Source organism: Leptospira congkakensis (assembly GCF_004770265.1).
Classification (GTDB): domain Bacteria; phylum Spirochaetota; class Leptospiria; order Leptospirales; family Leptospiraceae; genus Leptospira_A; species Leptospira_A congkakensis.
Map to the genome: position 1 here is coordinate 288,356 of NZ_RQGQ01000016.1, position 115,343 is coordinate 403,698.

The 115,343-nt window shown below is 38.5% G+C and carries 116 protein-coding genes (2 of these 116 running past the window's edge); 71 read left to right on the plus strand and 45 right to left on the minus strand.

From position 1 onward, the window contains the following. The 3 genes from EHQ70_RS11715 to EHQ70_RS11725 form a co-directional block, all read right to left on the minus strand. Window positions 1-279: the 5' portion of a cytochrome c maturation protein CcmE domain-containing protein gene (locus EHQ70_RS11715; protein ID WP_135586601.1), read on the minus strand. Its footprint begins 114 nt before the window's first position; only the first 279 of its 393 coding nucleotides appear in the window; the start codon lies at window positions 277-279; the stop codon falls past the left edge of the window. Window positions 280-379: 100 nt separating this feature from the next. After that, on the minus strand, window positions 380-1,156 hold the full coding sequence (locus EHQ70_RS11720; protein ID WP_135586603.1) for a YdcF family protein: 777 nt from the start codon (window positions 1,154-1,156) through the stop codon (window positions 380-382). Window positions 1,157-1,186: 30 nt separating this feature from the next. Continuing rightward, window positions 1,187-1,588: a hypothetical protein gene (locus EHQ70_RS11725; protein WP_135586605.1), complete on the minus strand. Its 402-nt coding sequence runs from the start codon at window positions 1,586-1,588 to the stop codon at window positions 1,187-1,189. 81 nt (window positions 1,589-1,669) lie between these two features. Between EHQ70_RS11725 and EHQ70_RS11730 the strand changes: the two genes are divergently transcribed. Then, complete coding sequence (locus EHQ70_RS11730) at window positions 1,670-2,701, plus strand: MBL fold metallo-hydrolase (protein WP_135586607.1); 1,032 nt, start codon at window positions 1,670-1,672, stop codon at window positions 2,699-2,701. A 55-nt stretch (window positions 2,702-2,756) separates the two neighbouring features. Continuing rightward, on the plus strand, window positions 2,757-4,223 hold the full coding sequence (locus EHQ70_RS11735) for a sodium:proton antiporter (protein WP_135586609.1): 1,467 nt from the start codon (window positions 2,757-2,759) through the stop codon (window positions 4,221-4,223). A 261-nt stretch (window positions 4,224-4,484) separates the two neighbouring features. Here EHQ70_RS11735 and EHQ70_RS11740 read toward each other — a convergent pair whose 3' ends face one another. Then, entirely contained in the window at window positions 4,485-5,468 is a 984-nt protein-coding gene (locus EHQ70_RS11740) for a DUF368 domain-containing protein (protein WP_135586611.1), read from the minus strand. A gap of 27 nt (window positions 5,469-5,495) precedes the next feature. Beyond that, the gene (locus EHQ70_RS11745; protein WP_135586613.1) at window positions 5,496-6,557 is read right to left on the minus strand and encodes an MraY family glycosyltransferase; all 1,062 of its coding nucleotides are present in this window, start codon (window positions 6,555-6,557) and stop codon (window positions 5,496-5,498) included. Between the two features lie 77 nt (window positions 6,558-6,634). Here EHQ70_RS11745 and dapA point away from each other — a divergent pair, with 77 nt between their 5' ends. Genes dapA through EHQ70_RS11765 form a run of 4 tightly spaced genes read left to right on the plus strand, consistent with a single transcriptional unit; the run spans window position 6,635 to window position 10,190 of the window. Then, a complete protein-coding gene (gene dapA / locus EHQ70_RS11750; protein ID WP_135586615.1) occupies window positions 6,635-7,519 on the plus strand; it encodes a 4-hydroxy-tetrahydrodipicolinate synthase in 885 nt (294 codons plus the stop codon). Further along, the gene (gene dapB / locus EHQ70_RS11755) at window positions 7,470-8,315 is read left to right on the plus strand and encodes a 4-hydroxy-tetrahydrodipicolinate reductase (RefSeq protein WP_208729541.1); all 846 of its coding nucleotides are present in this window, start codon (window positions 7,470-7,472) and stop codon (window positions 8,313-8,315) included. The genes dapA and dapB overlap by 50 nt, the downstream gene beginning before the upstream one ends. Before the next feature lies 1 nt (window position 8,316). After that, window positions 8,317-9,147 (plus strand): diadenylate cyclase CdaA, encoded by an 831-nt coding sequence (cdaA, locus tag EHQ70_RS11760; protein WP_135586619.1) that lies wholly within the window; start codon window positions 8,317-8,319, stop codon window positions 9,145-9,147. After that, entirely contained in the window at window positions 9,144-10,190 is a 1,047-nt protein-coding gene (locus tag EHQ70_RS11765) for a CdaR family protein (RefSeq protein WP_135586621.1), read from the plus strand. Before cdaA ends, EHQ70_RS11765 begins: the two co-directional genes overlap by 4 nt. A gap of 97 nt (window positions 10,191-10,287) precedes the next feature. On the opposite strand, the gene EHQ70_RS11770 is transcribed toward EHQ70_RS11765, so the two are convergent. After that, window positions 10,288-11,211: an alpha/beta fold hydrolase gene (locus tag EHQ70_RS11770; protein ID WP_244288320.1), complete on the minus strand. Its 924-nt coding sequence runs from the start codon at window positions 11,209-11,211 to the stop codon at window positions 10,288-10,290. Window positions 11,212-11,261: 50 nt separating this feature from the next. Between EHQ70_RS11770 and EHQ70_RS11775 the strand changes: the two genes are divergently transcribed. Continuing rightward, a complete protein-coding gene (locus tag EHQ70_RS11775) occupies window positions 11,262-13,823 on the plus strand; it encodes an adenylate/guanylate cyclase domain-containing protein (protein WP_135586623.1) in 2,562 nt (853 codons plus the stop codon). A gap of 6 nt (window positions 13,824-13,829) precedes the next feature. On the opposite strand, the gene fliF is transcribed toward EHQ70_RS11775, so the two are convergent. Together fliF and EHQ70_RS11785 are read right to left on the minus strand one after the other, a co-directional pair. After that, window positions 13,830-15,530 (minus strand): flagellar basal-body MS-ring/collar protein FliF, encoded by a 1,701-nt coding sequence (gene fliF, locus EHQ70_RS11780; RefSeq protein ID WP_135586625.1) that lies wholly within the window; start codon window positions 15,528-15,530, stop codon window positions 13,830-13,832. A 248-nt stretch (window positions 15,531-15,778) separates the two neighbouring features. Then, window positions 15,779-17,248: an aspartate aminotransferase family protein gene (locus EHQ70_RS11785; protein WP_135586627.1), complete on the minus strand. Its 1,470-nt coding sequence runs from the start codon at window positions 17,246-17,248 to the stop codon at window positions 15,779-15,781. Window positions 17,249-17,412: 164 nt separating this feature from the next. On the opposite strand from EHQ70_RS11785, the gene EHQ70_RS11790 reads away from it, so the two are divergent. The 3 genes from EHQ70_RS11790 (at window position 17,413) to EHQ70_RS11800 (ending at window position 19,362) form a co-directional block, all read left to right on the plus strand. Then, complete coding sequence (locus tag EHQ70_RS11790) at window positions 17,413-18,063, plus strand: TetR/AcrR family transcriptional regulator (RefSeq protein WP_135586629.1); 651 nt, start codon at window positions 17,413-17,415, stop codon at window positions 18,061-18,063. Window positions 18,064-18,130: 67 nt separating this feature from the next. Continuing rightward, window positions 18,131-18,787 carry an HAD family hydrolase gene (locus EHQ70_RS11795; protein ID WP_135586631.1) on the plus strand — a complete coding sequence of 219 codons (657 nt, stop codon included), beginning with the start codon at window positions 18,131-18,133 and terminating at the stop codon, window positions 18,785-18,787. Window positions 18,788-18,798: 11 nt separating this feature from the next. Next, the gene (locus EHQ70_RS11800) at window positions 18,799-19,362 is read left to right on the plus strand and encodes a DUF7000 family protein (RefSeq protein ID WP_244288321.1); all 564 of its coding nucleotides are present in this window, start codon (window positions 18,799-18,801) and stop codon (window positions 19,360-19,362) included. A gap of 131 nt (window positions 19,363-19,493) precedes the next feature. On the opposite strand, the gene EHQ70_RS11805 is transcribed toward EHQ70_RS11800, so the two are convergent. Continuing rightward, window positions 19,494-20,699, minus strand: a complete 1,206-nt coding sequence (locus EHQ70_RS11805) for an MFS transporter (RefSeq protein WP_135586633.1) — start codon at window positions 20,697-20,699, stop codon at window positions 19,494-19,496. 213 nt (window positions 20,700-20,912) lie between these two features. On the opposite strand from EHQ70_RS11805, the gene EHQ70_RS11810 reads away from it, so the two are divergent. Genes EHQ70_RS11810 through EHQ70_RS11830 form a run of 5 tightly spaced genes read left to right on the plus strand, consistent with a single transcriptional unit; the run spans window position 20,913 to window position 26,470 of the window. Continuing rightward, a complete protein-coding gene (locus EHQ70_RS11810; protein ID WP_135586635.1) occupies window positions 20,913-22,511 on the plus strand; it encodes a xylulokinase in 1,599 nt (532 codons plus the stop codon). A 15-nt stretch (window positions 22,512-22,526) separates the two neighbouring features. Further along, window positions 22,527-23,378, plus strand: a complete 852-nt coding sequence (locus EHQ70_RS11815) for an aminoglycoside phosphotransferase family protein (RefSeq protein WP_135586637.1) — start codon at window positions 22,527-22,529, stop codon at window positions 23,376-23,378. Continuing rightward, on the plus strand, window positions 23,375-24,979 hold the full coding sequence (locus EHQ70_RS11820) for a glycerol-3-phosphate dehydrogenase/oxidase (RefSeq protein ID WP_135586639.1): 1,605 nt from the start codon (window positions 23,375-23,377) through the stop codon (window positions 24,977-24,979). Before EHQ70_RS11815 ends, EHQ70_RS11820 begins: the two co-directional genes overlap by 4 nt. Before the next feature lie 59 nt (window positions 24,980-25,038). Next, complete coding sequence (locus EHQ70_RS11825; protein ID WP_135586641.1) at window positions 25,039-25,971, plus strand: MBL fold metallo-hydrolase; 933 nt, start codon at window positions 25,039-25,041, stop codon at window positions 25,969-25,971. Window positions 25,972-25,999: 28 nt separating this feature from the next. Continuing rightward, the gene (locus EHQ70_RS11830) at window positions 26,000-26,470 is read left to right on the plus strand and encodes a hypothetical protein (protein ID WP_135586643.1); all 471 of its coding nucleotides are present in this window, start codon (window positions 26,000-26,002) and stop codon (window positions 26,468-26,470) included. 71 nt (window positions 26,471-26,541) lie between these two features. On the opposite strand, the gene fliE is transcribed toward EHQ70_RS11830, so the two are convergent. The 7 genes from fliE to EHQ70_RS11865 form a co-directional block, all read right to left on the minus strand. Further along, entirely contained in the window at window positions 26,542-26,907 is a 366-nt protein-coding gene (fliE, locus tag EHQ70_RS11835) for a flagellar hook-basal body complex protein FliE (RefSeq protein ID WP_135586645.1), read from the minus strand. A 102-nt stretch (window positions 26,908-27,009) separates the two neighbouring features. Continuing rightward, window positions 27,010-27,471 carry a flagellar basal body rod protein FlgC gene (gene flgC, locus EHQ70_RS11840; protein WP_002975027.1) on the minus strand — a complete coding sequence of 154 codons (462 nt, stop codon included), beginning with the start codon at window positions 27,469-27,471 and terminating at the stop codon, window positions 27,010-27,012. Window positions 27,472-27,481: 10 nt separating this feature from the next. Next, window positions 27,482-27,913, minus strand: coding sequence for a flagellar basal body rod protein FlgB (gene flgB / locus EHQ70_RS11845; protein WP_135586647.1), 432 nt, complete (start codon window positions 27,911-27,913; stop codon window positions 27,482-27,484). Between the two features lie 234 nt (window positions 27,914-28,147). Next, window positions 28,148-29,131 (minus strand): DPP IV N-terminal domain-containing protein, encoded by a 984-nt coding sequence (locus EHQ70_RS11850; RefSeq protein WP_135586649.1) that lies wholly within the window; start codon window positions 29,129-29,131, stop codon window positions 28,148-28,150. Between the two features lie 144 nt (window positions 29,132-29,275). Then, a complete protein-coding gene (locus EHQ70_RS11855; protein ID WP_135586651.1) occupies window positions 29,276-30,127 on the minus strand; it encodes an SDR family NAD(P)-dependent oxidoreductase in 852 nt (283 codons plus the stop codon). 203 nt (window positions 30,128-30,330) lie between these two features. Next, entirely contained in the window at window positions 30,331-31,185 is an 855-nt protein-coding gene (locus EHQ70_RS11860; RefSeq protein ID WP_135586653.1) for a sterol desaturase family protein, read from the minus strand. Window positions 31,186-31,297: 112 nt separating this feature from the next. Continuing rightward, window positions 31,298-32,386, minus strand: a complete 1,089-nt coding sequence (locus EHQ70_RS11865; RefSeq protein ID WP_135586655.1) for a helix-turn-helix domain-containing protein — start codon at window positions 32,384-32,386, stop codon at window positions 31,298-31,300. 87 nt (window positions 32,387-32,473) lie between these two features. Here EHQ70_RS11865 and EHQ70_RS11870 point away from each other — a divergent pair, with 87 nt between their 5' ends. From EHQ70_RS11870 to EHQ70_RS11900, 7 genes are all read left to right on the plus strand, one after another. Then, complete coding sequence (locus EHQ70_RS11870) at window positions 32,474-33,598, plus strand: MlaE family ABC transporter permease (RefSeq protein ID WP_135586657.1); 1,125 nt, start codon at window positions 32,474-32,476, stop codon at window positions 33,596-33,598. Continuing rightward, complete coding sequence (locus tag EHQ70_RS11875; RefSeq protein ID WP_135586659.1) at window positions 33,595-34,362, plus strand: ABC transporter ATP-binding protein; 768 nt, start codon at window positions 33,595-33,597, stop codon at window positions 34,360-34,362. The genes EHQ70_RS11870 and EHQ70_RS11875 overlap by 4 nt, the downstream gene beginning before the upstream one ends. Then, a complete protein-coding gene (locus EHQ70_RS11880; RefSeq protein ID WP_135586661.1) occupies window positions 34,359-35,306 on the plus strand; it encodes an MlaD family protein in 948 nt (315 codons plus the stop codon). Before EHQ70_RS11875 ends, EHQ70_RS11880 begins: the two co-directional genes overlap by 4 nt. A 5-nt stretch (window positions 35,307-35,311) precedes the next feature. Continuing rightward, a complete protein-coding gene (locus EHQ70_RS11885) occupies window positions 35,312-35,923 on the plus strand; it encodes an ABC-type transport auxiliary lipoprotein, LBF_0736 family (protein ID WP_135586663.1) in 612 nt (203 codons plus the stop codon). Between the two features lie 66 nt (window positions 35,924-35,989). Then, window positions 35,990-37,174, plus strand: a complete 1,185-nt coding sequence (locus tag EHQ70_RS11890) for a sterol desaturase family protein (RefSeq protein WP_135586665.1) — start codon at window positions 35,990-35,992, stop codon at window positions 37,172-37,174. An 8-nt stretch (window positions 37,175-37,182) separates the two neighbouring features. Next, window positions 37,183-37,605 carry a VOC family protein gene (locus EHQ70_RS11895; protein ID WP_135586667.1) on the plus strand — a complete coding sequence of 141 codons (423 nt, stop codon included), beginning with the start codon at window positions 37,183-37,185 and terminating at the stop codon, window positions 37,603-37,605. 3 nt (window positions 37,606-37,608) lie between these two features. Continuing rightward, on the plus strand, window positions 37,609-38,859 hold the full coding sequence (locus EHQ70_RS11900; RefSeq protein ID WP_135586669.1) for a BaiN/RdsA family NAD(P)/FAD-dependent oxidoreductase: 1,251 nt from the start codon (window positions 37,609-37,611) through the stop codon (window positions 38,857-38,859). On the opposite strand, the gene pyk is transcribed toward EHQ70_RS11900, so the two are convergent. After that, on the minus strand, window positions 38,852-40,288 hold the full coding sequence (gene pyk, locus EHQ70_RS11905) for a pyruvate kinase (protein WP_135586671.1): 1,437 nt from the start codon (window positions 40,286-40,288) through the stop codon (window positions 38,852-38,854). The two genes, EHQ70_RS11900 and pyk, sit on opposite strands and share 8 nt — an antisense overlap. A gap of 91 nt (window positions 40,289-40,379) precedes the next feature. Between pyk and EHQ70_RS11910 the strand changes: the two genes are divergently transcribed. The 3 genes from EHQ70_RS11910 to EHQ70_RS11920 are packed head-to-tail and all read left to right on the plus strand — an operon-like array spanning window position 40,380 to window position 43,237. Continuing rightward, window positions 40,380-41,279: a histone deacetylase family protein gene (locus tag EHQ70_RS11910; RefSeq protein WP_135586673.1), complete on the plus strand. Its 900-nt coding sequence runs from the start codon at window positions 40,380-40,382 to the stop codon at window positions 41,277-41,279. Then, window positions 41,279-42,094, plus strand: a complete 816-nt coding sequence (locus EHQ70_RS11915) for a hypothetical protein (protein WP_135586675.1) — start codon at window positions 41,279-41,281, stop codon at window positions 42,092-42,094. The genes EHQ70_RS11910 and EHQ70_RS11915 overlap by 1 nt, the downstream gene beginning before the upstream one ends. A 27-nt stretch (window positions 42,095-42,121) precedes the next feature. After that, window positions 42,122-43,237, plus strand: a complete 1,116-nt coding sequence (locus EHQ70_RS11920; RefSeq protein ID WP_135586677.1) for a SpoIIE family protein phosphatase — start codon at window positions 42,122-42,124, stop codon at window positions 43,235-43,237. Here the strand turns inward: EHQ70_RS11920 and EHQ70_RS11925 are convergent. The 4 genes from EHQ70_RS11925 to EHQ70_RS11940 form a co-directional block, all read right to left on the minus strand. Then, window positions 43,194-44,816 (minus strand): dolichyl-phosphate-mannose--protein mannosyltransferase, encoded by a 1,623-nt coding sequence (locus EHQ70_RS11925; RefSeq protein WP_135586679.1) that lies wholly within the window; start codon window positions 44,814-44,816, stop codon window positions 43,194-43,196. The two genes, EHQ70_RS11920 and EHQ70_RS11925, sit on opposite strands and share 44 nt — an antisense overlap. Next, entirely contained in the window at window positions 44,813-46,474 is a 1,662-nt protein-coding gene (locus EHQ70_RS11930) for a hypothetical protein (protein WP_244288322.1), read from the minus strand. Before EHQ70_RS11930 ends, EHQ70_RS11925 begins: the two co-directional genes overlap by 4 nt. 179 nt (window positions 46,475-46,653) lie before the next feature. Next, window positions 46,654-47,112 carry a putative lipoprotein gene (locus EHQ70_RS11935; protein ID WP_135587205.1) on the minus strand — a complete coding sequence of 153 codons (459 nt, stop codon included), beginning with the start codon at window positions 47,110-47,112 and terminating at the stop codon, window positions 46,654-46,656. Between the two features lie 75 nt (window positions 47,113-47,187). Further along, window positions 47,188-49,074 (minus strand): glycoside hydrolase family 36 protein, encoded by a 1,887-nt coding sequence (locus EHQ70_RS11940; protein ID WP_135586683.1) that lies wholly within the window; start codon window positions 49,072-49,074, stop codon window positions 47,188-47,190. 54 nt (window positions 49,075-49,128) lie between these two features. Between EHQ70_RS11940 and EHQ70_RS11945 the strand changes: the two genes are divergently transcribed. The 4 genes from EHQ70_RS11945 to EHQ70_RS11960 all read left to right on the plus strand — a co-directional run bounded on the left by EHQ70_RS11945 (window position 49,129) and on the right by EHQ70_RS11960 (window position 53,507). Beyond that, window positions 49,129-49,767, plus strand: coding sequence for a ribonuclease D (locus EHQ70_RS11945; protein WP_135586685.1), 639 nt, complete (start codon window positions 49,129-49,131; stop codon window positions 49,765-49,767). Next, window positions 49,767-51,134, plus strand: a complete 1,368-nt coding sequence (gene radA / locus EHQ70_RS11950; protein WP_135586687.1) for a DNA repair protein RadA — start codon at window positions 49,767-49,769, stop codon at window positions 51,132-51,134. The genes EHQ70_RS11945 and radA overlap by 1 nt, the downstream gene beginning before the upstream one ends. A 346-nt stretch (window positions 51,135-51,480) precedes the next feature. Further along, the gene (locus tag EHQ70_RS11955; RefSeq protein ID WP_135586689.1) at window positions 51,481-52,392 is read left to right on the plus strand and encodes an esterase/lipase family protein; all 912 of its coding nucleotides are present in this window, start codon (window positions 51,481-51,483) and stop codon (window positions 52,390-52,392) included. A gap of 95 nt (window positions 52,393-52,487) precedes the next feature. Then, complete coding sequence (locus EHQ70_RS11960; protein WP_135586691.1) at window positions 52,488-53,507, plus strand: lipase secretion chaperone; 1,020 nt, start codon at window positions 52,488-52,490, stop codon at window positions 53,505-53,507. Between the two features lie 38 nt (window positions 53,508-53,545). On the opposite strand, the gene EHQ70_RS11965 is transcribed toward EHQ70_RS11960, so the two are convergent. Continuing rightward, on the minus strand, window positions 53,546-54,505 hold the full coding sequence (locus tag EHQ70_RS11965) for a putative glycoside hydrolase (RefSeq protein WP_135586693.1): 960 nt from the start codon (window positions 54,503-54,505) through the stop codon (window positions 53,546-53,548). Window positions 54,506-54,591: 86 nt separating this feature from the next. Here EHQ70_RS11965 and EHQ70_RS11970 point away from each other — a divergent pair, with 86 nt between their 5' ends. Both EHQ70_RS11970 and EHQ70_RS11975 read left to right on the plus strand, forming a co-directional pair. Continuing rightward, on the plus strand, window positions 54,592-55,155 hold the full coding sequence (locus EHQ70_RS11970; protein WP_135586695.1) for a hypothetical protein: 564 nt from the start codon (window positions 54,592-54,594) through the stop codon (window positions 55,153-55,155). 67 nt (window positions 55,156-55,222) lie between these two features. Beyond that, the gene (locus EHQ70_RS11975; RefSeq protein WP_135586697.1) at window positions 55,223-56,164 is read left to right on the plus strand and encodes a histone deacetylase family protein; all 942 of its coding nucleotides are present in this window, start codon (window positions 55,223-55,225) and stop codon (window positions 56,162-56,164) included. Here EHQ70_RS11975 and EHQ70_RS11980 read toward each other — a convergent pair. The 3 genes from EHQ70_RS11980 to EHQ70_RS11990 form a co-directional block, all read right to left on the minus strand. Next, window positions 56,161-57,438, minus strand: coding sequence for an esterase/lipase family protein (locus EHQ70_RS11980; protein WP_135586699.1), 1,278 nt, complete (start codon window positions 57,436-57,438; stop codon window positions 56,161-56,163). The two genes, EHQ70_RS11975 and EHQ70_RS11980, sit on opposite strands and share 4 nt — an antisense overlap. 502 nt (window positions 57,439-57,940) lie before the next feature. Then, window positions 57,941-59,251, minus strand: coding sequence for a DUF1554 domain-containing protein (locus EHQ70_RS11985; protein WP_135586701.1), 1,311 nt, complete (start codon window positions 59,249-59,251; stop codon window positions 57,941-57,943). Window positions 59,252-59,324: 73 nt separating this feature from the next. Further along, window positions 59,325-60,929 (minus strand): NADP-dependent glyceraldehyde-3-phosphate dehydrogenase, encoded by a 1,605-nt coding sequence (locus EHQ70_RS11990; RefSeq protein WP_135586703.1) that lies wholly within the window; start codon window positions 60,927-60,929, stop codon window positions 59,325-59,327. A gap of 84 nt (window positions 60,930-61,013) precedes the next feature. Between EHQ70_RS11990 and EHQ70_RS11995 the strand changes: the two genes are divergently transcribed. The 4 genes from EHQ70_RS11995 (at window position 61,014) to EHQ70_RS12010 (ending at window position 64,415) form a co-directional block, all read left to right on the plus strand. Next, window positions 61,014-61,196 carry a hypothetical protein gene (locus tag EHQ70_RS11995; protein WP_135587207.1) on the plus strand — a complete coding sequence of 61 codons (183 nt, stop codon included), beginning with the start codon at window positions 61,014-61,016 and terminating at the stop codon, window positions 61,194-61,196. A gap of 71 nt (window positions 61,197-61,267) precedes the next feature. Next, on the plus strand, window positions 61,268-62,446 hold the full coding sequence (locus EHQ70_RS12000) for a MaoC family dehydratase (RefSeq protein ID WP_135577155.1): 1,179 nt from the start codon (window positions 61,268-61,270) through the stop codon (window positions 62,444-62,446). A 9-nt stretch (window positions 62,447-62,455) separates the two neighbouring features. Further along, window positions 62,456-63,478, plus strand: coding sequence for an MBL fold metallo-hydrolase (locus EHQ70_RS12005; protein WP_135586705.1), 1,023 nt, complete (start codon window positions 62,456-62,458; stop codon window positions 63,476-63,478). A gap of 487 nt (window positions 63,479-63,965) precedes the next feature. Next, on the plus strand, window positions 63,966-64,415 hold the full coding sequence (locus tag EHQ70_RS12010) for a TFIIB-type zinc ribbon-containing protein (RefSeq protein ID WP_167481711.1): 450 nt from the start codon (window positions 63,966-63,968) through the stop codon (window positions 64,413-64,415). A gap of 94 nt (window positions 64,416-64,509) precedes the next feature. On the opposite strand, the gene EHQ70_RS12015 is transcribed toward EHQ70_RS12010, so the two are convergent. Continuing rightward, window positions 64,510-65,040, minus strand: a complete 531-nt coding sequence (locus EHQ70_RS12015; protein WP_135586709.1) for a hypothetical protein — start codon at window positions 65,038-65,040, stop codon at window positions 64,510-64,512. Window positions 65,041-65,398: 358 nt separating this feature from the next. Between EHQ70_RS12015 and EHQ70_RS12020 the strand changes: the two genes are divergently transcribed. Then, complete coding sequence (locus tag EHQ70_RS12020; RefSeq protein ID WP_135586711.1) at window positions 65,399-65,965, plus strand: hypothetical protein; 567 nt, start codon at window positions 65,399-65,401, stop codon at window positions 65,963-65,965. Between the two features lie 542 nt (window positions 65,966-66,507). Here the strand turns inward: EHQ70_RS12020 and EHQ70_RS18765 are convergent. Next, window positions 66,508-67,224: a helix-turn-helix domain-containing protein gene (locus EHQ70_RS18765; RefSeq protein WP_425270032.1), complete on the minus strand. Its 717-nt coding sequence runs from the start codon at window positions 67,222-67,224 to the stop codon at window positions 66,508-66,510. Between the two features lie 95 nt (window positions 67,225-67,319). On the opposite strand from EHQ70_RS18765, the gene EHQ70_RS12035 reads away from it, so the two are divergent. Continuing rightward, entirely contained in the window at window positions 67,320-68,513 is a 1,194-nt protein-coding gene (locus EHQ70_RS12035; RefSeq protein ID WP_135586713.1) for an acyltransferase family protein, read from the plus strand. A 30-nt stretch (window positions 68,514-68,543) separates the two neighbouring features. Continuing rightward, entirely contained in the window at window positions 68,544-68,891 is a 348-nt protein-coding gene (locus EHQ70_RS12040; RefSeq protein WP_135736267.1) for a hypothetical protein, read from the plus strand. A gap of 157 nt (window positions 68,892-69,048) precedes the next feature. Here the strand turns inward: EHQ70_RS12040 and EHQ70_RS18590 are convergent, their stop codons facing one another. Then, the gene (locus tag EHQ70_RS18590; RefSeq protein ID WP_167481712.1) at window positions 69,049-69,198 is read right to left on the minus strand and encodes a hypothetical protein; all 150 of its coding nucleotides are present in this window, start codon (window positions 69,196-69,198) and stop codon (window positions 69,049-69,051) included. Window positions 69,199-69,232: 34 nt separating this feature from the next. Here EHQ70_RS18590 and EHQ70_RS12045 point away from each other — a divergent pair, with 34 nt between their 5' ends. Both EHQ70_RS12045 and EHQ70_RS12050 read left to right on the plus strand, forming a co-directional pair. After that, window positions 69,233-70,159 carry an IS1595 family transposase gene (locus EHQ70_RS12045; protein ID WP_135586717.1) on the plus strand — a complete coding sequence of 309 codons (927 nt, stop codon included), beginning with the start codon at window positions 69,233-69,235 and terminating at the stop codon, window positions 70,157-70,159. A 52-nt stretch (window positions 70,160-70,211) separates the two neighbouring features. Continuing rightward, window positions 70,212-70,487 (plus strand): hypothetical protein, encoded by a 276-nt coding sequence (locus EHQ70_RS12050; RefSeq protein ID WP_135586719.1) that lies wholly within the window; start codon window positions 70,212-70,214, stop codon window positions 70,485-70,487. Here the strand turns inward: EHQ70_RS12050 and EHQ70_RS12055 are convergent. Then, the gene (locus tag EHQ70_RS12055; protein ID WP_135586721.1) at window positions 70,474-70,710 is read right to left on the minus strand and encodes a hypothetical protein; all 237 of its coding nucleotides are present in this window, start codon (window positions 70,708-70,710) and stop codon (window positions 70,474-70,476) included. The genes EHQ70_RS12050 and EHQ70_RS12055 overlap by 14 nt on opposite strands. 68 nt (window positions 70,711-70,778) lie before the next feature. Between EHQ70_RS12055 and EHQ70_RS12060 the strand changes: the two genes are divergently transcribed. Together EHQ70_RS12060 and EHQ70_RS12065 are read left to right on the plus strand one after the other, a co-directional pair. Continuing rightward, complete coding sequence (locus EHQ70_RS12060; RefSeq protein WP_135586723.1) at window positions 70,779-71,108, plus strand: hypothetical protein; 330 nt, start codon at window positions 70,779-70,781, stop codon at window positions 71,106-71,108. Between the two features lie 325 nt (window positions 71,109-71,433). Further along, window positions 71,434-72,012, plus strand: a complete 579-nt coding sequence (locus EHQ70_RS12065; RefSeq protein WP_244288324.1) for an SH3 domain-containing protein — start codon at window positions 71,434-71,436, stop codon at window positions 72,010-72,012. A 52-nt stretch (window positions 72,013-72,064) separates the two neighbouring features. Here EHQ70_RS12065 and EHQ70_RS12070 read toward each other — a convergent pair whose 3' ends face one another. Together EHQ70_RS12070 and EHQ70_RS12075 are read right to left on the minus strand one after the other, a co-directional pair. Beyond that, window positions 72,065-73,888, minus strand: a complete 1,824-nt coding sequence (locus tag EHQ70_RS12070; protein ID WP_135586727.1) for a DUF2079 domain-containing protein — start codon at window positions 73,886-73,888, stop codon at window positions 72,065-72,067. After that, the gene (locus tag EHQ70_RS12075) at window positions 73,889-74,680 is read right to left on the minus strand and encodes an aldolase (RefSeq protein ID WP_135586729.1); all 792 of its coding nucleotides are present in this window, start codon (window positions 74,678-74,680) and stop codon (window positions 73,889-73,891) included. Window positions 74,681-74,792: 112 nt separating this feature from the next. On the opposite strand from EHQ70_RS12075, the gene lepB reads away from it, so the two are divergent. The 3 genes from lepB (at window position 74,793) to ilvB (ending at window position 78,096) form a co-directional block, all read left to right on the plus strand. Further along, window positions 74,793-75,830: a signal peptidase I gene (gene lepB / locus EHQ70_RS12080; RefSeq protein ID WP_425270033.1), complete on the plus strand. Its 1,038-nt coding sequence runs from the start codon at window positions 74,793-74,795 to the stop codon at window positions 75,828-75,830. Continuing rightward, window positions 75,827-76,054, plus strand: a complete 228-nt coding sequence (locus tag EHQ70_RS12085) for an AtpZ/AtpI family protein (protein ID WP_135586732.1) — start codon at window positions 75,827-75,829, stop codon at window positions 76,052-76,054. Before lepB ends, EHQ70_RS12085 begins: the two co-directional genes overlap by 4 nt. 347 nt (window positions 76,055-76,401) lie before the next feature. Continuing rightward, window positions 76,402-78,096 (plus strand): biosynthetic-type acetolactate synthase large subunit, encoded by a 1,695-nt coding sequence (gene ilvB, locus EHQ70_RS12090; protein ID WP_135586734.1) that lies wholly within the window; start codon window positions 76,402-76,404, stop codon window positions 78,094-78,096. Between the two features lie 46 nt (window positions 78,097-78,142). Here ilvB and EHQ70_RS12095 read toward each other — a convergent pair whose 3' ends face one another. Together EHQ70_RS12095 and EHQ70_RS12100 are read right to left on the minus strand one after the other, a co-directional pair. Next, on the minus strand, window positions 78,143-78,490 hold the full coding sequence (locus tag EHQ70_RS12095; protein WP_100734139.1) for a P-II family nitrogen regulator: 348 nt from the start codon (window positions 78,488-78,490) through the stop codon (window positions 78,143-78,145). 5 nt (window positions 78,491-78,495) lie between these two features. Continuing rightward, the gene (locus tag EHQ70_RS12100; RefSeq protein WP_135586736.1) at window positions 78,496-79,785 is read right to left on the minus strand and encodes an ammonium transporter; all 1,290 of its coding nucleotides are present in this window, start codon (window positions 79,783-79,785) and stop codon (window positions 78,496-78,498) included. A 329-nt stretch (window positions 79,786-80,114) separates the two neighbouring features. Between EHQ70_RS12100 and EHQ70_RS12105 the strand changes: the two genes are divergently transcribed. From EHQ70_RS12105 to EHQ70_RS12185, 17 genes are all read left to right on the plus strand, one after another. Continuing rightward, window positions 80,115-80,600 carry a glutathione peroxidase gene (locus tag EHQ70_RS12105; protein ID WP_135586738.1) on the plus strand — a complete coding sequence of 162 codons (486 nt, stop codon included), beginning with the start codon at window positions 80,115-80,117 and terminating at the stop codon, window positions 80,598-80,600. Next, complete coding sequence (locus EHQ70_RS12110) at window positions 80,587-81,027, plus strand: MarR family winged helix-turn-helix transcriptional regulator (protein WP_135586740.1); 441 nt, start codon at window positions 80,587-80,589, stop codon at window positions 81,025-81,027. The genes EHQ70_RS12105 and EHQ70_RS12110 overlap by 14 nt, the downstream gene beginning before the upstream one ends. Before the next feature lie 243 nt (window positions 81,028-81,270). Then, window positions 81,271-82,281: a DUF5018 domain-containing protein gene (locus tag EHQ70_RS12115; protein ID WP_244288325.1), complete on the plus strand. Its 1,011-nt coding sequence runs from the start codon at window positions 81,271-81,273 to the stop codon at window positions 82,279-82,281. 227 nt (window positions 82,282-82,508) lie between these two features. Continuing rightward, complete coding sequence (locus tag EHQ70_RS12120) at window positions 82,509-82,889, plus strand: hypothetical protein (protein WP_135586744.1); 381 nt, start codon at window positions 82,509-82,511, stop codon at window positions 82,887-82,889. Beyond that, a complete protein-coding gene (gene atpB / locus EHQ70_RS12125; protein ID WP_135586746.1) occupies window positions 82,879-83,937 on the plus strand; it encodes a F0F1 ATP synthase subunit A in 1,059 nt (352 codons plus the stop codon). The genes EHQ70_RS12120 and atpB overlap by 11 nt, the downstream gene beginning before the upstream one ends. Window positions 83,938-83,985: 48 nt before the next feature. Continuing rightward, window positions 83,986-84,270: an ATP synthase F0 subunit C gene (gene atpE, locus EHQ70_RS12130; RefSeq protein ID WP_002975055.1), complete on the plus strand. Its 285-nt coding sequence runs from the start codon at window positions 83,986-83,988 to the stop codon at window positions 84,268-84,270. Window positions 84,271-84,272: 2 nt separating this feature from the next. Beyond that, complete coding sequence (locus tag EHQ70_RS12135; protein ID WP_135586748.1) at window positions 84,273-84,797, plus strand: F0F1 ATP synthase subunit B; 525 nt, start codon at window positions 84,273-84,275, stop codon at window positions 84,795-84,797. Then, window positions 84,794-85,357, plus strand: coding sequence for an ATP synthase F1 subunit delta (gene atpH / locus EHQ70_RS12140; protein WP_135586750.1), 564 nt, complete (start codon window positions 84,794-84,796; stop codon window positions 85,355-85,357). The genes EHQ70_RS12135 and atpH overlap by 4 nt, the downstream gene beginning before the upstream one ends. After that, window positions 85,354-86,868: a F0F1 ATP synthase subunit alpha gene (gene atpA, locus EHQ70_RS12145; RefSeq protein ID WP_135586752.1), complete on the plus strand. Its 1,515-nt coding sequence runs from the start codon at window positions 85,354-85,356 to the stop codon at window positions 86,866-86,868. The genes atpH and atpA overlap by 4 nt, the downstream gene beginning before the upstream one ends. A gap of 11 nt (window positions 86,869-86,879) precedes the next feature. Next, window positions 86,880-87,749, plus strand: coding sequence for an ATP synthase F1 subunit gamma (gene atpG, locus EHQ70_RS12150; protein WP_135586754.1), 870 nt, complete (start codon window positions 86,880-86,882; stop codon window positions 87,747-87,749). 21 nt (window positions 87,750-87,770) lie between these two features. Then, window positions 87,771-89,177, plus strand: a complete 1,407-nt coding sequence (gene atpD, locus EHQ70_RS12155) for a F0F1 ATP synthase subunit beta (protein WP_135586756.1) — start codon at window positions 87,771-87,773, stop codon at window positions 89,175-89,177. Between the two features lie 5 nt (window positions 89,178-89,182). Next, on the plus strand, window positions 89,183-89,563 hold the full coding sequence (gene atpC, locus EHQ70_RS12160; RefSeq protein WP_135586758.1) for an ATP synthase F1 subunit epsilon: 381 nt from the start codon (window positions 89,183-89,185) through the stop codon (window positions 89,561-89,563). Between the two features lie 128 nt (window positions 89,564-89,691). Continuing rightward, the gene (locus tag EHQ70_RS12165; protein ID WP_244241880.1) at window positions 89,692-89,907 is read left to right on the plus strand and encodes a hypothetical protein; all 216 of its coding nucleotides are present in this window, start codon (window positions 89,692-89,694) and stop codon (window positions 89,905-89,907) included. 9 nt (window positions 89,908-89,916) lie between these two features. Continuing rightward, window positions 89,917-92,160, plus strand: a complete 2,244-nt coding sequence (locus EHQ70_RS12170) for a hypothetical protein (RefSeq protein WP_135586761.1) — start codon at window positions 89,917-89,919, stop codon at window positions 92,158-92,160. A 1-nt stretch (window position 92,161) separates the two neighbouring features. Next, window positions 92,162-94,309: a GAF domain-containing protein gene (locus EHQ70_RS12175; RefSeq protein ID WP_135586763.1), complete on the plus strand. Its 2,148-nt coding sequence runs from the start codon at window positions 92,162-92,164 to the stop codon at window positions 94,307-94,309. Further along, on the plus strand, window positions 94,296-95,720 hold the full coding sequence (locus EHQ70_RS12180) for an MBOAT family O-acyltransferase (protein ID WP_244288326.1): 1,425 nt from the start codon (window positions 94,296-94,298) through the stop codon (window positions 95,718-95,720). Before EHQ70_RS12175 ends, EHQ70_RS12180 begins: the two co-directional genes overlap by 14 nt. Window positions 95,721-95,729: 9 nt before the next feature. Then, window positions 95,730-96,773, plus strand: coding sequence for a hypothetical protein (locus EHQ70_RS12185; protein WP_135586765.1), 1,044 nt, complete (start codon window positions 95,730-95,732; stop codon window positions 96,771-96,773). Here the strand turns inward: EHQ70_RS12185 and EHQ70_RS12190 are convergent. From EHQ70_RS12190 to EHQ70_RS12200, 3 genes are read right to left on the minus strand one after another with little or no spacing between them, the layout of a single operon-like run. After that, window positions 96,735-96,920 carry a DUF5808 domain-containing protein gene (locus tag EHQ70_RS12190; protein WP_135586767.1) on the minus strand — a complete coding sequence of 62 codons (186 nt, stop codon included), beginning with the start codon at window positions 96,918-96,920 and terminating at the stop codon, window positions 96,735-96,737. The two genes, EHQ70_RS12185 and EHQ70_RS12190, sit on opposite strands and share 39 nt — an antisense overlap. Window positions 96,921-96,947: 27 nt before the next feature. Next, window positions 96,948-98,033, minus strand: coding sequence for a glutamine-hydrolyzing carbamoyl-phosphate synthase small subunit (gene carA / locus EHQ70_RS12195; RefSeq protein WP_135587212.1), 1,086 nt, complete (start codon window positions 98,031-98,033; stop codon window positions 96,948-96,950). 46 nt (window positions 98,034-98,079) lie between these two features. Beyond that, window positions 98,080-98,565, minus strand: coding sequence for a hypothetical protein (locus tag EHQ70_RS12200; protein WP_244288327.1), 486 nt, complete (start codon window positions 98,563-98,565; stop codon window positions 98,080-98,082). Between the two features lie 259 nt (window positions 98,566-98,824). On the opposite strand from EHQ70_RS12200, the gene EHQ70_RS12205 reads away from it, so the two are divergent. Beyond that, the gene (locus EHQ70_RS12205) at window positions 98,825-99,727 is read left to right on the plus strand and encodes a porin OmpL1 (RefSeq protein ID WP_135586771.1); all 903 of its coding nucleotides are present in this window, start codon (window positions 98,825-98,827) and stop codon (window positions 99,725-99,727) included. A 55-nt stretch (window positions 99,728-99,782) separates the two neighbouring features. Here EHQ70_RS12205 and EHQ70_RS12210 read toward each other — a convergent pair whose 3' ends face one another. From EHQ70_RS12210 to EHQ70_RS12225, 4 genes are read right to left on the minus strand one after another with little or no spacing between them, the layout of a single operon-like run. Then, window positions 99,783-100,079, minus strand: coding sequence for a 4a-hydroxytetrahydrobiopterin dehydratase (locus tag EHQ70_RS12210; protein ID WP_135586773.1), 297 nt, complete (start codon window positions 100,077-100,079; stop codon window positions 99,783-99,785). Next, the gene (locus EHQ70_RS12215; RefSeq protein WP_135586775.1) at window positions 100,076-100,963 is read right to left on the minus strand and encodes a DMT family transporter; all 888 of its coding nucleotides are present in this window, start codon (window positions 100,961-100,963) and stop codon (window positions 100,076-100,078) included. Before EHQ70_RS12215 ends, EHQ70_RS12210 begins: the two co-directional genes overlap by 4 nt. Beyond that, entirely contained in the window at window positions 100,953-101,618 is a 666-nt protein-coding gene (ung, locus tag EHQ70_RS12220) for a uracil-DNA glycosylase (RefSeq protein WP_135586778.1), read from the minus strand. The genes EHQ70_RS12215 and ung overlap by 11 nt, the downstream gene beginning before the upstream one ends. Then, the gene (locus tag EHQ70_RS12225; protein WP_135586779.1) at window positions 101,599-102,813 is read right to left on the minus strand and encodes a hypothetical protein; all 1,215 of its coding nucleotides are present in this window, start codon (window positions 102,811-102,813) and stop codon (window positions 101,599-101,601) included. Before EHQ70_RS12225 ends, ung begins: the two co-directional genes overlap by 20 nt. A gap of 42 nt (window positions 102,814-102,855) precedes the next feature. On the opposite strand from EHQ70_RS12225, the gene EHQ70_RS12230 reads away from it, so the two are divergent. Beyond that, window positions 102,856-103,770 carry a DMT family transporter gene (locus EHQ70_RS12230; RefSeq protein ID WP_135586781.1) on the plus strand — a complete coding sequence of 305 codons (915 nt, stop codon included), beginning with the start codon at window positions 102,856-102,858 and terminating at the stop codon, window positions 103,768-103,770. A 50-nt stretch (window positions 103,771-103,820) separates the two neighbouring features. Here EHQ70_RS12230 and EHQ70_RS12235 read toward each other — a convergent pair whose 3' ends face one another. Both EHQ70_RS12235 and EHQ70_RS12240 read right to left on the minus strand, forming a co-directional pair. Continuing rightward, window positions 103,821-104,879 carry an AI-2E family transporter gene (locus EHQ70_RS12235; protein WP_135586783.1) on the minus strand — a complete coding sequence of 353 codons (1,059 nt, stop codon included), beginning with the start codon at window positions 104,877-104,879 and terminating at the stop codon, window positions 103,821-103,823. After that, window positions 104,876-105,397, minus strand: a complete 522-nt coding sequence (locus tag EHQ70_RS12240) for a cyclic nucleotide-binding domain-containing protein (protein WP_135586785.1) — start codon at window positions 105,395-105,397, stop codon at window positions 104,876-104,878. The genes EHQ70_RS12235 and EHQ70_RS12240 overlap by 4 nt, the downstream gene beginning before the upstream one ends. A gap of 59 nt (window positions 105,398-105,456) precedes the next feature. Between EHQ70_RS12240 and bioD the strand changes: the two genes are divergently transcribed. From bioD to serB, 7 genes are all read left to right on the plus strand, one after another. Then, window positions 105,457-106,149 carry a dethiobiotin synthase gene (gene bioD, locus EHQ70_RS12245; RefSeq protein ID WP_135586787.1) on the plus strand — a complete coding sequence of 231 codons (693 nt, stop codon included), beginning with the start codon at window positions 105,457-105,459 and terminating at the stop codon, window positions 106,147-106,149. Next, window positions 106,139-107,461, plus strand: coding sequence for an adenosylmethionine--8-amino-7-oxononanoate transaminase (gene bioA / locus EHQ70_RS12250; protein ID WP_135586789.1), 1,323 nt, complete (start codon window positions 106,139-106,141; stop codon window positions 107,459-107,461). The genes bioD and bioA overlap by 11 nt, the downstream gene beginning before the upstream one ends. A 63-nt stretch (window positions 107,462-107,524) precedes the next feature. After that, window positions 107,525-108,580: a biotin synthase BioB gene (gene bioB, locus EHQ70_RS12255; RefSeq protein ID WP_135586791.1), complete on the plus strand. Its 1,056-nt coding sequence runs from the start codon at window positions 107,525-107,527 to the stop codon at window positions 108,578-108,580. A gap of 59 nt (window positions 108,581-108,639) precedes the next feature. After that, entirely contained in the window at window positions 108,640-110,190 is a 1,551-nt protein-coding gene (locus EHQ70_RS12260) for an MFS transporter (RefSeq protein ID WP_244288328.1), read from the plus strand. Between the two features lie 24 nt (window positions 110,191-110,214). Further along, window positions 110,215-110,394 carry a hypothetical protein gene (locus EHQ70_RS12265; protein WP_002975048.1) on the plus strand — a complete coding sequence of 60 codons (180 nt, stop codon included), beginning with the start codon at window positions 110,215-110,217 and terminating at the stop codon, window positions 110,392-110,394. 19 nt (window positions 110,395-110,413) lie between these two features. Continuing rightward, entirely contained in the window at window positions 110,414-111,139 is a 726-nt protein-coding gene (locus EHQ70_RS12270) for a GDSL-type esterase/lipase family protein (RefSeq protein WP_135586792.1), read from the plus strand. Between the two features lies 1 nt (window position 111,140). Continuing rightward, entirely contained in the window at window positions 111,141-112,052 is a 912-nt protein-coding gene (serB, locus tag EHQ70_RS12275) for a phosphoserine phosphatase SerB (protein ID WP_135586794.1), read from the plus strand. Here the strand turns inward: serB and mutS are convergent. The 3 genes in view from mutS to EHQ70_RS12290 are tightly spaced (at most 16 nt apart) and all read right to left on the minus strand, a layout consistent with a single transcriptional unit that may run on beyond the window. Continuing rightward, window positions 112,023-114,545 (minus strand): DNA mismatch repair protein MutS, encoded by a 2,523-nt coding sequence (mutS, locus tag EHQ70_RS12280; RefSeq protein WP_135586796.1) that lies wholly within the window; start codon window positions 114,543-114,545, stop codon window positions 112,023-112,025. The two genes, serB and mutS, sit on opposite strands and share 30 nt — an antisense overlap. After that, complete coding sequence (locus tag EHQ70_RS12285; protein ID WP_135586798.1) at window positions 114,529-115,161, minus strand: phosphoribosylanthranilate isomerase; 633 nt, start codon at window positions 115,159-115,161, stop codon at window positions 114,529-114,531. The genes mutS and EHQ70_RS12285 overlap by 17 nt, the downstream gene beginning before the upstream one ends. A 16-nt stretch (window positions 115,162-115,177) precedes the next feature. Then, on the minus strand, window positions 115,178-115,343 hold the 3' portion of the coding sequence (locus tag EHQ70_RS12290; RefSeq protein ID WP_135586799.1) for a TetR/AcrR family transcriptional regulator. Its footprint extends 455 nt past the window's final position; the window shows 166 of its 621 coding nt (coding positions 456-621); its start codon lies off the right edge, out of view — the gene reads right to left on this strand; the stop codon is at window positions 115,178-115,180.

Below are 115,343 nucleotides of genomic sequence, written 5' to 3' on the forward strand. Positions count from 1 at the left end.
TTTAAAAGCATCTGGCAAAAGAGTGGCTCCTGTGAAAAACACGGGGATGATTTGATCATTCAGTTCCAAATCAAATTTTGCTTTTTTTCCTTCGCGAACAAGGCTCCCGATCCGAACAAATCCCCGCACGCGAAGGTTTTGGTCTGAATATTTTGTGGGGTTTGCTGCCAGTTCCGACGCATCCAAAAGAAGGTAAGAGGTTTCTTGGGAGGAGAAAAAAGCGATTCCTCCCAGAGAGAGTCCGATGAGAAACAAAAGAGTTAAAAACTTACGATTCATAGTTCATTCTTTAGACGGATTCCCGCCTTTCCTCTAGCCTCTCTGATTGCAGGTTTCGGTCAAACAAAAAGGTCTTAAAAAAGAGGCAGATTTGGAAGCGTTATAAGTAGGATTTGGCACGATATACGAAGTATCCCACCCATTCTTTGATGGCCATCGTTGTTTGTTCTAAAAATACGGCAGAGGGAATGTAAAGCTCAAATGCCCCTGATTGTAGGTCAGTGGCACGGTAGTCTGTGGGATAAGCCACAAAATGAATTTCTTGTTTTTGAAAACAACCAGCAGCACGTTTCATATGGAATGCGGAAGTCACAAGGATTGCGGATTCTATCTTTTTATCCTGGAGAATCTTTTTTGTTTCTAAAGCATTCTCGTAAGTATTTCGCGAATTGTTTTCCCAGATTAAATCTTTTTCAGGAACTCCTAAATCCAAAAACAATTCTTTGGCAAGGTCTGCTTCGCGGTAGGTATTTGCAAATAGAAGGCCAGATCCACCAGTAAATAGGACTTTTTTTACTTTTCCCGCTTTATACATTCGCACAGCGTCTGTTAGTCTGTCTGCCGAGTCGGATAGTTCGGGTCTACCTGGATGAGTTGAAATGGTTTGGATCATTCCACCTAACACAATCGCAACGTCTGATTTAGGAAGTTCTGAAATGGATACGGGTGGGTAATCTTTTTCTAGAGTTTGGACAAGGAAGTTGGAAACAAAGGCATTCGAAGCCAAATACAAAAACAAAATGATTTGAAAGAGTCTGTATTTTCCGTGGCCTGATTTGGTTTTAAAGATAAGGAAAATTGCTAAAAGAAAAAATACAGGAAGGGGATAGAGTAGGATGGTACCAAGCTTGGAGAGAGTGAAAAAAATTGAATCCATTGGTAATAGGATTTGTAGGTCTTAAAAATCTTACCAGTCTAAATCGGGACCTAAAACTCCAATACCACTCCCCCAATATTGAGAAGGGTGAGGGTAACGTACTGAGATTCCTAAAGGGGAACGAGAATACTTCCAATCCCGCGCAATTTGTTTTCGTCTTTGGATTTGTTCTTCGGGAACAGAGGTTTCCATTGTGTTTAAATACTGTTTGGTGAGTTCCACCCATTCTTTGATGGCGGCAGGATTTTGTTTTTTTAAATCTTGGATGAGAATTCTGAGTTCGAACTCTGCATCTTCGCGGAGGTCGCGTGCAATTTCAGAAACTTCGGCATTGGATCCGAAAACTGTTTCACTCCCTTCCGTACGGTCCACCGTATCTCGCCATTTTGCATAGGCAATCATTAGATCTTTTGTCTCATCATACCTAAACATAGTATAAGAAGGATCGTTCCTAATTCTAAAAAACGCAATCGAAAATTCCAAACACCGGAAGTTTGTTTCTGTCTAATCCTCGTGAAGTCCCTATCATTCTTTTCGTTCCTCCTATTTTTTTCTCTTTCCTGTTTTAGTGAGGCGAATGTTCGCAAACCCCACCATACAGAGAACGGATTTAAAAATCCAAATCCAACCTTCGAAACCAAAGGTCTTTGGAATGTAATCGTTTGGCAATTCCAAAGGTTTCGACTGCCCAATAGTTTGGATCCGGCCGACTATCCGCCGTTTCCCGTTGTAGCAAACGATGGAGTGGAATTGAAGAACAATTCGTCCAAACTTTCAGTCACTTGGGTGGGACATGCGACAACCCTCATTCAGATTGATGGAGTGAACATTCTGTCCGATCCCATTTGGAGTGAAAGATGTTCTCCTGTTAGTTTTGTGGGCCCGAAACGTTACACCCCTCCCGGAATCAAAATCGAAGACCTTCCCAAGATAGACATTGTGATTTTATCGCATAACCACTATGACCATACAGATTTACCTACCTTAAAACAACTTGAGGAAAAGTTTCATCCCCTTGTCCTAACGGGGCTTGGTAACAAGAAGTTGTTGTTAGGTGAAGGAATGAAAAATGTTCAAGAAATGGACTGGTGGGACGAAACAAAAACCTTCGGGCTGAATATTACCTTTACTCCTACCCAACATTTTAGTGGGCGAGGTTTGTTTGACCGGAACGAAACTCTATGGGGAAGTTATCTCATTTCAGGAAAAAAGGAAAAAGTCTATTTCGGGGGAGATACCGGATACTACACCCATTTTCGTGAAATTGGCGAAAGGTTTGGTTCGATCGATGTGGCAATTTTACCGGTGGGAGCAACAGAACCTCGCTGGATGATGCAACCCGTACATGTGGATCCCAAGGAAACAGTCCAAGCTTTTGCGGATCTAAAGGCTAAATATTTAGTTCCTATGCATTATATGACCTTTGTTCTCTCGGATGAACCCCTTGATTCTCCTGTGCCCCGCACTAAAGAGGAGCTAAAACGATCGGGAATCTCCGAAGAAAAATTCGTTCCTTTAAAAATTGGGGAGTCTCGGTTTTTTTAGTTCCAAGAGGTTTCTATTTTAGATAAGCTGTCCTAAAAAAAATAGGATGGTGAGCATGTTGAAGAAGCTTCTCACAATGATAGTATTCCTGGTTTGTTTGTCTGTGACAACGGCAGGTTTATTTGCGGAAGATCCAACTCAGGTTCAGGCGCAGACAACCACTCAGGAAGAAACAGGACATTCGTCTCACGGCGAATCAGTACATCAGGAACTACCGTATTGGTCGGTTTTACCTTTTGTTGCCATTTTACTTTCCATCGCAATCTTACCGGTTGCTTCTCACAAAACTTCTCATTGGTGGGAAGACAATAATAACAAATTGATCCTTGCTGTGGGACTTGGAGCCATTTCTTTTGTGGTTCTACTCGTTTATGGTTACAGCCATAATATCGTTCACACAGTTTTCTTCGATTATATTCCTTTCATCATTTTACTCGGATCTTTGTTTTATATTTCCGGTGGAATTGTAATCAAAGGAGACATCCATGCAACTCCACTCAACAACACATTATTCTTGTTAATTGGTGCGGGTCTTGCTTCCTTTATTGGAACTACTGGGGCATCCATGTTACTCATTCGTCCTTTGTTAAAAACAAATAGCGAAAGAAAACATGTGGTTCATACAGTTGTATTTTTTATCTTCCTTGTTTCGAACATTGGTGGGTCTTTAACACCTCTCGGTGATCCTCCACTTTTCCTCGGATATTTGAAAGGAGTTCCTTTCACTTGGACATTCAAACTATTACCTGAGATGTTGTTTGCTACTGTGATCTTACTTGTTGTTTATTTTGTTTGGGATACACTCGCTTACAAAAAAGAAACCAAAAAAGATCTTAAAAAAGACGATAAACTCGCGGCTCCTTTTTCCATTGGTGGTCAAGTGAACTTCATTTGGTTACTAGGTGTGATTTTGGCAGTTGCTTTTTTAAACAGTAACTACATCCCACAAATCAATGAAACTCCTACTCTTGGATTTATCCGTGAAGCCGTTTTACTGGTTCTCATTGGTCTTTCTAAGTTTACTTCCAAAGAAGAAAATCGTAAGTTCAATAACTTTACCCTTCACCCGATCCAAGAAGTGGCTTACCTTTTCATCGGTATTTTCATAACGATGATTCCGGCTCTTGTACTTCTCGAAGCACATGGTAAGGAACTTGGAATCACTCAAAACTGGCAATTTTTCTGGGCAACAGGAGCTTTCTCTTCAGTCTTAGACAATGCTCCGACTTACCTCACCTTTGGTTCGTTAGCTTCTGGTCTCCTCACTCCAGCGGGTTCAGCTCCTCTCACTCTCGGCCAGTTCATTGGAAATGTCCAAGCGGAAGAAATTCTAAAAGCCATTTCTGTGGGTGCGGTGTTTATGGGTGCGAATACCTATATCGGTAACGCTCCTAACTTTATGGTGAAATCCGTGGCTGAAGAAAACAAAGTAAAGATGCCATCCTTTGGTGGATACCTAGCATACTCTATGGGAATCTTAATTCCTGTGTTTATCCTAATTACTTTTGTGTTTTTCGTTTAAGATTTTAAATGGGCCGGGGAATTTTCCCCGGTTTTTCCTACCACAACAATCACATCAGAATTACCACGAATTCTAGTTTTCCTCTGATCATTATCTGAATTATTTTATCATGTAGCGGTCGTTTGGATTTATTCGCTATCTAATCATCTGTCTGCAATTTTTCGAATAGGCTTTAGGATTTTGTCCCGAGGTGATTTGGAAAGACAAAGTCTGGACTGTAAAATCCAGACATCAAAAGGTGGGAAATTGTTTGCGGTGAATCTATTTCTTTTCTTGTAACGATTCCAATTTGTTCAAACCAAACCCAAGCACAAGACCGAGAATTAATGCTGCGAGTGGGATCTGTGTTTCGGCAAAATCTTTTGGTAAAACATTCTTTGCTGTTGCAATTTGAATGTCTCGCTTCACTTCTCCCGATCTACCTACAATTGCCTGACCATTTGCATAATCTTTGAAAGGCCAAAGGATAAAAAATGATCCGAGGATGAGACCAAGTAAAAATGTCATTGTATGCGACTTATATTTTACAAATAACCATTTTACAAAATGAGTAAAAATAAGAAGTCCGAGTAAACATCCAATGGCAAATGCTCCGAGGAAAACAATCGAACTTGGTTCGAGGATGGTAGAAAGCTTTCCAATCACAATTTGATATTCACCTAACACAAGCATGATATAAGAACCAGAAATTCCTGGTAAAATCATCGCAGAGATTGCAATGGCACCTGTGAGAAAAGCGATGAGTGGATTTTCGGAACCAGTAGTGTCACCCATAAAAAAACTAGGGATAATGGTAAGAAGGATTCCAGGAATTAAAAATGACCAAACAAAGAGGCTATGTTTTTCAATGAGTTTGTAAGGAACTGCTAAAGATGGAAAAATAAGTCCGATAAAAAGTGCAAGAGTTGCTTGTGGATGGTTTTGGAGTAAAAACTGAATGAGTTTAGCACCAGAAATCACAGAAAGTAAAAGACCAATTCCTAGGAACACAAGGAACCAAAAATCGATTCGTTTCATTTCTTCCGCAAAACGTTTTCTTACATCTTCTTTCCAGAATCCAAACACTAATGCGAGTGAAACTTTGATTGTATCTAGGTTTAGAGAAGTGATGGCAGTAATGAGCCTGTCATATAACCCGAGGATGAGTGCAAAAGTCCCTCCGGAAACACCGGGGATAAGGTTGGCAATCCCGATGAGAAAGCCATTGAGAAGGCAGAATAGAATTTCTTTTTTCGATAGAGGCATAAAGGAAAGGATGGGAGCCCGAAGACTTTATGCAAGGTTTTTTCTAGGTACAAAAATCCAAAGGATACCATAACTAATGGCTGAAAAAAGAAATAGAAGGATCAAAATGAAATTGTTGGGAACACCATAGGTTTTGAATACAAAATGCAAACAAACTAAGATGAGGTTTAATGTAAAAAAAATAGCTAAAGACCCAATTTTTCCTAACTTGGTTTCTGTGATTCTTTGGTAGAGATGTTCTCTATGGGCAGAGAACAAATGTTTCTTTTGAAAAAATCGTTTGATCAGGATAAAAATTCCATCCAACCAAAAGTAAGGAAATAGATAAAAATAATATGTGACATCCCAAACTTCTTGTTTTGGTTCCATCCATTTCCCAACAAACAAAGGTAATGCCAAAACAAAAAAACCTAATGCCAATGATCCACTGTCTCCCATAAAAAGTTTTGCTTTTGGAAAATTATAAAATATAAACCCAAACATGGAAACAAACAAGATCAGATAAAAACTATAACCATAGTTTCCTACTGAATAGAAATTGGGGAAAATAAAGGCCAAAGAAAAATAAGACAAAAAGATGGTTGTGACCAAATACCAATCCATTCCATCCATAAAGTTCACGAGATTTACTGCAAATACTAGAAAAACAGTAAGACCGAAAACTAACGCGAGTTTAGGAAGAGTGAACATTCCAAAAAAGGTAATCTCTGGATTCACCCAATATAGAAAAACCGCAACTAAGGAGAGTTCCAAGAACAATCGAAGTTTGGGACTGAGATGATACAAATCATCGATAAATCCTAAAATACAGAAAAGTAAAACGCCAGCTAACAAAAGATAAATGTCAATTCTGGAAGAAGGACTTTCTGGTAGAGGAAGTAAATGATTGGGGTAAAAAAGGAGGCCTAGACTTGCTAAGAGAAAGATAGGGATAAAAAACATCCCCCCTGACTTTTTTGTGACCACGTCGTGCAAACTTCGTTCGTTTGGCACATCTTTGACCCCGAAACGGGAATAGACATAGAATGAATGCAAAATTAGGCTGAGAATCGCGAGAATGGCAATTATAATCGTTAAAAAAGAGACCATTTTCGTAAAGTTTATGAGTTAGGGGTGTTTTGGCAGTTTTTTATTGCAAAATTCCGTCCCTCTTCGATGTTTAATTTATGTTTCAGGGCGTTTATACCGCGGTCATCACCCCCTTCCGCCAGGGGAAAATCGATTATGATAGTTATTTTAAAATCCTAGAAAACCAGATCCGCTCCGGCGTGGCGGGTGTGGTTCCTTGTGGGACAACCGGGGAGTCTCCCACCCTTTCTTACGAGGAACATAAAGAACTCATCCAAAAGACGGTTCAGGTGGTCGCAGGGAAGATTCAGGTCATTGCAGGCACTGGTGCCAATTCTACTAAAGAAGCCATTGAACTCACGGAATCGGCTTGTGCGGACGGGGTGGATGGAATTCTCACTGTGAATCCTTATTACAACAAACCCACACAAGAAGGGATGTTTCGTCATTTCACAGAGATTGCCAATGTATCTTCCAAACCGGTAATGTTGTACAACATTCCAGGAAGAACCAATGTGAATTTACTTCCTGAGACAGTAGCAAGGCTTTCGGCCCATCCAAAAATTGCGGCCATCAAAGAAGCAACGGGTGATTTGGGACAAATGGCAAAGGTCATTGCCGCGACACCGTCTGACTTTGATTTGTTGTCTGGTGATGATAACCTAACTTTGCCAGTTTTATCCATTGGTGGAAGGGGAGTTGTTTCTGTAGTCTCCAATCTTTTCCCACGCGCTTGTGTGGATATGGTTTCCTTGTATTTACGCGGCGACCTAGAAGCATCCAAAAAGATTTATTACAAACTCCTTCCTGTGTTTATCAATGCCTTTATTGAAACCAATCCCATTCCTATTAAAGCAGCTATGAGTTGGTTTGGGTATTGTGAAAATGAACTTCGTCTTCCGATGACTTCTTTGTCAGAAGGTTCTCCTGCGGATGCTTTCAAAAAAACTGTATTCCAACTCAAAGAGGAAGGCATTGTCTAAAATCAAAGTTGGTGTTATCGGTGCAGGGGGAAGGATGGGAAAGGCCATCATCCAAGTCCTTTCCCTTTCCAAAAAATCAGAGTTAAGCGCTGCTGTCGTGAGAGAAGGTGCGGTTTATGCAGGATTTGATTCGGGAAACCATGCTGGTATCAAAGAAACTGGGATTTTACTTTCCACCGACTTACAAAAAGCATGTGAGTCTTCTGACGTCCTGATTGATTTTAGCACCCATACTGGATTTGAATCCATTTTAAATTCTGCATTATCAAACAAAAAACCATTGGTGATTGGGACAACAGGTCTTACTGATTCCGATAAGGCACTCATCCAATCGGCAGCAACATCGATCCCCATTGTTTTTTCACCAAACATGTCGGTTGGTGTAAATCTCTTATTTAAATTAACAGAAATCGCTGCTAAAGTGTTAGATGAAGATTTTGATGTAGAAGTTTTAGACATCCACCATCGTCATAAAAAAGATGCTCCTTCTGGAACGGCCATGTATCTAAAAGAAGTTCTTTTAAATGCAACCAAACGTTCGGAAGAAAATGTCATTTATGGTCGTCACGGAATGTATTCAGAAAGAGACCAAAAAGAAATCGCCATGCATACGATGCGTGCCGGTGAAGTGGTTGGCGAACACACCGTATATTTTTTAAGTCCAGAAGAACGAATTGAAATCACACACAAGGCTCAAGATCGCAAAACCTTTGCCACTGGTGCTGTAAAAGCCGCTGAGTTTTTACACGGAAAATCCAAAGGCCTTTATAATATGTTTGATGTGTTAGGAATATAAATTGGATTTTTTTCGAGGATTATACATCATCCCATGGAGTAAAAACTATATCTCCATATCTTTAGATGTTTTAATCGTCGCATTTTTAATTTATAAAACTTACACAACACTTCGTCGAACACGGGGAATCCAACTTTTACTCGGTGTGGGTATCATTTGGATTTCAGGAAGTCTTGCGGAATTTTTAGGGTTTGAACTTCTCGAATGGATTCTCACAAACATCAGGCCAGCTTTAGTTTTTGCGATCATAGTCCTTTTACAACCGGAACTTCGTAGGTTGACGGGAGATTTGGCAAGGATTCGACTTCTTCGGTTGTTTTTTCTCAAACCAACTTTTGACTTAGATCCTATAGTCGAAGCAGTTCGGATGATGTCTCAAGAAAAAACTGGATCCATCATCGTACTTGTAAAAGACATTAGTTTAAAAGATATCTCCGAAAACGCTGTGCCAATGGATGCGCAGGTTACGTCCGAAGTTTTACAAACTATCTTTTTTAAAAACTCACCTCTCCATGACGGAGCTGTCATCATCGAACAAAATCGAATTGTTTGTGCTGCTTCTTATTTGCCTATGAGTAGTTCGGTGGAAATTGCAACACTTGGTGCAAGGCATAGATCTGCTTTGGGACTTTCCGAAGAAACAGATGCCATCATCATAGTTACCTCTGAAGAAACAGGAGACATTACCATTTGTTATGAAGGGGAAATGTTACATCCTGTAAAACCTCTGGAACTCAAAGCCCTTGTGAGTAGTCTAATGACTGGAACTCGTAGATCCAAGGATGATTCTCTTCGCAAACCGAAAGAGAAGGATACGGGAGTCAGTATATGATTTCAAAACTTTTAGGTAAAGTTGGTAGAAACTGGAAAGCAAAGTTAGTTTCTTTAATCATTGCTAGTATTTTTTATGTAAATCTCCAAAACTCTAAAGTTTTAATCAAAACCATCAACGTTCCTGTCGATTATCCAAAGTTATCTGGTAATCTAAACTATTCCAAAAATCCGGAAAAAACAATTCCAGTTCGTGTAGAAGGTTTGAAGGATGTTGTGAATTATTATTCGCAGTTTATGAAAGCGGTGATTGATCCAGAGGATGTACAACTCGGAGTCACAGAAGTTCCGATTAAAAAAATCGTTGGTGTTCCGAGTGGGGTTAAGGTTACCAAACTGAAAAAAACCGTTCCTGTGGAAATTGAATCTCGTGGATTAAAAGTTGTTCCTTTGGAAGTTGTTTTTGAAGGAGCCCCTCCAGCTAACTTTGAAAAGTTGACTCAAATTGTGAGTCCTCAAAAAATTACTCTCAGTGGAAAACCGCAAGATATAGAAAAAATCACCAAGGTCATTTTGCCGGAAATCTCACTTGTAGATAAAAAGGAACCGTTTGCAAAAACGGTTCGTATTCCAGATCTTCCCAAAGGTGTGAATGTTCTAGGCTCTCGGGATGTCACTGTGAATGTAAATATCATTCCACTTTCGTATAAAACTGGGGAACAAACGGCTGCAGGAATTCCTATTGTTTGTTCGGGCTCAGATGCTAGGTTAGATGCGGAACTTTCGGAAGAACAAGTTGCCATTCGTTATTTTTCTCTCAAACCAATTCGGTCTGCGCAGATTCTTACCGGAATCACTGCGCAAGTTCCATGTAACTATATCTTTGATCCTATTAAAAATAAAATCATTCCCGAATTACAGCCGCAAGTTGCTAAGGTTCGAATCATTAAAAACAAAGATCTAAAAGGAATTGAAATTTTACAAATCAGTCCTGAAAAAATCGAAATCCGTTACAAAGTAAAGGAACAAAATCCTGAAGCAGATCCTACGGATGATGGAACAGGGATGGAAGGCCCAGGTACTGTCCCTTCCGATCGAACTTAAACTTTAAAGATCGAATGCATCATGATTCGATTATATTTTTCTGAATTACGTTTCAGAATTGAGTATCAAATTTAAGTCCAACCAAAAACCCTTTGTTTTATTTTAGAAACTCATAGATTTCTTTAAAACTTTCTTCTGGATTTTCCCATTGCGGATAATGTCCAATTGTTTCCCAACGAATTACTTTTTTGTTTTTTATCGGAAGTTTTTCGATTTCTTCTGCTAGGTGACGACCACTTACTGGATCCTCTCCGCCGTTAATAAAAAGAAGGGGAACTTCTGTTTGGAGGAGTGCATTTTTCCAACGTTCGCCATGTAATCTTCTTTCTTTGATGTATTTTAATAACTTGTGAGGAATTAAAACTTTATTGGGATATGTGATGAGTTTCCAAAGAACAGATATTTCTTTGTCACTCGGTTTTGTATTTTTTCCAAATACTTGAGCAAAAGCCACTCCAAACTTTTTTTCATCATAAAACCTTGAAAGAATAGCACCTAAGATTGGTGTGGCGAGAAGTTTTTGTTTGAATGTTGGCCTATGGAGATGCGGAAAAAGTCCTCCATTCAGAAAAACGGCACCATCAATTTCATACTTACGATCTGCGCGTTCCAAATGTCGGGCTAAAATTTCTTGGCCCACACTCACTGCATAATCGTGAAAAACAAATTTAACCCTACGTAGTGCATTTTTTTCGATATAGTTTTCTATGATATCTGTTTGTTCGATCAGTGTGTATGTATGTTTTTTTGGTTTGGAAGAATATCCAAATCCTAAAAAATCAATGGCGATTGTATTGAAGTAACGTGAAAGACCATTAAAAATTTTAGAATAGTCCCAAGAGGAAGTAGGGAATCCGTGAAGCAAAATTAAATTTTGTCCTCTTCCTTCTTGGATGAAGAAAATTTGAAATTTTTTATATTCGAAGAATTTGCCAGCTGCCAACCATTCGGTTGCGTTCTTTTTTGGAAAGTTTAGATCCACCATATCCGACATAGCACAAAAAAAGAGGAAGTGAGTCAAATAGAAGAATTTGCTACTTTCTGATTTCCCGAAAGCCGATCTTTAAAGAGATGGAATCATACCCTCTCATTTATTTTGTAAAACCTGAAGGAACCATATCGGATTGGGAATATTTTTGGCATCAGATTCCTTATGGAGCACCAGGAATCCTTACTTTTTTTGTGGGAGTATTTTTAAGTTATTTTGCATTTCAAAAGTTTCGTAAATCGGATGTTGATAACAAAATATTCCACCTCAATTTGACAGTTGCTTTTATCAGTTTTGGTTCTGTAGGTCTTGTGTTAACAACGAGAGCTTGGATTCAAGATGTACATACATTGGTTTTTTGGAATGATTTATTATACTTTCTTGTCGCACCATTAGCCCCAACTGCTTTTTATTTGGCCTACCATATGACAGGCAAACAAAGTAAGTTGTTATTGTATTATTCTTATCTTTGTTGGTTTGCAAGTTTAGTATTGTACTTTGGTGTGTTGATTGGGAAGGGCTTTGAAACTACTGTTTTTGAATTCACTTTCGGAAAGTATCCTAGGGGAAGTTCTTTTGTTCGTCCATGGGGGATTTTGGCCCCGCTTGGGTATTTCTTTTTAATTTTACCGTCCTTTATCAAACATTACCAATACATTCGTAAACATTATCATCTAACACTATTCCATGGAGTGAATTTGCTTTTTTTACTCACAACCATGAATGCGCCCAGTATCCTTGGGTTCAAAGTGTATCCAGGTGGATTCTTTTTATTCATTCCTATGTTGCTTGTCGCCTATGGGGTGTTTCGTTCTGACTTTTTTGATGTGAACGAACTTCTATTCCAAAAGAATGGAATGTTTTACTTTCTATTTGCACTTTTATCCTTTGTATTGATTTTTATTTCTTTTGGTGTTTCCTTTGGGCTTTCCCCCGATGCTTATGAATCAGCAAAATGGTACCCTTGGGGAATCCCGCCCGTAATATCAGTGTTTGGTGCGGTTTTCCTTTCTATTATTGTTGCCGGTGCCAATCCATCCGCAAGAATCAACCAACTTTGTGCCTTCGCACTCATCCTCACTGGGTTTTATGTCATCCAATCTGTTCCTTTAAAATTAAATATATCTTACGTCGTACAACTTCGTATTTCACAAATGACTTTTGTGGCTTTTGCATTTGCTCCGAGTATCATGGTGCGTTTGGTATTCGAAGCCATTGGTAAAAAATCTCCTTCTTGGATTCAAGGAATTGATTTTCTTTGTGTGAGTGCTGCTGTGCTTGCACCTTCACCATATTTGTTTGTCGGTTATTTTGATTATCCATGGTCAAGAGTCCACCACGGGGGTCCGGCTGAATTACTTGTCGGAATGAACGGTGCCATTGCTCTCGTTTTAGTACTCATTACTTTTTTAAGAAACAAAGGTTATATCAATTTTGCATCTAAATGGATCATTGGGTCTTTTTTGTTATCCGCTGTTTTGTTGTTAGCGGGCCTATTGCCAAGTCATGGATTCCCCATTTATCCTTTGGCAGACTTCCAATTCATTCCCGCATTTTTACTCGGTTATGCGGTACTCCGGCATGGTGCTTTGTCATTGGAAGGAAGAACCATCCAACTCAGCCAAAGGTTAGCCAACTTAGGCCTGATCACTATGGGTATTGCTGCCATACTATATTTCCCTCTCATTCGTGAACAATACGGAGTGGGGGAATCGGCATTTCATTTAACAATGATTGTTTTGCCGCTCGTTTTGTTTAATTACCTTGTGGTTTATATCATGTCTCGTCCTTTGGCAGAAGAATTGGATATCAGTTATTTTCTATTGGATTTGGAAAAACAAAAGGCTGATGAAGAAAGAGAAAAGGCTCTCATTGCACAAGACAAAGCAGAAGAGGCAAGAGAAGAATCAGAAAAGTTATTACTCAATATTTTGCCTTATAAAGTAGCCCAAGAATTGAAACAAAAAGGAAGTGTCACACCTTCACGGATCGAAAACGTCACTGTTCTTTTTACTGACTTCAAAGGGTTTACTAAAGTTGCTGAGGGTATGGATGAACAAAGTTTAATCGAAGAGTTGGATGCTTGTTTCACTCAGTTCGATGAAATTATCCTCAGAAACAATTTAGAAAAACTAAAAACCATCGGGGATAGTTATATGTGCGCTGGTGGTCTTCCTGTAGAAAATAGAACCAGTGCCATTGACGCTTGTTTGGCGGCATTAGAAGTCCAAAGTTTTATGAACCAATTGAAGGAAATCAAAACGGCCCTTAACTTACCATTTTGGGAACTTAGGCTTGGTCTTCATACTGGTCCCGTGGTTGCGGGAGTGGTGGGACGATTTAAGTTTGCTTATGACATTTGGGGTGATACAGTCAATACAGCTTCTCGAATGGAATCCGGTGGTGAAACAGGAAAAATCAATGTTTCCAAAGAAACTTATGAGTTAGTAAAATATTTTTTTGTTACGGAATACCGAGGAAAAATTTACGGAAAAAATAAAGGTGAGTTGGATATGTATTTTGTCCATCGCCTAAGGCCTCGTTATTCGCAAGATCCAGATGGCAAGGCACCTAACCAGTATTTCCGGGAAGTGTATTCCCGGATCACACAGGGTGCCAATATCCGTTGGAAGAACGGAACTTAAATTCTCTTAGGTTTGTTCTTCCTCAGCAAGCCAAGTTCGTAATAACTGAGCCACGTCTTCTGGTTTTTCTTTTGCCAGATTGATTGCGTTTTCGAGTAATTCTCGTCTGAGTTTTTCGTCGAGGGAGAGTTCGACTTCTGCTCCCCCTTCGTCCATCACTCGAAGAGCAGCTTCTCTCATCATTTGTTGTTGAGCAGCAAGTTCTTCTTCTCTGAGTCTTCTTCTTCTTGCGATTTCTTTTTTGATCGCACGATATACAAGGATAGCAAGGATGAGTAGAATCAAAATTACGAGTGAAGCAATGACCATATTTCGGATGGCTCTTTGTTTTTGAAATTCTTCATCCTCTAAACGGAATTGTTCGGTTCTATCTTTTGGAATGGTGATGACACTGATTTGGTCACCACGTGATCTTGTATAACCAATCGCTGCTTCTAAGTTTTTACGAACTAGTTTTAAGTCACCTTCGGCAACGGGAATGTACTTTCTATCATATCCCAGTCCATCTTCTCTTTCTTTTCGTTCCCAAACACCATCGACCACAACAGAGAGTCCAATCTTTTCGATTTTCCAAGGTTGGCGTTTGATGTCTTTAACTCGTTTATTGAACTCGTAGTTATTGATATTTTCGTCTTTGGAGTATTCTGCTTTTTGGTAATCCGTATCTTTATAACCAGGAGGAAGATTTGGTTCTGTTCCAGCAGGGCCATCGGGAGTGAACCCACGCCCCTTAAAAGATTCTTTTGTTTCTTTGGAAGATACTTTTAAGGAATATCCATCTACCAACTTTCTTTCGTTATATGGTGTGTCAGGGTTATCTTCTTCAGCAACCACAGGTAATACTTCGTTTTCAGTTAAGGATTCTTGATCCCAATTGAAAGAATATTCGAAACGAGTGATGTCCACTCGATCTTCGCCGCCTAGATACCAACGAAGGGTATTTCGAATGTCGATGAGTCGTTTCACTCGTTCTTCTTCTTCGATTCTAAGTTTTTCTTGGACGATACGAAGTTCTAATCTTTCTTTTTCTAAGTCTTCTTCAAAGTCGGAAATGATTTTTCCATCAGGATCGGCAACACTAACGTTCTCTGGTTTGAGTTTGGGAACGGCTCTTGCAACTAAGTTCACAATCCCTTTGATTTCTTTTTTGCTCATCCCATCCACACCAGGTTTGAAGTGTAAAATGACACTGGCTTTGACTGGATAGGAATTGGATTCAAAAAGATCTCCTTCGGGGATGGCAATGTTGACATCAGATCTTTCGATGGGTCTTAATGTATTGAGTGATTTTTCAATCGCACCTTTGAGAGCTCTATATTTTTTAATGTCTTTATCGAATTGGGTCTCTGTAAATTTTTCAATGTCAAAGAGTTCCCAGCCTGTTACACCGGCAGGAATCAAATTCTCTTGTGCAAGTTTTGTAACGATTTCTTGTCTTTGGTCAGGATCTACAGTGATGAGACTTGTTTCGCTGGAACCATAAGAATAACCGAGGGCATCGAGTTTTTTGGTTACCTCAGAAAAGTCTTTGGAATCCAAATCCTTAAAAAGAACCACTCGGTTTCGTTGTGACGAGACATTGGATAAGATGATGACTGCCACCACCACAACGGCGAGCACACCACCCAAAATCATTTTTTTGGTTTTATCGAGTTTGTTTAACAACTCTTTGAGATTATCGATGATCTTTTGCAGTGGTTCAGGCATAGTACGGGCCTCGTCGAGATTTGAGACATAATGTGTCGGCAATTCCGAAATGTACAAGTACTTTTCGGGGAGGTGCGGAAATTAAGGGGGATTTCGGTTGGGATTTATGGATTCAGACGATCCGAAAAGGAAAACCCACCCAATCCACAGCCTTGGTTGGCTGGAAAAGGAGGGATTTTGAATTTAGGCAGAAAGAGATATGGGGAACAGTAACCTGGTGAAAGAATACCGTTTTGAATGGTTTTCTTTTACGCCACACCTTCCACTTTTTGGAACACACGATCAAATCGTTTGAGGGCGTCATCAATCACGGCATCTGTATCCGATGCGCTTGTATAAAGCCTACTGCCCGCGAGTGTTACTAGACCTTCTGACATATAAGCCGCTCCCATTTCTTCCATGGCATGTTTTCGTTTATGAGCTTCGGCAATTGTTTTTTTGATGGTCCAGAACTTCTTAATATTGATGTCGAGTAACATTGTACCAACGGTTTCTAAATGGCAGATGGATCCTTGGTTGAAAGCAACAAAAGGAAGATCATACTTTTGGATTAGTTTTTGTAACCCTTTAGTAAGCCTATCACCCGCTCTTCCTGATTTTTCAAGGGCTCCTGTTTTTTCCATTTCGCAAAGTGTAAAGTAACCAGCTGCAGAACTCAGTGGGTTTGCCGCCATCGTTCCACCGATTAACGCCTTTTTGGTGCCTGTTTGAAGTCCTGCAGATACATACTTCATGTATTCTTTTTTACCACCGAGTCCACCAGCCGATGGATATCCACCTGCAACAACTTTACCAAAGATGGTAAGATCAGGATCCACACCAAAATACCCTTGGGCTCCACTGAGTCCAATTCGGAAAGCAGTCACCACTTCATCAAAGATAAGAAGGGCACCATATTTGTTACAAAGTTCACGAACACCTTTGTTAAAATCAAAGTCAAGAGGCCTTGTTCCACTTTCAGGACCCACTGGTTCAATGAGAACGGCAGCTGTTCCACCAAAAAAACGATTTCGTTTGAGAACCGATTCTAAAGCGTTCAAATCGTTCGGATAAAATTCTTGAGTGTATTTGAAAATGGACTTAGGAACTCCATTGGCTTCGAAATGTCTTGTTCCTGGGATACGAAGTCCATACGCAAGTTGATCACTCCAACCATGATATGCTCCGCCCATCTTCACAATGTTTTTTTTCTTAGTGGCAAGTCTTGCCACGCGAATGGATGCCATACAAGCTTCTGTTCCAGAACCGAGCATTCGAAACATTTCGACAGAAGGAACTAACTCTACAATTTTTTCTGCTAACTTATATTCGTATTCGTGGAAGAGACCAGTTACGGGTCCTGTTGTATTGAGAAGTTCGATGACTTTTTTACGTACAATGTTTGGATTGCTTCCGAGAACGGTGGGCCCGCCTGCTTGTAAAAAATCGATGTATTTGTTTCCGTCTAAATCATAGAGATAAGCACCTGATGCTTCTGTGAATACAAGAGGAAAGGGGTGGTTAAAAGAAAGGTTGTGTTGAACGCCACCCGGAATGTACTCCGAAGCTTTTGTGATCATGGCTTTGGATTTACTACATTTTTTATCAAAGTAGTTATGGATGATCCCCTCCATTTCGTTTTTACGGATGGATCGGATGGGAAGGGAAATTAATTTCCTTAGGTCTTTGTAGATTTGGTCTACGTTTGGGTATTCGTTCATGGAAAAGCCTTGGGCCATATAATCTTTCCTCTTCCGGGTCTTTTTTCTTGACAATGAGTGAGTCATCACTCATTGTCAAGAAGGAATTCATAAAATAGTTCGAGAAACTCGGATTCTTTGGAAAATAGCGATCAATTTCCTTGAGAAATCCAGTCTTTTTAGTTTATTGGACGGGGACAGATATGGTTACGAAGCATTTTAATGATAGTTTTGAGCGGATTTCCGAAGAAAAGAGAAACCGGATTTTATCAACAGCCATCGCTGAATTTGCCAACCGCGGGTTTACGAGCGCCAATACCAATACCATTGCCCAAAAAGCGGGAATTAGCGTTGGTTCACTTTATAAATACTTTGAAACCAAAGAAGATTTTTTCCTCACTGTTGTAGACCACGGAATCACCCAATTAGAAAAAACTTTGGAATCCATTCTTGCTATGGATTTGGATTTGTTTGGCAAAATAGAAAAGATCATTCGCATCATCCAAACCCATTCCCGGATCAACCAAGATATCATCCGTCTCTATAACGAAATGACAACAGAAAGTAATTATGAGCTCATCACTCGTTTGTCAGGTGAACTCGAATCTTTATCTGCCAAATGTTATATTGAAATGATCAACCTAGCCAAAAAAGAAGGAACCATCAGTTCGGAAGTGGATAGTAATCTTTCTGCATTTTTATTAGATAATATCTTTATGACACTCCAGTTTTCTTATTCCACAGTATATTATAAAGAACGTATGAAAATATATTTGGGAGAAGATGTGTTTGATAAGGATGAAGAGGTTGTGGCGGGAGTCATGAAGGTCATTCGCAGGGCACTTGGCGGATAGGTAGAGTTTTTTGTTTTTATTCATAAACAGTTGCGAGAAGTTTCATAATTACAAAAACTGAAGCGATATGATAAAAGCGATTCTATTCGATTACGATGATACTTTAGTCCAAACAAGAAAAACTCGTTATAACACGATATACAAATTATCTGAAGAAATCTTTAAATCGAAAATCACCGAAAAAGAAATTGATGCCGCTTGGGGACTTCCTGCTGAAGAATTTTTACTGAGACTCTTTGGGCGATTTTCTTCGGATATTCATTATCTTTGGTCTATCTATATAGAATTTTCAAAAAAAGATTTAAATATTCCTCATTTAAATGCTTTTGATTTTATTGATAAATATAAAAACTTCGTAAAATTTGGAATTGTCACTTCATCCAGTGAAAAAGTTGTCATTCGCGAACTGAATGAACTTCAAGTGAATCTGAATTTTTTTTTACAGATCCAAACCTCTGATCATACTACTGTTCACAAACCGAATCAAAATGTTTTTGAACCAATCTTTGGATTATTAAAAAAAGAAAATATTAATAAGGAGGAAATCATCTATATCGGCGATTCTCCTGCCGATTACGAATCTGCTAGCAGGTTTGGATTTCATTTCGTTGGTATCGCCCACGATGATAGGCATCTTCCTTATTTCCAAACGGGGAAAATTCCATTTGTTCGAAATTTTTTGGAACTAGAAGAGTATTTAATCAATCAATATAGTTTTGCGTAATCAAGGATAGTTTGTTTACGTTTTTGGAACGATTGTATGCGATAACAAACAAAACAGTAAGAGAAGCAGAAGGTTGCCCAATGAAAGATTTGAATGATTATGTAAATGCATACAAAAAACAACTCCAAATCGGAGACATCCAAGAAGCATATGCTAGGCTCGTAAAATACGTAACCAAACTCGGCACAAACTTATCCAAAAATCTTTCTAAAAGTTATTCCTTTGGAAGCCTTTTTCAAGGCTATATGGACTATACCTATTTCTATTACGGAAACAAGTTCTTGAAAGATAGAAAATTAAAGATGGGGCTTGTGTTAAACCATCCTAAAATGCAATTTGAAGTTTGGCTTTTGGGTCAGACCATTCCCATCCAAGAAAGGTATTGGGAGTATTTTAAAAACACGAAGTGGAATAAAAATAGAACTACCAAACCACAGTATTCTATTCTTGAGACTGTCCTAATTGAAAATCCAGATTTTAATGATTTGGATCGGCTTACGAAAGAAATAGAAAATCATTTGGTTCAGGTGACTGCGGAAATTATTGAGGACATTAAGCGCAGTAAATTGAAATAAAAGTAGTTGGCTTACAAAGTAATGGATAAGGCATAACAGAAGCTTATCATTCCCTAATCGAACCTGGTATCATCTCTCCTAGATACAAGGATAGCTTTCATTGGCTACCCTTGTGCCGATTGGTTTATCCCTTAACTTTCCATAAACGGTGATTCTTTTAACCAAAACACCATCACAAAATTGATCAGTGATAAGATGAGTAGAATATAGAGAAAAGAAATCATTCCGAGGAAGTTCAGTCCTAAGATAAATAGAATCCCCGATACTTGTCCTACTAGAAGTAACAATCCTTGGGAAGTGGATTCTGGTGCGGGAGAAGTGATCTCGGCGCAGTATTGAAATCCAATTGGCGCTCCAATTCCGAGTAGAAAAAATCCAATCACAATTGAACCGATGAGTAGGAAAATAAATCCTTGGAACAAGGTGAACAAACTAAGTCCAAGTAAAAATCCTGCCATCGCAATGATGAGAAATAATTTTCTCTTTTGTAATTTGTCGGATAACGGAGGAATGATGATCCCACCTACGATACCAGAGATGAGCATCACTCCACCCACGAGTCCTGATTCATCGATATTGAGTCCTTTGATTTCACAAATTTGATCAATACAAGTGCTGACTGCATTGAAGACTCCAAGCCCTATGAGAAACAAAAACAGAATTTTTCTCATATCCTTCTGTCTCCATAAAAAACGAAGGCCTTCTAAAAAGGGAAGTTCATGGTCCTCGCCGTGAGTGCTGGGAGAAGTTGGTGGTTTTTCTTTGATGAGGATAAGAAAAAGTATGGCAGATGCTACGGAAACAAAACCATAAATCATCATAACACCTGGAATGGAATTTCCTGATTGGAGTAAGATAGGAGTGAGGATCATCACAAGAATGATTCCGAGAAATTGCGCGAGAGTTCCCAGGGCAACAGCAGTGGCTCGTTCTTGGATAGGAAACCACAAAACACTAATCTTTGTGACGGCGTTGAGTAAAAAAGGTTGTGCTATGGCCAAACCAATTTGGCAGATAAGGACAATGGTGTAGTCAGCAGCATAAATTCCTTTGAGTAATCCGCAAACACCAGTTAGTATGGCTCCAAACCCAACTCCTTTTTTGATTCCATAAGTATCAATCACGTAGGATGCAGGAATGGCAATGAAGACAAAAACTCCGAGGAAAACAAGAGAAAGTAAATCTATCTGCAAAGGGCTTACGTGATAAAATTCTTTGGCATCACGGGCGATGGGTGCAAAAGTCAACCATTGCAAACAGATCGTGGCAGTGATGATGATGTAGGCGAAAAGCACGACCCAGCGATACGAATATAATTTTGGTGGGTTTTGACTCATTTTGACTCCCTTTTGTGCAATCGATAGATTTGATTTTGAATCATTTGTTCGGAATAAATCCTCAACTGGAGAAACGCCGAAGGAAAATGATTTGCCATCGGAGCTGATGATTCTAATTCTTTGTGAGTGATCACTCACTTTTTTCCTTTTTCGGGAGAAAAACGACAAACCTTTTGGAACGGTCATTTGGTGGGTGACTTTGATGGAGTTTGCATGCAATCGGAATATATACTTACTTATGATATTGGCACTACCGGAGTCAAAACCTGCCTCTTTCGAATGACAGAGGCACTGGAACTCGTTCAGTCTGCTACAAAGGAATATTCGATCCAACTTTTTGAAAATGGGGGTGCCGAACAAAATCCAGAAGACTGGTGGTCTTCCATGAAAGATACCACCGCACAAATCTTAACCCAATCCAAAATCCAACCAGACTCCATCCAAGGAATTTCCTTTTGTTCCCAGATGCAGGGCCTTGTGCTCACCGATTCGAAGTTTCAAGTAGTGCGTCCTGCGATGAGTTATATGGACCAAAGAGCAACAGAAGAAATGAAAAAAGGAATTCTTCATGGTCTTAAAATTGAAGGAATCAATGCCATCAAACTTTTGTTATCTCTTTGGATCACGGGAGCTGTGGCTGCGAGTGTAAAGGATCCTATTTGGAAATACAAATGGGTCGAAAAAAATGAACCAGAAGTTTTCTCCAAAGTGAAGTGGTGGTTCGATGTAAAAGAATATCTAATCGCACGTTCTACAAACGAAGCTGTGATGACTAGAGATTCTGCCTTTGCTACTTTTTTATATAACTCAAGGGTTGGAAAAGGAAATTGGAGTCCTCTTCTTTGTAAGTTATTCGGTGTTCGTTTGGATCATTTGCCAAAGATTGTGAATTCTTCTGATCGTGTGGGAGGACTCACAAAAGAAGCTGCCGAGTATTTAGGACTCAAAGAAAACATAGCAGTGTTTGGTGGTGGTGGAGATGCTTCTCTCATTGGTGTAGGTGCAGGTGCCGTTAGCGAAGGTGATACACATATTTATGCTGGAACTTCTGGATGGATTTCAACAGTTACCAAAAAGAGAACGGTTGATATTGGTGCAAGGATTGCTTCCATCGTTGGTGCCAGAGAAGGACATTATAATTATTTTGGAGAACAGGAAACATCTGGTAAATGTTTGCAATGGGTAAGAGACCACTTGGCTTTAGATGAAATTGATTTATACTTAGAAAAAAAGAAAATCACCGATGGTCCCGATGCTGTGTATGAAAGTTTATTCGAGTTTATGTTTGATTCGATTAAAGATACAGAACCTGGATCTCACGGAGTTATCTTTACGCCATGGCTTCATGGAAACCGTTGTCCCTTTGAAGACCCAAAGGCAAGAGGGATTTTCTTTAACATCAGTTTGAATACGGGCAAAAGAACTCTGATTCGATCAGTTGTAGAAGGAATCCTTTTTCATAAACGTTGGATTTTAGAATTATCTCACCGAAAGGTGCCTACTTCTGATACAATTCGCTTTGTGGGAGGTGTGGCAAGGTCTGCGTTTATCTGTCAGTTGTTAGCTGATATCACTGGAAAAACCATTGAAAGGGTGGTTCATCCGGAAAACGTTGGCGCGATGGGAGCTGCTGCCATCGTAGCTTTTGGAATTGGAAAAATTCAAAAATATGAAGAAATTAAGTTTATGATTCCGATCCAAGACAGATGGACTCCTAATCCAAATCATAAAGAAATTTATGATAAAAACTTTAAGGTCTTCAAAAACCTTTATCAAACGAATCAAAATAATTTTGCAGTTTTAAATACATAAATTTGGGAATAGGAAATGGCTAAAGATAACATTGAATACAGTATGAAAAGTTTGGGGAAACCTTTCGCAATTGGTAGATCGGCGGATCTATTTGCTTTGCCTGAGAATAAAATTCTAAAACTTTTTTTTCCAGAGGCGAAGGAATCAGAAATTGATTTAGAGGTAGAGAATACCGTTGAGGCCAACAGAAAGGGTGCATCGACGATGAGATGTTATGGAAAAGTCAAAGTGGAAAACAGGTCAGGAATTATTTTTGACAGGTTGAATGGAATTTCACTTACAAAACTTCCTGATAAAAATCCATTGGAACTCTTTCGGATCGCAGGGAAATTGGCTCGTTTGCATTACGGCATCCATCAAATTGAATCGGAACGTTTTAAAGATATTAAAGAAATCTTAAATCAGTGTTTGGCCTCCGATCCACTTTCTTTTTTGACTGGCAGTGAAAAAGAAAAAATCAAGTCCTATATAACTTCGTTACCCAATGGAAATTCTATCCTTCATTTGGATTTTCATCCAGAAAACGTAATTGTTGAAGGGAAGGATGAAATCATCATCGATTGGATGACTGCGGCAAAAGGAAATTCGGCAGCGGATGTTGCTTTCACCTTCCTACTGTTCACCGATGGAGAACTTTGGCCGGGAACACCAAAATTAAAAATTATTTTTTATACAATCATCAGAAAGTTCATCCTAGGCGGGTATTTGAAAGCCTATAAAAAACTTAGCGGGATTACTGATGCAGAAATTTCGGCTTGGAGATTACCTGCCCTCATCCTTCGTTTGGGCTTATGGAATATTGAGAGTGAAAGAGAAAGTTTAAAATCACAAATCACTCGTTTGGTGGCAAATGGTGGGAAAGTATGAATTTGAAACTAGAACGTTTTGTTGAATCATACAATGGTGAGGAATTTGACGTTACGATCATCGGTGGAGGAATCACTGGTGCCAGCTTAGCATATGAAGCAGCAAGTCGTGGTTATACAGTCGCTTTGCTTGAAAAAAAAGATTTTGGTGGAGCAACTTCAGCAGCCACTGGAAAATTAATTCATGGTGGACTTCGTTATCTAAAACAATTTGAAATCGGCCTTGTGAGAGAAGCACTCAAAGAACGAAGGATCCTTTCTAACATTGCTCCTAATTTGGTTTATCCCTACCCAATGATCCTTCCAAAACCAGGAATCATTGCAAGAATTGGTCTTTTTGTTTATGACCTTCTGTCTTTTGATAGTAAGTGGACTTGGGACGAATCCAAACAAATTCCCAATCATAAATATCTCAAACGAAAAGAACTTATAGAAAAGAATTTAGGTGATTTTGAGGACGCGGCATATTTTTACGATGCCATTTGTTTGAGTCCAGAAAGGTTAACACTTAGTTTTTTAAAGTCTGCTGTCGCTTATGGTGCTAAAATCTCAAATTATACAATCGTCGATGATTTAATTTGGAATGAAGGCGCTGTTACCGGAATTCAAGTCCATGATGTTTTGACGGGTGTTAAACACCAAATCCGTTCCAAGGTAACAGTCAATGCTTCCGGGCCATGGACTCACAATATCCTTTCTAAATCTCCTAAAACAGAACAACCTATGCCGAAAAAACGTTCGGAAGGGATCTATATCATCACTAAAAAGTTAACCAACCTAATGACTCTTTATGTGGGCGATAAAGGACATTTCAGTTTTGCTCCTTGGAGAGGCCACTCGATGATTGGGCCAACAGAGAAGTCTTACTTTGGTAATGTGGAGGATTGGAAACTCACTCGCGAAAGTATTGTTGAATTTATTGATTATATCAATGAAACTTCTCATCTCAAAGAAAAGTTAAGTATAAATGATGTCATTTTTGCTTACGGGGGTTTACGGCCCTTAATTGAAAGTTCCGATGATACGTATTCTGCATCCAGAAGATCTGAACTTTATGATCACTCTCGAGATGGAATCCAAGGTTTGATTACAGCCGCTGGTGGAAAATACACAACGAGTCGACATTTTGCAGAATCAATTTTCAAACGAATCCAAAAGAAATTACATAAAAAACCTGGTGAAAACATCTCCGCAAAACAACATTTATACGCTTCGCAAATACCGAATGTTGAAATTTTCATTCAAGGGGCACAAAAACAGAATGCCGATTTCTCAGAAAAAACTATCGATTATTTAATCCGTCATTATGGGTTACAATATGAAATCATTTTGGAACTTGCTAGAAAAACAAAAAATCTAGCGGCCGTTCTCAATGCCGATGGAGAAATTTTAGCAGAAGTTGTTTATGTGATCCGTTATGAAATGGCAAAATCTCTTTCTGATATTTTCTTAAGAAGGACAGGTCTTGGAACACTTGGGATTCTTTCTGATGAAATCATGAAGGCGATCATTGATACGGCTGCAGAAGAATGGAATTGGTCAGAGGAAACAAAAAAGAAAGAAACAGAGATCATTTACAGAACCTTAAAATTACCTGTTTGATTCTTTTTAGATCATAATTTTAGGCTGACAAAGAGCACTTTCCCCATTTATGATTTGGTATGGGCAAAGTGCTTACCATTGATACCGAATATGCCAACTTCTCTCAAGTGGCTTCGGCCTATCTTTTAGAAGAAGAGGGCCATGGGGTTGTTGTCGAAACCAATACTACCTATGCCATTCCCAAGATTCTAAAAGTTATGGAGTCTGAAGGAATCAAACCAGAAAATTTGGACTATGTGATTGTGACCCATGTGCACCTAGACCATGCGGGTGGAGCTTGGGCTCTACTCGAAGCTTGTCCAAATGCAATACTTCTCGCACATCCCAAAACCGCCAAACACTTGATAGATCCAAGATTACTCATTAAAAGTGCCACCTCTGTTTATGGAAAAGAAAATTTTGATTCTTTGTATGGTGAAATCAAACCCATCCCCAAAGATAAAGTTCGTGTGATGGAAGATGGAGAATGGCTGAGTTGGAAAGGCCATTCTTTTCAGTTTATCTACACCAAAGGACATGCGAACCATCACTTTTGTATCTATGATAAAAAAACAAATGGAATTTATACAGGTGATTCCTTTGGAATTTCATACCCTCATTTAGAAAATGGAAAACGATTTATTTTCCCTACGACAACACCAACTGACTTTGATGCTATGGAAGCGGTTCATTCACTCGATCGGATTTTGGAAACGGGAGCCGAAGTTGCTTATCTCACTCATTTTGGTCCCATTGGTGATTTAAAGAAAAATGCAGAGGATTTAAAAATTGGCCTTGGTTTATGCAGCGAAGCAATCGCGATGTTGGATGCGGTGCCAAAAGAAAAACGTTTGTCTTTTATGGAGACCAAGGTGGAAACAATGATCCAAACTTTAGCAAACAAAAATTCTATCACTCTGACAGAAACGGATTGGAAGTTATTACATCTGGATGTGAATTTGAATGCACAAGGGTTGGTTTATGCCTTTGAAAAGAAACAACCAAAAGTATAAATACCAACGTAAACATAAACTCAATTAAATGAATCAGAATTTATATAAACCGAGGAATCGCTGGAGGAATTTTTTACTACGATTCATTTTATTAAACCAAGTATTATTTCTATTTTTATTACTCTCTCAATGTTCTTTACCTTCAAAATCCAAAAAGTCCAAGGAACCCCAAATCCAAATTCATTTTATATCCGATGAGTATGAGGAAATAAAATTCATTCCTTCTTCTTTATTTGAATCGAAAGACTTACTCTTGATCCTTGCTGAGTTATCTAGAAAAGAAGATCCATCCATGCGATTTATTTCTACCAATAGAACGGAAGAAATTATGGAAGTGAATGGGAAATCAAATTCTTGGTCAGAGGGTTGGGTGGTTTATGTGAATGAGGAAAGGGTGGATGGAGTGCAGATGAAACGCGGACTTCGAGTGGGGCCTAATGACAAAATCGAAATTAAATATGAGGCCGTAGAACGTGTGTTTGGTCGTCCCAGGCCATAGTTCACTAAAGGAACCAGTTCGTTTCAAAGGTAACTGATCCGTTGAAACAAACTGGTTTAATGATTTAAGTTTTATCTAAGAGTTGTGAGTTCTCGGTAAGCTCTTACAAATCCATCGGACATTGTTTTTGCAAATGTCAAAGAGATCCGAGCCTTCTCTGCCGCAATCATCACGTCATGAAGTTCCACTGAGTTTGGATCAAAAACAATTTTTTGTGTTAATTCATCTGCTTCTACTTGTTGGTCATTCACTTGTTCGAAGGCTTTCTTTAAAGCATCTCCAAAAGTTCCAGCCACTTCATCCGGAGATTTGGCTTCATTTGTTTTGCCGTAATGACGTTCATTGGAGCGAAAGATTCCTACCTTATCACCTTGTGGGAGTAGGGAATGTGGTTTGTAAGTTTGGGAACTGATGTTTGAAATACGATCAATGGACATGGGTCTTTCCTCACTCTAAACATCGACCAAATTCAGAAAACCTAAAGAAAAAAATTATGTCACATTAAAAAAAGGGAAAATCACGAGGGATTTGGCCGGGTTTTACGCCCGACCGATTTCCATTGCCTTATTCATCATGGCTTTGGATCCGTTGATGAGCTGGACATTGGCCTCATAAGAGCGAGAAGCGGAAATCATATCTGTCATCTCCGTAACAATGTTGATGTTCGGAAGTTCCACATATCCTTTTTTGGGGCCAGTTTGGATGGCATCGGGATGGGTTGGATCGTAAGTGAGTCGTAAAGGACTCATATCCTTTTCGATTTTCATTACCTTAACCCCTTTGCCTTCGCCAGGAGCGACCCCAAAAGGATACACAGGGCTTTTCCAATTGGTTCGTAAGTTAATCGGTGTTAGGATGACGCGGTCACGTCTAAAAGGACCATCTCCATTGGTATTTCTCGTGGTTGTCGAGTTAGCAATGTTATTCGAGATAACATCCATTCGGAGTCTTTGGGCAGAAAGGCCAGTGGCAGATATATTAATCGAATCAAACATTCCCATAACTTACTCCTTAGTTGGTTCTCATCACAATGTTGAGAAGGCGGTTGTTTTGGTTGAGTCGATCAATCATAAGGCTGTAACTCATTTGATTTTGATTGGCTTCCACCACTTCTTTTTCAATGTCTACGTTGTTCCCATCGGGTCTCATCGTTGTGAGATAATCCAAATTGGTTTTGGGTTTGGCGTCCCTGTAATCTAGAGGTTTAAAGAATTCAATATGACGATCGTTCGTGATTTTAGTCGGAACCGCTTTGTCCTTTTCAATTTTTTCTGATTCGATGGCACGTTTCAGCATCGATTCAAACACCACTTCCGAACGTTTAAAATTGGGAACGTCTGCATTGGCGATATTATCAGTAATCACTTTACGCCTTTGGCTCGCTGCCCCAAGGCCACGCTCCAAAAGGTCTTGAGTTTTCATGAAATGTGTTGCTTCAAACATATTTCTCTTCCTCTCTACATTCCCCTTCGGTCGGTTTTTCTTCCCCCTAAAGCATTTTATGTCGCTTGTTAATGATTTTTTTTGGGGCTGCCCCAATCACTTCTGAAACCAAACTGAGAAGCAGGAAGGGTCGGGCTCTCCCTCCAATCCTCCCCAAGTTTTCCTTGCCCGAGCAAAACCATAAGTTGAATTCGGGGAGGGATTTCCGCTCGATCCCTGCCGCAGGCAATGGAATTAAAATCCGAGTTCTTGGAGAGATTTTTTCGACCAAACAGGGGTTCTTCCGGCTCGGATGTAACGAACTGCTTTCGAGTCCAAAGAAACGATATGTAAGCCAAATTCAGTAAATCGATTGGATTGGAACACAATCTCTTTTCCATTGGGTGAAAAGTCTGGTGCCGAATCATTATAATTTCCAAAGGTAATTTGTGAAACTTCATTCGTTTCGACATTTGCAATATAGAGATGACTGTATTCACCTTCACCGTTTCTTGCAGAAGTAAAAGTAATCCATTTACCATCAGGTGACCACTTGGGATCGGCATCGGATCCTAAGTCCACACTAGGATGCACAAAGTTTGAAATTTGGGAATTGGATAAATTCATCATGTACAATCGAGAGGGAAAGGTTCCAGCAAAATCTTGATTCGATTGAAATACCATATTCATTCCGTTAGGTGATATTCCGGGAGCAGCGTGTAATTTATCGCCTGCTTCATAGAGAGTCGTTTCAGATCCGGTATTCAAATCATGTTTCATCAATCTAAGTTTGGAAGGTGCAAAATAAGTTCCTCGTTGAAACACGATTGCCGTTGAATCTGGGAACCAAGCGGCACGTTGGTTTTCGTCGGGAGCAGGAGTATTTGTCACACGTCGCACTGTGCGAGATGGAAAGTCCATAGTATAGATTTCTGGTCGTGTGTGTCCGTGGACGGTCCGGCGACTATTGAAAGCAAGGCTTTCACCTGTGGGACTCCATCTTGGAGCTAAATCTCTCCCAACATTTTCTGTTACATTGATAGTTCGATTTTCTTTTATGCCATAAAGATAAATTTCATCATCTTTATCTGGATCGAAAGCAAAGGCGATTGTTCCATGATTGGAAAAAGCAGAATGAAGAGCTAATCCTAAGAAGAAATCATTCACCTCTTCATTTTTTTCAGTCCCACACCGAACAACGCCAAATAACAAAAAAAAACACAAAAAACATTTAAACATAAAGTCCTCCGTCTGCCAATATTCATAAACGCAATTAAGTTGCAATAACTAAATGCAATTTTGTTGCGTTTAGGTGATCTGTAAACTGAGAGGATTTAAGGGAACATTCTGGAATTAGGTTATTTTCTTATTTGTATTCATTCATCATTTCCTAGTCCTACTCTCCAACTCCAGAACTAAGGATTGGATGCGAGTATGATTGGCGAGAAGCCAGTCAGAAAAAATCCCAACAATCCCTCGGAATAGTTGGATGGGAACCCAACGAGTCGGTACAATGATTCTTGGTTTTCTCTGAGTTAATCCTTTGATAAGGGCAGTCGCTACCTTTTCAGGAGAAATTGCCTTTCTTAGGAAAGGTGGAAATCCAATTTCTCGCATTTCTGTTGTTAAACTGTCTCCTCCAAAAACACCATCGGTGAGCGGTGTCGTAATCCAACCAGGATACAATACGCTAGCACTGGCACCTTTGCCCGAGAGTTCCGCTCGAAGGGAACGCGATAACATTTCAATCCCTGCTTTGGAGGTGGCATAGGGTGCATTACACATCCCATTTGTAAATGCATAGATCGAAGAGGTAACGACCACTTGCCCTTTGTTTTTTACAACCTCTGACAAAGAACTTTTGATGGTGCGCCAAACACCGAGTAAGTCTACGTCTATGATCTTTTCAAATTCAGATTCATCGCAATTAAAAACAGTATAGGCCGATTCTTTCCAGGAGATTCCCGCATTGGCAAAAACAATATCAAGTTTTCCAAAGGTGGCAACAGTAAGTTTGATTATATTTTTTATGGAATCCCAATTGGTTACATCCATTGCTTTTGCGAGAACTCGTTCTTTTGAAAACTCAGATGCCAATGAATCCAATGATTTTTGAGATATATCGGTTAATACAAGGTTGGCGCCATTTGCATACAATTCTCTGGCACAAGCAGCTCCAATTCCGCCAGCAGCACCTGTAATTAGAATTACTTTATCTCTAATATCATAAACCATAACTTTCCCCTTGTATCTGTTAGGTCATACTAGGGGAATTGGTCAACTGGTTAATCAAAAGGAACCAATAGGGGATTTTGTTTCTTTATTAGGAGAATTAGAATTTTTCTAGATAACCTTCTCAGAATGAATCTAAAAAAAATGAATATGTGATCTTGCATAAAAGGGTTATATCTGTAATTCGCATATAACCCTTTCTATTTTTAAGAAACTAAGAGTTCTGCTTCTTTTTCTTTTTTTGATTCCAGTTTCCTATCTCTTTCTTCCGTCACTTGGTCGAAGTATGTTTCGTAATTAGGGAAATTAGTTCCCATCAACCTGTCCCAAACATTAAAGTAGAGAGAGTAGTTCCCTTGGAATTTTTGATGGTGTAAGTTGTGGTGAGTGGAGGTATTGATCCACTTGGTGATGGAGTGTGATGCCCAACCTTTTGGAAAAAACTCGTATCCTAAATGCCACCAAATATTCAGAACCATCGCATAAAAAGTATGGAAGATCAAAACATAAAAATGAATCGGAACAAACATAACAAAAGGAACAATGTAAACTGCTTCTAAAAATGCTTCTGTTGCTTGGAATCTGTAGGCAGCCAGTGGGGACGGGTTCACAGATTGATGATGTTCTGAATGTACATGAGGATAAACTTTTTTCAAGTGAGCAAACCTGTGCATCCAATAGAACCAAGTTTCATGCCAAATTGTGATCAGAAGGAAACTAAGGAAAATGTATCCAATCCCAGAAAGTCCTGAAACAGGTCCGAAGTATACAGCACTCGGAACAATTTTTGCTTTCATCAATGTGATGTTAGTCACAGCAACTAAAGTAAAAACAACGAGTGTGACTGCTGACTGGCGAAACTCCTTCCAAACCTTCTCTGCTTTTGGATATACTTTTTGGATGCGATAAGATTCAAAAAAATCCTTTCGCCAAACATAGAATAAAAGAAATGCCAAACCTGCAATGGGGTAATAACGCAGGAAATTCAATATCCCTTGTGCAAAACCAATTTTGGTTATACAATCTAAAACTAATTCACACTGAACTGGTCCACCAAACATAGAACTCTCCTAAACTGAATGAGGTTGAATCCATTCTAACAAAAATGGAAAACCAAATCGACCGGATCGGTAAAGCCGGAATAAAAAAAGATTCCGAGTGGGTCCATTCGGATCATACTTTTAATGACTTTCGGAACTCACTAGGACTTGTCCCTACCTCACGTTTGAAGGCGTCGTAAAATGTGGATTTGGAAGGAAAACCAACATCGTAGGCAATGGTGAGGATATTCCTCTCTGGATGTAGTGAAAAAAGCTCTTTTGTTTCTCGGATGCGGTAATGGTTCACAAACTGAAAGAAATTTTTCTTTTGGTGTAGATTCAAATACTCGGAAAGTTGGTGTTCGGAAAGGTCCATTTCTTTGGCTAACTTCTCTAAGTTGATGTTTTCATCGCGGTAGATTTTTTCTTCCTCCATTAAGTGTTTGAGCCTGTTCTGTAGAGTTTCTAAGTCGAATCCACCTAGTTGAGAAGTTTGGTATTTTTTTTCCTCAATCACAATCCTTTGCACTTCTCCCCAAAGTTCAGGACTTTTTTGCCTAAGCAAGTAAACACCAATGAGGAGTAAGGCGATGAGAGTTGATACAATTTCCAATCCATGTCTTTGGTGGAAAAATAAAGTATAAATCCCTACTAAACTTGCAAAGGTTCCAATGCTTACAACAATTCCCACCAAACGAAGATGAGCCGATTTTTTGAAACTTTCGAAACGAATGTATTTCACCATATTTATAAAAACGTAAAAAGCCGCATAAAATATGGGTGAAACGGCAATCAGAATGGTCATTTGAAATAGAAAGGGAACTCCTTCTGCCAAATATTTCGAATGGATGGCGATTTTATTTTCGGCGGACGAAATATAAAAAGGCATCATTAGGGCAGTGACAATGCCTGCGGGAACAAGTTCCCAAAAGGAAAACTTGTTTTTGTTCGGACTTTCATCCCAGAGTTCAGAAAAATATCGTTTGAGAAGGGCTCCAATACAAGCAGTGAAAGGTAAATGCACCAAATAAAAATGTGGGAAGGATTGGTAAAGGCCTGTGGCGGTAAAAAAAGTATGAGCCTGGAACAAAGAGGCAAAAAGAAATAACATTCCTTGGATTTTGGTTTGGCCTGTTGTATTTTTTCTTAGGAACTCTCCCCAAGCGAAGAGGAGGGAAAGCCCAGCAGAAAAGGCAATCAGGGGACTGGTTAAATTCCACATCGATGTTCATCTTTTAATCAATCGATTGGATTGTAAAATAAAATCACTTGCCTCGGGTTCGTTCTGAATTAGAATTACGTTTGAAACGTGGATACCATTCATCGACAATCCTCCTTTTTGTGGGAAGGTAGCACCTTAGAAATCCACCTCCCAGCGACTCTTACTGCCAGCGAAACTGGTAAAGATTGGACAGCCTTTTCCGAAATTTTAAAAAAAAGCCCACCACGTAAAGTCACAGTCCTTGCTAATCATTTAGAAGAATCAGATTCATCCGGAATTTCTTTTTTAAAGTTAATTCGTTTAGAATGCGAAAAAAAAAGGATCCAATTCGTATTACTTGGATTAGACGAAAAGTTTAAATATCGATTGAGCGTTTCTGAGGATGATAGCAAAAAGAATAAAGACACTCTTGCGAACTCCCTTCGAAGATCCGAAAAAATCGGAAAACTTACCATCGACTCGTTGTTAGAGTTTAAATACCTGATTACTTTTACAGGGGAACTTACTGTTTCTTTTTGGCGTTCTTTTTTACATCCTTCTAAAATCCGATGGATGGATACATTTCGTGTCGCTGAATCGATGGGGGTGAATGCATTCCCCATCATCGCCATGATTGGGTTTTTACTTGGACTCATTATGTCTTTCCAATCTGCCATTCCTATGCGTCGGTTTGGGGCAGAGATTTTTGTCGCAAACCTTGTGGGTTTATCTTTATTCCGAGAACTTGGGCCGCTCATGACTGCTTTTATTTTATCAGGAAGGTCAGGATCTGCCTTTGCGGCGGAACTCGGAACCATGAAAGTTTCTGAAGAGATCGACGCACTCACAACAATGGGACTTCCGCCCGTTCAATTTCTCATTATCCCTCGTTTGGTGGCCTCTCTCATTATGACTCCACTCCTAACGATTGTTTTTAATTTTTTTGGACTGATTGGTGGGGCAGTTGTACTAATCAGCTTTGGATTTCCTCTTGTCACTTTTATCAACCAAGTGAATCTTGCGGTGGGACTTTCTGATATCTTAGGTGGGCTTTTAAAATCCTATTTTTTTGGAATGATCATTGCTTCTATCGGTTGTTACCGAGGTTTAAAAACAGCATCGGGAGCCGGTGCTGTTGGGGAATCAACCACCTCCGCTGTGGTTGGATCTATCATTCTTGTATCCATACTTGATGGAATTTTTTCCGTCTTATATTTTTATCTAAAAATATGAAAGATAACCCAATCATTCGAGTAGAACATCTAACAACGGGATATGGCCATACTGTGGTTATGGAAAATATTTCTTTTGAAGTCAATCGAGGAGAAATTTTTGGAATCCTGGGTGGGTCTGGTTGTGGAAAGTCTACAGTTCTTAAAAATATGATTGGATTAACATCCCCGTTTAGCGGCCGTATATGGATTGATGAAAGTGATATCGTCATTGCAGAAGGAAAGAAAAAAATACAAATTTGGAATCGCATCGGAGTGATGTACCAACAAAGTGCTTTATTTGGTTCCATGTCTTTATTGGAAAATGTTCGGTTGCCTTTGGAAGAGTTCACGGAACTCCCATTACCTATCATGAATGAAATTGCTATGACCAAATTGAAAATGGTGGGATTGTTTCCTTTTGCTCATCTTTATCCCGCCGAACTTTCTGGTGGTATGAAAAAACGTGCCGCCATTGCTCGGGCCATGGCGATGGATCCTGAAATTTTATTTTTAGATGAACCAAGTGCAGGACTCGATCCCATTACCAGTGTGGAGTTAGATCACCTAATCATCCGTTTGTCGAGAACTTTGGGTGTTACCTTTGTGATTGTAACCCATGAATTACCTTCTGTTTTTACAATGGCAGATCGTGTGATCGTTTTGGATAAAGCCACAAAAGGAATCATTGCTGAAGGGAAACCAAAAGACCTGAAGGAAAAATCTAAAAACCCATTTGTAAAACAATTCTTTAATCGTATTCCACAGGAGAGTTCCCCGTTATGAACCAATCCAATAAAATTTATTTTAAAGTTGGGATTTTTGTTTTGGTGAGTTTTTTCACACTCATTTTGTTTTTGATTGTGTTCACAGCTGGAAATATTTTCCAAAGATCTGTTAGTTTAGAAACCTATTTTGATGAATCTGTACAAGGATTAGACATTGGATCTCCCGTCAAACACCGTGGGGTAAAAGTAGGAACCGTCCAAGAAATCACTTTTGTTCAAAATGAATATTCAGACAAACTTACAGAAGATACCGAACTTCGGTATGGAAGATACGTTCTCATCAAAATGTCTGTCCCTGATTTTGTGAAAGGTGTTTATGGGAATGATTTAAAGAAAACTGTCCAAAGAATGATCCAAAGTGGGCTTCGTGTTCGTCTCGCCTCACAAGGATTAACGGGAACGGCATATTTAGAAGTGGATTATTTAAACCCAGAAAAAAATCCTCCTTTGTCTATTGAATGGGAACCAAAAACAATTTATATTCCTTCGGCACCAAGCACCATCTCTAGATTCACTGCAACTGTTGATAAGTTTTTTGATAAAGTAGAAAAAGCAGATGTGGATAAAATCCTTTTGGGAGTGGGAGAACTCATTCGTAACTTAAATCAAACCATCCAAGAAGCAAAACTAGGAGATTTGGCTCGCGAGTCCACGGGTCTTCTCGTAGATCTAAGAAAAACAAATACTGAAGTTAAGGCTCTCATCGCAAGTCCGGAAACGCAAGGTTTACCTAAAAAATTAGATGCCTCTGTCACTCAGTTACAAACAACATTAAAAAGACTCGATACACTTCTTGCTTCGAATCAAGGTGATATCTCCACTTCCATTGAAAATTTACGAATTGCTTCCGAAGATTTAAAAGAAGTCACAGCCAATGCTAAAAAATATCCATCTCAGTTTCTCTTCGGAGAAGCACCAAACAAGTCTAAACTCTGGAAATAACAATCATGAAAACACCAATTCGTTTGATACTTTTAACTGGCCTAGTTTTTTTTCTTAGCCAATGTTTTGGTGTTAGTAAAACATTTCCTGAAAAGAGATTTTACCTAATTGAAACTGGGGACACCAAACAATTGTATTCTGTTCCAAAACCTAGAACTTTTGTTGTTAGAAAGGTTTTTATTTCCCAAAGATTCGAAGGGAAAGAGTTTGTTTATCGTAAAGAGAACGCGGTCTATGAATCCGATTATTATAATGGATTTTTTATCCCTCCTTCGCATAATTTCAAAGAAGAATTGGTTCGTTCGTTACTTAAGTCGGGGAACTTTGAATGGGATGCAAGTATGCACACTAGAGTTGCAGTCACTCATTTCATTGAACTCAATCTCTCTCAGATGTATGGAGATTTCCGGACCAAGGAACCAAAAGCGGTCATCGAATTTGAAGTGGTCGTTTATGAAGATAAAGATTCCATTTCCACACCAGTTTTTCGCAAAACATACAAACAAATCCAAACCATCGAAAAAAAAGAACCGGAAGCTTTGGTTCTTGGATGGAATTTGGGACTCACCAATACATTCAATGAATTGAATTTGGATTTGAGTCAAAAACTGAAATAGTTTTTAGAAACGAGGTTGCTTTTCGACTGAAATCAGAATGAATCATTAGAACTTAAAGGATGAACTATGAGACTGATTGAATCTATCGCACCTTTTTATATTCTTCTAATGTTACTTGAGATTCTTTATAATCGTTTTAAAAAAAAGGATCATTATTTTTACGAGGATTCTCTCGCCGATCTTAGTTTAGGTGTCCTCAGTCGAATCTTTGATGGTCTGATTTTACTTGGTTTGGTTTTTGTTTATAGCGAATTATACAAACTCTCTTGGGGTGTTTCTTTTCTAACCAAGATTTTTTTATCACCTTCTTCGGCTTTACATTGGATTGTTTTATTTGTTTTACTCGATTTTTTATTTTATTGGGCACATCGGTACAGCCACGAAATCAAAGTTTTGTGGGCCTCTCACGTAGTACACCATTCAAGTGAAGAGTTCAATCTATCGGTAGCCCTTCGGCAATCTTTTGTGCGAAACATTGGGATTGGTCTATTTTATTTACCTTTGGCATTACTTGGATTCCCTGTGGAATCGTATTTGATCATTGATGCACTCAATCGAACCTACCAATTTTGGGTTCATACCCGGGCCATTGGAAAACTTTCACCTTTGTATGAATCTATCTTTGTCACTCCTTCTCACCACAGAGTTCATCATGCTATGAATCCTGAATACATAGACAAAAATTATGGAGGAGTGTTTATTTTTTGGGATCGTATCTTTGGAACTTATCAAGAAGAAAAAAAAGAACCAAGGTATGGGCTTGTTTCTCAATTGAATACCTATGATCCTGTGACCGCTGAAATTCATGTATTTCGTGATTTGTTTTCTGATCTTTGGAAAACAAAATACAAATGGCAGGGAATTCTTTCCTTTTTCTCATATCCTTCTGTCAGGCCCGATGACCTTCAATCCGTAATGGATCGAGGAGTGAGAGATCCAAAAGTATGGTTGAACCAACATAGATGGGACATTGAGATAAAATCGATGGCATCACAATATAGACGTAAGGCGGGAAATCTTTCGTATAGAATTTACCTATTTGTATCTTTTCTTATTCCCACAGCATTTACTTTGTATTTTTTGAAACGAATGCATATGTTTTCTCTTGGAGAAATTGTTTCTGTATTATTTCTACTGGTTTTATCCTTTGTTTCCTTGGGTAGACTTCTAGAGGGCGAAAGAAATTGGCTTCGTTTTGAGATCCCTAAATATATTTCTTGGTTTGTGCTTTTGGTCTATTTTTTCTTATAGTAGAAAATATGAAATATTTACATACAATGATTCGGGTGAAAGACTTAGACAAGGCTCTCCATTTTTTTGTGGATATCCTTGGACTCCAAATTACCAGAAGGAACGAACATCCAGAAGGAAAATTCACATTGGTATTTTTATCCACTGGAGAAGTGGATGCCCCTGAGGTTGAACTCACTTACAATTGGGACCAAGCGGAACCCTATACGACAGGAAGAAATTTTGGTCACTTGGCTTATGAAGTAGATAATATTTATGAGACCTGCGAAAAAATTCAAAAGATGGGTGTCACCATCAATCGTCCTCCTCGCGACGGCCGTATGGCTTTCATTCGGTCTCCCGATTTAATTTCTATCGAACTTTTACAAAAAGGAAAACCTTTACCATTGTTAGAACCTTGGGTCTCTATGCCAAGTATAGGTGAGTGGTAGGACTTGCGAAAGAAACCCAAAATTGCCATCATTGGCGCTGGTGCTTCTGGTTGTTTTGCCGCACTTCAAATTTATGACGGATTACAAGGGTTATGTGATATACAAATCTTTGAAAAGTCGAAAGAACCACTTTCTAAACTTCGGATTTCTGGGGGAGGGCGGTGTAATGTCACCCATAACCTTTTTGATCCCGAACTTCTTTCTGAACGGTATCCCAGAGGAAACAAAGAATTACGTTGGGCCTTTGAAAGTTTTGGTCCCAAAGACACAATCGAATGGTTTCAAAAAAGAGGAGTTACACTCAAAGCAGAAGCCGATGGGAGAATGTTCCCAACAACAGATAGTTCGGATACCATCATCCAATGTTTCTTAAACGAGTTAAAATCCAAAAAAATTCCAATTCACTTCGAACAAGGGTTAGTTGGTATTTATTCAAATTTACAATCCAACCAAACAAATGGATTCCGGGTTTTATGGGAAGGGGGAGTCGAAGAATCCTTCGATATCGTAGTCCTTGCCACAGGTTCCAATCGTAAGATTTGGAGTATTTTGGAAAAGTTAGGACATAAAATCATCCCTCCTGTTCCTTCCTTATTTACCTTAACTTTGGAAAACACAGATCTTATGGAACTCACTGGCCTTGTGGTTCCCAATGTGGAAATCAAAGTATTACCAAAAGGAAAAACACAAAAAGGCCCAATCCTCATCACTCATTGGGGGCTCAGTGGTCCCGCTGCTCTGCGTTTGTCTGCTTGGGAAGCACGAACCTTATTTGAAGCGGATTACAAGGTTGATTTGTCCATAAACTGGATTGGTGGAGAGAAAACACAATATATCGAAGAAAATTATTTAACTAAAAAAGAAAAAACACCTGCGGAAAAATTGTCCCCAGATCCAGAATGGAAACTTCCTTCGCGGTTTTGGGATTGGATTTTAAAAGAATCAAATATACAAACTAACAAACGTTATTCCGATATTTCTAAGTCAGAAATTCGAGGTCTTTCTCTTTCTCTCACACAAATGAAACTACAAATGGTTGCCAAAGGTGTTTTTAAGGAAGAATTTGTAACGGCAGGCGGTGTTTCCAGAAAAGACATCCAATTCCAAACTATGGAAAGTAAACCTTGTCCTGGTCTTTATTTTACGGGAGAAGTGATAGATGTCGACGGAATTACAGGTGGGTTTAATTTTCAGAATGCCTGGACTACCGCTTTTATTGCAGCCCAGGGCATTCGAAAAACAATTGTTATTTGAGTTTGTGGATTTGGATAAAGTCTACTGTTTGTGCCACTGATCCCGGTGCTCCCGAAAGAATCACAACAGTATCCCCTGATTTTAATTTTCCTTCCGACTTTAATGTTTTACTCATAAAAGCAATCATATCGGGGAACTTATCCATCATAGGCATCACATACGCTTCCACACCCCAGTACAATTGCATCTTTCTTGCTGTTCCAAGAAATGGCGTGAAAGAATAAATTGGTTTCAAAGGACGAAATTCAGATGAGAGAAGTGATGAATATCCTGATCTTGTAAAGTTGATGATGGCTTTGGCGTTGATGGATCTGGAAATGGCTTCTGCAGCACTGCCGAGAGCTGTTCGTTCCACTTCAAATTCCGAACGATCCATACTACGTAAGTGTGATAAGTAAATTTCAGATTCTTCTGCTGCTTGGATGATACTTGTCATGGTTCGAACTGTTTCGATAGGAAATTTTCCAGAAGCAGTTTCCCCTGACAACATCACCGCATCTGTTCCATCCATAACCGCATTGGCAACATCACTCGCTTCGGCCCGAGTGGGACGGGGATTGTCAATCATTGTCTCTAACATTTGTGTGGCGGTGATCACTGGTTTCCCTTGTTGGTTTAATTTTGTGATCATTTCTTTTTGAATGATGGGAACATATTGTGTGTCTAATTCCACACCCAAGTCACCACGAGCAATCATGATTCCATCACAATTGTCGATGATTTCTTCTATATTTTGAATGGCTTCAGGTCGTTCAATTTTTGCAATAAGACCTGCGTAACTGTCCTTCATAAATTGTCTCGCCATCTCTAAATCACTTGCTCGTCTAACAAATGAAAGTGCTATGTAATCAACTCCGAGTGATAAAGCAAATTGTAAGTCTTCGATGTCCTTTTCGGAAAGAGCCGGTGCAGAGATTGGTGTTCCCGGAAGATTGATTCCTTTGTTGTCTTTTAATGTCCCTCCGATGACGGTTTCTAAAACTGCTTTTTCTTTTGTTTTGGATTTTACAACAAACGAGAGTTTGCCGTCATCAATGAGAAGTTTGTGCCCTACGTCGATGTCATTTAAAATATACTGGTAGGTGCAACCGATTTCTTCTCTGGTTCCAAGGAAGTCGGACTTGTTATTGATTGCGATTTGGTCGCCGGTTTTTAGTTCTAAAGGACCTGTTCCTAGTTTTCCTGTTCTAATTTTCGGGCCTTGTAAATCGGCAAGAATACCAATGGATTTACCGGATTCCTGTTCACACTCCCGCAACAGTTCGAAGATCTCTTTGTGGTAGTCATGGGTGGAATGAGAGAAGTTCATTCGTGCCAAATCCATTCCTGAATAGATCAATTTTAGAATCGTTTCACGGTTCGCAGATGCAGGGCCTATGGTACAGATAATTTTAGTGCGTTTGTTTGGGATTTTGTCGTCTTCCGGCATAGGCCCTATTCTTAGCTTTTTTGATTTTTCCTGCAAGTAAATTGTACGGATTGAATTGACTTGTGTCATTTTTCGCAAAAATATCATTTTAATGGCATCTAATGCACTCGCACTCATCTACCATTCTTCGTACAATCTCGAATTACCGGGTCATGTTTTCCCTGCTCACAAATATTCTCATCTTTACAATCGTGTCAAAAGGGATCCGGTCTATGCATCCTGGGACATTTTGTTACCCAAAAAAGCAGAAGAAGCAGATTTAGAACTCGTTCATACCAAAGAATACTTAGATGATCTGTTTAGTTACGAACATACATCGCGAACTATGTATTCTGAACTTCCGCTTAATCGAAGTATTGTGGAAAGTTTTATGTATGGTGTCGGCGGAACGATTATGGCAGCAGAACTTTCAAAAAACTTTCAATTTGCTTTGAATATGGGCGGTGGTTATCATCACAGTTTTCCCGATAAAGCGGAAGGTTTTTGTTATTTGAATGATGTGGCAATTGCTATAAGAAAACAAAAAGAAACTTCTCCCAACATAAATGCCCTTATCATTGACTTGGATTTACATCAAGGAAATGGAAATTCATATATTTTTCAATACGATGACAAAGTTTTCACATTTTCGATGCACCAAGGTAATCTTTATCCTAAGAAAGAAGAATCTAACTTAGATGTGAACTTAGAACCAAATACCAGAGATGATGAATATCTTTCTACATTGGAATCTTCCTTAAATCAAATCCGAAAAGATTTTGACGCAAATATAATTTATTATGTTGCAGGAGCTGATCCTTATGAAGATGATTCTCTTGGTGAATTAAAAATTTCTATGAAAGGTTTAAAAGAAAGAGATTTGATGGTTCGTAAGTTTGCAGAGACTCTCAATGTTCCTTGTGTTGTGACTCTTGCAGGTGGATATGCACGTGATTTCCGCGACACTGTTGAAATTCATTTTAATACCATCACTGCGTTTGGTGAAAAATAATGGGTGTTTTTTCATCTACAGACAAAAAGAAAAACGAATCCGATTGGTTAAACTTGGATGAGTTGTCTTTAGTTGATGTTTCAAAAGAACTAAACACCTCACTCAATATGGAGCCAAGGTTATTCAATCGTTTTACTCATTATGAGGTGGAGCAGTTGTTAGTTGGCGCTGGCTTGATCGCTGCTGTTGAAAAACGTGGTTTCCCCAACCCAATCATTGAGTTGGAAATTCTAAATAATTTTGATAACCGCATTTATATCAAAACAGAAAATAGAAAAATTTTAGTTCATACTCGTTTGAAAGTATCACAATTCCAAATGAAAGGGGATGATGAACAGTTCCCTATGATTTATATCGATTGGCTCCTCACTCAAAATATCAATTTTGAACCAGGGGACATCAAAAAGGAATTGTACTTTGGACAAGAATATCCTGGTCTCAATGTTTTAAATGAATTCACTGATTTCATCCGTGTTCTTTCTAAAAAATTGGGAACGTCTGGAGCTTTTAATGTTCCTGAATATTTTCATGATGCAGTTTTGTTTTCACGTAAATTCCGTTTCATTGATCCTGAGAAAGAAGGGACGTTCCGAGCTCTTGTGCGAAATTTTCGAGGAACAAATTTACGAAGTTTGTCCTCTCAAATCCATCAGAACAGAGTTCGTTATGAAAATGGGGAACCTTATGAGTGGAAGTATGGAGAAATGATTTCCTGTACCGATGTTTATTTAGAGAAAAAAGTTTTCCATGAGGCGTATTTTAAAAAAGTGGAGGAAGTGAAAGAAAAACTAAAATTCACATTGGTCTCAAAATAACCCTCAGTACTGCCGATAATCTAGTAGATGTCCGAATATTCTTTTAAACCCGAGATTCTCATCATAGATGATGATACAGAAATCTGTGAAACCTTAGAACTCATTATCAATGGATTGGGATATTTTGTTCGGTATTTTACAAACCCTCTCCAAGGTCTGGAATACTTTGAAGGGGAAAGAAACCCAATTGTTTTTTTGGACGTCAATATGCCTCAAACTACGGGTTTAGATCTTTTGCCAAAGATCAAAGCTCACGATTCCAAAACCCAAGTCCTTATGATGACAGGGGAACATGACATTCAAACTGTAGTTTCTTCTTTATACCACCGCGCTTCTGATTTTATTTTAAAACCATTCCATACAAAATCTATCGAAGCTGCAATTTCGAGAGCTTTCGAATATTATAATTTTTTAAAAGATAAAGAATCGATGGATGAATCCATCAAACGTGATCTCAGGCTTGCTGCAAAAATTCAAACAAGAACTATGAATTTACCACAAAGTCTAAATCATAAAATCTTTGCTGAGATCAGACCAGTCAGTTTTGTTTCCGGTGATTTTTTTCAAGTTTTGCCTTTAGATGAAGACAGAACTTTGATTTTGATGGGTGATATTGAAGGTCACGGTGTTACCTCTGGTCTCATTGCTATTCTTATGACAGCTATCCATAAAGAACTGGCGCGAACAACAACTGTTGCACCGTCAGAGTTACTTTCTCGTTTGAATCGAGAACTTTGTAATGAAATTGGTACTCATAGTATGACAGCCATTAGTATCATTGTGGATCATGTTAAGAAAAAAATCACTTATGCAAGGGGAGGTCATCCTTTTCCACTTGTTTTCCAAAAGGGAAATCATTCCCCTTTGATTTTACAAGACCAGTCTGGACAAATTTTAGGGATTCTTAAAGAGATGGAATTTGCCGAAAATGAAGTTTCTGTGGAGCCAGGAGACATTCTCTTTTTGTATTCGGATGGGTTACTTGCTTCTAGTACCCATCCATTAGTGCAAACTTTAATCCAACTTCCTAGTGGGGAAAAGCAGATAGAGAACATGAAAACAGAGATTACAAACTACATCCAGTATTTAGAAACTTCTTCTAAGGCATCGGATGACATATCTTATTTACTTCTAGAGATTTAATATATTCTATATTTGTTTCTGTTGCTTCTTTTAAAAATAAACCAAGGGAATCTTTGGATTTGAAACTTCCATCTTCGAATCCTTTTTTCCAATCTTTTCGGTGTAGTTTCATTTTTCGAATGATTTCTTGTTTCTTTGGGAAATCACAAAGTTGGTTTGTGACGACTTCTCCTTTATAAAACAAAAAATCACCTTTTGCAAAAAACTTTTTATCTTCTTTGGAAAGGGTGTCTATATACTGTTTGTTTTCTGCCACATAACTGTGAATTGTCTGTTTTGTGGTTTCCCAAAGTTGTTCTCTGTTTTGGTTGGATTGGTTTAAGGTGAAACCAGAAAAAATCACAATGGTAGTTCCGAATAAAAAAACGGGAATCCATTCTATAAAAATATCTTTTGATTGGATATAAAACTGATGAGCGAGAAATGTAATGGGTAACCAATAAAATCCCATCAGATCCCAGTCAGCAGGAAAACCTAATTGTGGATTGTGAAAGATTCCGTGAAGAAAAAATGCGAAAATGGAAACTAGGATTACCTTTGTTTCCGGTCTCTTTATAAATTCCTTCCATGCATTTTTGAAAAAGAAAAACTGATATAACAAAAAGAATGTGGCAATGGAAGCATTCCAATACAAAACAGACAAAATTTCTTTTAGATGATTGAATGATAACAATCTGCTTTTGGGATAAAAAGGTGGATGGATTAAGTGAGTGCTATTTTTATCAATGGCTGGGTCATGAAAAAATAGAAAGTAAAGAAACCATGGAAGGAGAATACTCATTCCGATCAGCCCACAAAAGATTAGATGTTTGAGTTTCTTTTCTTTTGGCGAATGGACGAGCCATAAATAAAAAAGCAAAACAACCAAATAACCCGATACCAAATGGAATAACATCGAGATGGCAACAATTGCCGTTGTTCCATATAACAAAAGATTGTTGTCTTCTGGATTTTTTACATATTGGGTAACAAAAAGGAAAAGTGCCAAATGAGCCGCGGTTACCAATGTGTAGTTTTCGGCGTATCCAAAGGTGAGTAGAATTCCACCAGACGATAGTAATATGAGGATAGAGAAAGAATTTGATTTAAAATTTTCTTTTGCCTTCCATAAAAAACCGAATATGATTCCAATCCCCGCCAGTTGTGACAAAAATGTATAAGAGACTCTTGGATCATCTGAAAAACCAAAATAAAATAATAGATTTGAAAATTCACTATGGAGAACTGTTTCAAAAATTTCATCCAATGTGAACTGAAATCCAAAGAGTTTGGTTTCTAAAAGATTTGTTTCGAGTAGTAGGAGCCCATCTCCCCAATCCATATTCCGAAGGGGAAACAAAACTAAAAAAATAAAAAATATAAATCCCAAAATCCAATTTTGTGGAATGTAAGTTTTTAGTTTATCCTTTAGATAATCATCCTTTGTGTTAAGAAAAAGAACCACCGATTGTAAGATGATAAAAAAGATGGAGATTGATATATAGATAAACTTCTCTCCAGGGACAAACCACTGTTTTGTGGGAAGGAATTGGAGTCCTAAAAGGAAAAGATAAGGAGTGAAGAGAATGGTTTGTTTCATGGGGATTCTTTTTCGTAGTATTCTTCGGGGATATCTTCTGCTGCTATAAAAGGGAAATGTCCTTTTCGGATATTAAAAAAGACAAGTTCTGGAAGGCTATAAAATACAGACTCGGTTCCTTTGGAAAAATTTTGCCCTTTGTCTATGGGAGCTGTCAAAATTCCCATCCCAGTATATCCCACTCCATAGATGGTATTGGCCAAACCAAAAATAGGACGATTCCAAATTGATTCTTCAGTAAAAAACAAAAATGGATGATCGATTGGATTGGGTTTGTAAATTTTCGAAGTAGGAACAAATCGTTCTTTAAAATGTTTTTCTGTAAAACTTGTTAATTTGTTCCGTTTTAAGTTTCGATAGGATAAAAAAACTTTTGTTTGTTTGGTGCCGGAATTGGATTCCAACTTCTTTGCAGCCACTGCAGGAACAAAATTAAAACTCACGGTTTTACTGGAAAGCGGATTCCAAATGGTTTCATTCCCTACTTTTCCATCGGGAAACATTTCATTCATATATCTAAAAAGTTCTGAAGTACAGTTTTGAAACGTTAGGTGGTAGGAATAGAGGTTTTGAATACCTTCTGTATAGGATTCATAATTTTTTTGTTTTTCTGTATTTTCTTTTAGGTCAGGAACTTCCCCAACTCTAGGTTCATCAAGGTATGGATTCTGTCCTACCCAATTGAATTCAATTCCCTCTGATGTTATCCCTGATTCCAAAAAACCTTGGTAACGAACAAGGAAGGATTCCCAGTTAAAAAATTGTATAGAGTCGAAACCGGTTGCAAAGATTTGTTTTTTTAAAATAAATAATTTGGCGTATTCTTCTTGTTTGGTGGTTTTTACTGACTCAGGTAAATCAACGAAAGGAAGGTATTGGAATCCCTCTAAGTTTTTTTTAGGAAATACAATTGTTTTTGTTTCTATGGACTTTTGAATGTAAAGAATTCTAATGAGTAAAATCATCTCTTCCCAATCATTACAATCTCCGTCTAACACACAGGACCGTAAGTTTTTTACTAAGTGACCCTGGTATCCTTTCCAAATTTCAATCTCAGCTTCGTTTAATTGGAATTCAGCTTCGTTTAATTGTAAAAAAGCTGGTTCATACGTAAGGACTGGATTTAAGAGAAACATCCGAACAAAGTTTTTTTTCTCTGCACTTGTGAATGAATCTGTTTTGGTTTGGATAGTATGGATCAATCGATAAGGAGAATCTGTTTTTGGTAAGGACAAGGAATTTGTCCTGAACTGTTCCGTTTTTTTGATTTTCTCATTTTCGGTAACGAATCTTTCTAAAATTTCTTTTTCATCCTTAGTGAAGGAAAATAAGTTAGGAATGGGAGAACTTGGATCGAATATTTTTGTAAAATAACCAAACCCGGAAATTGGTAAGGAAACTTCTTTTCCTTCCGATTGTGCTTTTGAAATCTCCCATTCTTTTTCTAACTTTTTTTGGTTTTGGAGATGGGTTTCCTGAATTAAGTAAAGTTCATTCCACTTTTGTCTTAACGATCGTTTTGCGGAATCGGATAGGTTCCATTCGTAAAGTTCGATATTGCGGTTTTGGACAACACCGTATTGGAATCTAAATTCGTCCCAAGGTTCTCGTACAATGTGAAAGATTTTGTCTTCAAATGAATATTGGAGATGATACACTCGGTCTCCAAATCGGAGTGCAGAATGTCCTCCGCTGGATTGGCCTGAGTTCGAATCGATATATAAAAAACCGTAGGGATTTTGGTTGGGTGAAGAATGTAATGGAAAAAAATTAAAAAAAGATAAGATGAAAAAAAATAGGAGAAGGGCGGTGTTTCTCCGCCCCCAATCGAACTGAATTATAGTTTGTACCCGTCTAGGATTAGTTTTGCGACAACTGGATTTTGTTTTGCAACATCTTCAGCTACGATCTTCATTTCAGAAGGTGCTAAGTTTGCTTGTTTTAGGCCTTGCCCAATGGCAATGTAAGTGGCACTGTTTGATCTCCAAGCTACAACACCATGAGATTTTGCGATTGCGGAAAGTTGGTTTTCTAATTCTTGTTTTTGGTTTTCGTAACGAATCTGTAAGGCTACACTTGCAATGATATCCTCTTTGTACTCGTTCATTGCTTTTTCTTTTCCACTGTCGGAAATAGAAGAAATACTGTTAGAAACTGATTTTACAAGGGCAGATGCCGAGTCGGATACAGAAACTCCCAATCTACTGATACTAGTAGATGCAGAATCTAAGAAAGAACAATTGTTAAATGAAAGTAGTACCGCAATTACGGAAACTATACTCAAATGTTTGATCATACGCATAAAAAACCTCTTACGACGAATTGCAAAAATTTTAAGTCCAATTCAAAAGTAGTCAATGAATTTTCTCACTCAAACGGCGACAACAACGGAGCCAAAAGCTGGTAGTGTGACCTCAAAATGACCACCAATGATCCGAAGGTTTACCATCGTACCTGTCCAGAAATCCAAAAAAGGTTCTTTGGTTTTTAGTCCTTGGGGAACGGCGACTCGAATGATTTTTTCTTCTTCGGTTGGATTCCAAATTCCAAGGTAACCCGCTGGATTGTACATCGCATTGGGAAACTCTTCCTCAAAAATTCCAATAGGAATCGGGGTGTAAGCTTGGCATTCCCGATTCAACTGAAAGGCTTTCTTTAAAAGATCCAAACGATCCATTTCTAATTTAGTAAGATCATCAGATACTAGTAACATCCCACCTGACACTGCCATGACGGATGCCATCAGTTTGGTTTGTGCTTCGTTCATTTTGTTTCTTTTTTTACGAACAAGCAAACAATCGGGATCATTCAGCCAAAGATGTCTATGCATCGAAGAACGAGTGATGTCATTGATCAGAGCCGTTCTTGTACAAAGGGCATTTCTATCTTTTAAGAAAACACGAAGTTTTTCTGGATACCAAAAAGGTGCGACGTCACAAGAAATTCGCATTCCATCAAAAATTCCCACCGATGGCAACATGGGTGCCCCACATCCAAGTAAAAATGTGTTTTTACCGACCGTTTTACGAATCAGTTCTAATGCATTTCTGTATCTTGCTTGTGGCGATAAACTCTTGTTATATACATCGCCAGGAAGGAGACCCGCATATAAAAAATCCAATTTTAAGTAAGGGTATCCCCATTCTTTCACAATGGTTGAAAAAACTTTTTCTAAATAAGCAAGGGCAGTGGGATGAGTGATATCGAGCGCGTAGGTATAACCTTTTCCCCAAAGAGGTTGGTAGATGGCAGGAACTGGTTTTCCGTTTTGGTCTTTGAGAATGGCTTCTGGGTATTTACGAAAGAATTCTGATTTTTTTCGCACAAGAAAGGGTGCAAGCCAGATCCCAGGTTTTAGCCCTACACGTTTGATTTCATCAGCAAGAATTCTCATTCCACCTGGAAATTTTTCGTTGGGAACAAGCCAATCTCCAATTTCTTTTTGGTATCCATCATCAATCTGAAAAAATTCAAAAGGAAGATTTAATTCTCTAACTTTTGTTAGATTATCTAAAATGGTTTTTTGATCTATTTTTGTGTAATAATAATACCAAGAACACCAACCTGTTGGAACTTTTTTTGGTAAATTGCCAGGGCCTTCTTTTTTGCCCAGTTCTTCAAAGTATTTGGCCAGTTTGATTTCTGGATTTCCTTTGAAAGGAAGGACTTTGATTTTTGCGATGCTGAGTTTTGCATTAGGGCGGAGGTCAGGCAAACAATGTATATCATAAATGACTTTAACAAATGTTACAACTCCATTCTCTCCCAATACCACTTCGAATTTGGTTCCGAATTCTCCTTGTTCGATCGGAGCATACAGAATTCCATTTCCAGATTCTTTATTAAAAACTAGAGTGAGATATTCTGAGATAAACTTTCCCACTTTCGATTCATGTTTAGAATAAATATTCTCTTGAGAGTATTGTAAAAAAGATAAAAACGGAGGTTTGTCAACGGAGGTACTTTCTACCTTTCTCGAAATGGACCAAGACTGGTATCCATGTTGGAAGAGGTTATAACCGCCACCTTCTGGAAGGATGGATAATTCCAACTCCAAATGGTCTACAGAAAATCCCACTTCTGGCCGCGTGGATTCCCGCCAAATGAGTTTGGGACTAAGGATTGTTCCTGTTTTGGTATCAGTTGCTTGTGGAAGTAAAAGTTCGAATTTTTTACATTCGGATTGGTAAACACCTGCCTTTACAGGAAGGAAGTTAGAAATAGTGACGGAATTATGAACTCTGTATTGAATTTTCATCTTGGAAAAATCTATTTGATGATTTTGTTAGGGTAGTTTCCATAGTAAGCCATTATGACCCAAAAACGTTCAACTATAAAACCAGTCGTCTTACAAGGAGATCTGAACGAAGAATTTTTTGAAGCCTTTAAGAAGGATGACCGGTTGTCTGTGGATTGTGAAATGATGGGACTCAATCCCAGAAGGGACAGACTCTGCGTTGTACAAATTTCCGATTCTAAAAATAAAGTCGCTCTTGTGCAAATTCTACCAGGACAAACCGAAGCCCCGAATATCCAAAAATTATTTGAATCCAAAGATATCACAAAGATTTTCCATTTTGCAAGGATGGACATGACCTTCCTTCGCGCAAGGCTCGGGATCAAAGTAAAAAATGTGTTTTGTACAAAAATTGGAAGCAAACTTGCTCGAACTTACACCGATAAACACGGGTTAAAGGAACTCATCCGCGAATTTTTTGAAGAAAACATCGATAAAAAAAATCAAAGTTCGGATTGGGGGAAAAAGATCCTCACGAAAGACCAAGTGGATTATGCATCGACAGATGTTCGGTTTTTAATTGCTCTTGAGTCCATCCTCACAGAGATGATGATTCGCGAAAATCGGTTTGCTTTGGCGGAACGTTGTTTTGCCTTTTTAGAAACCCAAGTCGAACTGGATCTTTTGGAAGTACCAAATCTTTTCGAACACTGATGGCAAAAAAGCAACTCCCCCAATACCAATGTAAGTCCTGCGGGGATAGTTTCAGTCGTTGGGCTGGAAAATGTCCGTCTTGTGGGGAATGGAACCAAATCGAAGAAGTGGCAAACACTTCTGCTGGCAGGTTTGATTCTCCCGTCTTACAAAAACCAAAAGACAGAAAATACACAGATCCTAAATCTATAGGTTCTGTGGTGAGCGATGCTCACTTTCGCACTTCAACAGGATTTAGCGAATTGGATCTGGTTCTTGGTGGTGGGATTGTTCCAGGCAGTTTGGTGTTAGTTGGTGGAGAGCCAGGGGTTGGAAAGTCCACTCTTGTTTTAGAAATTGCGAAAAACATCGCAAACGAAGGTTCTGTTTTGTACATTTCAGGGGAAGAGTCTGCTTCCCAAATTGGACTTCGGGCCAAACGGATGGGTGTCACTTCCGAAAACATTTTGTTATCTTCCGAAGTGTATGCGGAAAATATTTCGCAAATGATTTCCGACTTAAAACCAAAAGTGGTTTTTATCGATTCCATCCAAACCATTTTAAAAGAAAGTTTAGTCAATCAAGCGGGAACCATCACACAATTACGTGAGTCCTCTCAAATCTTTTTGGAAACCGCCAAACGTACGTCAGTTCCTATTTTTCTCATTGGACATATCACTAAAGAAGGCCAAATTGCTGGCCCAAAAGTTTTGGAACATTTGGTTGATACAGTTTTGTATTTTGAAGGAGATCGGTTTAACTATTACCGTATCCTTCGCGCCGTCAAAAACAGATTTGGTGCCGTAGGTGACACTGCCATTTTTGAAATGGTATCGGGCGGACTCAAACAAGTCCTCGACCGCCATCGTTTGTTTATTTCTCCCGAGTCAGAAGAAAGATCTGGTAGTGTTTTGTCTTCCGTGATGGAAGGCTCTCGTGCGATCAGTGTAGAAGTGCAAGCCCTTGTCACAAAAACATCTTATGGACAAGCGCGTCGTATGGCAGAAGGGTTAGACAACCGCCGTGTGATTTTACTCTCTGCGGTTCTTGAAAAGTATTTAGGATTCCCTTTATCAGAATCGGATATCTTCAGCAATCTTGCTGGCGGACTTAGCATCGACGAACCAAGTCTCGACTTGGCCATTGCTGCATCCATAGCCTCTTCGTTTAAAGACAAACCAGTTTCGAGAGAAATTGGATTTCTGGGAGAGGTGGGACTTTCGGGAGAAGTGAGAAGTGTGGGGCAAATCAGCCTCCGACTCAAAGAACTGGCAGGCATTGGAATTTCGAAGGTATACATTCCACAAGGGAACTTCAAAGAAGTGGAAGGCATTTTTCCTTCTTTGGAACTTGTTCCAGTCAAACACTTACAAGAGTTAGGTTTTTGATTCTTACACGAATCGGCCTTCTTAAAGACAATCAACCACTCTTTCGATTCGCAAGTCCTTGTTGGAATCGATTCCCGAACTCGGCACATGGGAAGAACCCTCGTCCAAAATCGTAAATGGACGAACCAAGTTCCCGAATCGTTTTGAACTAATTGCCATTTTACTAGAGGTTCTACTAAAGAAAACGAGTGGAAGAGGTGATTTTCTGGAATCTACGCTATTGAACTTACGGCGTTAGTTATGAACATCGTTTCGAAACATTTGACCTAAAGTTGCCATAAGTTATTGACTGGTGTCACTAATATGAACTTATATTGTAAAAAAACATAGAAAGTTCAGGTGAAATATGAAAAAGAAATTCTTGATCGGGTTTTTAGCGACCCTTCTCTCCGTTCCCACCTCCGGTCTGTTTGCCGGTCCTCTTGATGGTCAGTGCATCGCGCTGGTTCATGGAATCCTTGGTTTTGATGATACCCAAGGTCTCGCTGGTGGACTTGTAAAGTATTGGGGAGGCCTTGACGGTTATCTTCGTAGCCAAGGTGCAAAAGTCACCACTCCTGGAAGTTCGGCTACAAATTCCATTCCTACTCGCGCAAGCCAAATTCAATCTTCTGTAACAACTTGGATGACAGCAAACGGTTGTTCTAAGGTTCATTTGATGGGCCATAGCCAAGGTGGACTTGTCATTCGTTATATGGTATCCAATCTTGGATTTAACGGAAAAACACAAACGGTTACTACCATCAACTCTCTTCACCAAGGAGCACCGATGGCTGATATCGTTCTTGGAGTGATTCCTGGTTGGTTACAACCATTCGCAAATTCCGCACTTAGTTTACTTGCAAAATTAGTTTACCGTGACGGTCGTCCACAAGACGTAATCGCTATGGGAAAATCACTTACTGTAAGTTATGTGAAAACTTTCAACACAAACTCACCTAACAAATCAGGAATCAAATACTACTCTTACGGAAGTGAAATGGCTTGGGCAGATCTTATCCAACACCCAATCATGGCACTCACTCACCCAATCACTTGGGCAGGTGGATTGTTTTATGGTTTAGGTGGTGGTAACGATGGTGTGGTTCCATTGAACTCTCAAAAATGGGGAACTTGGAAAGGAACACCTTCTTCTTATTGGTTTGCAACAGGAATTGACCACTTACAAGCTACAAACTTGGCTTGGAGCGGACAAAACTTTTTTGATGTGCAAGGTCATTACTTAAACATCGCTAAAAACGCAAAAGCTGGTTTATAAGAACTCGCTTACAAAAGCCGGATACTCATCCGGCTTTTTTTTATTCCTAAACAATTTCAAATCTTGATTCCACATTAGGTTTTTATACATTCAGAATGGATTTTAAAAAAATTATTATCATCATAGTTATCGTTTTTATTTTTCTCTTGGGTATTCTTTACTTCTTAAAACAAGATTCTTCCTCACAATCAAAACAATCATTGAGTCCAGAAGAACAAATGGCAATGGAGAGAATCTCTCCTCTCGGAACCGGCGAAGGTTTTTGGGACGAAGCCATTTCTCCTTTTCGTGAAGATCGGACAAAACCTTATTTAGAATTGTTAGATGAATTAAAATCAGGAAAAATCAATTTTGTTTGGGAAGTTTGGGCACTCCGTCGTAAATGCAAAGCCGAATATACACCAGACCAATGTAATGCAACCATCATTGCTTATATTGAAGCCGAATATGAATCACCAGACAAAGAAAAAGTGAAAGATTTGTTTTTATCGTATTTTCGTTATGAAGAAGAATATAGAAAATGGGAACAACCAACAGACTTATCCTTCGTGGAACTATATGAAAAAATCAAAGCCAAACGTAGAGATGTTTTAAATGATAAAGCAGATTTGATTTTTGGAATGGAAGAATCGCAAGTTTCCTTTTTAGAAGGCAGTCAAAACTTTATCAAACAATCGGCAAACTTACCCGCAGAACAAAGAGTGAAACAGTTTGAAGATCTGAAGAAAAAAACTTATGGAACGTATTACGATGCTCTCGTTTCCAGAGAAGATAAATTTGATCATTATCAAGTGGAAATGAGTCTTCGTGATAAAGAGTATAACGCGATTTCTGATCCAAAAGAAAAGGAAAAATACCTAAATCGTATCGAAACCAAATACTTTGGAAAAGAACGTGCTGCCAATTTGGCTGAGGAAAGAGCAAAAGAATCTAAATTCCAAGAGTCAATTTCTAAGTACGAATCGAAAGAAAAGGAATTTTTAAGAGAGAATGCAAGTCTTTCGGCTTCCGAAAAGGAAAAGAGACTCAAAGAAATTAGAATTCAATTCCTTGGTTCTGAAGAAGAAGCAGATGCTTATATTCGAAGAAAGAATATAGAAGAGGCGGGAAAATAAATTCCCGCTTTTTTAACTAACTACCAAGTTTGTTTTAGTTAATCGTTTTTACTTACCTTTTGGCGTTCGGCTGTGGGTTCGGATTTGTATTTTTCATACGCAGTCATTGTGTCGATGTATTCATTTCCAGCATTCCAAACAATAAATCCATGGCCTAAGGAATCTTTTGCTCCTTGCATTTGTACTTTGATATAGTCGGTATAAGTTAGTTTACTTGGGCCAACCATCATGTTGAATCCTTGTACCCAAGCGATGGCTTTGGTTCCTTGTTTGGCACGTTTGACAGTTAGATCAAGTCCATCTTTGATGGTTCCATACGGATCGGCCACACGTTTGGTTAGTCCATAAAAATGTGATGGATACAACATAGGATAAAGTCCATTCAGTTCTTCACTAAAAGGTTCCACTTTTTGTCCAATCACGTCGTTTTCGATGAAGGGAACTCTTCCAAATACATCGGCAGTCCAACGAGTGTCTTTGGAACAACTGTCTTTGGTTTTTTCTTTATGGTCTTTGATGATTCCGAGAATGGACTCGTAACGTTTTTCATAACTCATACTGAAATTCGTTCCGCCATCAGCATATCGGATATAATCCAATTGAATTTCGGGGAATCCTAATTCACAAGCCTTACGAATGGACTTCTGAATGGTAATCATCAAATTAGCATTAGGTGTTTTTTCTGTCAGTCCACCTTCAAAGTTCACAACTCTTGCCACCAGATAAAAACCAAGTGCTTTGGCTTCTGCCACTTGTTCTGGAGTGGGTGGGTGCGGTTGGATATCGACTACTGCCGTATTCATTCCTGCATCCTTCATGACTTGAAAAAGTAAACTCCAACGTTTTTTATCACGTATGGTTTTGGTATTGATATAAAGTCCTTCGATAAAATCGGGTGTGATTCCGGAAGAATCTGCATTTTGCCTTTTTTCGGCTTTTGATGTCGATTGGCAGGCGAAGAAGAATAGAAGTAGGATGGAGGCAGTGAGTTGTTTCATGGTAGTAATGACAAGATTTTGACTGTGTTCGGAAAATTCAAATCGAATCGATTGACGAAAATGACAGGTCATAAGAAAATTTGGGCATGTTAGAAATTTCCAATGACTTCAATTTAAAATCTTACGGTCGATTTCCAGAGGAACTATCAGATCCAAAAAGTTTTAAAGACCGAATGGTGGAAGTTTCCCGTCTCTTCCAGACTATGGGTGAATCGTATTTAGAACATTTGGGAGATGATTCTAAAATTAGTGGATCTGAGAAAAAGAATCTCATAGAACACTTGGAAAACATTTTACTGGTTCTTGTGATGCTTAGAAAAATCGATTTTTCCCCTCTCGATGAAGAAACATACATTCGAAAGGATAGGGGTTTATTCGAACTACGATTGCGGTTTACGGATGGATCGGTTTGGGAACTCACAGGTGCCATTCGACCGGAATACAAAATGAAACAAAGATTATTCAAAGAGTGGTTTAATACTTCTTTTTCAAACGATATCAAAACATTTTATGCAATTTATGGAAATGCAGGAATGGACAAGGTAATCACTCCAGAAGAAAAAAACCAAATCACAAAACAAATCGATCGTATCATTGCAGAAATTGTGGAGATGATTGTTTACATTGAAAGGTTTATGTTGTTTCAATAAATCAATAAAACGAAACAAAATCTTTTTACAAAACGATATCTCATAATTCACAGCCAGCGGAGGGCAAGTGGGATCATTAAAAACAGGGATTACCTTTCATGAAGAATTTCTAAAACACAATACAGGTGCGGGCCATCCGGAAAATCATGGAAGATTAGAGTCAATACTGGATCATTTGTCTGATTTACCTTCCAAAAACTTTCTTTGGAAAAAAGATTTTAAGGAAGCCCCTCTTTCAGTGATTTCCTCTATTCATGATCCGAATTACGTTCGTTCGGTGGGAATAACTTGTGAGGAAAAAGGAAATGGATATTTGGATGGAGACACGGTTTTTTCTCCCCGTTCCTTTTATGCAGCGAGTCTTGCCGTTGGTGCTGGGTTATACCTTGCCGATGAAGTTCTTTCTGGTAATTTGGCAAATGGAATGGCGCTCGTTCGACCTCCAGGTCATCACGCCGAGTCGGATCGCGCGATGGGATTTTGTATTTTTAATAACATTGCCATCACTGCAAAATACCTTCAGTCCAAAGGAATCAAACGGATTTTGATTCTAGATTGGGACGTACACCATGGGAATGGCACGCAACACCAGTTTTACGATGATGATTCTGTTTATTTTGTATCACTCCACCAGTATCCTTTTTATCCAGGAACAGGGGCTTTGTCGGAACGGGGAAGAGGGAAAGGACTTGGATCCACTCTTAATATTCCATTGGCCAGAGGTGCAGATGAGCCGGAATATTTGTCTCATTTTTCTTCTATCCATCGAGAAATGGAAAAGTTTCAACCTGAGTTTGTTTTGATTTCTGCTGGTTTCGATGCCCACAAGAAAGATCCGTTAGGTGGTATGAATTTATCCACTTCCTCTTATGAAATTTTTACAAAGGAAGTGAAACAAATCGCTGATACATACGCTGGCGGTAAAATTGTTTCCTTTTTGGAAGGTGGATATGATTTTCAAGCTCTAGCAGAATCAGTCAAAGTACATTTGGAAACCTTGACGACTTAGTCTCCTGGTGTGAGTCCCAATACAACTTTCACCCAATGCATTAGTGGTCTGGCACTAATGATGGAAAAATGATTTTGTTTGTTTAGTTCCAGTGTTCGTAAAGCCGGATTTGTTTTTTGATTAAAAACCTTATCCGTTAAGTAGGTAAGACTTTTTTTCTCTACAATCCCATCCCCAAGAAAGTTTTGTAAGGGATTCTCTGCTCCTTCCATAAGTGCGTAAGCTTGGTAAACATCCATATCATCTAATTCGTTAAAGTAGGTTTCTCCGAAGTATCCAGAAATAGTTTCCATCCAACCTTTTTCTTCTTTTCGGATGAGTCCAAAAGATAAGTCTTTGATGGCGTCGCTACGCAGGTTCCCAATCATTCCAATAATTTTAAGAGCTACATTGGGACTTTTTTCAAATAAGAATCCCAACCAAAATCCAATTTTTTCTAAATATGAACCTTTGTTTGGCGCCGCAATGAGTATGATTTTTCCAAACTTATGGAGCCATTCTTTGTTTTCAAGTTTTGCATGGTAAAGACAAGAACGAAAGATAAGGCAGCCCAAACTATAACAAATGATATCTGGTTTGTTGTTTGGATCTTCATTAAAAAATACATCCAAAAGATGCATTAATTTTTTCCCATTTTCATGGATGGGGAGTCCGTGATTGTATCTCAAATAAAATGGATAGTATCCTTGTTCTTGTAATTCTGTGGCAAGCCCAGGAGAGGTAATCTTTCTTTCCTTATATTCTACAGTTTGTTCCTGCCAAACGGTCTCATCTGTAAATAATCCAGGAAGGAAAAGAACTGATTTTGTTTTTTTTGATTCTTTAAATTCTGCAATGGTTTCTTTTGCTGTAATATCTTTTCCAATCGTTCTAAAACTCATATCAATCTTTGTGAGTTTGAATTTTTGATTGTGAGAACTTCCCAGGATACTTGATACCATACGATTATCAAATACCATATCATCACTTTGTTTGGCGGTGAGTTCAACTTTGAAGATAGCTTTTTCAAAAGCCTGGTTCGTTTGTTCTATCGTCTTTTGTAAGTTTTCATTTGATTTGTGACCAGTTTCTTTGACTTGGACGCCGGCTTTCTGTAAGGCCTCTCTCCATTCTGGTTTGTAAAAAAATGCATTGGAGAGTAAATCCAATCCTCCGCCTGCACTCGTTAGGCTTCCTTTTACTAGGAATTGTACACCTTTCAGCAGGGAATCGGTTGTTTTTTGGGTAAGCGAAACTGTTTTTCCAGCCAGGGAGTTGATGAGGATTTGGATCACGGAGAAAGATTGTAACTCAGTTTCTTTGGAAAGCGAGTGAAAAAAGTAAGTGAGTTACCTTTTCCAGTCGATTTCGAAGTCGCCCGCCTGTCAAAGGCACTCACTTTCGATTGACAGTGAGTGCAATTGGAAAGCCAGTCACTTTGGATAGCGAGTGAGAAAAGACAATTGTTGTGAAAGGGAAGTCAATTGAATTGGAAAGCGATTGGATCTAATATACGAGTGGCATTGTCATATAAATAGATCAGGCATGACCCATGACCGCGAAAAGAGTAAGTCACTCGATTTAGAAAGTTGCTAGAATTGGTATGCCAGTTGGTTTCGAAATCGACCATAAAAAGGAAACCACTGTATCAATCTATTCTAGGAAGAAGGTGATTCGCTGTGTAAGGAAACAGGTGAAATTTAGAAATTGGCTTTATTCTTTTTTACCGAAGGAACGATGGTGCCTTCAGCGTAACAATGACTGAAAGTAAAGGCTATTAATATCGAATTAGAATTTTTATTGTTCTACACAAACTAGGTAGTTGAGACTAGAGCAAGATACACCACTCGCTCCATTTCGGAATGCGGTGTAATCATTAGAATTGGAGTTTCCCACTCTGCCACCTTCCGATGTGGGAGAGGTGGCAGATCCACTAGTCCAATTCGAACAAGTATTTGTAACTTGTGCAGATGCGACTTGCCAATAAAAATTAGGGGTGGCAAGGCCTGTCCAATAGGTTTTGAGTAATCCAGAATCGAAAGACTCGCTCATTGTGTAAGGTGCTGTTGAAAAAATACTCGATGATGCCGGTAGGATTCCTGCCGCGTTAGGAGTAAATAAAAATGCGGAGTCACTGGCACGAACGTAATATTTACCAAACTGAAAGACCCAATCGGTATTCTCTCCAGAATTTGTGCAATTTCCCGTACTGTCGCAAGCTCGTCTTGCTCCAGCATTGGTCGTTAACATTGCTTTGTAAGTTCCTGTTGTTGGTTTATTAGCATCTGCATTGCATTTTAAGTCGGCACCAGCAGGTCCATTGGCTGCAGCACCTTGTAAATTTCCATTGAAAGTTGCGGCTGTAACAAAGACTTTATATACCGTTGGTTCGACTTGTATTGTTAGGTTTTGATTAGCAGATTCGGTTCCATTGGTCACGGTAACAGTATAAGTCGATCCTGCCTGTGCAGTTGTTGGAGTTCCTGAAATTACGCAAGTGCTGGTATTCAGACTTAGGCCAGTAGGAAGAGTCGGTGCCACCGAACAAGAAGTAAACGAAAATTGAATGGTAGGAGTGAGCGTTGGGGCTACTACATTTTCTTTGAAAATAAACGAACTACCAGTATAAGCAATATTGACGTTCCTATGGTTGATAGGAATGGAACCGCTTGTTCCATTATAATAAGTGTCGGTGCTACTTGCTGTGACACTGAGAGAAGAAGTATCTAAAATTTGTGTAGCTGAAGATAAACTAACTGTTTGGACAGTATTAAAGTTTGCAGGTGTAAAAGTGAGAACGTTTGTTAGCGGAGAGTTGGATGCATTTACTTGTAATTTAGAAGAAGTGAATGTGAGAGTAATCGTAACATTGGCCGTTGGTAATTTCACAAGCGAAATCCCAAAATTTTGGGGTGTTCCGTAGGTGAGAGTCACACTCGCACTTGAGACACTAATCTTTGCAGTGGTAGGAACAGAAACCGCAGTGGATGTGGTGACTGGATTCAAACCACTCACGAGAGTAAAAAGAAGTTCGTCGCGAGGGTTGACCTGGTTACAAGAAAACACCCAACCTAAGAAAAGGAAGGAAACGAATAAATTCCAACGCATGTTTCCAACCCCCCGCAATATTAAAAACAAGTAAGTCACTTACCTTTTTCAATTATCGGAGAAGGAAAGCGAGTTACAAGTGAAATTCTTGGCTTAAGTAATTGGATGTACGCTCTTTCAGTACATCTCCTAGAAGATTACGTCCCATCTCATTGTCTTTGAAACTCACAACAGTGCGAATGGAAAATACACGCAGAGCATCAGAAACGGAGAGCGTTCCGTCAGCAGAATCTTTACGCCCAGAAAATGGAAAGGAATCCGGCCCTCGTTGGCACTGTGCGTTCCAATTGACTCGGGCCACCTGGTTTACCAATACATCGATCAGTTTGCCGATAGTTTTTGGATCCTTTCCAAAGATACTTGCTTGTTGGCCCATGTTGGATTCAAAGATATAATTTAACGGTTCTTCTACAGAAGAAAAAGGAACAATCGGAACGAGTGGCCCAAATTGTTCTTCATGATACAAACGTGCGTTTGGTGAAACGGGAGAAAGAATTGCTGGATACATAAACGATTCATTGATCTCGCCGCCACCAGGATTTAGAATTTTTGCACCATGAGCGACTGCATCGTCCAAAAGTTCCTTTAACCATTTGGTTTTCCCTTCTTCAGGGAGTGGGGTGAAATTGACTCCAACATCCCAAGGCATCCCTGCTTTCCATTTGGAAAATTCTTCTAAGTAAAGTTTCGTAAATTCATCCAAAATATCTTTGTGAACAAATAGTATTTTGAGTGCTGTACATCTTTGCCCATTATAGGAAAGTGACCCGGAGAGAATTTCAGGAACCATTGTTTTTAAATCTGTATCAGGTAAAACTATCGCCGGGTTTTTGGCGTTTAATCCTAAAACAGATCTTAGGCGGTTGAGTTTGGGATGTTTTTTTGTGATGAGATTTGCAGTTGAGCTAGACCCAATGAATGCAAAAACATCAATTTTGCCAGACTCCATGATGGGAGAAATCACTTTGGCTCCATCACCATACACTGTGTTGATCACACCTGGAGGAAACGCTTCCTTAAAACATTCGAGAAGAGGTTGTAGTAACAACACGCCATACTTTGCCGGTTTGAAAACAACGGTATTTCCCATAAGGATGGCTGGAATGAGAGTGCAGAAAGTTTCATTCAACGGATAATTAAATGGACCCATACAAAGTACAACGCCATAAGGAGAACGTTTGATTTGTGCAATGAGTCCACCTTCTTTGATATAGTTTGCTGAACTTGTTTCGAGTTCTTGTAATGATTCAATTGTATCTTCTAAATATTCGATGGTTCTATCAAATTCTTTTATGGCATCTTTTTCTGTTTTGCCAATCTCCCACATCAGAAGTAAAACAATTCGGTCTCTTTTTCCTTTCATCAGAGTGATGAACTTTCGAACCGCTTCGATTCGTTCTTTGGGAGTGGCGATGGGCCAAACGCCTGTTCCGTGATTATAGGCTTTTACGGCAGCATCAAGTGCGAGTAAACTTTGTTTTTCGTCAAAACTAGGATAGGATCCTAAAACTACTTGTTCCAATTTGCCATTTTTGTTCAGAAAGATGGGAGATTGTACGATTTGGGATCCACCTTCCCAGATCCGAATTTCTCCACCGAGTAGGTATTCTTTTTGGTGGATGGGTGTAATGCGGTACTTTTCTGGAATGGAATCTTCTGACGGAAAAACAAAGCTCATGATCCATGAATCGAATGGTGACCCGACTAAAAAAGCAACATTTTACGGAAAAGATCAGCCGATATAAAAAATATGGAACCATGGATGGACCAGAACAAAGAAGAGTGGGAGACTTTGACCTTACGACTTTTCCGTCGTGTGGAAGAATTGGAATCACTCATGTCGGAAGTGCAAAGTGACCTAGTTCGGTACCGAGCGATTCGCGAAGAATGGTATCATTGGCATAGCGCTTGGAAGGAGGAATACGCCAAACGAGCCGTCGGCTGACTTGGAAAAATCGTTTTCCGTTGGACCTCTCTTGGAAAATTAGTCCTATCCCATTCGAAAAAGGAATTCCCATGGCCGAAAAACCTATGTCCCCCTTTGGTGAGTTAGCTCCCAGCACACCTGCCTCTCTCTCTGATGTCAAAAAGAACATTTATGGACGATACCTCGAAGAATTCAATGTAGGTGATATCTATGTTCACCCTCGTCAATTCACAGTGGACAGAAGTTTTGCCCAAGAATTTGCCACTGTGTTTATGGATGCAAATCCACTTTATCTTTCTGCAGAGTATGCAAAAGCTCACGGATTTGCTGACTTACTCGTTCATCCACTGATGGTGTTCAACTTAGCACTTTCCATTGGTGTTCAGAATAACAGTGAGAAGGCGCTTGCAAACCTCGGATATTACAACGCACAATTTTTATTACCTGTTTATCCAGGAGACACTCTTTCTTCCCGAACTAAAATTCTCGCAGTGGATGACAAAGGTCCTGAGAAACCAGGAATCGTCCATGTAAGAACACTTTGTCTCAACCAAAAGAATGAAGTGGTTTTGCAATACGAACGTAAAATCATGATCTACCAATCCAATGGAAAGCCAAAAGGCAATCCAAAACCAGGCGATTCTTCCGCATTCTTTCCTGAGTCAAAAACTCCCGCCCTCAAACTTCCAACTCTCAAATTCCCAACAGAGATGAAAGATGTAACTTGGGGACATACTTACTTTGAAAACTTCAAACCAGGTCAAATCTATGTTCATCAAAATGGAAGAACCATAACTGACGAACATGTCCAATGGACATTCCGCGTAGGAAATACTCACCCACTTCATTATGATAAATTGTATTCCGCAGGAATCTCTGGCCCTATGGGTGGAGAACCAGTGGTTTATGGTGGGCTCGTATTTGGTTGGTTAGCTGGTATGGCATCACGTGATATTTCTGAAAACGCAATTTGGGAACTTGGATTCACTGAAGGATACCATACACAACCAGCATTTTCTGGTGACACTGTGACTTGTATTTCCCGAATTTTGACCACTGAAGACAAAGGAACGGAATACGGAATCCCTGCAGGCGAAGTTCAAATCCAATTCATTGGACTCAAAAACATCAAAGCAAATGATGCATTGGATAAATTCGGTGCTGATCTTTTCCTGAAAGAAAATGATAAAAAGAAATTAGGAAAAGAAAAAATCCCAGAGAAAATCTTCGAAATCGAAAGAAGATTGATCATCAAAAAACAACCATAAGGTGAACCTATGAAAGTTACCATCCCCAAAAGAATTCCGGACATGGAAGACATCGGGGATGGTGTCTTTAAAATTGTTCTACCGCAACCATTTTATGCACCTAACAATATCTATTTGTACCAAGGTGATGATGGTTTAACTTTAATTGATTCGGGTTATATTGAATCCGTTCCCATGTTACAGGCTTCTTTAAAAACTAGAGGATTTTCTTTTAAAGATATTCGCCACATCATTTACACTCACAATCATTTAGATCATATCTCTTCTTCTTTGGTACTGAAGTCCTATGCAAAGAACGTAACCTATTACGGTTATCGTGCCATGGCCGATGGAGTTGGGAATTATTTAGAGTCGATGGTGCTTTTTGAAGAGGCGACAGAAGATCTATTTCATAAAGCATTTGGCGATAAGGAAGAACTCGATCGGATTTTGGAAGAATCACGCCAAGGTTGGCGACAGTTTTACAGTAAATTTAGCGAAACAAAAAAGGGTGATCCCGTTTTAAAAATTGATGTCGCCATCGACCATAACGACAGTTTGGAGTTAGGTGGAAGGTTGTTCCGTTTTTTACACACACCAGGTCATAACTTGTATCATATTACTCCTGTGGAACCGTCGACGGGAATTTATTTTTCTGGAGATTTGATCATTGCCAATCTAACCGCCATTTATTCCGAAATGGACGGAAATTTAGGTGATTATTACTTTACTCTCTCCAAACTTTTAGAAGAGCCCATCAAACGAATGTTACCTGCTCATGGTAGCGAAATTGAAGATCCGAGAAAAACCATCACTCTTGTGAAAAAAACGCTGAGTATTCTCGAGAAGGGTGTGCTTCGAAGGCTTAGAGAAGGGGAATCGGATCTAAAGGTGCTTATGGAAGCGGCCATTGGAAAAAAAGTTCATAACGGGGGCCATTTACCAACGGCATTGGGACTTGTGTACAGCATCATTCAGAAATTAGTTTTAGAGGGACAAATTCGTATCGAAAAAAGAGAAAATGGATACGAGATCTTTCATATCGTAGGTTAGGTATACCGAACTTTATCCTATAAGTTTTTCTGATTTAAATGGAAATAAAGTAAATGATCGCTAAAAAAATACTCTTTTTATTATGTTTTTATTGGGTGTTCAACTTTTGTATACCGTCGCCTGGACACTGTAGAAGATATGCAGAAAGTTGCGAAAATAATAAGCCTAAAGAAGTTTCAATAATAACCGCTAACCAAGATTTATCCATTGACGATAAAATTTTAGCTCTAGCATTAGTTTTAAGCAATTCATGCAGTTGTAAATAAAACAAAAACTAACGGATCGAATCCATATCAGTAAAAATCATAAATCAGGGATCAATCTGCGTTTCTAATTTAGTACCAAGTATATATTAATACTATAAATTAACTTAAATCCTATGGAAAAATGCCAAAAATGTAATGTAGAGCTAAACCCCATAAAAACAAATTATGGGAAATTGATAATCTGCAGTAATTGTTTTGGACATTACTATTCTGAAAATACATTGGAACTGCTATTTAACGGTTCTACTTGGCAGAGTGAAAAAGATGCTTCGAAAGTTTCAAAATCAAAACTAGAGTGTCCTAAATGTAAAGATAAAATGCGATTACACAGGTTTTCTAAAAATTACAATTCTGTCGAAATTGACATTTGTTCTAATTGCAAGATCCTTTGGCTTGATTACAATGAAATTGAAGATTTAAAACTTAACTCAATAGAAGCCCGAAATTTGATAACCAATAGCAAAAATAGAATTTCTAAGTCTGAAATAAACTATATCTTAAACATAACTAAGTTGGATGCAAAATTAAAAGAAGCTAAAACTATAAATAAAATTAACGAAGAGGCTATTAAATTTTCAAAAATCCATCACTACGATAGCGTGATGCATGCAAGTGTGTTTAAAGCTTTTGACATAGTAACCTTTTTTAAAACAATTTTCAAAAAAGAGTAATCACCTTAAAGAAGATGAAAAAGAGAGTAAATGACTTGAACACTAATTATTTAAAAATAACCCCCTTATCCCTTATCGGACATTAGAAAATCTTCTATTTTGATAGGTCTACATACTTATTAACAAAACTGTCTATAAAAGAACCAAAATCTTTCTCTACGGAAGTTAGCTTTTCTATAAACTCATTTGGTAGTTTTTCTTTTAGCTTAGAATCCCAATCCAGTGAAGGGAGAAACTCTTTTCTTTCATTTAGTAATTTGTCTTTAAATTGTTTTGGAAATTCATGAAAATCTTGATTCTTTCTTTCTGGGAAAATTACGGGAATTAAGAAAAGACAAGTCACATCAAATTTAGATTCTGAAATATTAGCATTACAAAAGAGACAGTAATGATCCATATTTTCATCTTCAAAACGACTTCCACAAAAGAAACATTTTGAAAGTAAAGGGTATCTATGTTTTCCGCAAAAGCGAGGGTTGTTCTTATCAGAAGATTCGTAACCGTGATCGCAGTCAGGATGAGAGCATATTGCAAAATATCTTTCTTTGAAGGCTTTCATAAATTCTTTAAAAGCTAACGAAAGTTTATTCCGAAAACAAGATAATTTATTTTTCCACTTTTTCATTCCTTATTAGTCCGAGATTTCAATTTCTCCTAGAATTGCTGGGAAAAATGGGGAATTTAGAATTTTAACTAATAGGGCATGGGTATTGTAAAATATCTCTAAATAGGATGATATAGCAGGAAAAATGCTATTTAGGGCATTTTACGAGCGATTTGTTGCGTTTTTGGGTTATTTGGAAGAGGGTTTTAAAGTTTAATTTATTAAACAATTAAAAAATTGACGAAAATTGGAACATGGGACAAAACATGGTCGTAAGTGGGTACGCGCTGCCTACTAACGCTTGAGTTATAAGAAAAAGTCTAAATAAAGAGCCTATAGACGGCTCAAAACGGTGCGGGGGAGCATCGCAATAAAACTCATGAATATATTAGATGCCTTAAAACAACATAAACCTAGAGATTTAGGTAAGTTTTCAGTCGAAATCAAATTTACTAATAATAAAGCTGTTAAATTTTCTGGTCGATTTACACAAGATGGGCCTTCAATTTATGCACACTACGATGCAATGAATTTAGTTGGAGGTTCTCAGGACTCAGATGAACAATCAGCAAAGATTAAATCAATAATGAGGCTGGTATCTTTAATTGAACTAAGATTATTGTTTTTCAAAAAGTTAGGTGATTATGAAAGATTATTTTACGATTCTGTAAGCCAAGAAGATAAAGATAATTTTGTAAGTTTCGCAGATACTTTAAGATGGGACGACCACTATGACAATGATGAACTGATCCCAGTAGAAACTGAGTCTCTAGAAAAAACAGAAGACGGTTTTATTTATAAAAGAGTTCATATTGATAAGGTCTCTGATTTATCTCATATTCAAACGCTTGAATCTGATTTAATGAATCAGAAAAAGATTGATACTACTCAAGTTATTCTTGAGGAAAAACTTATTGGTCAAAACTTCACACTTCAAACGGTATAAATTCTGTCAGAACAAGATGATGAATTTGTATTAGAATGGGGATATTTAGATTCTCTTTTGCAAAATTTGTGTTCTGTTATGGGAGTGAGTTGTGAATTTACACGAATAGCAAGAGTTGGTATTGTATCAGATAAACAGACTAGTTCTGAGAAAGATAATCCAACAAAAATTTTTCATAGCTCGGTGGAAATCCATTTAAAACTTCATAAATCATCACAAACTATAATACAAGATACGTTTGCCTTTACGCTAAATTATTTTCAGAAACATCCATGTAAAATTACGTGTCCTCATTTTGAAATAACTCAGTGGACTAAACTTGTTACTTTTCTTGAAAATCATTTCTCTGAAACAGAAATCTCTACAGCACTCTCCGAGCCTAAATTTGTTATGAAAAGTGAATTAAAGGATCGATTAGTTGTAATTAACAAAACACAATACTTTAAATCTAAATAAATATAAAATCTAATCTTTAATTTATTAAACAATTCAAAACCCCTTCTTGTCTTTATGTGTTCTACATATAAAGAGATATCACTAATTTATTTTTCCACTTTTCCATTTCCTATTAGTTTCTTAATAAGAATTGATTCGAATTTAAAATTTTCTGTAGAAATGATTTCTATTTTCTTATCTCCCTTAAAGAATAATGAAATTGTAGAATGTAGATAACTCGCATATATCACCAACTGTTCTAGTTCTTTGAACTGAATATTTGAGTCTGACTGGATTGATCCGATCGATTGATTAGAGTCTTTTAGTTTTGAAATAAATTCATTAGTCCAAGAGTGCGTTTTGAAATTGTATAATGAATCGAAAGTTTTATCCTTTATTTCAAACTGAAAAATAGCCGTTTCAATTACGATGTACAAGAAGTTAAACCACAGATTTAGATAGAGTAAAAGTTCGTCTTTTTCGATATTCTGATTAATTGACTTATCGTTTATAAGATTTCTAATTAACTCAGCTTTCTTGAAATAACTATGGAGTAATTCTGATTCTTTTTCAGTAAGTTTGTGTCTTCTTTTTGCCTTGGCATCATCAAACAACATGAGTTTGTGAGGCTCTACTTCTAATTGTTTCGAAATCTTAAAAATGGAGCGAATAGATGGGTGGGATTGACCATTTTCGATATCTTGCACAGTTCGATAGGAAATACCATATTCTCCTTCTTCCATCGCTTCCTGCGTAATTCCTTTCGAAATACGGATTTCCTTAATTCTCTGCCCTAATTTTCTAACAAATTCTCCATATTCCACACACGAAATTATGTGTCCTACTTGACATTTCCGGAACACGTAATTCCGTGTGTAGATATCAATAAAGCACGGATATTCGTGTAAGCGGGAAGTGTGTGAAAAAAGCCATAAAGGATCTTTTCCGAAACGGAGAATCTGAAATAAAACCACTAAACGGCTTAAGAGCTTTTGCTATTTTATTTGTTCTTGTTAACCATTATTATATTAATCTAAAATCAATAATTGCGCCTTATCCTACATTAGAACTTCTATATTCAAATCTATGGTCGGGAGTAGATTTATTCTTTGTTTTAAGTGGATTCCTAATTTCAAAAGGCCTTTGGGAAAATTGGAAAGTTGATACAAAATTAGATTTTAAAAAGTTCTATATCAAACGAACTTTAAGAATTTTCCCAGCTTATTATTTGTTCCTTACTATAACTTACCTCACTGGGAAAATAATGATTTTTTCATATGAAAGAAACAGAATATTAAATGAAGCAGTCGAAAATTTGCAAAAAGCAATTGGAAATTCATGGGCTGATTTCGTTTTCCTTGGCAATTATTTGCAGGGAATTCACACTCATACTTGGTCATTATCTACTGAGGAGCAATTCTATTTAATTTTCCCAATTCTTTGTGCTACAATATTCTTTAAATTTGAATTTAAAGTGAGACAATTCTTACTTTTGCTTGTATATTTATTACCTGTCCTATTCAGGATACTAATCTTAAGTAAGATCGAAGGATTCTCTAATCCACCATATTACGAAGAAATATACCATCCATTCCAAACAAGATTTGATTCTTTAATTATTGGTGTTATTGCCATGGATATTTATATGAATAAAGAAAATTGGAGTAATGAGATAAAAGATAATGTGGTATATTTTTATTCATTATTACTTCTATTTTTCTCTTTTTTAATTTTTTCACATTTACAGTCACAATACGATCCAAACTTCTTTAGACATACATTCAAGTATAACGTCCAAAATATTGGTTTTGCGGGAATTCTCTATCTATCCATAATAAAAATTGAATCTCCAATATCAAAATTTCTTAGCTTGAATGTGTTTTCACCTATTGCAAAACTGAGTTACACTATTTATCTTTGGCATTTCATAATCATGGGTGTTTCTATGGCGTTATTTAAGATTAATGCTAAAACATCAATATTTGAGTTTCATTTAAAATTCTTAGCTATGCTGGTTCTTCAGGTTATTTTGACATTGCCTCTTTATATATTTATTGAGTTGCCTTTTCAGAAATTAAGAAAGAAATTTTATAATGAAAATAACAAAAGTTAAGGAAGGTAAATGAATATGAAGAAACGATATATGGCAACAATCTTTGGCCTAACAATACTAATATGGTTAGTTGTAAGTATTTGGAGTTACGTTGAAGAACCAGTTCATTTTGATAAGTTAAATTGCCTGTATGTTTTATTCACAGGCTTAGCATTCGCTGGTTTAGTTGTCTCAATTTCGATACAAACAAAACAATTAAACAGCAACGCTAGAATGAACGCTATATCCTCAATTCTGTCAAATAGAAAAGAAATTGCAAGTCTTGTATCAAATTCTCCACGTGCACATAAGTTTGATCTAACAACCGATACTATTACTGATAAAAGTATTGAATTGTATGAAGAACTGTTATCTCTTCTCGAAAATGATTCTAATTGATTTTTTCAATATAATCTTTTCCAATTCTTAAATATGTAACTCCGTCTATTTTAAATTTGGCAATGAGGAATTCATTGCCAAAGTCTAGCCGAAAATGTTTAGTTTCAAAATAGCCTTCCGAAATAAGTTCAAAATCAATTTTATTTTCCATAACTGATTAGTTATGATTTTTCTTTTTAACCTCTTTTTCGAATTGAATAATTGTCAGTTCAATCCAATGAATCACATCTGGATTTTCTCTCATTTTTTGTAGGATTTTTTCTATTTTATTTTCATGAGTTTGCGTTAATTTTTTTGAAATCGGCATCTGATTTGTCCTAGCCCTTCTGTAAAATGGAGGTATGAAAAAAGGAAATAATACAACTATCGTCCGAGCAATTGGAATCTCATATTTGGAACTTATGCAAAGATTTCCTACAGAAATGGACATCATTGATTATTTTCTTCATATAAAATATCCCAAAGGAATTCGATGTTCACATTGTCTCTCTAAGAAAGTTATTCATAGAAAACTCACACCTAGGAAATTCCAATGCAATAGTTGTAATAATTCCTTCTCCATATTCAAATCAACCATTTTTAAAGATTCTAAACTAGACCTCAGAAAATGGCTCTATGTAATTCATTTGGTAGTAAATGCAAAGAAAGGTATATCTGCCTGTCAAGTTCATCGAGAAATTAGAGGAAGTTATAAAACTTCTTGGCGGATGGTTCATCAAATCAGAAAAGCTATGGGACAGACTGTTTCTAAAGATATGTTCAAGGCCATTGTTGAAATCGATGAAGCTTATGTTCATTCTGATCCTAAACCAAAAGTAAAATCTAAACGAGGTCGGGGAAGTTTCAAGACTCCAATTGTAGGGGTTTACTCCAGAGAAGATGATAAAATTTATACCACTGTTGCTAAACCGAATAAACTCGGTCAGAAATTAACGGGTAAACAATTATTAAATATTCTTGAGGAAGTAACCTCTAAGGAAGCAGTTGTCATGACTGATGAATTTCGTCCATATCGCATCTTAGAGAAAGAAGGATATGATCACCAAACTGTAAATCATAGTGAACATCAATATGCCTTCAATGGAATTCATGTGAATAATGTAGAAGCATTTTGGTCAATTTTCAAGAGAGGGTTAGTAGGAAGTTTTCATCACGTTTCTGGGAAATATCTTCAAAACTATATCAATGAATTTACTTACAGGTTTAATAATCGCAAGAATAAAGAGATATTCTACGATTTATTAGAAAAAACTCTACTGGAGTTTTGAGTTGACAGGTGTTATGTTTAGTAGTATTTTACAATTACTAGAGGATTAAAAAATGGCAAAAAGGAATTATCCATATTACAGGTTATTGTTAAATGGCCGAGAAGAGTGGCATTTATTTGGTATTATAGAAAGAACAAACCCTACATCAGGAAAAACAGAATTCGTAATAGAAAAATTATCTATTTGTGAAAAGATGGATCAAACAAATAGGAGAAATGAATCTAAAATATTAGAAGAACATTATATGAGATTACATGCCGCTTCTGTTGGGAAACAAGTTTGTGGGACATGTATTTCACATCTTTACTTAACTCCTAAAGATGTTTAGCTAAACCCCATTCAAAAGGATCTATAGATGTTATATATTCTTTAGTTTCTTTATGAAAAATATCTATCAATTTATCCATTTCTTCTTTCGAAATAGGTGTATCCTCTAAACATTCATCAACATTACTATTTCGTTTCTTCATCGTTAAGTAGTGCAATAATTCCCCAGATTCATTATACACTGGCTCTAATGAGTTAAAAAATTCTTCTATATCAGTATCCATATTTTATTAGTTAGTGTATCTAAATTTTCTTATTTACAATTTATTTGGGAAGCTTATCATTTTAGTAAATGATTTACGCCAATACACACATTGAATTGCAACATATTGATAAAATACTCAATCAAATAAAATCACTTACAGATAAAAATCCAAAGGGTTTTATTGCTGAGATAAATTGTCATTCTATAACATTTTGGGGAATAATCACTGACACCTATCTTTCGGAAGAAAGGGAAGGAAAGCTTGCCATTGTAAAAATAAAATCACCTGTAAAATACGATACTGGCAATGGTAAGCCCTCTAATTATCTAGAAATCAATATTTTATCAGTTAAAAATATTAGAATAGAAAATGATAAATCTATAATCGACCTATACAATAAATCAGGTCTTCTTTAGAATTTTCAGAAGGGTCTACACTCATAATTCCTGGTATGGTTAATTTTCTTTTTCCATCCCAAGGATAAATTTCTATAATCTTTTTTCCAGATTCACATTCAATTATTTTAAATTCAAATTCCATGAATTATTAGTTAAAACTTAGAAAAAGCAATAAAAGTTAATGTCCTATAAGGGATAAGGGGGAAAAATAATAGTTAAAGACATTAATAATTTTGAGGAGCTTCGGTTGGATTAGTTCCTTATATACCATTCCAATGACTTACTATTAACCAAAATTATGAAGGACCACTTTATTTGTTTATTTCTAATGATAATTGTTCAGTTGGAAGCGAAAGACGGATATTTGCCAGTAGCCGTATCAATTGTAAATGTTCATAAGGAACCCAGCTTGAATTCACCGGTTGTGTCTCAATTAATCATCGGTAATTTGGTAAAAATCATTCCGGATAAAAAAGTAAAAGATAAAGTAAACAGTGTAAATGGGTTTTGGGTTAACGTCGAAATCGGCTATAGTATTAAAAGTAATCTCAAAGATGGTTGGGTTTTTGATAACTATTTAGGTACGCCGGAAAAATTCAGCAAACCAACTAACTGGTTACATAAAAAGTTTAATGGATGCTCTGGTGATTATTGTCTTACACTAAAAATGAAACCAAATGCAACTTACACTTACAGTTACGAACTTTGTACAGATGGAAGTTGTAATGAGCAGACATCCTGCTATGAAAAATCAGAGAAAAAGATTAGTAATAATGGATATATCCTTTGCCAAGGTTCTGGAGTGATTAAAGTTTATAAAAATTTAGTTTGGTTACAAAATTTTGGCAAAGAAACGAACGAATATCTTTTTCTAAAGGAAAATAAATTATGTATGCCTGATATGGATGAGTGCATTGATTAAATGCGGGAATGGTATATAAGTGATGACGTTATCCGTTTTTTGCACTTTCGGCCTAGTTCATTGCTTTTAATTTCCAAACTTCAATTTGTTCTCCTTTCCAAACTAAAGATCCATTTTGGTTTTCTAATTCTTTTTTATATTCTAAAATTCTGGACTTAGGCCATAAAATCTCATCCGTAAACTCTGCTGCCAACACCATATAACAATGGCTTGCCTTTTCGCAAATCGATGCTGCATTTTTGATTTGTTCCAGAGGATAAGTTTTCACTTGGTCAGTGATCTGAAAAGAAAGGTTGTATTGTGAAAATACACAAATACCTTTTTTGGTTTTTAGATTTTTATCATTTCCGAGATTGGAAGTTGTATTCGGATCCAGATTTGTATTTGGCGATATAATCTTTAATGGATTCGAAAGAATTAGAAGATTCGCATTTTTTAAATCTTCTCGCACTTCGTTTTCTATCGCTTCATTTTTCCATGGACTTTTGATATTTGTATCCAGCGGAAAATTTTGATCGAGTGAGTTTTTCCAAAAGAGACAAGTAAGAATCAAAAAGGCAAAGGACAAAGATATTTTTTTCTCCGATTGGATCCAAAGAATTCCGGTATAAAGGATAAAAGGAACTAAGGAATAACTGTAATACGTATAAACCTCATGGTGCCAGGGTCTAGAGGAAAATATATGTGTCGCGTATACTAGTCCGATTCCTATCACTTCTGGTAACATTTGAAAGATTCCGAGTCCCCCGCTCGTGATTAATTCTAGAAATATTTGAAATGATTTTTGGAAACCAGTTACTTGTTTGAAGGCGGAATGATACTCTTGGGTGAGAACATTCGCCCAGGAGACGGATTCTTTCAAATCACCAAATATTGGATAAATGAAAAAAACAAAACCCATCCATAAAAATACGATGCTTATGATTAGTATTAACGAATGGAGATGAATTTTATCTTCGATGCTAAAGAAAACCCATCTTTTAGCTGCTCCCGGTTTTCGATTCTCTTGATTATGTTTGTATATAAATCCTAAAACTGTCGGTAGAAAGAAAAGAAGAAGGTAGATCCCAATATCTTCTTTGAGTGAAAGATAAAGAATGGTGACAAAAGATAAAATACTATAATAAAACCAGAAGAAATGAGACCGAACATTTTGTATTTTTTTCCGTTCTTCCCAAATATAAAAAAAGAAAAGGGCAAATAATAAAACCAAAACTTCGAAATGAAAACTGGATCCAATGCGGTAGAGATACAACTGGTTTGTGAGAAGAACCCAGAAAACTAAAAATTTACTTCCCTTTTCTTTTAAATTGTCTTTGGAAATTTGATACGCCCAGAAAAGCCAAAGGAACGTTGCCAATTGGTAAACGAAAAATACACCCACGGCCAGTCCCCATCTTTCGGGAATCCAATTCGCAAACGGAGACAAAACAAACATTCCTGGTGCGAAGTGGTGGTGGAGGTAACTTCCTATTCCTGACTCTGAATAGTAACCACTAGTAAATCCTTCTCCACGAGAAATAGAGAGAAGAATATCCGAAATACCAATATAATCCGCATCTTGAAACAAAAAAGCATCGGCCAATGATTTTGTTAGTTGGAAGGCGTGGTAGGTGCTACCAATGAAAAATATAATACAACTGATACAAAGTAAATAGGGGAGAATCTTGATTTGTTTGTCAGATAACAAACTAAAGTAAATAAGCTTGTCATTCGGCTTTGCTTCAGATTTTGTTTTTTTTTCTTTCCAGAAACTGATGATGGTAAGGAGAAATAAAAAAAGAAATACCCCTTTTTGAAAGGGGGCATGAAAGTTTTTAGGAGAAATAAAGAGAAAAGGAGAAACTAAACTGAATAAAAAAAATAAATAAACCACTTAACGAATAAAGTATAATACCTTTCTTTCGCCGATTCGTTCTCGATTGATTTCCACTCGGTTTCGGTAGTAATATCCTTTTTCAGGAAATGTTTTGGAGAAAAATTCAAATAAATCCATTTCGAATAACAACATACATTCGGCAACATCAGTTGCTCCAATCGCCATCGCTTTTTTCGTATCCACCATCACATGGCGTGAATTGATAAAGTCTGGTTCGATCTCATTGGCAATCAGATCAAAATTTGTTTTGGTGATGGTTCCCCCAACAGAAGTTTTTTTCCCTCTGCTTTTTGCTTCCGAGATGATTTTTTTGGAAATCCTTGTGACTTCTTTGTCATCGGGTTTTTTATCCATAGAAGCACTTAAGTCTGACCTAGCCGCTGTTACTTGTTCTAAACTTTGAAATGGAACGGAATCAAAAATATCCATCAAGTTTCTGTATCCAGTGATGGTTTCCATATTAATGGATTTGTTATAGGATTCGTATTCAGATGGTGTCAGGAGATTCTTCATGGTCTGGATGAAGTTTTTTAATGCGTATTCTGACTCCACCATGGGTGCGGAAATTCCTGAAACTCCGATCCTTTGGCAGATTCGGATATCGTTTCTGGCTTCTGGGCCACCAATTTTGACATAGAGGGGCAAAATTCCGGCAGTAATCGTTTTTAGGAGGGAGATTTCTTCTTCTCCCATGTCCTCGGTTTCCGTACCTGTTTTGATGCAGACAAAAGAATAGTTTTCTTTCATCTCTAGTAAGGTTTTTCGTAAAACGTGGATTGATGTTTCCATAAGCAGAAGATCTCCATGTATGGTATCGTCGATTCCCGAAAATAGTACAAGTCTTTTGCGCTTTTTTTCCCCCTTTCTTGACAGAAAATTCCAATTCCCTAGCTTCGAACCTATGGGAATATTCTCCACTATCTTCCAATCCAAACCAAAACAAGATTCTAAAGAACCTCCAAAAGAGGGAGCTGCTGCTTCGGGAATTTCTTTCGGAATCATTGTGGTTCTTGTATTTGCTTTCAAATCATCTATATTAGATGCTAATAATATTCCATCAGGTTCCATGATCCCCACACTCAAAATTGGGGACTTTTTATTTGTTAATAAAATGCGTTATTCCTTTAGAATGCCTTTTACAGAAAAGGAACTCTTTCGTATCGATGATCCGAAACGTGGAGATATTGTCACATTTATCCCACCGGCAACGGCGCTAGCCCAAGAAGAATCAAGGACAGGCATTTTCGCAAAACGATTTGTCAAACGTGTGGTTGGTCTTCCTGGAGATACAATCCGAATCACTCGTAAATACATTGATACCAAAGACAGGGGAAGGGTACACTTTGCACTCATTGAATATAAAGAAAAAGGTGCAGAAGAGTTTCAGTCTTACCAACCAAAAGAAGTTCCTATTGGAAAAGAACTTTCTGATTTGGATAATTTAGAAGCCACACAAAGGGCTCTCTTTCAAGAAGTCAAACCAGGTTTTGAACATCTAATTCTTGAAGGATTTGAAGATGATCGTCGTGCGCATATCTTTGAATACTGTGATTTTTTACACGGCTGTCAGATTCCAGAAGGCCAGTACATGGTGATGGGAGATAACAGAGACGATTCACATGATTCACGTGCTTGGGGATTTGTGAAACGAGAAGATATTTTAGGAAAGGCGCTAATTATTTATTTTTCCATTGATTGGAAAGACTCCACTTGTGAATACAAAGATGGCCAAGAGCTTGCAGAAAAAGGGCCCGAGATCGCAGAGCGTTATGAAGGTGATGCTCTTGATAGACGTTGTCACTACACAGAAGTATTTTCCTCACATAACTCTCGCTATAGAGATGATGAGTCTAGATTGAGTTGGATAGAAAGAACAATTCGGTATCGTTTGTGGAGACTCAGTGTTCGATGGGAACGGATTGGTCGCCTCCTTCAATGACAGGAGAATCGAAAGAACCTTTTAATCAAAAACCGGAGAAGTCGCCAATGGCGATGGCCGGTGTTGGTTTTGAATTCGTATCTTCCATTGCACTTTTTGTAGTGGGGGGATACTATTTAGATGAATATTTAAAAACGGAACCACTCTGGTTACTTGTAGGTTTTTTCTTAGGTTTTATCGCCGCATTTTATTCTTTAATCAAAAAAGCAAAAGAAAACGAATAGAAATCATTTCTGTTCTCTTGGATAGGTTATGTTATACTTTTATATTCCCACCAGGGATTGGTTTGTTCTGAGGAAAAAGCAAACCACTGACTCCAAATAAATTCTTGACGGCCGCAACTCTTTGCAAAAATCTTTTATCTGTAATGGCTCAGAAGACAACCACAAACTACGAGATCATGGATTCCATGCCCGTTTTTGGATTGTCTAGCTATGTCCTCTCTACCCTCGTCCTAGTCGTCGTTGTAGTCTCCTCATACATACGTAGCTTTCTGTCATAATCCTCACTTGTTTCCTCGGTCGACAGAAAGCTCGAAGTCGACGGGGAAACCAACAAGGAGAGGATCTTTATGCGGGAAGAAATCACCGTAAGTCAATACATCATACATTTTTTAGAATCAAAGGGAATTACATGGATTCCGGGTGTTCCTGGTGGAACTATATTACCATTATACGAAAGTTTGGCGGAGTCAAAGATAGAACATGTTTTGGCAAGGCATGAACAAGGCGCCGGCTTCATTGCTCAAGGAAGGGCAAGGAGCACGGGTGAGGTGAGTACCGTATTTGTTTCCTCTGGACCTGGTGTTGCCAATCTCATCACGGCCGTTGCGGATGCTCAAAGAGATTCGGTTCCCTTACTCATTTTTTCTGGACAAGTTCCGCTTGCACTCATGGGAACAGATGCATTTCAGGAATTGCCAACAGCGAAGATTGTTTCATCACTTGTTAAAAAAGTTTATTTGATCGAAGAGCCTAACCAAATCATTGAAACGTTAGAGGAAGCATACGGGTTATGTGGCCAAGGAAAAAAAGGTCCAGTATGGATTGATTTACCAAAAGACATCCAAACACAAATCATTACTTTACCTAACGAAAACATAAATTTGGGTTCATTTGCTAAGTCGGATGCAGAAAGCAAACTTTTACCAAATGAAGATGGATTGTCCTTTGAAAGTATGGATTTGTTTTTACAAGAATTCAAATCCTTATTAGAGGATTCTCGTTTCCCCTTACTTTATGTAGGTGGTGGTGCTAAAAAAGAATATTTACGTTTAAGAGAATTGGTTTCGCGTTTTCAAATCCCCGTAGTAACAACGCTAATGGGGCTTGGAATTTTTGAAAAAGAAGATCCTATGAACTTAGGAATGATGGGAATGCACGGAACGGTTACCGCAAATGAAGCGCTTGGTGTTTGTGATCTTTTGATAGCCATTGGCGTTCGTTTTGATGATCGAGCTACTGGCAATATCCAAAAGTTTTGCAATGATGCAAAGATCATTCATATTGATATTGATGCACGAGAAATTGGCAAAAATAAACCCGTAACTTTGAGTTTGCAAAGAGATCTTTCTGAAGTGATTCCTTTTTTATTGGAAGAAGATTTTTGCATACGAAATGATAACGCATTGCAACAAATCGAAACTTGGAAACAGATCCCGGAAGAACATCCAATGAAATCAATTCTTTTAGATTTTGTTTCTGTGTTACCACATGGTGAACATTTTGTACTTACGGATGTGGGACAACACCAGATGTGGGTGGCACAGTATTTTCCCTTTTTAAATCCTACGTCCTGGATCACTTCCGGTGGGCAAGGAACAATGGGGTTTGGTCTTCCTACCGCAATTGGTGTGGCTTTAAGTCATAAAGAAGCTCACGTGTTTTGTTTTTCCGGCGACGGTTCGATTATGATGAACTTACAAGAGTTGTCTACTTTAAAGGAACAGAACCTAAATGTAAAAATTATCTTAATCAATAATGAACATTTGGGACTCGTTAAACAACAACAAGATTTGTTTTACGGAAGTTTGTATTCTGGATCAAAATTCCATTTTCATCCGGACTTTCCTTTGTTATGCCAATCTTTTGGAATTGGATACTTTGAATGGGATTGGAAATTAGGAGTGAGTGATTTAGAAAAAGTTCTAGAAACAAAAGGGCCAGCTATGATTGAAGTGAGGGTTCCGTCTAGTTGGGGGGTGTATCCATTTGTTCCCGGTGGAAAATCCAACCAAGAGTACATTCTCGAAAAAATTGTAACTTAAGGATACACTTCCGAGGGAGAAATTCCCTCGGAACACCAAATTTTTGTTAAATGGCTTTGCTGCCTCGTTCTCCGCTACGAATGCGAATCACTTCTTCGAGTGGCATCACGAAAATTTTTCCATCCCCGATTTTACCTTCAGGTCCTGTTTTGGCAGCTTTCAAAATGGCATCCACAGTTGGTTTGACAAACTCGTCATTTACTGCGATTTCTAATCTTACCTTCCGCAGCAGGTTTACTTGGTATTCATGCCCACGGAAAACTTCTGTTTTTCCTTTTTGTTGGCCATAACCTTGTACGTCACTGACAGTTAAACGATAGATTTCGTTTTTGGTAAGTTCGTTTTTTACTTCTTCTAACTTATGTGGTTGGATGATTGCGATGACTAATTTCATATTGATTACCTTATATCATATCCTTTTTCACCATGGATTTCTTGGTCAAGTCCGGTGACTTCTTTATCTTCTTCGATTCTAAAACCGATTGTTTTTTCGATCACAAGTGCAAGTATATAGGAAACTACAAAAGAATAAACGGCAGTAGCAACAACACTGACCACTTGAGCTGTCAATTGATTTCCTAAAGTCATTCCTTCTGCAAGTTCTAAAGCAAAGATACCTGTAAGAATGGCACCAAAAGCTCCGCCTGCACCGTGGATTCCAAATGCATCGAGAGTATCATCGTATCCAAGTTTGCCCTTAAGCAAAATCGCCATATAACATACAGGAGATACTAAAAATCCCATAATCATTGCCCCTTGAACGCCCACATAACCAGATGCAGGAGTGATGACCACAAGACCAGCTACAATTCCCGAAGCCGCACCAAGTGCCGTCGCCTTCTTTGTATGCCACCATTCGATGAGTAACCAAGTAGCTCCAGCTGCTGCGGGTGCAATTAGTGTCACTAAGAATGCTCTTGCGGCAAGCCCATTGACGGCAAGTCCAGAACCGGCGTTGAAACCAAACCATCCAAACCACAAAAGACCAGATCCAAGTAACGTATAAGTCATGTTATTTGGGTGAGTTAGTAAACCGACGTCACCTTTACGTTTCCCAATGACAATGGCAGCCGCAAGGCCCGCAATCCCTGAAATCAAATGAACGACTGTTCCTCCCGCAAAATCAAGAGCATTCATTTTTAACAACCAACCTGAATCGGCCCAAACCCAATGTGCCACTGGGTCATAAACTAACGTTGACCAGACGAGAATGAAAACAACATAGGCGGAGAGTTTGATTCTTTCTGCGATTGCCCCAGAGATCAGTGCTGGTGTGATGATTGCAAACATTCCTTGGAATAAAAAGTGTACATAAGTTGGGATCGTCCCTTTTACGGAATCGAGATTTATCCCATTCAGAAATGCTAAATCAAAATTTCCGATATAAGGATTTTCTCCTGAAAAAGCAAAACTATATCCAAAGATAGTCCACTGTAGTGTCATCACGATGATCGCAACAAAACTATGCATCATTGTTGATAAAACATTTTTGGAACGAACGATACCGCCGTAGAACAAAGCCAGTCCCGGGATCATAAAGAACACAAATGCAGAAGACACTAACATCCAAGCTGTATCAGATTTATCGATGGTAGGGGGGGATGGTAGTTCTCCTTCTGCTGCCAAAAATCCTGGCAAAAGGAAAAGTGCACATACCAACAAAGGCCGTAAGACCAATTGTATATTCATTGTTTGCTCCAAATATATTTTTCGAGATGTGAAATAAAATTCGTATCATTACGGTTGGTTTCTCTTTTGAAAGCGAGTCAATTCTGCAAAACTAGGAACTTTTTTGTAAAAAATATTCGGGAATCAAGAAGCTGGTGGTCAGATTTCTGAGGCTGTGGTAAGGCGATGGTATTGGGTGGCGGGTCTAGTTCCCCTCCCTAGTCAGGGCGGGGATAGTTAGATTCACGCCCATCTGGCGAAAAACTCAAAAAAATCACATAAATTTCAAATAAAAAGATTGAACAAAATTGAATTGTGCACAATCTAAAATGCATATAGGGAGACCGAAAATGTCAGATGAATTTTACAAAATCAAAGTAAAACGAGGTTCCGAGGAAGTTCCTTTGGAACAGTTTAAAGACAAAGTGTTACTCATTGTCAACACAGCTAGTGAGTGTGGTTTTACCCCACAATACAAAGGGCTTCAGGAAACTTATGACCGTTGGAAAGGAAAGGGTTTGGAAGTATTGGCTTTCCCGTGCAATCAATTTGGTGAACAAGAACCGGGAACAGATGCAGAAATAAAATTATTTTGCGAAAGAACATTCTTAACAACCTTTCCTATTTTTTCTAAACTAGAAGTGAATGGTCCAAATACAGATCCACTCTACAAACATCTCAAAAAACAAGCTCCAGGGATTTTCGGTTCCCTTGACATCAAGTGGAATTTCACAAAATTCTTAATCGATAAAAATGGAAACGTTGTGAAACGATATGCCCCCATTACAAAACCAGAAGCGATTGAAAAGGACATTGAAAAACTTGTCCAAGCTTAAAAATCCTACAGATGAGGTTCTTCTTTTGAAGAACCAAATTTGTTTTTCCTTATACTCATCGATGCATCGTTTGATGAAGATCTATCGTCCGTTACTTGCGACGATAGGGCTGACTTATCCACAATACCTTGTAATGTTGGTGCTTTGGGAAGAAGAGGAAAACACTGTGAGTGGACTTGGGGATCGTTTGCAATTGGACTCGGGAACTTTGACACCTTTATTAAAGAGATTAGAGCAGAGTGGGTTTGTCGAGCGAACGAGAAGTCAGGAAGATGAACGAGTCGTTGTTGTTTCTCTCACAAAGAATGGTAAACATTTACGCGAAAAGGCAAAAGCCATACCAGAACAAATTTTTTGTTTGTCTGGGATTGAAGAGAACCAAGCAATCCAACTAAAAGCAATTTTAGACGAATTTGCTCAAACCTGATAGAAAACAAGATTTCTATCAATAAATTTTTGCTTTCTTCTTGACGTTGGACGCACACCTGAAAAGGATCTAACATCGTTTAGGTTCATTTCTATTCTTACCTGAAAAAGCGAAGGTTCATCACACATGCAGAGACTGTATTCTTCACTTTGCTTTTTGATTTTGCTGTTCCTATTTTCCTGCAGTAACCCTTTTTCCGAAAATCCCTGCGATCCGAATGGGCAAAAATTTATAGACACATTGTTGTTCAAATGGGCAACTTCGGATAACAGTGTCACTTGCGGAAAAGTATACATCTTTCCTGCCGGCAAAGAAATCTTAGAATATTCGATCCCTAGTTTAGGAGTGACTGGGATCATCAATGGAAACCAAATTGTAATCACTTCCGAATCAATCGTGACAATCTCTTCTTATGTTGCTAATTTTAAGACTAACGGTGTCTCTGTCTCGGTCAATGGAGTTCCACAAACGAGTGGAGTGAGTTCTAATGACTATAATTCTCCATTGAAATACGTTGTGACTGGAACGGATGGTATTACAAATGAATACACCGTGCAAATGGTAGCTCCTCGCGTTTTGGGTTCTGGTTCCCTTCGGCTTTGGTTCAAAGCAGACCAGCTAACGTTAAATGATGGAGATCCGGTTACGAGCTGGCCAGATGTCAGTGGATTCGGAAATCATATATCGCAACCGACTATAAATATTTGGCCTATCTATCGAAAGAATCAGGTGAATGGTTACCCTGCAGTAGCGTTCAGAAGTTCACTAACATCACAAATGGAATTACCAAGTGGTGGGGTTGGGCTATATGTTACTGATAGCGGAAGTTTTTTTTTCGTAAAGCGTTTGGTTTCTATTGCATCAGCAATCACTCTTATTCGGTTATGTTATACGCTAGGTAGAGAAATAGGTATTTCCGATGTGTTAGGTGAATATGCAGTTTGTCGAAACGCTACTACTTGTATATCACCGTCATCAATTCCCTTACCAATGCTCCAATTTATTTCCATTGGTACCGTACAGACTTTGACTTCAAATGTTCGCGAATATAGGTATGGTAAATTTGCAGGGCAGTCGGCCTTGGATGGTACCTATTCTTATGCTGGCGGATCGAATTTGGATCGTGTTTTATTAGGGAATGGAAATCTTGATGCTGACATTGCAGAAGTTCTCTATTTCAATACTAATCTTTCTGAAACAGATGTAGAGAAAGTTTTCTTTTATCTCAATACTAAATATAAACTTTCTCCATAATAATCGTAAGTTCGATTTCCTTTTTAGAATTGGTAAAAGATGAACTTTATTCTATAAAATTTGTAAACTTGCAATTCTTCCTTCACAAACCAACAAACGTGTGATATTTGGAAACCATTGGGTGGCGGGTGGATAGCCCCACCCAGTTCGATACGGGCGGGGATCTATACCTTCCAATCCCCCCAATCCTACTTGCCCACAAATCCCCAACCTCCCATCTTGAACCAATGGATCTAAATACCATCAATCTCAGAAGGTTCCATCTCCACTATTTCAGTTACCTACTTCTTGTATTCATTCTAAGTCTCCCGCTAACTGCTGGTTTGGTGGAAGACGGGTATCGTTTGATTTTCTATTTCGGTGGCGCCATTTCCTTTGCCATCCAAATGGCCATCTTGCAACTTCGGTTCCTTCCGAGAAAAATCCCTGCTTTGGCAGAGTCAGGTTTTCCCTTTTTTACCGTGTTTCTCTCGTTTTTTCTAAATTTAGGCATTCTGACTGCTTTCCAGGTCTTAGAGTACCCTTTTGAGGCAACTTCTGGATTTTTAATTGCCTATTTCGTCCACCTACTTTTTCTAGTATTTGCGAGCTATTTCAGTGGAAAATAAGTCTAAATATCGGTTTTTTTTATCATTTTTATTAGTTTTTTCCCTTAGTTTTACGAATGTTTTTGCTAACGATTCGGAAGGGCACGGCTCTGAAGAGGGCTTCGATTTCAGTGAAGTGATGGCGCACCACTTAGGTGATGCTCCCATTTTCCCTCTGAACTTTGGTGGCACAATTGTTACCGAAGGGCAACCTGGGTTTGACGCCGAGAACCACGATGTTTTTGTAAACCATGACGGGGTGAAGTATCACTATGTAGGTGGACTCGATCTTCACATTACCAAACGAGTGACCATGATGTGGATTGCTTGTTTTTTTATGTTCCTTGTTTTTATTCCCGCAGCCAATTTGATTTCAAGAGATCCTAAAAAAGTTCATAACAAATTTACTTCTGGCGTAGAGGCTTTCGTAAGTTATCTAAAAGAAAATGTTGTGGATGCATCTCTTGATCACCACGGACATTCTTATTACCACTATATCTTCTCTCTGTTTTTCTTTATCCTTTTCTGTAACTTGTTTGGCCTCATCCCATCTGTGGGGGAACTAACTGTTGCCGCTTCTGATGCTCTTGTGGCAGTCGGGGCAGTGGATCACACACCACATTCTCTCCATACATTCGGAGAAATTTGGTCAGGAATCACACCTACAGGGGACATCAGTGTCACTCTGTCTCTTGCATCTATTACACTACTTACCATCTACGGCACTGCATTCTCTTACCAAGGAATTTCCTTCGTAGCGCATGCGGTTCCTAAGGGAGTTCCACTCCCACTCTGGCCACTGATGTGGGCCTTAGAGTTTATCGTCACACACATTGCACGTTCTTTTGCGTTAACCATGAGGTTACTTGCCAACATGACTGCGGGACACGTAATGATCCTTGCGTTACTTGGGTTTATTTTTATGAGCGAAAGTTGGCTCATCGCACCTGTATCTGTTCTCAGTTCGGTGCTCATTTACTTTTTAGAACTACTTGTAGCCTTTTTACAAGCGTTCATTTTCTCTCTGCTCACAACCGTGTTCATCGGAACTGTGATGCATAGACATTAACATTGGTTTTATTTATATTATAAAACACACAGGAGTGAAACGAAAACAATGGAATTCGGTTTAGGATACATCGCAGTAGGACTCGCAGCAGGACTTGCATTACTTGGAGCAGGAATCGGTATTGGTAGAATTGGTGGATCAGTGGCAGAAAGCATTAGCCGCCAACCAGAAGCAGCGGGAAAGATCCAACTCGTTCTTTACGTAGCAGCAGGTATGATTGAAGGTGCAGCACTTTTCGCAGTGGTAATCGCTCTTCTTATCGCGCTCAAACTCAATGGCTCAATTGACAAAACAATTGGTGCTGGTGCCACAAAAGTAGAACAAGGACAATAGTCTTGGTTATCCTCGCGGCTTCCGGCTTCAATTTGCTGAAAGTCAATCCGGGTCTGGTCATCTGGACCCTGGTCACTTTCTCGGTTGTTGTCTTCGTTCTTAAAAAATTTGCATGGGACAAGATCCTTCATGCTCTCGAAGAACGTGCTTCCGGCATCCAAGGCGATATCAACAAAGCAGAAACCCTTCGTGTAGAAGCAGAAAAGTCTTTAAAAGAATACAAAGACCAACTCTTCAAAGCGACGGAAGAAGCTCATAAAATTGTAGATGAAGCTAAAAAAGATGCAGTTGCTCTCCGCACAAGATTGACGGAAGAAGCACACAATGAAGTGAAAGGCATTAAAGATAACGCAATTCGCGAAATTGATTTAGCGAAGAGCAGAGCTTTGTCTGAAATGCAAAACCAAATTGTGGAAATGTCCGTTCTCATCGCGAGTGAGATCTTGGAGAAACAATTGAAGAAGGAAGACTATGCTTCCTTTGTCGAAAAAGAGATCGCAAAACTCGATAAACTTAAAATAAAATGAGTCTGAACCAAATTTCAAAGGTTTACGCAACGGCACTTTTGGAGTTAGCTCAGGAAGCTAACTCGCTTGAGTCAACAGAAGAGGAACTTTCATCTTTAGTGGATGTTTTCTTTTCTGATGAGTCAATCCGCCATTATTTCCTTTCTCCATTAGTTGATCCTTCTGAGAAAGAACGAACTGCAGAAAAGTCAGTTCAGGGGAAGGCATCGGATATCGTTGCCAACTTCATTACACTTGTGGTTCGTAAGAATCGATTTCTATTCCTCAAGGATATTTTGGAAGATTATAGAACAGGAGTGGACCGACTTAAAAATCGTAGTTCTCTTCGCATTGTTTCCAAAGATTCTCTTGGCAAAGAAGCCGTAGATCGAATCACCAAGTCTATCTCTTCCAAGTTCGAACGCGAAGTTCGTGTCACAGAACAAACGGATCCAGCCCTAATTGGTGGATTCAAACTCTTTATAGACGACTTTTTAATCGATGCCTCGATCCGTGCAAAACTTGCCGGAACCCGCGAGGCTCTCCTCCAAAAGAAAATCCCAGTCGGAGCATTTGAATGAAAATTAAAACAGACGAAGTAACGTCGGTACTAAAACAAGAAATTAAAAACTTCAAAAAAGACCTTCAAGTTGAAGAAGTTGGAACAGTTCTCGAAGTAGGGGACGGGATTGCGAGAGTTTACGGACTCACTAACGTAATGTCAGGAGAGCTTGTTGAATTCCAAAACGGGGTTCGAGGACAAGCATTCAACTTAGAAGAAAACTCCGTAGGGGTTGTAATCTTCGGTGATTATATTAAAATTGAAGAAGGTTTTTCCGTTAAACGTGTGGGAAAAATCTTCGAAGTTCCAGTTGGACCAGAACTTCTCGGTCGAGTTCTTAATCCACTCGGGGAAGTGATCGACGGAAAAGGACCACTGAACGCTAAAAAATCAAGACCTGTTGAGTCGCCGGCTCCAGGGATTGCGATGAGAAAATCAGTTCATGAACCAATGCAAACAGGAATCAAAGCGATTGATGCAATGATCCCAATTGGACGTGGACAAAGAGAGCTCATCATCGGTGACCGCGGAACAGGAAAAACTTCCATCGCGATCGATACCATCATCAACCAAAAAGGAAAAGGTGTTATCTGCGTTTATGTAGCGATTGGACAAAAAGCATCTACTGTTGCTTCCACCATCGAAATGTTACGCGAAAAAGGTGCTCTTGAGTATACAATCATTGTATCGGCAAACGCATCTGAACCAGCTCCTATGTTATACATTGCACCTTACTCTGGTGCGACTATGGCTGAATACTTTATGTATGAAGAAGGGAAAGCAACACTCGTTGTGTATGATGACCTTTCTAAACAAGCCGTAGCTTACAGACAAATGTCACTTTTACTTCGCCGCCCACCAGGTCGTGAAGCATACCCTGGGGACGTATTCTACCTTCACTCTCGTTTGCTTGAAAGAGCTGCGAAACTCGATGATAAATTCGGTGGTGGGTCTATGACAGCACTTCCAATCATTGAAACACAAGAAGGGGAAGTATCTGCATACATCCCTACGAACGTAATCTCCATCACTGATGGTCAGATTTACCTTCAGTCCAACCTATTTGCATCGGGCCTTCGCCCTGCGGTGGACGTGGGAATTTCTGTATCACGGGTTGGATCTGCTGCACAAATCAAAGCGATGAAAAAAGTAGCAGGAACTCTCAAGTCAGATTTGGCTCAGTTCCGTGACTTAGAAGCGTTTGCACAGTTAGGAACAGAACTTGATCCAGTAACGCAAGCTCAGCTTGATCGTGGATACCGAGTTCTTGAAATCCTCAAACAACCAAACAACTCACCAACTCCAGTAGAAGAACAAGTGATTTCTATTTTTGCGGTGACGAAAGGTTTTATGGATACGGTTCCTACGGCAAAGATTCGTGAATTCGAAACTTATTTGCTTCGAACTATGAGAGAACAACACCCAGAAATTTTAGAAGAAATCAGAACTGCGAAAGAAGTAAAACAAGAAGCAGCTTTGCAAAAAACAATCAAATCGATTGTAGAACATTTTCTGACAAAGAATAATTAAGGGGAAAGATCTTGGCGACACCGCGTGAGATAAAAAAGAGGATTAACTCGGTTAAAAATACGAGAAAAATCACTCGAACCATGGAGATGGTCTCCACGGCAAAGGCAAAAAAAGCAACTAATAAAGTTAATGCGGCGAAACCATACGCCGACTTAACTCGCGAGTTAGTTTCTTCTTTGTCTAGCCTTGCTGGGATCATTCACAGCCCTTACTTAAGGAAGCCGGACAAAATCCGAAAAGTAGCTATCCTTGCAATCGCCGCAAACCGTGGGTTATGCGGTGGTTTTAACTCCAATCTTCTTCGTATTGTTAAAAACCGTATCGAAGAGTTGAAGTCCAAAGGTGTGGAAGTTGAAGTCCATGCTGCTGGGAAAAAAGCAATTGCCTTCTTTAAATTTGCAAAAGTAGAATTGGTTACTACTCATACCAATATCGATGATAAAGCGGGAAGCAAAGAAGCAAATGATCTTGCTTCTTACTTTATGGAACGTTTTGCAAATGAATCAGTGGATTCAGTTGAAATTATATCCACTCATTATTATTCGGCAGCAACTCAAAAACCAGAAATTACTACCGTTCTTCCTTTATCAATGGAAGAAGCTGGGACAAAAGGATCTTCTGGTCCAGAAGTATTGTATGAGCCGGATCCAAAAACAATTTTGGAAAACCTTCTTCCTATGGTGATCAAAACTACTTTTGTTAAGATCATTTTGGAGTCGGTAGCTTCCGAACACATTGCACGAAGAGTGGCTATGAAAGCGGCAACAGACGCAGCAGGTGAGATGATCAAACTTCTTACTCGCGGTTATAACCGAGTTCGTCAGGCAAAAATTACGCAGGAAATTTCAGAAATCGTAGGGGGAGCGGAAGCCATCTCCTAACAAAGGTCTTTCGGAGTATATATGAATAAAGGTAAAATTAAACAAATCATCGGTTCGGTAATGGATATCAGTTTTGAGTCCGGGAATATGCCTGAAATCTACAATGCCGTAGAGATTAAATCTAAAGTAAACGGTAAAGACGTAACAATTACTGCAGAAGTGCAACAACACATTGGAGATAACACAGTTCGTGCGATCTCCCTTCAATCCACAGACGGATTAAAAAGAGGATTGGAAGTTACCGATACAGGAATCCCAATTTCTGTTCCAGTAGGAACAAAAACTCTTGGTCGTATCTTTAACGTGCTTGGTGAAGCAATCGATGAACTCGGTGATCTTCCGAAAGACGTAAAAAAGATGCCAATCCATAGAAATGCACCTTCTTACGAAGAAATTAAACCTAAAACAGAAATCTTTGAAACAGGGATCAAGGTCATCGACCTTCTTGCTCCTTACATCAAAGGGGGAAAAACAGGACTATTCGGTGGTGCTGGGGTAGGTAAAACAGTTTTAATCCAAGAGCTTATCAACAACATCGCAAAACAACATGGTGGTTACTCTGTGTTCGCTGGTGTGGGTGAAAGAACTCGTGAAGGAAACGACCTTTGGAACGAGATGAAAGAATCTGGAGTTATCGACAAAACAGTTCTTTGTTTTGGTCAGATGAACGAACCTCCTGGTGCTCGTCTTCGTATCGCGCTTTCTGCTTTGACTATGGCGGAAAACTTCCGTGATGAATCCGGATCTGATATCCTTCTCTTCGTAGACAATATCTTCCGTTTCTCTCAAGCAGGTTCCGAAGTATCGGCTCTTCTTGGTCGTATGCCATCTGCGGTAGGATACCAACCAACTCTTTCCACTGAGATGGGTGGATTACAAGAACGGATTACATCAACAGTTCGTGGTTCCATCACTTCAGTGCAAGCGATCTACGTTCCTGCCGACGACTTAACTGACCCGGCTCCTGCAACTGCGTTTGCTCACTTGGATGCAACAACGACTTTATCTCGTGCGATTTCTGAAAAAGGGATTTATCCTGCGGTGGATCCACTCGATTCCACATCACGCATCATGAACCCACAAATCGTGGGAGAAGAGCACTACAACACTGCTCGCGAAGTACAAAGAATTCTTCAAAGATACAAAGACCTTCAAGATATCATCGCGATTCTTGGTATGGACGAACTTTCTGAGGATGATAAAGTTCTTGTTTCTCGTGCTCGTCGTTTGGAGAAATTCCTCTCACAACCGTTCCACGTAGCGGAACAGTTTACAGGTCGACCTGGAAAGTATGTAAAATTGGAAGATACCATCCGTTCCTTCAAAGGAATCATCGAAGGTAAGTATGACACACTTCCAGAACAAGCATTCTATATGGTCGGATCGATTGACGAAGTAATCGAAGCGGCGAAACAACTCAAAGGTTAATCGGGATGAGTAAAGAACTGACTTTAACAGTCATCTCTCCTGACAAAATCCTTTACCAGGGCAAGGCGGAATCAGTGATTCTGCCGGGTTCTGTGGGTTATTTTGGAATCCTTCCAGGCCATGCTACCTTAGTCTCCCAACTCGATTTTGGGCTGATCAAATTGCATACTGCTGGGAAAGAGTTCCGAATTGCCATCGATGGCGGATTCTGTGAAGTGAAAAATGACCAAATTAGAGTGCTCACCGAAGGTGGGGATTCTGAAGACGATTTGTCTCATGACCATGCTGTAGAACTCCTCGGGGAAGCAGAAGCCCTTCCGCTCTCCAAAGACAAAGAAATTCTATTAAAGAAAGCAAAAGTTCGCATTTTACTGCACGAACGTTAATTTTTTTCCCCCCTTCTTGCCGAAAATATACCAGAGGGGGATTTCCTTTGACTCTAGATTGGATTCGACGTTCTGTATTGGTAACGATACTATTTACCGGATTCTATTACTTAAAGGAAAACCCTGATTTGCGAAAAAGAATCTATTCTGAAAAACCGGTTCGTGTTAAAATTGAAGGATCCGTAGTGAATCCTGGATTTTATACATTGGATGCAGGTTCGAATGGAAAAGATTTGGTTGAGATGGCGGGTGGATACATACCCGGAACGCAAATCAAAACGGAGGACAGTATCTTGGAACAGCCGTTAGAGGATGGCCAGATACTAAATTTGGGAAAACGGTAATCGAGGCGAATGGCGGATCAAGAACAGAATAAAAACGAAGATCTAGAAAACATCGAACCTGTACTCGATGAAGACTCGTTTTCCTTGGATTTGGATGATTTTGATATGGGTGATGATGATTTGGATGTATCACCTGGAATCGAAGCTCCAAACCTAGACGACATTTCCGCTTTTGATGACGAAGACGATTCCATTTCAGACATGGTCGCTTCCTCAGATTCTTATGATGATTTATTAGATATAGACTTAGATTCAGATTTAAACTTACTTGGGGAAGAAGACCCAATCCTACATGATGAAGACATTCATGCAGATTTTTCTGATTATGAAGAAGAATCTGAAAAAGAAAAAACTCCATCAAAACCAAAACAATCTCATAATCAAAACAATCTCGAAGATGATGATCTTGAATTAGAATTCGATGATGATTTAATTGATCTCGATAAAGAAATTGAATCAATACTAAATGGTGAGGATGGAATTTTAACATCCAAAAAATCCAAACAAGATTTGGATGAAGAAGAGGATGGCCCAATTTCTCTTTCTTTAGAAGAACTAGAAAACATTACAGGGAATCTCGAGGAAGAAGATCATTCGGGAGAACCAGAACGTTCTCACTTTGAAGAAGAGGAAGAAGAACACCAAGATGACCTAATCGATGAACATTCAGATCTTGATTTAGATTTGGATGATTCCGAAATCGATACAAATCTTGCCTTCGATGAAGAAGGTAAACCTCAATTTGATTTAACGGATCATGATGAAGCAGATTCTTTTATACCTAAAGATGATTTAGGCCTTGGTGATGAGGAAGAAGAAGCAACTGGATTCCAACCACTTGTGGATCCAGAAGAAGAAGAACTTTTTGGTAAAAATAAAGAAGATGAAAACCTTACTTTATCTGATGAAGAGTTAGGTAGTATTTTAGGTGCTGGTGGCGAAGCAAGTTTAGAAGAATCTCTCGGTTCCGAAGAAGAATTTTTAACATCAGACGAAGAATCTGAACTTCCAAGTTTCACTGATGAAGATGGCGGATTTGATCTGTTAGGTGGCGAATTCGGAACACCAGAGGAAGAAACTCCTTCGACAGAAGAAGAGGATGAAGGTCCTCTCACGTTATCATTAGAAGAATTAGAAAACATTTCTGGTGAAGCCATTGAAGAAGACTTCGAAGAACCAACTTCTGATATTCTAAACGAAGAATTAGAAGACGAGTCTATCACACTGAGCCCCGACGAACTTGGTAATATCATTGCAAGTGATCCAATTGAAGAAGCAGAAGATTCTGAAGAAGAAGAAAGTCACGAACTAGAGACAGATCTTGGTGATGACTTTGATTTCGATTTAGGGGATGAATCTGGATCAGAAGAATCGGATAACTCAGAAGAAGGCCTCGAAGGTCAAATGGAAGGATTTGAATCTTCTGAAGAAGATGAAGGTCCTATTGCCCTTTCAATGGAAGAATTGGAATCTATCGCTTCAGATGCAGAAGAAAGTTCTGAAGAAGAACTTGTTGATAGTTTAGACAGAGCTCCTCTTCCTTATGAAGAAGACTTGGCACCTAAATCAGATTTACTCGCGGAAGATGAAGAAGACGAATCTATTGCTTTGTCAATGGAGGAATTGGAAAATATCACCGCATCAGAAGAAGAAGAGGATGAACAAGAAGACATCACTCTTTCTGCAGAAAGTTTAGATGAAATTTTGGGTGAAGAACTTCCTGGTGAAGAATTAGAAGACATTGCCGATTTACCTTTAGAAGAAGAATTTTCTTTATCAGAACAAACTAGCGATGAAGAACCTGTAGACTTCGATTTACCATCGTTTGGTGATGATGATTTAGTCGAACATGAATCAGAAGCTGATTTTGGTGATTTTGGTTCAGAATCTGTCATTGATGATAGTTTTGATTTATCAACACCTGACTCACCAAAAGAAACGAGAACTCCGACTCTTGCAAGTGATGATTCAGAAGAATACGAAGTTGATTTAGATGAATATGCAATGGAAGGAAAACTTTCTCCATTGGAAGAACTCCGTAAATCGGATGTATCGGCTCCAGAAGCCAAACCTTCTGCTGAAGAGGCATTTGCGGAAGCAGGTGGAGATAACCTATCAGTTGGGGAACGCAAAAAAGTATTAGGTTATTTGGATAACTTACTTGGTAACCTTCCTGATGATGTGATCCGCGAATTCTCGAAATCTCAATACTTCGAGTTATACAAAAAAATGATGAAAGAATTGGAGTTATAAAGTGGGACTTCTCGATAGAGCCGAAGAAATTAAAAAAACTTCGGGTTCCTCGACTTCAAAATCATCTAGTACTAACCAAGACAAACCGTCTTTATTAAAAAAAGCAGAACAATTCCATGAAGAAACTTTTTCTCATGAAAAAGAATCTGTTCCTGTTGTCGATACCGACTCGGAATGGTTAGACGATAGCTTTTCTGAAAAACTCGCCACAGAAATTGGAGACCTTCCCAGTCCCGATGGAGAAGAGGAATTCGATCTTAGTGATATACCAGAACTTACTGATGCAGATTTTGGTGACTTATCTGAAGAACCTTGGGATGAAAATCCTCTACCAAATTTAGAAAATGATTTAGATGATATTGCTTCTGATTATGAACCCGTCTCTGCAGAAGATACAAAAATACCTGAAACGAATCCGGAACCATCTGCGGAACCTGAATTACCTCCTGTAAGCAAACAAGAGTTTGATGATGATTTAATTGATCGTGATTACCACGATGAAATTTCAGAACCCGATACCCCTCTTCCAGAAGTTAATATCTTTGATGAGTGGGAGAACGATGCAAAAAGAGAAGCTGCCAAACAACCGCTTAGACCCATCAAAGATGATCCGGCTCCCATAGGAGAAGACGTATTGTTTGATGATGAATCTGATTTTGGTACAGCGCCAATCTCGTATCATCTGGCTTCCAAAAAACGGATTGAGAACTACCAAGCCATTTTTGAAATCACTAAAGAGATTGCTTCCTCTAAAGAATTTTCTGATTATTTTGATAACTTGGTTTATAGTTTGATAGGGCAAGTTGGTTGTAACTCTGTAGTGGTTTTAACTTCTACAAATCCTAAAAGTCCTAAATGGGAAGCAGTTGCAGCTCAAGGGATCCAATCAAAAGATTCTTGGTATCTATCTCCAAACGATGAAATCTATTCTCGTATCTCTGATTCGGAAACGGTAATCTATGCTGGTGAATTCAAATCTTCTCGATTGCCAGACAGAGAGTTTAGATTACTCAATGAAATGGGTTCCGAAATCTTAGTGCCCATCCGTCATGGTGAAAAATGTTTTGGCTTATTATCTCTTGGCAAACTCATTAACGGGGAAGAATACATTACCGATGATTTGGAATTTGCTAAAATAGTTGGAGATATTGCTGGTTCTGTTTTTGAAAGAGTGTCCGAATTTGAATCGATCAATGACGACTTAGTCCAAGCCAAAGAAGTAATCGAAATCAATGAGTCAGTTTTACGATTTGCACGCGATTTTGCTCGTGTTCGTAAGATGGATGAAGCTTATGATTTGCTTATAGAAAATATTAAAACCAAACTTGGTGTAAAACAATTTTCCTTTTTAGTTTTAGATTCTGAAACTCGCTCCGACTATATTGTGTTTGGTTCTAATTTTATATTACCAGAAAGAACAAAAGACTTCAAACTCAGCAAAGATTCTGATATTGTGGGAATGGTTTCCAATGTTCCTGGTGTTTACCGGTTAGAAAACTTCAGAGAAGACTCCGAATTAAAATCCATTTTCACAAATGATGAATTAGGGATTATGAGTGAATTCACAATTTTACCAATCATCAATTTAAACTGGCTTGTGGGTATGATTATCGTACATTCTACAGGAACTGCCTGGACAGATACCACTAGAGATGTTGGAGTTACTTTACTCGAAACATCTGCACCAGTGTTTGCAAACTTACTGATTTTACAGGAAAAAGAAGCATTATTTAGAAATCCATTTAATCCATTAGAGTCGCGGATTCTCAGCGAAATAGAAAAAGCATCACAAATGAACACGAACTTCACAGTCACTTTGTTCAAAATTCAGAATGTTTCTCGAATGGTTCATTTGGTGGGAGCGGGAACTTTTGCTCGTTATGCGGACGTCTTACGTAAAACAATGATGGATCATATTGGGGAGTTGGACTTTTTCACTCGGGTGGGGCAAGGAAAATTTGCTATGGTCCTTCATGGAAAAGACAAAGAAGAAACCGATGTTGTGATTAAAAAAATCAAATCTTCCTTCGCAAAAAAAGAGGACTCTATCATTGGATCTTTTCGTGCAACATATAGAGTATTAAATTTATCCTACCCACATGATACAAAGGATAAAAATCAATTTTTGGAAATGGTTGAAGAAGCCTAAACAAGTAACAGCCGTGTTATTTAATTCTATTTCCTTTTTATCACATTTTTTAGTATTCTACTCCATTTATTATTTTGCAACTGATAGGATACGTAAGTATTTACTTCTTTCCTTTGGTGTTTATTTCTATTCTCAGTGGAGTATCAATGCCACCATTCTTCTTTTTTTATCAGTAGTTTTTAACTATAGTTTAGGAAGATACCTTAGTCTTTTAAATGGAAAATCTAAGAAAACTATCTTTGTTTTAGGAATCACCGTTAATTTAGTTTATCTTGGTGTTTTTAAATATTTTATTTTTATTTGGGAGTTGTTTTCTGATTTAAGAATCGGTTTTGGATTGCCGGGCCTTATTTGGAAACCAGAAATTTTATTACCTATAGGAATTTCCTTTTATACATTTCATAACATTAGTTATTTGATAGATGTTTATGATGAAAAAATAGCTCCTTGTAAAAACTTTTTTACATTTGCAATTTATGATTTGTTTTTCCCCCTTTTGTTACTTGGCCCCATCGAAAGACCAGGCAACTTAATCCCGCAAATCGAATCGAAACAAATCATTCGAAGAGAAAATATTTGGAATGGAATTTCCCTTTTTCTCTGGGGTGCGTTTATCAAATCAACTATTGCCGATCCTTTTTCTAGATATGTAGAAATTCATGCAAAGGGTTTTGAAACCTTAGAACCTGGAATCTTATGGATCGTAGCTCCTGTCATCGCCTTCCAAATCTATGCCGATTTTTTTGGATACTCTCTCTGTGCAATGGGTTTAGCCGAAATGATGGGCTTTCGTTTGATGAACAATTTCAAAAGACCATTTTTTTCCTCCAATCCTTCTGAGTTTTGGTCAAAATGGCATATTTCTCTTTCTACCTGGCTGCGAGATTACGTATATATAAAGTTAGGTGGAAATAGGCACGGTTTCTTTAGGGAAAATACAAACTTGATGGTGGTATGGTTTCTTGCTGGAGTTTGGCATGGAGCAGGCTATGGGTTTGTGATTTGGGGAATTTATTTGGGACTCTGTTTGGTTTTGTATCGTTCTTTGAAACATTATGGACTCATAGTACAAGGCAGTCGTGTTCAATCTATACTGGGAACCATTTTTACTTTTTATAGTTTTTCGTTGGGCCTTCTTCTTTTTAGAATCAATTCTCCTTCGGAAACAAAATTGATTTTAGACAATTTATCTTTCCTGCCGCATCTTTCTTCATTCCCAATTATGATCCTAATAACGACGATTCCGTTATTAGTTTTTGATCTTTGGCAAGAATGGAAAAATACGGAACGTCCAACTTTCTTTATCTCCACAAAACCATATTCGTTTCTATTTATATTCTTTGTTTTGTTTCTTTGGTTTTCTATATTTTCACCCTTTGGGAAACAGGATTTTTTTTATTTTCAGTTTTAAATTAAATTTATGAAGATTCGTTATTTTATATTCACCTTTTTTTTGATTTCTATTTTTATGCACCTAACATGGGAATGGTTTATCCCGTATTGTGAAACCACTTCTTCTTATTGGTATTTATCCAAAAAAAGAAAGATAAGAACGGATGCAAAAATTTTAGTATTGGGTGATAGCCAGATCGTCAGTGGAATCACTCCAGATTTTTTTGCAGAGGTTGAGGATGTGTCTTCTGAAGAAGTTTTATATTTTCCTAAACCAAGCCAACAACCTGAAGGAATTCTTGTCGAATCATTAGAACTGGTTCACCAACTTCCCAAACTACGGAAAGTGTATGTGAATCTTTCTCCGTTAAATACAAGTAAAAACTCGGTTACCGATGCAAACCGGCAATTGTTTTATTCCTTCGGGAATTTATCGAAAGAAAGTATCATTCACCCATTGGTTCGCAAAGCATACTTCTCTAATCTAACGGATCTAAGTTGGAAGATTATAATTTCTGTATTTCCTTATTTTGGACTGAGTTCGAATCTAAATCGATTAGTTTATGATCCGGCTGCACAAGCAGATGTTCCGAGAAGGAAACAAGAGTTTCTGTACATTCAGGAAAGTATGGAAAAAAGACAAGGCTCTTGGGTTTGGAAATCCATTGGCGAAGACCCAATTTTACAAGAGGAAGAAGAATTTCCAGAAAATAGTTCTTTCGTCCTCTCTGGGAAACGAGATCTTTCCGTAACCATCTGGTATGATATAGTAAAACTATGGACGGAAAAAAACGTAGAAGTTGTTTTTCTTAGAATTCCTTTTTCACCGAAAATGGAAAAAGACATTCTAAAAACAAATGCTAATACAGTCAGTGATGAAATTTTTAAAACGATTACCTACGAACCTAATCAACAGAAGGTGGTTGTGTTTGATTTTCGATCGGTGTTTTTAAATGATTATCAGAATTTTGCAGATTTAACCCATCTCAACCAAAAAGGAAGAGATGCGTTTTCTCTGATTTTGAAGAAAGTGTTATTTGATCACACCCACACGCCGACCAAGGGCATGTAAGTTAACTCCCCAACCAAGACCAAAAAATTGTTTCGGTGTTAGGATTTCCTCAGTGCTTGGATCCCAGATATCTTTTACAAATGCTTCTGCAGTGATTTCTGTTCCGTAAGGAATTCCCCAGAAATTTTTATCTTCATTGTATGACATAAATTTGCCTCCCTATTTGACCCAATTCTATGATTTGAAGGATTCTACCATAGTATAAAATTCTTGAAAATGATAGGCCGAGTCGTGGGGACCTGGGCATGCTTCTGGATGGTATTGGACAGCCATTACCGGTAAACCTTTGGTTTTGAGACCAGCTACCGTATTGTCGAATAAATTGATCCTTGTGATCGGCATATCGCTAGAAGACTCACCTAACACATGAAAGCCATGGTTTTGAGAAGTGATTTCAATTTTTCCTGTTTCTTCGTTTCGAACGGGATGGTTCCCACCACGGTGACCAAACTTAAGTTTGGCTGTTTGTTTTCCAAGAGCAAGTCCAATGATTTGGTGCCCTAAACAGATTCCAAAAAGTGGTTTCTTCGCATCCATAATGGCTTTTGCAGAGGAGATTGCGTAGTCAAGAGGAGCGGGATCTCCAGGTCCATTAGAAAGGAAGTAAGCATCAAATCCATCTTTTAGTAAATCTTCGGCTTTGGTTTTGGCAGGGAAAACATGTACATTAAATCCAGCTGCGTCTAGAAGTTTGAGAATATTTCTTTTGATTCCGAAGTCATAAACGGCAAGTTTAAACTTACTCGGAGAATGAGCACCAAATACATATGGTTTTTCACAAGTGACCACTTGGGCTAAATCTTGGCCTTCCATAGTCGGAGCATTTTTTACTGCTTCCAGGAAAGAATCTTCATAAGTTTCGCTGATGAATATTCCACAAGACATGGCTCCAGAGTTTCGAATGATACGTGTTAGCTTGCGTGTGTCGATTCCTTCAATCGCAGGCACTCCAAACCGAATGAGAAACTCGCTAAGAGTTTCTTTGGATTGGAAGTTGGACGGTCGTTTGACGTATTCTTTGACAATGAGTCCAGAAGCTTGGATCTTATCAGATTCCATATCGTCTGGATTGATTCCATAGTTCCCAATCATGGGGTAGGTAAGGGTCACGAGTTGGCCTTTGTAGGAAGGGTCAGTGATGATTTCCTGATATCCCGCCATAGAGGTATTGAAGACTACCTCGCCGATCGAATTCTTATTTGCACCGAAGGATCGGCCCTTCATGACCGTTCCGTTTGCTAAAACCAAAAAAGCCTGCATCAAATCCATTCCAAAGAATCGATTCCTAATGACGAACAAAAATTCATCAGTCTTTTGTGTAATAACGTTTTATCCGATCGTACCGGTAGTCTCCGTTAATTTCTACAGTTTTCATTTGGGAAAGTGAATCTGCCATTTCCTGTGCCAGTCCAGGTTCGATGGTCAGGTAGGAGCGTTTCCCGCGGACTAGGTAAACAATTTGTCCAGTCGCCCCATCGGCTTCGATGACTTGGCCTTGGATCCTTTTTGTTTGGGAGGAGGAAGGACTGACGGAAACCTGATACTTTTGAAAGATATGGGGTCTACCCACGCAGAGCCAAATATCGGAAGTAGGAGCCATTTGTGCGGCTTTCCCTTCTATATTCCGCTTTTCATAAGGTTGATTTCCCAGCGCCAATTTCATGGTGTCGGCATCACAGAATATCGTTTTCTCGCGGAGGTTTGTACTATCCAAATAGCGGAATTGTGGTTCTGGGCCTAGTGCATCCCAATGCACCAATTCGCCTGAAAAACGAATTACCTTCCTTTCCATTGCATAGCTTTTGTTTGAAAACAGAACAATAAGCAAAAACAATCTGCAAATAAGGAAAACTTGCTTAGACGGCGTTAGACTCATTCGAATTACCACATTTAACACAATTTTCGTTAAGATTTAACAATTTTATTTGACAAATCCTAGAAGAACGACTAGTTTCATTGCAATTGTCGGTATGAACGGTTGCTCACTTGCATTCGTTTGTCCACAGGTACGAAAAAAATTCAGGAAACAACTCATTAAGGAGTAATCATCAATGCTGAAATCTCTACGTTTTGGAATGATGGGGTTCTTACTTTTGTGCTTAGCTGGTAGCTTAAGCGCTCAATCAGGTCCTCGTTCTTATGTTATGATCGGTCTTGGAGCTCAATTTGACCTAGCTCAACTCGGTGGAACTATCACAAAAGATGGTCTAGATTCTGGTCAACCTAGACTTCGTCCAGATGGATCCGCTTACGGAACACCACAAAAGGCTATTTATGCTGAAAACACTTTGATCAGCTTAAAAAGAACTACTGGTGGCGCAATCGGTGCAAAAACTAACGGAGCTATGGTGGGTGGTAACATCAACGTAGGTTACGAAAAAGAAGGTATTTTTGGAATCAATAGCCTTTTCTGGAGAGTCAACGTTAACTACACTACAAAGATTGCTGGTGGTGATACATCTTCAACTGTAATGGGTTACAAATGGTTAGACCAAGAATGGTCTTACACTGCTTGGACTGTTCCTACATACCTTGGTATCAAACTTTACAACGCTGCTAACGACACTGCTGTGTACGTTGGTGCTGGTGTGAACTACTTCCAAGGATGGTGGGGAGTTTCTGGAACAATCAATAACCCAGGACTTCAAACTTTTGCTCCAGGAGTTCTTGGACCAGGAGGAGCTCTTCTTGGTGATGCTCCTACTAGTGGAATTCATAAAGAAAACGTACGTTTTGGTGCAAGCGGAATCGGTTTAAACTGGTTAGTTGGTGCTCAAACAAAAATCACTGACAAAGGTCACCTTTTCTTCGAATTGGAAACTATCCTTTCCGCAGGAATGGGAGTTGGTGGTGTGAACTCTTTAGGTGGAGCTTCTGCTCTTGCTCCTTGGGTTGCATACCCAGTAGTGATCGGTGGACAAACTTACCGCGTAGGTTACAAAATCGAGATCTAATCAGTTCTTTACTGAGAAGACAAAAGCCGGAGTTGGTTTCCAACCCCGGCTTTTTTTATGTCATAAGCTGGATGATGAAATTTTGATCTCTTGTGGTTAGGGAATTTGTTTCATGTGTGAATAAGCGCAAACGCACCCTGTTGTATACATTCCAAATTTCTGCATGATGGTCTAGGGATTCAGAAACGAATGCTAGTTTTGTGAGAAATACAAAGGCTTCTTTGAAATTTCGAAATTCCTTTTCATATTGAAAAAAGGAAACACCTTCTGTTGATTCCAATTTCCATTCTTGGTAAGTGTTTAGTAGGTTTTGAATTTCGATAGTTGTCAGGTCGGTTGGTTTTTCTCTCATGGTTTTCCCTTCTTTTTATGAAAAACAATCAAATACAATCCCAGAAGGATAAGTCCTGCACCAATTAATTTTTGACCATCAACCGGTTCTTTCATAAATAAAATTCCAACAAACATTAAAAAGATGGGTTCTATCAGGAGTGTGGCATTGAGTTTACTGATAGGCAAATGGTTGTGTGCTTCAAAATAAAAAGCTCGCCCTAAAAAATATCCAAGTAATGAAAATAATCCAAGAATGATGATAACAGAAACTTTCGGAATATAAAAACTACCGATGTATAAGGAATATAAAAAGAAAAATATCGTAAGAAGGAAGAGTCGCAAATAAGCATACTCGAGTCCCAGAATTTCCGGAATGTATTTTTTTATCATATAACTTTGGATTGCAAAAAGAAAAGCACTGAGTAAAATACAAAAAGCAGAAATCAGTTTGATTTGGCCTTGTAAAGTGGAGATCATATAGATTCCAAGGATGGCAATAGCGATTCCAAACACCTCTCTGCTTTTCAGCTTCTCTCCTAAGAAAAAAACTCCAAGTAATACATTGTAAAGAACAGTAGTTTTGATCAGGATGGCAGAGGGTCCTAAATCCGTTTGTTTCAGTGCATAATAATACAAAACAATGCCAATGGCATTGGAAATGGTTCCTAATGCTAAAATGAGTCCATCTCGTTTGATGGTAGTAATGACCTTGGATTGTCGTTTTTGGGAAAATAAAAAGTAAGGAGTGACAATGATAAAAGCAAATCCAACTCCAAATAGAGCCGCTATCTCCGGTTCAGTATTGTAATTCCGGAAGATTTCTTTGAAACCAATGACCTCAAAAGCAAAAAATACTCCTGTAAGGAATACATAGAAATATCCTTTTTTTTCATTACCAGTCAATGGGTTCTTTTCCTTGAGATCGTAAATACTCGTTTGTTTTTGAAAAATGTTTGTTTCCTAAAAATCCTCTGTAAGCTGAAAGTGGGGAAGGGTGTGCCGATTTTAGCACATAGTGTTTGTTTGGTGGGATAAGGATTTCTTTTTTCCCCGCAAAAGATCCCCAAAATAAAAACACGATGTTTGATTTTTTCTCTGCTAAGATTTTGATGGCCGCATCCGTAAATTCTTCCCAGCCTTTGTTTTGGTGAGAACCTGCTTTGTCTTTTTGAACCGTGAGTGTGGCATTTAACAGAAGTACACCTTGGTTTGCCCAGCGTGTGAGGTTTCCCGTTTTAGGAATGGGTTTTTGTATGTCTTCCCCAATTTCTTTAAAGATATTTTGTAAAGAAGGAGGAAAGGGAACACCATCATTTACAGAAAAACAAAGTCCATGGGCCTGGCCTGGACCGTGGTAGGGATCTTGGCCAAGAATCACAACTTTCACTTTGTCAAAGGGACAAGAGTCAAACGCATTAAAAATTAATTTTGCAGGTGGGTAAACAACCTTTGATTTATATTCCTCCCTGATCCATTCTCTTAAGGTAGAAAAATATGGTTTTTCAAATTCTAATTGTAGAACTTCTTTCCAACCTGGTTCAATTTGAACGTCTTTCAATTCTCCCCTCCGAATGAAAGTATAATACTCGTAAGTCGATTCCGCCATGAGTGACATGGATTGTTTTTTTAGAAAAATTACGAAGTTCTCTCATACAATCACTCCATTTTTCTTCCGTGGGGCAAAGGATAAATCCAAATAACTTAGGTTGGTTTTTGGTTAGTTTGAGAAGTTCTTCCAATCGTTTTCCAATTTTGGAAAATAGTTTTTCCTCCGGACCCGTTCTTTCATGTTTGCGAAGTCCATACGGCGGGTTTAGAGGTAAAAAATAATGGGAAGAGTTAGAATCTCCTTCTGGCAAAACAGGAAAGGTTCTAAAAAAATCAGAGATACTATGATCCCAAAGATCTACCTGAATTATTTTTTTCCAACGTTTGAATTCTTCGGCCCAGTAACTTTCCAAAGCAGGATCGGTATCTTGTATGACAATGGTTGTGTGCTGATGTTCTGCCAACGTTATGTTTTCTTTTTGTTTCTTTTTGAAATGTTCAAATGATTTTTCTGGGAAAAGATTCAGTTTGAAAAATATAAAATCTCTTGGTAAAGATAATAAAGAGATTTTTTCTTCTTGTAACGCCCATTCGGTGGCAAAAGTCAAGGTTCCTGCAAAAGGAATATAAACTGCCGCCACATCTTTTTTAGGAACTAAAAAGATATCAAAACATTGTGAAATTAGAATTTGGCTTAAGTCTTCTGGAACAGGAGCACTTGTTGGGAAGTTAGCTTTGATCCCTCGTTTGTATCCTGGTTCTCCTAAAAGTGATAACGAAACGGTAATTTCATCTTCGAAATAACTAATATGAAGGTTTTCTTTGATTTCATAAAATTTTGTATTTGGATCGGCAAATAATGGTTTTGCGATTTGTACGGCCTCCGTAAGGATCCGATCCCATTCTTCTCCCCTTAGGTCAGAAGATTTGTCCCAATCTGTTGTGCGTCCAATCACAAGTCGGAGGTCTCGAATGAATAGACCATGAAACAAAAGATAGGCGATCTGATGGGAGTTTGTGTTTTCTAATTTGATTTTTTCAGAAAATACACGAATGTTTGGTTCTGGTTGGTTGGGTAAGGGAACCGAACCCAAAATTTCTTTTACTTGTTCGCCTACCCAAGTGGCTGTACCGGGAGGGAAATACAACTCCCAACTGAGAGTGGTTCCGGTTTGTGGTTTTCGGATTCTAAATTTCCAATTCATCTTTTCCTTGCTCTAGACATTTCTTTCGAGAAATTGACTTTTATGTCCAGGATCTTCACTCCAGAACTCTTTTTGGTGATTGCCGCCATTCTTTGGGGTGGAACCTTTGTGGTCATCAAACTTGCACTAGATTCGGTGCCACCCTTCCTATTTTTAGCGGTTCGGTTTTGGCTCGCAGGAATCATCACTTTACTGCTGTATCGTAAAACTTTATTTTCCAAAGCCAACAGAAGGTGGGATTATATTTTTCCGGCTTTTCTTGTGGCACTTGCAGCGCTTTTAGGTTATGCCTTCCAAACCATCGGACTTGTTTATACAACAGCCACGCAGTCTGGATTTATGACGGGTGCCTATGTTGTGTTTGTTCCCTTGTTACAAATTGCCATTGAAAGAAAGTTACCTTCGCTACGCACTTGGATTGCCGTTTTGATTGTAGTGGCTGGATTATTTTTAATTTCACAAAACGGAAAAACCTACGAAGAAATCCTTCAGACCACTGGCTTTGGGTTGGGTGATGGACTGACTCTGATTGGTGCTTTTTTCTTTGCCATTTATATCATCCTCATTGATATTTTTAGTAAAAAAATTCCTGCACAAATTTTAGTTTCGTTTGAAATCCTTCTCATCGCTGTTGTTTCCACAACATTATTCCCTGTAGAATCAATATTATTAAATCAATCGGTATCCATCCAATTCGATATGAAGTTTTGGATCGGAATCATTTATACTTCCGTTTTTGCTACGATCTTCACTACACAAATCCAAACCAGATACCAAAAGGCAGTCCCACCGGCAAGAGCAGGATTACTTTATAGTATGGAACCTGTGTTTTCTTTTTTTCTCGCTTATTTAGTATTAGGTGAGAGGTTGGGGGTTGTAGGAGCGATTGGTTCTGGTCTTACTCTCTTCGGGATTGTATTTTCTGAATTAGGTAAGTGGAATAAACGAGAAGAATGACACACGTGTAGAATTTCTATTCTCTACACGTCTTTTTCCATAATTTTAAATTATATAATTTGGTGTTCTTTCAGTGCGTGGTAAAGAATCCCAATCGTAACTTTGAGAATAGACAAAACGGGAATGGCGAGTAACATTCCAAAAATTCCAAAAAAGTTTCCACCAACAGCAATCCCAATAAGAATCGCAAGTGGATGGAGAGAGACCGCATTGGCAATGACTACTGGTTGTACAATCGCATTGTCAACTAACTGCGCTACAACTACAACAGAAGCAATGGAACCAATAGAGGGTGACATCTCAGGAAAAAGAATCGAAAACAAAATAGGGGGAATCGCTCCAATCAGTGGGCCTAAATAAGGAATCGAATTGGCCACTCCGAGAAAAATCCCAAATAGAAAAAAGAATTTTACTCCAACAATATAAAAACCAAGAGATGCAACGATAGCCATGATTCCACATTGGATCACTAAACTTTTTAAGTAACTAGTGATTTGTTGGTTCATACGATAAAATACCATTAGAAACATTTCAAAAAAACGATTGGGTATAAAACTAATCATCGTTTTGTAAATTAAATTCGCATCCAATAGTAAAAAGAAACTGATGATAGGAATGATGATCATCCAACTGATAAAAGTAGGAATCATAACTACCATCTCTCTTAAAAATTCTTCTAAGTTACTTGTAGCCATTTTAGCAACTTCTTCTGGGTTGATGATTTTTTTCCAAAGTTCTGGATTTTTGGAAAGTACGGGAAGTTTATTAAAATCAAACAATTGAAAATTCGGATCATCCATTTTGACCGACCACTCTGAGACAATGGGTTGTGCCTTTTCAAATAGGTTTGGTAAATAGAATGCTAAAAACCAATAAGCTCCCACAATTAAAAAAGAAAAAATAAAAATAATGGTGATGGCTCTATGGATTCCTCTCGATTCAAAATAATCCACAATCCCGTGGAAGACGTAAAAATGGATTCCTGAGATAAGAAGGGGGATCGCTAAAAACTTTACTCCAATGATTCCAATGAGCGCTGTGAGTATGATGAGCCCAAAAAAAGCACTTCGCAAAATTAAGGAAGAGATAGTATTTTCTTTAGTGCTCATTTGGATTTATTCTTTTTACTTTTGAAATAAGCAGCTTCGAGTGTATCATTTGTTTTGCGAAGTCTATCCGCGATGATGGATGCAAAACTAAGGAGTAGATCATTTCCAACTCTTGGTTTTGTTTCTAATAGAGTTTTTAGCTCTGGTTGGAAAAATCCAAGTAAAATAGAATCAACAAGTGCGACAGCAGTTGCTGATCTTGGAAAGTCTTGGAAGAGGGCAAGTTCACCAAAAAAAGCACCTTTTTCTAGTTCGGCGAGTTTTAATGTGACTCCTTCTCTTTCTGAATAAATTTCTACTTTTCCTTGTAGAATGAGATACACTCCAGTCCCCGCTTGGCCTTGATAAAAAATGGTTTCACCGGCATAATACTTACGTTTGTGGATGAGCCTCGCGACTTCCCGTAAAGTTCGGCGAGACATACCTTCAAAGATAGCCGTTTCGCGTAAAAAATGTGAAATCTCCGTTATCGGGTTTTCGTCACGTTTGAGAATTGATTTCCAAAGGGGAAGTTGCATAAAGCCTCTCCTATATAAATCGGATAGACGGGGTCTGGAATTGATAAAACTTGATCCGTATGGGCCAAGCTTTTTACGTAACGGGTACGGGAACGGACATTGGGAAAACATTTTTTTCCAGTTTGTTTATGGCTAAATACGCAAAAAGTTATGAATTTCGATATTGGAAACCGATTCAAACTGGTGCCACCAGTGCCGGCGATACCGAATTCATTCAAAAAACCACAGACCTAAGAGATTCATTTTTCCTGAAGCCAGTTTATGAATTCATCACACCAGCAAGTCCACATTATGCCTCCAAACACGAAGGTAAAATTTTGGATCCAAAATTTTTGCTGAATGCCTTAACCAAGGAAAGAAAAACGAACATTCTCGTGGAAGGGGCTGGGGGAGTTTTTGTTCCTTTAACGGATGACTACTTAACCATAAGAGGGATCCAGGAAAGTAATTTCCCTGTAATTGTGATTGGATCCACGGAACTTGGAACCATCAATCATACACTTTTGACTTTAGATGCACTGATTGGTCGGTTCATTCCCGTTCTTGGGTTTTATTTAGTCGGACAAAAAACTCCTCTCCAAACAGACAATGCCGAAACAATACAAAGATTAGGTGGTGCTCCCTGTCTTGGTATTACCAATTTTCCTGAACAAAAATTATCACCAGATGAGTTTATTACATTTGCCAACAATCATTTTGATACCAACCGTAATGTCATTGATACAATTCTAAATCCAGAAGATGAATTCTAATCCAATCGAAACAAATACCTGGGTTCCTTTAACCATCCAAGAGGAAGGAGAAACCTTAATCAATATAGTTAAGGCAACGGATGAGTTTGTCATCGATTCAGAAGGGAATTCCTGGATTGATGCTATCGCGAGTTGGTGGACAATGATTTTTGGGCATCGCCATCCTAAACTCGTATCGGCTTTAGAGGCACAACTAAAAGAACTGGATCATATCATACTTGCCGGCCATATCCATCCAGCAGCAGAATCTCTATCAACAGTTTTGTTAGAACTAACCAATTCTGAATTTCATAAAGTTTTTTATTCCGATAATGGATCTAATGCAATAGAAATTGCCTTAAAACTTTCCGTTCAATTTTATCAAAACCATCCTGATTTCAAACCAAGATCAGAGTTCCTTGTATTTTCTAATTCCTATCATGGGGATAGCATTGGAGCTATGAATGTTTCTGGAAAAAATTATTTCAATCGGATTTATTCTGAACTTAGATTTCCTACTAAAGAATTTCCTGCTCCTAATTGTATGTTTTGTCCTTGGGGGAAAACTGCGAACAGTTGTCATACGGAGTGTTTGTCCGATTTGGAACTGGCGATCAAACAAAAAGAATATGTTGGGATTGTCATTGAACCACTTGTTTTTGGTGCCAATGGGATGTTGTTTTATGATAAAAAGGTTTTAGTCAAACTAAGAGAGCTTGCAACTGCAACGAATACCCTTCTTATCTTTGATGAAGTGTTTACGGGAATGGGAAGACTCGGTGATTTTTTTGCTTACCAAAAGGCGGAAGTGAAACCTGATTTGCTCGTGTTGGCAAAAGGTCTAACGGGAGGAATGTTACCACTAGGTGTTACCTTAGTTTCAAAATTCATTTACGAACAATTTTTATCAAAAGATCCTTATCGTGCTTTTTTTCATGCTCATACTATGACAGGAAATCCACTTGCATGTAGCGTAGGTTATGCGTCAGTAAAACTTTTGCAGGAAACCGGGCTTACCCTTGTGAAACAACTTGAGATCTCGTTACAAAAACGAATAGAACCATTCCAGAAAAAATTGGGAAACCGAATCAAAAATATTCGAGTGATGGGTGGGATCTTTGCATTTGAGTTCCAGGAAACCATTGCTGAAGATGAATATTTGAATCCTATTGGAAAAAGGATTCGAGAGAAAATGAAGGAATTTCGCATCCTGATCCGTCCCCTTGGCCGTACGATATACATCACTCCACCTTATACAATTTCGGAAGACTCCCTCGATCAAATTTTTTTCGGATTGGAACAAACCCTGCTTAGTTTTGCCGAATCAGATTGAGACTAAATATACGAAGCGATTTTCTTCGTTTACACAGGTTGAGGTCGCGGGGAACTTGTTTCCATGATTGCAGAAGTCCAAGAAAAAACAGTTTCCCAAGCACCTTCCTTAATTACGGAAGCGGAAGCATTTGAAATCCTAGAAGGAAAAACCCCTTTGCTTTCGGTTGTCGCTCGTGCGGCGGAAGAACGAAATCGTTATTATACCAATCGTGTTCGCATTCATATATTAGATAATATCAAAAACGGTTATTGCCCCGAAGACTGCGGATACTGTGCTCAAAGAAAAGGTGGGGATTCTGGAATCCAAGAGTATTCATTAAAATCTCCTGAAGAAATTTGGGAAGATGCAAAACGTGCCAAAGACAATGGAGCTTACCGATTTTGTATGGTAACTTCGGGCCGTGGCCCAACGGACAAAGCTGTTGATAAACTCGCAGAAACCATCTCCAAAATCAATGGAGAACTTGGAATGAAGGTTTGTTTGTCTGCAGGAATTTTGGATGCAAAAAAAGCTCGGACCTTAAAAGACGCAGGTCTTGACCGATACAATCATAACCTCAACACTTCAGAATCTAAATACAATGAAATTTGTTCCACTCATACTTTCAAAGACCGACTAACAACGCTTGAGGCGGCAAAAGAAGCTGATATCGGACTTTGTTCCGGGATCATCGTGGGTATGGGAGAGGAATTGAAAGATCTTGTACAAGTTGCTTTTGAATTGAAACGACTTGGCGTTATATCTATCCCTGTTAACTTTTTTATCCCTATCAAAGGCCATGCCATTCAGAAGTCATCACTCACTCCAGAGTTTTGTATCCGAGTTTTATCTGTATTTCGATTGGTGAATCCAGATTCAGAAATTCGAATTGGTGCGGGAAGAGAAGGCCATTTGGGTTCTTTACAATCCATGGCTCTATTTGTAGCCAATTCATTGTTTGCTGAAGGATACTTAAACGTAAAAGGAAGTGAAATGGTTCAGACCATGAACTTAATTCGTGACTGTTCTATGGTGCCTGAGTTTACAGAAGGTGTTCCAGAAGGATGGGATGAATATGAAGTTGGATCCCTTTACGACGAGAAAAATTTTCCAGAGCTCTATAAACACAAAAAGTAGTTTGCCTTTTTTACTTTTGGCGGTAGTATGCTCCTACTTTACCGCCTCTAGTGAGAAACATGCGAAAACCATCTTTACCATTTCGAAAACAAATCAGTTATGCGATTGGCCAATTGGGTTGGTCCACACTGATCAACATCATTGGTCTCCATCAAGTTTACTTCTATCTCCCGCCGGCTCCAAAACCAGGCCAAGAATGTTTCCCTGATCTAATTGAAACAATGGCCTTCTGGGGACTGTCCACCATTGGGGTTGTGGCAGCTGTTGGTCGGTTGTGGGATGCATTCACAGATCCTGTCATCGCCAATTCTTCGGATAGGTTTACTTCTCGGTTCGGACGAAGGATTCCCTTTCTTTTCCTCGGTGGAATCCCGGCAGCCGTCTTTTGTTGGTTAATCTTTGTCCCTCCTCATCACTTTGTCTCTACAACCAACCTGGTTTGGATGACGGGTTGTATGTTGCTTTTTTACCTATTTTTAACCATCTATGTGACTCCTTTCTTTGCTCTCATTCCTGAGCTTGGGCATACCCCAGAAGAAAGGTTAAACCTTTCTACTTATATTTCTGTGACTTATGCACTGGGGATCATTATCGCTTCAACGGAACCTATGATTGCTGGTGTCTTAAAGTCCAACTTTGTTTTTGATGCGGATGGTTCCCTTCAAACTTTGTATTCTCGCCAATATGCTTTGGGAATTTTATGTGCCTTTGCCGCCATTTGTATGTATTTTCCCGTGTTTTCTATCCATGAAAAAACCTATTGCGAGTCGGAAGCCTCAAGTGTTCCTTTTAAAGAAGCCATCCTACTTACATTCAAAAATAAGAATTTTCTGTATTTCGCCTTAAGTGATCTTTGTTATTTTCTCGCTCTCACCATTCTCACTACAGGGATTTCTTATTATGTAACCGTTCTTTTAGAACTGGAACGAGAGTTTGTCACACAACTACTCACTGTGATGTTACTAGTTTCCTTTGCCTTTTATCCTGTGGTCAATTGGGTCGCACGAAAGATTGGCAAGAAAAGAACTGTATTAATCGGATTTTATGTTTTTCTCGCGTTGTTCCTTTCCATTTATTTTATTGGGAAAGATAGTTTGCCATTATCACCGCATATCCAAGGTTATTTGATCGTAACCATTGCGGCGGTTCCCATTGCCATCCTTGGGATTTTACCGAATGCCATTTTGGCTGATATTGCTGAACTAGATTCGCTAAAAACTGGCTCCAGGCGAGAGGGTTTGTTTTATGCGGGAAGAACTTTTATGCAAAAGTTGGGACAAACACTGGCAGTACTTATCTTTAGCACTGTCATCCTGCTTGGGCTTGATCGTGAAACAAAGAAAAACGCATCCCCTAACGTAACGGGAATCATTGCTCCCTCTGTCTCCGATTCCAAACTTGAAGTGAAAAAAAATCCAGAAGTTGAGGTAAAAATAAGTAAGGAATCTACCATTTGTAAAGTCGAAGAAGAAGAAGAAGCGGGAGGGGAGCTAGGCGTCCGTCTGACTGGTCCTCTTGCCTCTGCATTCTGTATTTTGGCCATCTTCCTCTTTGGAAAATACAAGGAAGATGAAACTTTAGAAGAGATTGCAAAGATACGTGGTAATTAAATCCTGGTTTTTGGAGCTATTCAGATGAGATATCGCATTGAGACAACCAAGTTAAAGAACGGGTATATCGAAGCCAAACTCATCGAGACAACCACAAACAACCCGATTGAGTTCCGGATTTGTGACACGGAAGAATATGCGCAGGCCCAAATCAAAGATTGGCAAAAGCGCTTCCGAATGAATGAACCACAAGAACAGGATTAAATTCTTCCTCCGATGGGGCATGATCCTTGCCCTGGTTTCGAGTGTAACCGATTGTAAATCATACTCGAAACGAGATTATTTCGATACCAATTTTAAGTGTTTTGCAGAGCCAGGGTGGCGAGACGACTCTAACTTTAAAAAGTATATAGAGAACGCTTGGATCCCCATGCGTTTGTTATTTGCAACGGAAAATGCAACAATCAAAAAATCGGACGTTGTATTTGCTGGTGATAGTTTGGTACATTTATTTTTACCCGAACTTATGAGAAAAGAATTTCCTGGAAGGGTTGTCACCAATCGAGGGATAGGTGGTGATATTACAGAAACTCTCTTCACTCGCATTGAGGAGGATGTTCTTGTCCTTCATCCTGATACCATTGTCATTGAAATTGGTGGGAACGACTTTCGAGAAGGTAAGTGCCTTAGTTTAGTACAAAACAACTTACAATCAATCGTGCAAAAAATCCATACTAAGAATCGAAATACAAAAGTAATTTTGTTAGCCGTTCCTCCCACTCGAGTTAAGGAACTCAATCAAATAGTTCCTGTATTCAATTTGTTTTTAAACCAATTGGCTCGTACAACCAAAAATGTAGAATACATTGAGGTTTGGGACATTATGAGAAATCCTGACGTTCCTACATTAAGAGAAGAGTTTTATCGCCCCAATGGTGATGTTCTCCATTTTAATGAAAAAGGATATGAAATTTGGGGTAAAAAATTACGACCTTATCTACAAAAATAAAATGAATTCACTTCTTCTTATCTCTCGTTTCCCTATTTCTGATTCCATTCTTTCGAAAACCTTCCCCGATACTAAGTCCGATCCTTCCCACCCATCGACTGATGAAACTTTTTCCATCACGGATTCTCAAATATTTCGTGCAGAACGATTTGGATTACATTGTGTACGAATCTTACAAAAGGAATCTCTGAAGAGAGAGGAAGTTCTTTCCATTCGAAACCAATTGGCAAAAGACCAAATAGATTTTTTATCAGTAGGTTCTTTGTTACCAAAAAATAAAGAATCTCTTTTTGTATTTGATATGGATTCCACTGTCATCAAAGAAGAAGTCATTGATGAGTTGGCAAGAAAACATGGAGTGTATGAGGCAGTTGCCACTGTCACGAAACAAGCCATGGAAGGTGGAATGGGATTTGACGAAGCTTTACGTCTGCGTGTGAAACATCTCTCTGGTCTTTCAAAAGAAAGTTTTAAAGAAGTGTATGATCTATTAACACTGAATGATGGAATGGAAAAGGTATTTCAGTTTGTTCCAGCAAATGCATCCAAACTAGGAATCCTTAGTGGTGGGTTTAGTCCGGTATTAAAATTATTTTCTGAAAAGTATCCTGTGGGTTTTTACAAGGCCAATGGATTAGAAGAAGTGAATGGTGTTTTTACCGGAGAAATTTTTGGTGAGATCATCAACAGGGAAAAAAAAGAATTCTATTTAAAAAAGTATGCAAAAGAACTTTCGATTCCTCTCGAACAAGTGGTTGCCGTTGGTGATGGAGCAAATGATGCACTGATGCTCGGTGCTGCAGGCATTGGAATTGGAATCCACGCTAAACAAGGGTTAAAAGACCAAATCACAAATTGGATTGATTTTACCGATCTATCGGCTTTAGTCTTTCTCTTTGAGGATACGTTTTAATTCATCCAAAATTGACAAAGCTTCCATCGGGGGAATTTTGTTTGGATCAATTTGTTTTAATCTTTTCAATACCTTTTCTTCGTTAGCTGAAAGATTGGTCGATGGACTCTCCATAAGACCAGCAAACAAACTTGGTTCTTCATTTTTAATTTTGATTTCTCGTTTTTTGGATTCCAAACCAAAAAGGATTTCTTTGGCTCGATCCGAAACGGATTCAGGAATTCCTGCAAGTTTTGCAACGTAGATTCCAAATGATTGTTTGGATTTTCCGCGTTTGACTTTTTTTAAGAATAGGATTTCTCCTTCTTTTTCAAACGTATCCAAATACAAATTAAAGATTCCATTTCCTTTTTCGAGTTCCGTCAACTCATGATAATGAGTAGCAAAAATGGTTTTTGGTTTGGGGAATTTAAGAGTCAAAAATTCTAAAATGGCCCAAGCGATGGATAGTCCGTCATAGGTGGAGGTTCCCCGGCCCACTTCATCAAAGAGAATGAGGCTGTTTTCTGAGAATTGATTGAGGATGGTAGCGGTCTCTTTCATCTCTACAAAAAAAGTAGACTCACCCTTTGTGAGGTTATCCCCCGAACCAATCCGAGTGAAGATCCTATCCACAACGGCAAGAGATGCTTTTTTTGCCGGAACATAAGATCCCATTTGGAATAGAATTTGGTTGATTGCAATTTGGCGCATAAAAGTGGATTTACCGGCCATATTCGGACCAGTTAACACGGCAATGGCGTTGTCTTTGGGATTGAGTTCTAAACTATTGGGTACAAAACGTTCACCAATAGGTAAAAAAGTTTCCACAACAGGATGGCGGGATTCGGAATAGTTTAAGATTCCATCATTACGAATCTCAGGCCTTGTCCATTGGTATTCTTCTTTTGTTTCCGTAAGTGATAGATGGTAATCTAAAGAGGCCACTTCTGTGGAAAGAGTTAGAAATTCTTCATAAAGAGAAATACAATGTGCGACTAATTCTTCGAATTTTTCTTTTTCAATCCTTTCGATAATTTCATCTGCTTGTAGGATAGCTCGTTCTAATTCTTCTAATTCAGGAGACGTAAATCTTTCTCCTGTCACTAAGGTTTGTTTTTTTAAAAAATGTGCGGGAACTTCTTTCGCCTGTGCTTTGGAAATTTCAATAAAGTATCCGAGGATTTTATTGTAACGAATCTTTAAAGAGGAAATGCCTGAGGCTTTTTTTTCCTTCTCTTCCAATTCCAAAATCCAATCTTTTCCTTTTTCGCGGGCAAGGATGGCATCATCGTATTCTTTATTGAATCCCGATTTTAAAAATGGAGAATTTCCTAAAAATACAGGAAGTTCTCCTTCAAAGAGAGTATCAAAAAAAACTTTCGACAAAGTGTTTAGTTCTTTGGGAAGTTTTGAAAAATCATAACCAATTCCATCTAATATGGTTTTGATATTTGTTGTAGATTCTAAACTTTTATCAATCCCTCGGAAGTCACGAGGCAGGGCTTTCCCTACGCGAAAACGAGTGAGAACTCGCTCCAAATCAATCAAATCACCTAACAATTCTTTGATTTGGAATCTTTCTTTTTTGTTGGCTGATAGAATTTCTATTTTGTCCCAATGAGATTTGATTTTGTTTTCATCTCGTGTAGGAAATAAAATTCTTTGTTTGAGATACCTTTTGCCGGTGGCCGTAATACATCGGTTGAGAACTCCAAATAAAGTATGATTTTTATCATTTGGATTTTCTACTAACTCTAAATGGGAAACGGTTTGTTCATCTAAAATCAAATATTCGTTTTCATCAATTCGTCTGGGTGATTTAAAAACAAAGTTTTGTTTGCGGTAATTGTATTGAAGATAAGCATCCAGAACATGGACTACGGTATCAATCCCAGCGCCCTTTTTTTTGGGTAAGTAGTCCGGAGGAATTTTGGAAAGGATTATTTTTGACTCTCTGGCGAGTGGCGGTAATTCATCTGTGTAAATAATCTCTTTGGGAGAAAATCGTTTGATGGTATCGTTGATTCTTTCTGTTTCATTTTCTGAAAAAAAGAAATATAAAAGTTCGGAAGTGGAAACGTCAGCAAACGCTAAGTAAACGGATGTTTTTTCTTTGTAGTATAAAGACAAATAGTTGTTTTGGTATCCACCAAGAAGGTTGTCCTCCACCACTGTTCCTGGTGTGATGATCCGCACCACTTCCCTCGACATGATTTTGGCTTTGGGATCTTCTGGTTTTGTTTGTTCACAAACCACTACTTTTTTACCAGCTGCAATGAGTCTTGATATATAACTTTCCGTAGCATGGTAAGGAATCCCCGCCATTGGAATTTGGTTTTGGCGTTTGGTAAGAGTGATGTCTAAAATCTGCGCGGCAATTTTTGCATCGTCCAAAAACATTTCATAAAAATCACCCATACGAAAGAATACAATCCCATCAGGATGTTGTTCTTTCACTTCCGTGTACTGGCGCATGACCGGAGTGTTCAATGCTTCATAGTGTTCGGACATTGTGTACCAATTCTTTTATTTTATTTGGATCTTTTTTTTCATCGGTTTCGACCCCGCTTGCCACATCGATTCCATAAGGATGGACTGTTTCTAAAGCGGATTTTACATTGGTTGGGGTAATTCCGCCAGCAAGTAAGAAGGGTCGTTTTACGGACGTTACATACTCCCAAGGAAAACTATGACCCGTTCCGCCACCAAAATCTTTTTTGTAACTATCTAAGATGACTAAATCGGATTTAGGTTCTAGATCTTCATCAGAAGTTACCTTTTCTTGGATACGAATGGCAGGTAGGAGTGATTTTTTTTCCGTTAAGTTCTCCCAAAGTTCTGTTGTGAGAAATTTATCACCACGAATGAGTTGGATGAGGTCTGGTTGGAACTTATCCTTTAAACTTTGAATTTCGGTCGGAGAGTTTTCAAAAAATAAAAATACTAATTTAGGGAATCCAGGTTTGTTTCTGATTTTGAGTAAACTTTCGGCAGTTCCTTCGTGGATCTGTCTTGGGGAACGTGGGGAGAAGTTTAGGCCGACAAAATCGACCTGGAGGTCCACACAAAGTTCGAGTGTGGCCAGGTCTTTGATTCCACAGATTTTGATTTTGTATCCGGTTCCCATCGAGAACCAGATTGAATCAACTCAGATCAGAGGCAATCGATCCTTTGTATCCGTAGTGTAAAAATTTAAGGAAACTATCCTGATAGAACAACATATCGTCTTTGGGAATTCCTTGTCGTACCATTTGGACGAAGATATTTAGAAAGAAAGAAAGGATGTTTCTGACAACAAACTCACTGACT

Bases quoted from the DNA above. Each gene is read 5' to 3' on its own strand.
- EHQ70_RS11920 (WP_135586677.1), top strand. From the start codon at position 42,122: ATGTCCGAATATTCTTTTAAACCCGAGATTCTCATCATAGATGATGAT.
- EHQ70_RS11935 (WP_135587205.1), bottom strand. From the start codon at position 47,112: ATGATCAAACATTTGAGTATAGTTTCCGTAATTGCGGTACTACTTTCA.
- EHQ70_RS12085 (WP_135586732.1), top strand. From the start codon at position 75,827: ATGACAGGAGAATCGAAAGAACCTTTTAATCAAAAACCGGAGAAGTCG.
- ilvB (WP_135586734.1), top strand. From the start codon at position 76,402: ATGCGGGAAGAAATCACCGTAAGTCAATACATCATACATTTTTTAGAA.
- EHQ70_RS12055 (WP_135586721.1), bottom strand. From the start codon at position 70,710: ATGGATACTGATATAGAAGAATTTTTTAACTCATTAGAGCCAGTGTAT.
- lepB (WP_425270033.1), top strand. From the start codon at position 74,793: ATGGGAATATTCTCCACTATCTTCCAATCCAAACCAAAACAAGATTCT.
- EHQ70_RS11890 (WP_135586665.1), top strand. From the start codon at position 35,990: ATGAGACTGATTGAATCTATCGCACCTTTTTATATTCTTCTAATGTTA.
- flgB (WP_135586647.1), bottom strand. From the start codon at position 27,913: ATGTTTGAAGCAACACATTTCATGAAAACTCAAGACCTTTTGGAGCGT.
- bioD (WP_135586787.1), top strand. From the start codon at position 105,457: ATGGGCCAAGCTTTTTACGTAACGGGTACGGGAACGGACATTGGGAAA.
- EHQ70_RS11925 (WP_135586679.1), bottom strand. From the start codon at position 44,816: ATGAAACAAACCATTCTCTTCACTCCTTATCTTTTCCTTTTAGGACTC.
- mutS (WP_135586796.1), bottom strand. From the start codon at position 114,545: ATGTCCGAACACTATGAAGCATTGAACACTCCGGTCATGCGCCAGTAC.
- EHQ70_RS11945 (WP_135586685.1), top strand. From the start codon at position 49,129: ATGACCCAAAAACGTTCAACTATAAAACCAGTCGTCTTACAAGGAGAT.
- dapA (WP_135586615.1), top strand. From the start codon at position 6,635: ATGTTTCAGGGCGTTTATACCGCGGTCATCACCCCCTTCCGCCAGGGG.
- EHQ70_RS11955 (WP_135586689.1), top strand. From the start codon at position 51,481: ATGAAAAAGAAATTCTTGATCGGGTTTTTAGCGACCCTTCTCTCCGTT.
- EHQ70_RS12120 (WP_135586744.1), top strand. From the start codon at position 82,509: ATGGATCTAAATACCATCAATCTCAGAAGGTTCCATCTCCACTATTTC.
- EHQ70_RS12050 (WP_135586719.1), top strand. From the start codon at position 70,212: ATGGCAAAAAGGAATTATCCATATTACAGGTTATTGTTAAATGGCCGA.
- EHQ70_RS11965 (WP_135586693.1), bottom strand. From the start codon at position 54,505: ATGAAACAACTCACTGCCTCCATCCTACTTCTATTCTTCTTCGCCTGC.
- EHQ70_RS12205 (WP_135586771.1), top strand. From the start codon at position 98,825: ATGCTGAAATCTCTACGTTTTGGAATGATGGGGTTCTTACTTTTGTGC.
- EHQ70_RS11720 (WP_135586603.1), bottom strand. From the start codon at position 1,156: ATGGATTCAATTTTTTTCACTCTCTCCAAGCTTGGTACCATCCTACTC.
- EHQ70_RS11795 (WP_135586631.1), top strand. From the start codon at position 18,131: ATGATAAAAGCGATTCTATTCGATTACGATGATACTTTAGTCCAAACA.
- EHQ70_RS11785 (WP_135586627.1), bottom strand. From the start codon at position 17,248: ATGGCCCAAGGCTTTTCCATGAACGAATACCCAAACGTAGACCAAATC.
- EHQ70_RS11880 (WP_135586661.1), top strand. From the start codon at position 34,359: ATGAACCAATCCAATAAAATTTATTTTAAAGTTGGGATTTTTGTTTTG.
- EHQ70_RS18590 (WP_167481712.1), bottom strand. From the start codon at position 69,198: ATGCCGATTTCAAAAAAATTAACGCAAACTCATGAAAATAAAATAGAA.
- atpE (WP_002975055.1), top strand. From the start codon at position 83,986: ATGGAATTCGGTTTAGGATACATCGCAGTAGGACTCGCAGCAGGACTT.
- EHQ70_RS11850 (WP_135586649.1), bottom strand. From the start codon at position 29,131: ATGTTTAAATGTTTTTTGTGTTTTTTTTTGTTATTTGGCGTTGTTCGG.
- EHQ70_RS12105 (WP_135586738.1), top strand. From the start codon at position 80,115: ATGTCAGATGAATTTTACAAAATCAAAGTAAAACGAGGTTCCGAGGAA.
- EHQ70_RS11970 (WP_135586695.1), top strand. From the start codon at position 54,592: ATGTTAGAAATTTCCAATGACTTCAATTTAAAATCTTACGGTCGATTT.
- EHQ70_RS12200 (WP_244288327.1), bottom strand. From the start codon at position 98,565: ATGGAAAGGAAGGTAATTCGTTTTTCAGGCGAATTGGTGCATTGGGAT.
- serB (WP_135586794.1), top strand. From the start codon at position 111,141: ATGAATTCACTTCTTCTTATCTCTCGTTTCCCTATTTCTGATTCCATT.
- EHQ70_RS11735 (WP_135586609.1), top strand. From the start codon at position 2,757: ATGTTGAAGAAGCTTCTCACAATGATAGTATTCCTGGTTTGTTTGTCT.
- EHQ70_RS11915 (WP_135586675.1), top strand. From the start codon at position 41,279: ATGGGTGTTTTTTCATCTACAGACAAAAAGAAAAACGAATCCGATTGG.
- EHQ70_RS11790 (WP_135586629.1), top strand. From the start codon at position 17,413: ATGGTTACGAAGCATTTTAATGATAGTTTTGAGCGGATTTCCGAAGAA.
- EHQ70_RS12230 (WP_135586781.1), top strand. From the start codon at position 102,856: ATGTCCAGGATCTTCACTCCAGAACTCTTTTTGGTGATTGCCGCCATT.
- EHQ70_RS11875 (WP_135586659.1), top strand. From the start codon at position 33,595: ATGAAAGATAACCCAATCATTCGAGTAGAACATCTAACAACGGGATAT.
- pyk (WP_135586671.1), bottom strand. From the start codon at position 40,288: ATGCCGGAAGACGACAAAATCCCAAACAAACGCACTAAAATTATCTGT.
- EHQ70_RS11820 (WP_135586639.1), top strand. From the start codon at position 23,375: ATGAATTTGAAACTAGAACGTTTTGTTGAATCATACAATGGTGAGGAA.
- EHQ70_RS11740 (WP_135586611.1), bottom strand. From the start codon at position 5,468: ATGCCTCTATCGAAAAAAGAAATTCTATTCTGCCTTCTCAATGGCTTT.
- EHQ70_RS11960 (WP_135586691.1), top strand. From the start codon at position 52,488: ATGGATTTTAAAAAAATTATTATCATCATAGTTATCGTTTTTATTTTT.
- bioB (WP_135586791.1), top strand. From the start codon at position 107,525: ATGATTGCAGAAGTCCAAGAAAAAACAGTTTCCCAAGCACCTTCCTTA.
- EHQ70_RS11990 (WP_135586703.1), bottom strand. From the start codon at position 60,929: ATGAGCTTTGTTTTTCCGTCAGAAGATTCCATTCCAGAAAAGTACCGC.
- fliE (WP_135586645.1), bottom strand. From the start codon at position 26,907: ATGTCCATTGATCGTATTTCAAACATCAGTTCCCAAACTTACAAACCA.
- fliF (WP_135586625.1), bottom strand. From the start codon at position 15,530: ATGCCTGAACCACTGCAAAAGATCATCGATAATCTCAAAGAGTTGTTA.
- EHQ70_RS12000 (WP_135577155.1), top strand. From the start codon at position 61,268: ATGGCCGAAAAACCTATGTCCCCCTTTGGTGAGTTAGCTCCCAGCACA.
- EHQ70_RS11805 (WP_135586633.1), bottom strand. From the start codon at position 20,699: ATGAGTCAAAACCCACCAAAATTATATTCGTATCGCTGGGTCGTGCTT.
- bioA (WP_135586789.1), top strand. From the start codon at position 106,139: ATGAATTCTAATCCAATCGAAACAAATACCTGGGTTCCTTTAACCATC.
- EHQ70_RS12190 (WP_135586767.1), bottom strand. From the start codon at position 96,920: ATGTCATACAATGAAGATAAAAATTTCTGGGGAATTCCTTACGGAACA.
- EHQ70_RS12260 (WP_244288328.1), top strand. From the start codon at position 108,640: ATGCGAAAACCATCTTTACCATTTCGAAAACAAATCAGTTATGCGATT.
- EHQ70_RS11855 (WP_135586651.1), bottom strand. From the start codon at position 30,127: ATGGTTTATGATATTAGAGATAAAGTAATTCTAATTACAGGTGCTGCT.
- EHQ70_RS11995 (WP_135587207.1), top strand. From the start codon at position 61,014: ATGGACCAGAACAAAGAAGAGTGGGAGACTTTGACCTTACGACTTTTC.
- EHQ70_RS11940 (WP_135586683.1), bottom strand. From the start codon at position 49,074: ATGAAAATTCAATACAGAGTTCATAATTCCGTCACTATTTCTAACTTC.
- EHQ70_RS12285 (WP_135586798.1), bottom strand. From the start codon at position 115,161: ATGGGAACCGGATACAAAATCAAAATCTGTGGAATCAAAGACCTGGCC.
- EHQ70_RS12210 (WP_135586773.1), bottom strand. From the start codon at position 100,079: ATGAGAGAAAAACCAACCGACCTGACAACTATCGAAATTCAAAACCTA.
- EHQ70_RS11825 (WP_135586641.1), top strand. From the start codon at position 25,039: ATGGGCAAAGTGCTTACCATTGATACCGAATATGCCAACTTCTCTCAA.
- EHQ70_RS12225 (WP_135586779.1), bottom strand. From the start codon at position 102,813: ATGAATTGGAAATTTAGAATCCGAAAACCACAAACCGGAACCACTCTC.
- EHQ70_RS12100 (WP_135586736.1), bottom strand. From the start codon at position 79,785: ATGAATATACAATTGGTCTTACGGCCTTTGTTGGTATGTGCACTTTTC.
- EHQ70_RS11765 (WP_135586621.1), top strand. From the start codon at position 9,144: ATGATTTCAAAACTTTTAGGTAAAGTTGGTAGAAACTGGAAAGCAAAG.
- EHQ70_RS11865 (WP_135586655.1), bottom strand. From the start codon at position 32,386: ATGTGGAATTTAACCAGTCCCCTGATTGCCTTTTCTGCTGGGCTTTCC.
- EHQ70_RS11775 (WP_135586623.1), top strand. From the start codon at position 11,262: ATGGAATCATACCCTCTCATTTATTTTGTAAAACCTGAAGGAACCATA.
- EHQ70_RS11860 (WP_135586653.1), bottom strand. From the start codon at position 31,185: ATGTTTGGTGGACCAGTTCAGTGTGAATTAGTTTTAGATTGTATAACC.
- EHQ70_RS11745 (WP_135586613.1), bottom strand. From the start codon at position 6,557: ATGGTCTCTTTTTTAACGATTATAATTGCCATTCTCGCGATTCTCAGC.
- EHQ70_RS11910 (WP_135586673.1), top strand. From the start codon at position 40,380: ATGGCATCTAATGCACTCGCACTCATCTACCATTCTTCGTACAATCTC.
- EHQ70_RS12015 (WP_135586709.1), bottom strand. From the start codon at position 65,040: ATGAAAAAGTGGAAAAATAAATTATCTTGTTTTCGGAATAAACTTTCG.
- atpC (WP_135586758.1), top strand. From the start codon at position 89,183: ATGAGTAAAGAACTGACTTTAACAGTCATCTCTCCTGACAAAATCCTT.
- EHQ70_RS11985 (WP_135586701.1), bottom strand. From the start codon at position 59,251: ATGCGTTGGAATTTATTCGTTTCCTTCCTTTTCTTAGGTTGGGTGTTT.
- dapB (WP_208729541.1), top strand. From the start codon at position 7,470: ATGCTTTCAAAAAAACTGTATTCCAACTCAAAGAGGAAGGCATTGTCT.
- atpH (WP_135586750.1), top strand. From the start codon at position 84,794: ATGAGTCTGAACCAAATTTCAAAGGTTTACGCAACGGCACTTTTGGAG.
- flgC (WP_002975027.1), bottom strand. From the start codon at position 27,471: ATGGGAATGTTTGATTCGATTAATATATCTGCCACTGGCCTTTCTGCC.
- EHQ70_RS12265 (WP_002975048.1), top strand. From the start codon at position 110,215: ATGAGATATCGCATTGAGACAACCAAGTTAAAGAACGGGTATATCGAA.
- EHQ70_RS11725 (WP_135586605.1), bottom strand. From the start codon at position 1,588: ATGTTTAGGTATGATGAGACAAAAGATCTAATGATTGCCTATGCAAAA.
- EHQ70_RS12040 (WP_135736267.1), top strand. From the start codon at position 68,544: ATGGCAACAATCTTTGGCCTAACAATACTAATATGGTTAGTTGTAAGT.
- EHQ70_RS11885 (WP_135586663.1), top strand. From the start codon at position 35,312: ATGAAAACACCAATTCGTTTGATACTTTTAACTGGCCTAGTTTTTTTT.
- EHQ70_RS12045 (WP_135586717.1), top strand. From the start codon at position 69,233: ATGAAAAAAGGAAATAATACAACTATCGTCCGAGCAATTGGAATCTCA.
- EHQ70_RS12005 (WP_135586705.1), top strand. From the start codon at position 62,456: ATGAAAGTTACCATCCCCAAAAGAATTCCGGACATGGAAGACATCGGG.
- EHQ70_RS11895 (WP_135586667.1), top strand. From the start codon at position 37,183: ATGAAATATTTACATACAATGATTCGGGTGAAAGACTTAGACAAGGCT.
- EHQ70_RS12270 (WP_135586792.1), top strand. From the start codon at position 110,414: ATGATCCTTGCCCTGGTTTCGAGTGTAACCGATTGTAAATCATACTCG.
- EHQ70_RS12240 (WP_135586785.1), bottom strand. From the start codon at position 105,397: ATGCAACTTCCCCTTTGGAAATCAATTCTCAAACGTGACGAAAACCCG.
- radA (WP_135586687.1), top strand. From the start codon at position 49,767: ATGGCAAAAAAGCAACTCCCCCAATACCAATGTAAGTCCTGCGGGGAT.
- EHQ70_RS11830 (WP_135586643.1), top strand. From the start codon at position 26,000: ATGAATCAGAATTTATATAAACCGAGGAATCGCTGGAGGAATTTTTTA.
- EHQ70_RS12060 (WP_135586723.1), top strand. From the start codon at position 70,779: ATGATTTACGCCAATACACACATTGAATTGCAACATATTGATAAAATA.
- EHQ70_RS12095 (WP_100734139.1), bottom strand. From the start codon at position 78,490: ATGAAATTAGTCATCGCAATCATCCAACCACATAAGTTAGAAGAAGTA.
- EHQ70_RS11815 (WP_135586637.1), top strand. From the start codon at position 22,527: ATGGCTAAAGATAACATTGAATACAGTATGAAAAGTTTGGGGAAACCT.
- EHQ70_RS12185 (WP_135586765.1), top strand. From the start codon at position 95,730: ATGAAGATTCGTTATTTTATATTCACCTTTTTTTTGATTTCTATTTTT.
- EHQ70_RS11810 (WP_135586635.1), top strand. From the start codon at position 20,913: ATGCAATCGGAATATATACTTACTTATGATATTGGCACTACCGGAGTC.
- atpD (WP_135586756.1), top strand. From the start codon at position 87,771: ATGAATAAAGGTAAAATTAAACAAATCATCGGTTCGGTAATGGATATC.
- carA (WP_135587212.1), bottom strand. From the start codon at position 98,033: ATGCAGGCTTTTTTGGTTTTAGCAAACGGAACGGTCATGAAGGGCCGA.
- EHQ70_RS12075 (WP_135586729.1), bottom strand. From the start codon at position 74,680: ATGGAAACATCAATCCACGTTTTACGAAAAACCTTACTAGAGATGAAA.
- EHQ70_RS12235 (WP_135586783.1), bottom strand. From the start codon at position 104,879: ATGAGCACTAAAGAAAATACTATCTCTTCCTTAATTTTGCGAAGTGCT.
- atpA (WP_135586752.1), top strand. From the start codon at position 85,354: ATGAAAATTAAAACAGACGAAGTAACGTCGGTACTAAAACAAGAAATT.
- EHQ70_RS12170 (WP_135586761.1), top strand. From the start codon at position 89,917: ATGGCGGATCAAGAACAGAATAAAAACGAAGATCTAGAAAACATCGAA.
- EHQ70_RS12020 (WP_135586711.1), top strand. From the start codon at position 65,399: ATGAATATATTAGATGCCTTAAAACAACATAAACCTAGAGATTTAGGT.